This is a genomic window from Streptomyces sp. NPDC107559 (assembly GCF_055657365.1).
On sequence record NZ_JBVKBD010000002.1, the window covers coordinates 115,344 to 226,370 of the forward strand.

The 111,027-nt window shown below is 72.0% G+C and carries 106 protein-coding genes, 2 tRNA genes, 2 pseudogenes and 1 riboswitch (2 of these 111 running past the window's edge); of the genes and pseudogenes, 37 read left to right on the forward strand and 73 right to left on the reverse strand.

Features of this window, described 5'->3' with window-relative positions:
• From ACZ7OY_RS07145 to ACZ7OY_RS07170, 6 genes are all read right to left on the reverse strand, one after another.
• A protein-coding gene (locus tag ACZ7OY_RS07145; RefSeq protein ID WP_471910459.1) for a VOC family protein crosses the window boundary here: on the reverse strand, positions 1–60 show its 5' portion. Its footprint begins 891 nt before the window's first position; only the first 60 of its 951 coding nucleotides appear in the window; the start codon lies at positions 58–60; its stop codon lies beyond the left edge, outside the window.
• Positions 60–1,199 carry a 4-oxalomesaconate tautomerase gene (locus ACZ7OY_RS07150; protein WP_471910460.1) on the reverse strand — a complete coding sequence of 380 codons (1,140 nt, stop codon included), beginning with the start codon at positions 1,197–1,199 and terminating at the stop codon, positions 60–62. The genes ACZ7OY_RS07145 and ACZ7OY_RS07150 overlap by 1 nt, the downstream gene beginning before the upstream one ends.
• Positions 1,196–1,906, reverse strand: a complete 711-nt coding sequence (locus tag ACZ7OY_RS07155) for a 4-carboxy-4-hydroxy-2-oxoadipate aldolase/oxaloacetate decarboxylase (protein ID WP_471910461.1) — start codon at positions 1,904–1,906, stop codon at positions 1,196–1,198. The genes ACZ7OY_RS07150 and ACZ7OY_RS07155 overlap by 4 nt, the downstream gene beginning before the upstream one ends.
• Complete coding sequence (locus tag ACZ7OY_RS07160) at positions 1,903–2,655, reverse strand: PIG-L deacetylase family protein (RefSeq protein ID WP_471910462.1); 753 nt, start codon at positions 2,653–2,655, stop codon at positions 1,903–1,905. Before ACZ7OY_RS07160 ends, ACZ7OY_RS07155 begins: the two co-directional genes overlap by 4 nt.
• 185 nt (positions 2,656–2,840) lie before the next feature.
• The gene (locus ACZ7OY_RS07165) at positions 2,841–3,491 is read right to left on the reverse strand and encodes a GntR family transcriptional regulator (RefSeq protein WP_471910463.1); all 651 of its coding nucleotides are present in this window, start codon (positions 3,489–3,491) and stop codon (positions 2,841–2,843) included.
• A 211-nt stretch (positions 3,492–3,702) separates the two neighbouring features.
• Positions 3,703–4,212, reverse strand: coding sequence for a hypothetical protein (locus ACZ7OY_RS07170; RefSeq protein ID WP_471910464.1), 510 nt, complete (start codon positions 4,210–4,212; stop codon positions 3,703–3,705).
• Positions 4,213–4,377: 165 nt separating this feature from the next.
• Between ACZ7OY_RS07170 and ACZ7OY_RS07175 the strand changes: the two genes are divergently transcribed.
• From ACZ7OY_RS07175 to ACZ7OY_RS07185, 3 genes are all read left to right on the forward strand, one after another.
• On the forward strand, positions 4,378–4,722 hold the full coding sequence (locus tag ACZ7OY_RS07175; protein ID WP_351608244.1) for a cupin domain-containing protein: 345 nt from the start codon (positions 4,378–4,380) through the stop codon (positions 4,720–4,722).
• Between the two features lie 215 nt (positions 4,723–4,937).
• Positions 4,938–6,098: a Gfo/Idh/MocA family protein gene (locus tag ACZ7OY_RS07180; protein ID WP_471911180.1), complete on the forward strand. Its 1,161-nt coding sequence runs from the start codon at positions 4,938–4,940 to the stop codon at positions 6,096–6,098.
• A 103-nt stretch (positions 6,099–6,201) separates the two neighbouring features.
• Positions 6,202–7,206, forward strand: coding sequence for a Gfo/Idh/MocA family protein (locus ACZ7OY_RS07185; RefSeq protein WP_471910465.1), 1,005 nt, complete (start codon positions 6,202–6,204; stop codon positions 7,204–7,206).
• A 76-nt stretch (positions 7,207–7,282) separates the two neighbouring features.
• On the opposite strand, the gene ACZ7OY_RS07190 is transcribed toward ACZ7OY_RS07185, so the two are convergent.
• The 6 genes from ACZ7OY_RS07190 to ACZ7OY_RS07215 all read right to left on the reverse strand — a co-directional run bounded on the left by ACZ7OY_RS07190 (position 7,283) and on the right by ACZ7OY_RS07215 (position 13,040).
• On the reverse strand, positions 7,283–7,468 hold the full coding sequence (locus tag ACZ7OY_RS07190) for a hypothetical protein (RefSeq protein ID WP_471910466.1): 186 nt from the start codon (positions 7,466–7,468) through the stop codon (positions 7,283–7,285).
• 69 nt (positions 7,469–7,537) lie between these two features.
• Positions 7,538–8,791 carry a serine hydrolase domain-containing protein gene (locus ACZ7OY_RS07195; RefSeq protein ID WP_471910467.1) on the reverse strand — a complete coding sequence of 418 codons (1,254 nt, stop codon included), beginning with the start codon at positions 8,789–8,791 and terminating at the stop codon, positions 7,538–7,540.
• A gap of 200 nt (positions 8,792–8,991) precedes the next feature.
• Positions 8,992–9,858 carry an ATP-binding cassette domain-containing protein gene (locus tag ACZ7OY_RS07200; RefSeq protein ID WP_471910468.1) on the reverse strand — a complete coding sequence of 289 codons (867 nt, stop codon included), beginning with the start codon at positions 9,856–9,858 and terminating at the stop codon, positions 8,992–8,994.
• A 2-nt stretch (positions 9,859–9,860) separates the two neighbouring features.
• On the reverse strand, positions 9,861–10,934 hold the full coding sequence (locus ACZ7OY_RS07205; RefSeq protein WP_471910469.1) for an ABC transporter permease: 1,074 nt from the start codon (positions 10,932–10,934) through the stop codon (positions 9,861–9,863).
• A gap of 1 nt (position 10,935) precedes the next feature.
• Positions 10,936–11,955, reverse strand: coding sequence for a substrate-binding domain-containing protein (locus tag ACZ7OY_RS07210; protein ID WP_471911181.1), 1,020 nt, complete (start codon positions 11,953–11,955; stop codon positions 10,936–10,938).
• A gap of 98 nt (positions 11,956–12,053) precedes the next feature.
• Positions 12,054–13,040: an aldo/keto reductase gene (locus ACZ7OY_RS07215; protein ID WP_471910470.1), complete on the reverse strand. Its 987-nt coding sequence runs from the start codon at positions 13,038–13,040 to the stop codon at positions 12,054–12,056.
• Between the two features lie 590 nt (positions 13,041–13,630).
• Between ACZ7OY_RS07215 and ACZ7OY_RS07220 the strand changes: the two genes are divergently transcribed.
• Complete coding sequence (locus ACZ7OY_RS07220; protein ID WP_471910471.1) at positions 13,631–14,584, forward strand: replication-relaxation family protein; 954 nt, start codon at positions 13,631–13,633, stop codon at positions 14,582–14,584.
• 244 nt (positions 14,585–14,828) lie between these two features.
• Here the strand turns inward: ACZ7OY_RS07220 and ACZ7OY_RS07225 are convergent, their stop codons facing one another.
• Entirely contained in the window at positions 14,829–15,350 is a 522-nt protein-coding gene (locus tag ACZ7OY_RS07225; RefSeq protein ID WP_471910472.1) for an NUDIX domain-containing protein, read from the reverse strand.
• A 176-nt stretch (positions 15,351–15,526) separates the two neighbouring features.
• Between ACZ7OY_RS07225 and ACZ7OY_RS07230 the strand changes: the two genes are divergently transcribed.
• Entirely contained in the window at positions 15,527–15,736 is a 210-nt protein-coding gene (locus ACZ7OY_RS07230; RefSeq protein WP_471910473.1) for a hypothetical protein, read from the forward strand.
• Positions 15,737–16,162: 426 nt separating this feature from the next.
• Here ACZ7OY_RS07230 and ACZ7OY_RS07235 read toward each other — a convergent pair whose 3' ends face one another.
• Entirely contained in the window at positions 16,163–17,410 is a 1,248-nt protein-coding gene (locus ACZ7OY_RS07235) for a helix-turn-helix domain-containing protein (RefSeq protein ID WP_471910474.1), read from the reverse strand.
• A 153-nt stretch (positions 17,411–17,563) separates the two neighbouring features.
• Here ACZ7OY_RS07235 and ACZ7OY_RS07240 point away from each other — a divergent pair, with 153 nt between their 5' ends.
• From ACZ7OY_RS07240 to ACZ7OY_RS07260, 5 genes are all read left to right on the forward strand, one after another.
• Entirely contained in the window at positions 17,564–17,956 is a 393-nt protein-coding gene (locus tag ACZ7OY_RS07240; RefSeq protein ID WP_471910475.1) for a DUF6415 family natural product biosynthesis protein, read from the forward strand.
• 155 nt (positions 17,957–18,111) lie between these two features.
• Positions 18,112–18,249 carry a hypothetical protein gene (locus tag ACZ7OY_RS07245; RefSeq protein ID WP_471910476.1) on the forward strand — a complete coding sequence of 46 codons (138 nt, stop codon included), beginning with the start codon at positions 18,112–18,114 and terminating at the stop codon, positions 18,247–18,249.
• Complete coding sequence (locus tag ACZ7OY_RS07250) at positions 18,246–18,560, forward strand: hypothetical protein (protein ID WP_471910477.1); 315 nt, start codon at positions 18,246–18,248, stop codon at positions 18,558–18,560. Before ACZ7OY_RS07245 ends, ACZ7OY_RS07250 begins: the two co-directional genes overlap by 4 nt.
• A gap of 30 nt (positions 18,561–18,590) precedes the next feature.
• Positions 18,591–18,905, forward strand: a complete 315-nt coding sequence (locus tag ACZ7OY_RS07255) for a PDDEXK family nuclease (protein ID WP_471910478.1) — start codon at positions 18,591–18,593, stop codon at positions 18,903–18,905.
• A gap of 588 nt (positions 18,906–19,493) precedes the next feature.
• Complete coding sequence (locus tag ACZ7OY_RS07260; RefSeq protein WP_471910479.1) at positions 19,494–20,102, forward strand: hypothetical protein; 609 nt, start codon at positions 19,494–19,496, stop codon at positions 20,100–20,102.
• Positions 20,103–20,672: 570 nt separating this feature from the next.
• Here ACZ7OY_RS07260 and ACZ7OY_RS07265 read toward each other — a convergent pair.
• Positions 20,673–20,746: transfer RNA gene (locus ACZ7OY_RS07265), tRNA-Pro, on the reverse strand.
• Between the two features lie 100 nt (positions 20,747–20,846).
• Here ACZ7OY_RS07265 and ACZ7OY_RS07270 point away from each other — a divergent pair.
• From ACZ7OY_RS07270 to ACZ7OY_RS07280, 3 genes are all read left to right on the forward strand, one after another.
• Positions 20,847–21,365: a DUF309 domain-containing protein gene (locus tag ACZ7OY_RS07270; RefSeq protein ID WP_471910480.1), complete on the forward strand. Its 519-nt coding sequence runs from the start codon at positions 20,847–20,849 to the stop codon at positions 21,363–21,365.
• Positions 21,366–21,412: 47 nt separating this feature from the next.
• Positions 21,413–22,186 (forward strand): precorrin-6A synthase (deacetylating), encoded by a 774-nt coding sequence (gene cobF, locus ACZ7OY_RS07275; protein ID WP_471910481.1) that lies wholly within the window; start codon positions 21,413–21,415, stop codon positions 22,184–22,186.
• 117 nt (positions 22,187–22,303) lie between these two features.
• Positions 22,304–22,828 (forward strand): hypothetical protein, encoded by a 525-nt coding sequence (locus ACZ7OY_RS07280; protein ID WP_471910482.1) that lies wholly within the window; start codon positions 22,304–22,306, stop codon positions 22,826–22,828.
• Here ACZ7OY_RS07280 and ACZ7OY_RS07285 read toward each other — a convergent pair.
• Positions 22,755–23,516, reverse strand: a complete 762-nt coding sequence (locus ACZ7OY_RS07285; protein ID WP_471910483.1) for a cobalt-precorrin-6A reductase — start codon at positions 23,514–23,516, stop codon at positions 22,755–22,757. The two genes, ACZ7OY_RS07280 and ACZ7OY_RS07285, sit on opposite strands and share 74 nt — an antisense overlap.
• Before the next feature lie 119 nt (positions 23,517–23,635).
• Here ACZ7OY_RS07285 and ACZ7OY_RS07290 point away from each other — a divergent pair, with 119 nt between their 5' ends.
• Positions 23,636–24,424, forward strand: coding sequence for an HAD-IIA family hydrolase (locus ACZ7OY_RS07290; RefSeq protein WP_471910484.1), 789 nt, complete (start codon positions 23,636–23,638; stop codon positions 24,422–24,424).
• A 30-nt stretch (positions 24,425–24,454) separates the two neighbouring features.
• On the opposite strand, the gene ACZ7OY_RS07295 is transcribed toward ACZ7OY_RS07290, so the two are convergent.
• Both ACZ7OY_RS07295 and ACZ7OY_RS07300 read right to left on the reverse strand, forming a co-directional pair.
• Complete coding sequence (locus ACZ7OY_RS07295) at positions 24,455–25,264, reverse strand: sulfite exporter TauE/SafE family protein (RefSeq protein WP_471910485.1); 810 nt, start codon at positions 25,262–25,264, stop codon at positions 24,455–24,457.
• Between the two features lie 168 nt (positions 25,265–25,432).
• Positions 25,433–26,620: a thiolase family protein gene (locus tag ACZ7OY_RS07300; RefSeq protein ID WP_471910486.1), complete on the reverse strand. Its 1,188-nt coding sequence runs from the start codon at positions 26,618–26,620 to the stop codon at positions 25,433–25,435.
• Between the two features lie 198 nt (positions 26,621–26,818).
• Between ACZ7OY_RS07300 and ACZ7OY_RS07305 the strand changes: the two genes are divergently transcribed.
• Entirely contained in the window at positions 26,819–27,628 is an 810-nt protein-coding gene (locus ACZ7OY_RS07305) for an alpha/beta fold hydrolase (protein WP_471910487.1), read from the forward strand.
• A gap of 278 nt (positions 27,629–27,906) precedes the next feature.
• On the opposite strand, the gene ACZ7OY_RS07310 is transcribed toward ACZ7OY_RS07305, so the two are convergent.
• Together ACZ7OY_RS07310 and ACZ7OY_RS07315 are read right to left on the reverse strand one after the other, a co-directional pair.
• Positions 27,907–29,151, reverse strand: coding sequence for an amidohydrolase (locus ACZ7OY_RS07310; protein WP_471910488.1), 1,245 nt, complete (start codon positions 29,149–29,151; stop codon positions 27,907–27,909).
• Between the two features lie 65 nt (positions 29,152–29,216).
• Positions 29,217–30,101, reverse strand: a complete 885-nt coding sequence (locus tag ACZ7OY_RS07315) for a Cof-type HAD-IIB family hydrolase (protein WP_471911182.1) — start codon at positions 30,099–30,101, stop codon at positions 29,217–29,219.
• A gap of 401 nt (positions 30,102–30,502) precedes the next feature.
• On the opposite strand from ACZ7OY_RS07315, the gene ACZ7OY_RS07320 reads away from it, so the two are divergent.
• Genes ACZ7OY_RS07320 through ACZ7OY_RS07330 form a run of 3 tightly spaced genes read left to right on the forward strand, consistent with a single transcriptional unit; the run spans position 30,503 to position 33,614 of the window.
• Positions 30,503–31,906, forward strand: a complete 1,404-nt coding sequence (locus tag ACZ7OY_RS07320; protein WP_471910489.1) for a type I glutamate--ammonia ligase — start codon at positions 30,503–30,505, stop codon at positions 31,904–31,906.
• A gap of 1 nt (position 31,907) precedes the next feature.
• On the forward strand, positions 31,908–33,059 hold the full coding sequence (locus tag ACZ7OY_RS07325; protein ID WP_471910490.1) for an amidohydrolase family protein: 1,152 nt from the start codon (positions 31,908–31,910) through the stop codon (positions 33,057–33,059).
• 24 nt (positions 33,060–33,083) lie between these two features.
• Complete coding sequence (locus ACZ7OY_RS07330) at positions 33,084–33,614, forward strand: NUDIX hydrolase family protein (RefSeq protein WP_471911183.1); 531 nt, start codon at positions 33,084–33,086, stop codon at positions 33,612–33,614.
• 229 nt (positions 33,615–33,843) lie between these two features.
• Here the strand turns inward: ACZ7OY_RS07330 and ACZ7OY_RS07335 are convergent, their stop codons facing one another.
• Positions 33,844–35,670, reverse strand: coding sequence for an ABC transporter ATP-binding protein (locus ACZ7OY_RS07335; protein WP_471910491.1), 1,827 nt, complete (start codon positions 35,668–35,670; stop codon positions 33,844–33,846).
• A 266-nt stretch (positions 35,671–35,936) separates the two neighbouring features.
• Positions 35,937–36,071: pseudogene (locus ACZ7OY_RS07340) on the reverse strand (helix-turn-helix domain-containing protein); the annotation flags it as partial.
• A 146-nt stretch (positions 36,072–36,217) separates the two neighbouring features.
• On the opposite strand from ACZ7OY_RS07340, the gene ACZ7OY_RS07345 reads away from it, so the two are divergent.
• From ACZ7OY_RS07345 to ACZ7OY_RS07355, 3 genes are all read left to right on the forward strand, one after another.
• Positions 36,218–36,841 (forward strand): DUF6230 family protein, encoded by a 624-nt coding sequence (locus tag ACZ7OY_RS07345; protein ID WP_471910492.1) that lies wholly within the window; start codon positions 36,218–36,220, stop codon positions 36,839–36,841.
• 82 nt (positions 36,842–36,923) lie between these two features.
• Positions 36,924–37,409 (forward strand): DUF6114 domain-containing protein, encoded by a 486-nt coding sequence (locus ACZ7OY_RS07350; protein ID WP_471910493.1) that lies wholly within the window; start codon positions 36,924–36,926, stop codon positions 37,407–37,409.
• Between the two features lie 322 nt (positions 37,410–37,731).
• Complete coding sequence (locus tag ACZ7OY_RS07355) at positions 37,732–38,274, forward strand: hypothetical protein (protein ID WP_471910494.1); 543 nt, start codon at positions 37,732–37,734, stop codon at positions 38,272–38,274.
• A 430-nt stretch (positions 38,275–38,704) separates the two neighbouring features.
• On the opposite strand, the gene ACZ7OY_RS07360 is transcribed toward ACZ7OY_RS07355, so the two are convergent.
• A complete protein-coding gene (locus ACZ7OY_RS07360) occupies positions 38,705–40,054 on the reverse strand; it encodes a serine hydrolase domain-containing protein (protein ID WP_471910495.1) in 1,350 nt (449 codons plus the stop codon).
• A gap of 326 nt (positions 40,055–40,380) precedes the next feature.
• Here ACZ7OY_RS07360 and ACZ7OY_RS07365 point away from each other — a divergent pair, with 326 nt between their 5' ends.
• Complete coding sequence (locus ACZ7OY_RS07365) at positions 40,381–40,680, forward strand: hypothetical protein (protein WP_471910496.1); 300 nt, start codon at positions 40,381–40,383, stop codon at positions 40,678–40,680.
• Here the strand turns inward: ACZ7OY_RS07365 and ACZ7OY_RS07370 are convergent.
• On the reverse strand, positions 40,671–40,826 hold the full coding sequence (locus tag ACZ7OY_RS07370; protein ID WP_471910497.1) for a hypothetical protein: 156 nt from the start codon (positions 40,824–40,826) through the stop codon (positions 40,671–40,673). The genes ACZ7OY_RS07365 and ACZ7OY_RS07370 overlap by 10 nt on opposite strands.
• A gap of 532 nt (positions 40,827–41,358) precedes the next feature.
• Here ACZ7OY_RS07370 and ACZ7OY_RS07375 point away from each other — a divergent pair.
• A complete protein-coding gene (locus ACZ7OY_RS07375) occupies positions 41,359–41,937 on the forward strand; it encodes an integrase core domain-containing protein (RefSeq protein WP_471910498.1) in 579 nt (192 codons plus the stop codon).
• Here ACZ7OY_RS07375 and ACZ7OY_RS07380 read toward each other — a convergent pair.
• Positions 41,903–41,976 (reverse strand) — tRNA-Pro (locus ACZ7OY_RS07380). The two genes, ACZ7OY_RS07375 and ACZ7OY_RS07380, sit on opposite strands and share 35 nt — an antisense overlap.
• 139 nt (positions 41,977–42,115) lie before the next feature.
• Between ACZ7OY_RS07380 and ACZ7OY_RS07385 the strand changes: the two are divergent.
• Positions 42,116–42,740, forward strand: a pseudogene (locus tag ACZ7OY_RS07385) (transketolase).
• 52 nt (positions 42,741–42,792) lie between these two features.
• Positions 42,793–43,713 carry a transketolase family protein gene (locus ACZ7OY_RS07390; protein WP_471910499.1) on the forward strand — a complete coding sequence of 307 codons (921 nt, stop codon included), beginning with the start codon at positions 42,793–42,795 and terminating at the stop codon, positions 43,711–43,713.
• Between the two features lie 21 nt (positions 43,714–43,734).
• On the opposite strand, the gene ACZ7OY_RS07395 is transcribed toward ACZ7OY_RS07390, so the two are convergent.
• From ACZ7OY_RS07395 to ACZ7OY_RS07455, 13 genes are all read right to left on the reverse strand, one after another.
• Positions 43,735–45,129: an MFS transporter gene (locus tag ACZ7OY_RS07395; RefSeq protein WP_471910500.1), complete on the reverse strand. Its 1,395-nt coding sequence runs from the start codon at positions 45,127–45,129 to the stop codon at positions 43,735–43,737.
• A gap of 126 nt (positions 45,130–45,255) precedes the next feature.
• A complete protein-coding gene (locus ACZ7OY_RS07400) occupies positions 45,256–45,612 on the reverse strand; it encodes an MmcQ/YjbR family DNA-binding protein (RefSeq protein ID WP_471910501.1) in 357 nt (118 codons plus the stop codon).
• A 30-nt stretch (positions 45,613–45,642) separates the two neighbouring features.
• On the reverse strand, positions 45,643–46,182 hold the full coding sequence (locus tag ACZ7OY_RS07405) for a GNAT family N-acetyltransferase (RefSeq protein WP_471910502.1): 540 nt from the start codon (positions 46,180–46,182) through the stop codon (positions 45,643–45,645).
• Positions 46,179–46,784, reverse strand: coding sequence for a helix-turn-helix domain-containing protein (locus tag ACZ7OY_RS07410; protein ID WP_471910503.1), 606 nt, complete (start codon positions 46,782–46,784; stop codon positions 46,179–46,181). Before ACZ7OY_RS07410 ends, ACZ7OY_RS07405 begins: the two co-directional genes overlap by 4 nt.
• Before the next feature lie 175 nt (positions 46,785–46,959).
• The gene (locus tag ACZ7OY_RS07415; RefSeq protein ID WP_471910504.1) at positions 46,960–47,862 is read right to left on the reverse strand and encodes a LysR family transcriptional regulator; all 903 of its coding nucleotides are present in this window, start codon (positions 47,860–47,862) and stop codon (positions 46,960–46,962) included.
• 70 nt (positions 47,863–47,932) lie between these two features.
• Positions 47,933–49,132 (reverse strand): glycine C-acetyltransferase, encoded by a 1,200-nt coding sequence (locus tag ACZ7OY_RS07420; protein ID WP_152895553.1) that lies wholly within the window; start codon positions 49,130–49,132, stop codon positions 47,933–47,935.
• 34 nt (positions 49,133–49,166) lie between these two features.
• Positions 49,167–50,195, reverse strand: coding sequence for an L-threonine 3-dehydrogenase (gene tdh, locus ACZ7OY_RS07425; protein ID WP_384720885.1), 1,029 nt, complete (start codon positions 50,193–50,195; stop codon positions 49,167–49,169).
• A 286-nt stretch (positions 50,196–50,481) separates the two neighbouring features.
• A complete protein-coding gene (locus ACZ7OY_RS07430; RefSeq protein WP_471910505.1) occupies positions 50,482–51,051 on the reverse strand; it encodes a GAF domain-containing protein in 570 nt (189 codons plus the stop codon).
• A gap of 139 nt (positions 51,052–51,190) precedes the next feature.
• Positions 51,191–51,811 (reverse strand): GTP-binding protein, encoded by a 621-nt coding sequence (locus ACZ7OY_RS07435; RefSeq protein ID WP_351604921.1) that lies wholly within the window; start codon positions 51,809–51,811, stop codon positions 51,191–51,193.
• Positions 51,789–52,160 carry a DUF742 domain-containing protein gene (locus ACZ7OY_RS07440; protein ID WP_351604946.1) on the reverse strand — a complete coding sequence of 124 codons (372 nt, stop codon included), beginning with the start codon at positions 52,158–52,160 and terminating at the stop codon, positions 51,789–51,791. Before ACZ7OY_RS07440 ends, ACZ7OY_RS07435 begins: the two co-directional genes overlap by 23 nt.
• A gap of 2 nt (positions 52,161–52,162) precedes the next feature.
• A complete protein-coding gene (locus ACZ7OY_RS07445; RefSeq protein WP_384720877.1) occupies positions 52,163–52,597 on the reverse strand; it encodes a roadblock/LC7 domain-containing protein in 435 nt (144 codons plus the stop codon).
• Between the two features lie 56 nt (positions 52,598–52,653).
• On the reverse strand, positions 52,654–55,272 hold the full coding sequence (locus tag ACZ7OY_RS07450; protein ID WP_471910506.1) for a sensor histidine kinase: 2,619 nt from the start codon (positions 55,270–55,272) through the stop codon (positions 52,654–52,656).
• Positions 55,273–55,714: 442 nt separating this feature from the next.
• Entirely contained in the window at positions 55,715–56,896 is a 1,182-nt protein-coding gene (locus tag ACZ7OY_RS07455) for an MBL fold metallo-hydrolase (protein ID WP_471910507.1), read from the reverse strand.
• A 196-nt stretch (positions 56,897–57,092) separates the two neighbouring features.
• Here ACZ7OY_RS07455 and ACZ7OY_RS07460 point away from each other — a divergent pair, with 196 nt between their 5' ends.
• The gene (locus ACZ7OY_RS07460; RefSeq protein WP_471910508.1) at positions 57,093–57,704 is read left to right on the forward strand and encodes a TetR/AcrR family transcriptional regulator; all 612 of its coding nucleotides are present in this window, start codon (positions 57,093–57,095) and stop codon (positions 57,702–57,704) included.
• 49 nt (positions 57,705–57,753) lie between these two features.
• On the opposite strand, the gene ACZ7OY_RS07465 is transcribed toward ACZ7OY_RS07460, so the two are convergent.
• Both ACZ7OY_RS07465 and ACZ7OY_RS07470 read right to left on the reverse strand, forming a co-directional pair.
• A complete protein-coding gene (locus ACZ7OY_RS07465; protein WP_471911184.1) occupies positions 57,754–58,539 on the reverse strand; it encodes an SGNH/GDSL hydrolase family protein in 786 nt (261 codons plus the stop codon).
• 333 nt (positions 58,540–58,872) lie between these two features.
• Entirely contained in the window at positions 58,873–59,838 is a 966-nt protein-coding gene (locus tag ACZ7OY_RS07470; RefSeq protein ID WP_471910509.1) for a M23 family metallopeptidase, read from the reverse strand.
• A gap of 2 nt (positions 59,839–59,840) precedes the next feature.
• Positions 59,841–60,002, reverse strand: a riboswitch (cyclic di-AMP (ydaO/yuaA leader).
• Positions 60,003–60,454: 452 nt separating this feature from the next.
• Here ACZ7OY_RS07470 and ACZ7OY_RS07475 point away from each other — a divergent pair.
• On the forward strand, positions 60,455–61,252 hold the full coding sequence (locus tag ACZ7OY_RS07475; RefSeq protein WP_471910510.1) for a tyrosine-protein phosphatase: 798 nt from the start codon (positions 60,455–60,457) through the stop codon (positions 61,250–61,252).
• Between the two features lie 86 nt (positions 61,253–61,338).
• On the opposite strand, the gene ACZ7OY_RS07480 is transcribed toward ACZ7OY_RS07475, so the two are convergent.
• The 21 genes from ACZ7OY_RS07480 to ACZ7OY_RS07580 all read right to left on the reverse strand — a co-directional run bounded on the left by ACZ7OY_RS07480 (position 61,339) and on the right by ACZ7OY_RS07580 (position 82,953).
• Entirely contained in the window at positions 61,339–61,464 is a 126-nt protein-coding gene (locus ACZ7OY_RS07480) for a DUF6126 family protein (RefSeq protein WP_385534477.1), read from the reverse strand.
• Positions 61,461–62,126, reverse strand: coding sequence for a helix-turn-helix domain-containing protein (locus tag ACZ7OY_RS07485; RefSeq protein WP_471910511.1), 666 nt, complete (start codon positions 62,124–62,126; stop codon positions 61,461–61,463). The genes ACZ7OY_RS07480 and ACZ7OY_RS07485 overlap by 4 nt, the downstream gene beginning before the upstream one ends.
• A gap of 179 nt (positions 62,127–62,305) precedes the next feature.
• Positions 62,306–62,704 carry a hypothetical protein gene (locus tag ACZ7OY_RS07490; RefSeq protein WP_471911185.1) on the reverse strand — a complete coding sequence of 133 codons (399 nt, stop codon included), beginning with the start codon at positions 62,702–62,704 and terminating at the stop codon, positions 62,306–62,308.
• Between the two features lie 31 nt (positions 62,705–62,735).
• Entirely contained in the window at positions 62,736–64,121 is a 1,386-nt protein-coding gene (locus ACZ7OY_RS07495) for an aspartate aminotransferase family protein (protein ID WP_471910512.1), read from the reverse strand.
• Positions 64,118–66,001, reverse strand: coding sequence for a 1-deoxy-D-xylulose-5-phosphate synthase (dxs, locus tag ACZ7OY_RS07500; RefSeq protein ID WP_471910513.1), 1,884 nt, complete (start codon positions 65,999–66,001; stop codon positions 64,118–64,120). The genes ACZ7OY_RS07495 and dxs overlap by 4 nt, the downstream gene beginning before the upstream one ends.
• A gap of 27 nt (positions 66,002–66,028) precedes the next feature.
• Positions 66,029–67,186 carry a flavodoxin-dependent (E)-4-hydroxy-3-methylbut-2-enyl-diphosphate synthase gene (gene ispG, locus ACZ7OY_RS07505; protein ID WP_471910514.1) on the reverse strand — a complete coding sequence of 386 codons (1,158 nt, stop codon included), beginning with the start codon at positions 67,184–67,186 and terminating at the stop codon, positions 66,029–66,031.
• Between the two features lie 4 nt (positions 67,187–67,190).
• Positions 67,191–68,213 carry an adenosyl-hopene transferase HpnH gene (gene hpnH, locus ACZ7OY_RS07510; RefSeq protein ID WP_351605533.1) on the reverse strand — a complete coding sequence of 341 codons (1,023 nt, stop codon included), beginning with the start codon at positions 68,211–68,213 and terminating at the stop codon, positions 67,191–67,193.
• Between the two features lie 6 nt (positions 68,214–68,219).
• Positions 68,220–68,861 (reverse strand): phosphorylase family protein, encoded by a 642-nt coding sequence (locus ACZ7OY_RS07515; RefSeq protein ID WP_471910515.1) that lies wholly within the window; start codon positions 68,859–68,861, stop codon positions 68,220–68,222.
• Entirely contained in the window at positions 68,861–70,852 is a 1,992-nt protein-coding gene (gene shc / locus ACZ7OY_RS07520; protein WP_471910516.1) for a squalene--hopene cyclase, read from the reverse strand. Before shc ends, ACZ7OY_RS07515 begins: the two co-directional genes overlap by 1 nt.
• Before the next feature lie 116 nt (positions 70,853–70,968).
• Entirely contained in the window at positions 70,969–72,099 is a 1,131-nt protein-coding gene (locus ACZ7OY_RS07525) for a polyprenyl synthetase family protein (protein ID WP_471910517.1), read from the reverse strand.
• The gene (hpnE, locus tag ACZ7OY_RS07530) at positions 72,099–73,523 is read right to left on the reverse strand and encodes a hydroxysqualene dehydroxylase HpnE (RefSeq protein ID WP_471910518.1); all 1,425 of its coding nucleotides are present in this window, start codon (positions 73,521–73,523) and stop codon (positions 72,099–72,101) included. The genes ACZ7OY_RS07525 and hpnE overlap by 1 nt, the downstream gene beginning before the upstream one ends.
• Positions 73,520–73,660: a DUF6380 family protein gene (locus ACZ7OY_RS07535; RefSeq protein ID WP_471910519.1), complete on the reverse strand. Its 141-nt coding sequence runs from the start codon at positions 73,658–73,660 to the stop codon at positions 73,520–73,522. Before ACZ7OY_RS07535 ends, hpnE begins: the two co-directional genes overlap by 4 nt.
• On the reverse strand, positions 73,660–74,610 hold the full coding sequence (gene hpnD, locus ACZ7OY_RS07540; RefSeq protein ID WP_471910520.1) for a presqualene diphosphate synthase HpnD: 951 nt from the start codon (positions 74,608–74,610) through the stop codon (positions 73,660–73,662). The genes ACZ7OY_RS07535 and hpnD overlap by 1 nt, the downstream gene beginning before the upstream one ends.
• Positions 74,607–75,539 (reverse strand): squalene synthase HpnC, encoded by a 933-nt coding sequence (gene hpnC, locus ACZ7OY_RS07545; protein ID WP_471910521.1) that lies wholly within the window; start codon positions 75,537–75,539, stop codon positions 74,607–74,609. The genes hpnD and hpnC overlap by 4 nt, the downstream gene beginning before the upstream one ends.
• Positions 75,540–75,869: 330 nt before the next feature.
• Positions 75,870–76,649: an ABC transporter ATP-binding protein gene (locus ACZ7OY_RS07550; RefSeq protein ID WP_471910522.1), complete on the reverse strand. Its 780-nt coding sequence runs from the start codon at positions 76,647–76,649 to the stop codon at positions 75,870–75,872.
• Positions 76,642–77,571: an ABC transporter permease gene (locus tag ACZ7OY_RS07555; protein WP_471910523.1), complete on the reverse strand. Its 930-nt coding sequence runs from the start codon at positions 77,569–77,571 to the stop codon at positions 76,642–76,644. Before ACZ7OY_RS07555 ends, ACZ7OY_RS07550 begins: the two co-directional genes overlap by 8 nt.
• 95 nt (positions 77,572–77,666) lie before the next feature.
• On the reverse strand, positions 77,667–78,557 hold the full coding sequence (locus ACZ7OY_RS07560) for a glycosyltransferase family 2 protein (RefSeq protein WP_384730416.1): 891 nt from the start codon (positions 78,555–78,557) through the stop codon (positions 77,667–77,669).
• Positions 78,554–79,333: a CDP-alcohol phosphatidyltransferase family protein gene (locus ACZ7OY_RS07565; protein ID WP_471910524.1), complete on the reverse strand. Its 780-nt coding sequence runs from the start codon at positions 79,331–79,333 to the stop codon at positions 78,554–78,556. The genes ACZ7OY_RS07560 and ACZ7OY_RS07565 overlap by 4 nt, the downstream gene beginning before the upstream one ends.
• On the reverse strand, positions 79,311–80,372 hold the full coding sequence (locus tag ACZ7OY_RS07570; protein ID WP_471910525.1) for an iron-containing alcohol dehydrogenase family protein: 1,062 nt from the start codon (positions 80,370–80,372) through the stop codon (positions 79,311–79,313). Before ACZ7OY_RS07570 ends, ACZ7OY_RS07565 begins: the two co-directional genes overlap by 23 nt.
• Positions 80,360–81,112 carry a phosphocholine cytidylyltransferase family protein gene (locus ACZ7OY_RS07575; protein WP_471910526.1) on the reverse strand — a complete coding sequence of 251 codons (753 nt, stop codon included), beginning with the start codon at positions 81,110–81,112 and terminating at the stop codon, positions 80,360–80,362. Before ACZ7OY_RS07575 ends, ACZ7OY_RS07570 begins: the two co-directional genes overlap by 13 nt.
• On the reverse strand, positions 81,109–82,953 hold the full coding sequence (locus tag ACZ7OY_RS07580) for a DUF5941 domain-containing protein (protein ID WP_471910527.1): 1,845 nt from the start codon (positions 82,951–82,953) through the stop codon (positions 81,109–81,111). Before ACZ7OY_RS07580 ends, ACZ7OY_RS07575 begins: the two co-directional genes overlap by 4 nt.
• A gap of 307 nt (positions 82,954–83,260) precedes the next feature.
• On the opposite strand from ACZ7OY_RS07580, the gene galE reads away from it, so the two are divergent.
• The 3 genes from galE (at position 83,261) to idi (ending at position 86,203) form a co-directional block, all read left to right on the forward strand.
• A complete protein-coding gene (gene galE, locus ACZ7OY_RS07585; protein ID WP_471910528.1) occupies positions 83,261–84,232 on the forward strand; it encodes a UDP-glucose 4-epimerase GalE in 972 nt (323 codons plus the stop codon).
• Positions 84,233–84,403: 171 nt separating this feature from the next.
• Entirely contained in the window at positions 84,404–85,354 is a 951-nt protein-coding gene (locus ACZ7OY_RS07590; RefSeq protein ID WP_471910529.1) for a cation diffusion facilitator family transporter, read from the forward strand.
• 255 nt (positions 85,355–85,609) lie between these two features.
• Positions 85,610–86,203 carry an isopentenyl-diphosphate Delta-isomerase gene (gene idi, locus ACZ7OY_RS07595; RefSeq protein WP_351605576.1) on the forward strand — a complete coding sequence of 198 codons (594 nt, stop codon included), beginning with the start codon at positions 85,610–85,612 and terminating at the stop codon, positions 86,201–86,203.
• Between the two features lie 41 nt (positions 86,204–86,244).
• On the opposite strand, the gene ACZ7OY_RS07600 is transcribed toward idi, so the two are convergent.
• Positions 86,245–86,766 carry an ATP-binding protein gene (locus ACZ7OY_RS07600; protein ID WP_471911186.1) on the reverse strand — a complete coding sequence of 174 codons (522 nt, stop codon included), beginning with the start codon at positions 86,764–86,766 and terminating at the stop codon, positions 86,245–86,247.
• 268 nt (positions 86,767–87,034) lie between these two features.
• Here ACZ7OY_RS07600 and ACZ7OY_RS07605 point away from each other — a divergent pair, with 268 nt between their 5' ends.
• Positions 87,035–87,784: an enoyl-CoA hydratase/isomerase family protein gene (locus tag ACZ7OY_RS07605; RefSeq protein WP_351605578.1), complete on the forward strand. Its 750-nt coding sequence runs from the start codon at positions 87,035–87,037 to the stop codon at positions 87,782–87,784.
• Here the strand turns inward: ACZ7OY_RS07605 and ACZ7OY_RS07610 are convergent.
• Entirely contained in the window at positions 87,771–88,406 is a 636-nt protein-coding gene (locus ACZ7OY_RS07610) for a DJ-1/PfpI family protein (protein ID WP_471910530.1), read from the reverse strand. The two genes, ACZ7OY_RS07605 and ACZ7OY_RS07610, sit on opposite strands and share 14 nt — an antisense overlap.
• Before the next feature lie 240 nt (positions 88,407–88,646).
• Positions 88,647–89,612 carry a GlxA family transcriptional regulator gene (locus ACZ7OY_RS07615; protein ID WP_471910531.1) on the reverse strand — a complete coding sequence of 322 codons (966 nt, stop codon included), beginning with the start codon at positions 89,610–89,612 and terminating at the stop codon, positions 88,647–88,649.
• Positions 89,613–89,793: 181 nt separating this feature from the next.
• Between ACZ7OY_RS07615 and ACZ7OY_RS07620 the strand changes: the two genes are divergently transcribed.
• Positions 89,794–92,259: a Tex family protein gene (locus ACZ7OY_RS07620; RefSeq protein WP_471910532.1), complete on the forward strand. Its 2,466-nt coding sequence runs from the start codon at positions 89,794–89,796 to the stop codon at positions 92,257–92,259.
• A gap of 129 nt (positions 92,260–92,388) precedes the next feature.
• Here the strand turns inward: ACZ7OY_RS07620 and ACZ7OY_RS07625 are convergent, their stop codons facing one another.
• Together ACZ7OY_RS07625 and ACZ7OY_RS07630 are read right to left on the reverse strand one after the other, a co-directional pair.
• Positions 92,389–94,029, reverse strand: coding sequence for an ABC-F family ATP-binding cassette domain-containing protein (locus ACZ7OY_RS07625; RefSeq protein ID WP_471910533.1), 1,641 nt, complete (start codon positions 94,027–94,029; stop codon positions 92,389–92,391).
• Between the two features lie 141 nt (positions 94,030–94,170).
• Complete coding sequence (locus ACZ7OY_RS07630; RefSeq protein WP_471910534.1) at positions 94,171–95,271, reverse strand: oxidoreductase; 1,101 nt, start codon at positions 95,269–95,271, stop codon at positions 94,171–94,173.
• A 201-nt stretch (positions 95,272–95,472) separates the two neighbouring features.
• Between ACZ7OY_RS07630 and ACZ7OY_RS07635 the strand changes: the two genes are divergently transcribed.
• Both ACZ7OY_RS07635 and fxsT read left to right on the forward strand, forming a co-directional pair.
• The gene (locus tag ACZ7OY_RS07635; RefSeq protein WP_471910535.1) at positions 95,473–95,931 is read left to right on the forward strand and encodes a hypothetical protein; all 459 of its coding nucleotides are present in this window, start codon (positions 95,473–95,475) and stop codon (positions 95,929–95,931) included.
• Positions 95,932–95,999: 68 nt separating this feature from the next.
• Positions 96,000–98,153, forward strand: coding sequence for an FxSxx-COOH system tetratricopeptide repeat protein (fxsT, locus tag ACZ7OY_RS07640; RefSeq protein WP_471910536.1), 2,154 nt, complete (start codon positions 96,000–96,002; stop codon positions 98,151–98,153).
• Here the strand turns inward: fxsT and ACZ7OY_RS07645 are convergent, their stop codons facing one another.
• Together ACZ7OY_RS07645 and ACZ7OY_RS07650 are read right to left on the reverse strand one after the other, a co-directional pair.
• Entirely contained in the window at positions 98,154–99,287 is a 1,134-nt protein-coding gene (locus ACZ7OY_RS07645; protein WP_471910537.1) for a pyridoxal phosphate-dependent aminotransferase, read from the reverse strand.
• A gap of 252 nt (positions 99,288–99,539) precedes the next feature.
• Positions 99,540–101,513, reverse strand: a complete 1,974-nt coding sequence (locus tag ACZ7OY_RS07650; protein WP_471910538.1) for a Xaa-Pro dipeptidyl-peptidase — start codon at positions 101,511–101,513, stop codon at positions 99,540–99,542.
• 183 nt (positions 101,514–101,696) lie between these two features.
• Between ACZ7OY_RS07650 and ACZ7OY_RS07655 the strand changes: the two genes are divergently transcribed.
• Entirely contained in the window at positions 101,697–103,193 is a 1,497-nt protein-coding gene (locus tag ACZ7OY_RS07655; protein WP_471910539.1) for a M1 family metallopeptidase, read from the forward strand.
• Between the two features lie 118 nt (positions 103,194–103,311).
• On the opposite strand, the gene ACZ7OY_RS07660 is transcribed toward ACZ7OY_RS07655, so the two are convergent.
• Both ACZ7OY_RS07660 and ACZ7OY_RS07665 read right to left on the reverse strand, forming a co-directional pair.
• Entirely contained in the window at positions 103,312–104,238 is a 927-nt protein-coding gene (locus ACZ7OY_RS07660; protein ID WP_471910540.1) for a PfkB family carbohydrate kinase, read from the reverse strand.
• Positions 104,235–104,723 (reverse strand): macro domain-containing protein, encoded by a 489-nt coding sequence (locus ACZ7OY_RS07665; protein WP_471910541.1) that lies wholly within the window; start codon positions 104,721–104,723, stop codon positions 104,235–104,237. The genes ACZ7OY_RS07660 and ACZ7OY_RS07665 overlap by 4 nt, the downstream gene beginning before the upstream one ends.
• Positions 104,724–104,810: 87 nt before the next feature.
• On the opposite strand from ACZ7OY_RS07665, the gene ACZ7OY_RS07670 reads away from it, so the two are divergent.
• Positions 104,811–105,554, forward strand: a complete 744-nt coding sequence (locus ACZ7OY_RS07670) for a MerR family transcriptional regulator (protein WP_471910542.1) — start codon at positions 104,811–104,813, stop codon at positions 105,552–105,554.
• 91 nt (positions 105,555–105,645) lie between these two features.
• Here ACZ7OY_RS07670 and ACZ7OY_RS07675 read toward each other — a convergent pair whose 3' ends face one another.
• The 3 genes from ACZ7OY_RS07675 to ACZ7OY_RS07685 form a co-directional block, all read right to left on the reverse strand.
• Positions 105,646–107,823 carry a 3-hydroxyacyl-CoA dehydrogenase NAD-binding domain-containing protein gene (locus ACZ7OY_RS07675; protein ID WP_471910543.1) on the reverse strand — a complete coding sequence of 726 codons (2,178 nt, stop codon included), beginning with the start codon at positions 107,821–107,823 and terminating at the stop codon, positions 105,646–105,648.
• A gap of 40 nt (positions 107,824–107,863) precedes the next feature.
• On the reverse strand, positions 107,864–109,078 hold the full coding sequence (locus tag ACZ7OY_RS07680) for an acetyl-CoA C-acetyltransferase (RefSeq protein WP_471910544.1): 1,215 nt from the start codon (positions 109,076–109,078) through the stop codon (positions 107,864–107,866).
• A gap of 107 nt (positions 109,079–109,185) precedes the next feature.
• Positions 109,186–110,325, reverse strand: coding sequence for a CaiB/BaiF CoA transferase family protein (locus ACZ7OY_RS07685; protein ID WP_471910545.1), 1,140 nt, complete (start codon positions 110,323–110,325; stop codon positions 109,186–109,188).
• Positions 110,326–110,618: 293 nt separating this feature from the next.
• Here ACZ7OY_RS07685 and ACZ7OY_RS07690 point away from each other — a divergent pair, with 293 nt between their 5' ends.
• On the forward strand, positions 110,619–111,027 hold the 5' end (the start) of the coding sequence (locus ACZ7OY_RS07690) for a saccharopine dehydrogenase family protein (protein ID WP_471910546.1). 770 nt of this gene lie beyond the right edge of the window; the window shows 409 of its 1,179 coding nt (coding positions 1–409); its start codon is at positions 110,619–110,621; its stop codon lies beyond the right edge, outside the window.

The window sequence follows — 111,027 nt, forward strand, 5'->3', positions numbered from 1 at the left end:
GTCCGGGGTGAACAGCTGGGCGTGGCCGATGTGGGCGATGTCGCCGAGCGGCGGAGTCATCACTGACCTCCTCGGGATGGTGCGGATGCGGGCGCGGCACACGGTGCCGGGGACCGGAACGGTCCCGTCTCGGCGGACCTGGGGAACACGGTGCCGTCGAAGATCTTGCGCGCCGTACGGACCACGGCCGTACGGCGGGCGATGGGCAGGCCGTCGGGTCCGGCCCCGAGGCTACTTTCGATGTCCAGGAACCCGGTGGGATGTTCGATGCGAACTCGGTCACCCTGGGCCGGGAGCCGGGCGAGCCCGGCGCCCACACCCCCTTCGATCCGAAGTCCCGCGGCGACGCTCGCCGCCCCCAGCACCCCGATCGACGGATGGCAGCGCACCGGAATGAAGGTCCGGGTGGTGATCGCGCCGCCGTCACGCGGTGCGGCGAGCAGCGTGAGCTTGGGCACGGTGGTGTCCGAGACGTCGCCGAGCCCCATCAGCCGGCCCGCCGCCAGGCGGATCTCCCGCAGCCGGTCGGCCAGCGCGAGGTCCTCCTCCAGGTCCTTGGGGCTCTCGTAGCCGGTGACCTTGAGGTCGGCGGCCGCCACGAGCACGGTCGGCATGCCGTTGTCCACGCAGGTCACCGGTGTGCCGTCGATCAGGTCCCGGACGTTCCCGGTGGGCAGCAGCGGGCCCTCCCCCGGCGGGAACTCGATCGTCACCGGCGCAGCCGTACCGGGCACCCCGGAAATCTCTGTGACCCCGGCGTACGAAAGGCGGCCGCCAGGCGTGGGGAAGGTCGCCGTGGCGAGATCGCCGCTGTTGACCATCCGGATGCGTACGGAGGTGCGCTCCGGCCCCGCCGGGACCAGCCCGCGTTCCACCGCGAACGGGCCGACCCCGGCCAGGATGTTCCCGCAGTTCTGACGATCACTCACTTCCGGCCGGTCCACGGCGACTTGGAGGAAGAGATAGTCGACGTCGGCCCGCGGGTCGGCGGACGGGGAGATCACGCCCACCTTGCTGGTGAGCGGGTGCGCCCCGCCCAGGCCGTCGATCTGCCGCTCGTCCGGACTGCCCATGACGCGCAGCAGCAGCGCGTCGCGGGCGGCCGGCTCGGCGGGCAGGTCGGCGGCCAGGAAGTAGGCGCCCTTGGAGGTGCCGCCCCGCATCAGCAGGCAGGGCACCTCCTCGTGGCCGCCGGTCACGATCCGGCTCCCTCGCCGGTGTACTCCTCGTAGCTGCGGTACTCGACGCCGAGTCGTACGAGGGTCTCGCGCAGGCCGTAGCGGTCCAGGCCGAGTTCGCCGTCGAGGAAGGCGGCCCGGGTCCCGGCCTCCTTGGCCTCGCGGGCCTCGGACGCCTCGACCGTGGCACGGGCGCGTTCGCGGGGGACGACCACCACGCCGTCGTCGTCGGCGAGGATCACGTCACCGGGGCGCACGACCTGGCCGTCGATGGCGATCGGCACGTTGACCGAGCCGCCGGTGGCCTTGACCGTGCCCTGCGAGGAGACCGCCCGCGCCCAGGCCGCGAAGCCCATGTCGCGCAGCTCCTGGGTGTCGCGGACACCGGCGTTGGTGATCACGCCCCGCACCCCGCGCCGCTGGAGCGCGGTGGCGAACAGCTCGCCGAACATGCCGTCGGTGGACGGCGAGGTGGTGGTCACCACCAGGATGTCGCCCTCGCCGCACTGCTCGACGGCCGCGTGGATCATGAGGTTGTCGCCGGGCCAGCTGAGCACGGTGACCGCGGTTCCGGCGACCCGTACGCCCTGCTGCACGGGACGGATCTCCGGGCCGAGCAGGCCGCTGCGGCCCATCGCCTCGCTGACGGTGGCCACGCCGAAGCCGGCCAGCGCGTCGACGTCCTTGGCGTCCGCCTTCGGCGGGCCGGTGACGATCACGCCGCTCATGCCAGCTCCTTCGCGATCTCCGGGTACGGACGCATGTAGGCCTCGGCCATGGTCTTGTGCGCCAGGCCCAGGTTGGGGCCCGCGTTGCGCTTGAGCTGGACACCGCGGCGGACGGCCAGGTCGGTGTAGTAGTCCCACAGGTGCTGCTGGGCGCCGAGGCACTCCATGGCCTTGCGCTTGGTGTCCCACACCTCGGTGATGTCGAGCAGCACCTCGGGCCTGAAGCCGCTCATCTCGGGCTGGTGCGGCTCGAAGAAGAAGACCGGCGGGGCTCCGATGATCTCGCCGGGACCGGGATAGCCGATGGCCTGGGCGAGCACACGGGCCTCCAGCGCCATACGGTTCGCGGCCGGGTGGTCGCCGTTGTAGGGATCCTCGACCGGGTGGGTCAGGACGACGTCCGGCTGGGTCTCGCGGTAGACCTCGACCAGCTGGTCGGTGAGCTGCGCGGTGGCCACCAGCGGGTAGTCGCCGGCGTCGAAGAAGCGGACCTCGGCACCGAGGGTGGCGGCGGCGCGCTCGGCCTCGTCGCGGCGTATCGCCTTGATCTCGTCGAGCTTCCTGCCCTCGCGCCACGCCTTCGCGGACTCCCCGCGCTCACCGAAGGTCAGGCACGCGATGGTGACCTTCTCCCCCCGGGAGGCGGCCAGGGCGATGGCTCCGCCGGCACGCCAGACGAAGTCCCCGGCGTGCGCGGTGATGACGAGGGTCGAGCGTGGTGGGCCGGCGGGCGCGTTGCCATGCGTCATTGCTGGGATCTCTCCTTCTTGCGGGCTCGGTCGGCCGCCGGGCGCTGTCGCCTGTGCCGACGGGGCGGGCGCGCTCGGCCCGTCGGGCCCGCGCGCGCACCCTTCCGACACAGGCACGCCCTCTCGGCTCCCCGGCCTTGATGGACAGGTACGCGCCCGCCCCGCGTGTGCCGGTCGGCTGCGCGTCAGTCGCGCAGCGCCTCGATCACGCTGACGAGGTGGGCGCGGACGGCCGCTTCGGCCGCCTGCGGGTCCCTGGCCCGGATCGCTTCGATCATGGCCAGGTGCTCGTTCAGGGATTGCTGCGGCCGTCCGGGACGCAGCGCCAACTGGAAGCGGTGCCGCACCAGTTGGGCGTTGAGTCGTTCCAGCAGTTCCTGGGCGGTCCGCTGGTCGGAGAACTCCCGGATCCGGACGTGCAGTTCGTGGTTGAGGTCGGAGTAGGTCACCGGCTCGCCGTCGGCCACGGCCTTGGTCATGGCCGTGCCGAGGTCGGTCAGTTCGCTCAGCTGATCGTCGCTGGCCGCGACGGCCGCCTTCGCCGCGCACAGTCCTTCGAGGACCATGCGGCACTCCGTGATGGCGACCGCTTCGTCCACGGTCACCACCCGCACCCGCGAACCGCGGTTGCGGATGCGCTCGACCAACCCCTGGGACTCCAGGTCGATCAGCGCGGCCCGGATGCTGGCCCGTGTCACACCGAACTGCTCGGCGAGCTCGTTCTCCACCAACCGCTGCGCCGGTGCCATGTCGCCGTGCAGGATCGCCTGCCGCAGCTGCGCCAACGCGTGCTGCTTGGCCTGCTCCCCGGTGCCCGGACGGGCTTCTGTCGGCATGTGCCCTCCCTGAGTGAGTGCCTGTCGAACCTAAATCTAGCCAAACAAGATTGTCAACAATTTTGTCTGCCGTATTGCGCGCACGATCGGCGGCGGCCGGCCCGGCGGCCGGCCGTGCGCGGGTCCGGTCCGTACTCGATGAGGGCGTTGCTCGATGAAGGCGTTGCTTGATCAGGGCGCTACTTGACGAAGGCGTTACTTGATGAGGGCGCTACTTGATGAGGGCGTTCGCGACCACGACGACCAGCCCGAGCAGCGCGTCCCCCAGCCCGACCAGCGCGCACTTGATCCAGGACCGCCGCAGGCGCCGCGAGGTGACCAGGCCCAGGGCGAACAGCAGCGCCATGTTCAGGGCGAACGCCGGGTACTCCACCCCGTTCGGCGGCAGCCGGCCCCAGCCCGCCGCGGCCAGCAGTGCCACCGTGGGCAGCACGGCCGCGACCAGCGGCCACTCGTCGGCGAGGCTGTGCAGCAGGTCCCGGCTGCGCTGCGGCCGACGCTCGGCGACGTAGTGCGCGTAGCCGTGCGCGAGGGCCGACGCGAGCGCCGTGACCAGCAGCCAGGCGGCGTCGTAACGGCGGCCCGCCTGGTCGGTGTGGCCGTACCGGGTGAGCGCCGCGACCATCGAGCTGGCCAGTACGGCGCCGTAGACACCGCCGAAGAAGACGGCCTCCAGGGTGTCGTGCCGGTGCGCGTCGGCGGTCGCCGTGGTGTCGGTCATACGTCGACGATCACGCGCGCCGGGCGTCGGCGCCAGCGCGACCCGGCCTGACTCACCACACCGCGCTGACCCGACCACGAGCGCGACGAAGTGTCCTGCCGTACGGTCCGATACTGCACACCCTGTCGGCGGCCGCCCGGCGGACCGGCTCGCTAGGGTCGGCCCATGATCCCCAGCTTCGTGGTCCACGTCCCCGACGCCGAGCTCGAACCCGAGCCGCTCGACCCCGCCCAGATCGTCTCCGGCAGTCCCGAGGTGACCGGGAAGGTGGTCTGGGAGTCCGACGACGGCCGGCAGCTCCGCGGAATCTGGCAGATCACCCCCGGCGTCGTCACCGACACAGAGGCCGACGAGCTGTTCGTCGTGGTCAGCGGCTCGGCGACGATCGAGGTCGAGGGCGGGCCCACGCTGCGGGTCGGACCGGGCGACCTGGCGGTGCTGCGCGAGGGCGACCGGACGACGTGGACGGTCCACGAGACCCTGCGCAAGGTGTACGCCATCAACCTCTGACGGCCCGCCGGGCACCGCGGCCGCGCGGCCGGGCGGGGCAGGGCACGGCCCGGCAGGGTCGGGCAGCGCGAGACCGGGCAAGGCTGCGCAGGGCGGGGATGCGCAACGCCGGGCCGGGCGGGGCCGGGTGCCGACCGGGGTCTTTGACACCGGGGTCCGGCGCGCCCAGGGTGGGCCGGGCGGATACTCGGACCGGTCCAGGAGAGGCTGTCATGGTGCTGCGTACCCTCGGTGTCGCCGTCGTCGGGTTCGGCTGGATGGGCCGGGTGCACTCTCGGGCGTACGCCCGGGTCCGGCACCACTATCCGCATCTGCCCCTGACTCCGCGGCTGGTGGCGGTCGCCGACGACGTGCCGGGCCGGGCGGAGGAGGCCGCCGGACAGTTCGGGTTCGCCACCGCCGTGCGCGACTGGCGCGAGGTGGCCGCCGACCCGCGCGTCGAGGCGGTCAGCGTCACCGCCCCGAACTTTCTGCACCGGGAGATCGGGGTCGCGATGGCCGAGGCGGGCAAGCACCTCTGGATCGAGAAGCCGGTGGGCCTGACGGCGGCGGACGCCCGCGCGGTGGCGGACGCGGTCGCCGGGGCCGGAGTGCAGGGCACGGTCGGCTTCAACTACCGCGGCGCACCCGCCGTCCAGGCCGCCCGCGAGCTGATCGCCGCCGACGGGATCGGCGCCGTCACCCATGCCCGCATCCGGCTGTTCAGCGACTACGCCGCCCATCCGGAGTCAGCGCTGACCTGGCGCTACGAGCGCCTGCGGGGCGGCAGCGGAGTGCTCGGCGACCTCGCCTCGCACGGCGCGGACCTGGCCCGGTACCTGCTCGGTGACATCGCCTCGCTGACCGCCGACACGGCCGTCTTCGTCCCGCGGCGGCCCCGCCCGCCCGGCGCCACGGCCGGGCACGAACGGGCCGCAGGCGGCGAGTACGGCCCGGTGGAGAACGAGGACTACGTCAGCTGCCTGCTCCGCTTCGCCTCCGGCGCCCGCGGCGTGCTGGAGGCCTGCCGGGTCTCGGTCGGCGAGCAGAACAACTACGGCTTCGAGGTGCACGGCACCCGCGGCGCCGTCTTCTGGGACTTCCGCCGGATGGACGAGCTGGGCGTCAGCCGCGGCACGGCCTACCAGGACCAGCCGGTGGCCACACGTCACGTCGGTCCGGGCGACGGCGAGTTCGGCGCCTTCCAGCCGGGTGCCGCGAACCCGATGGGCTACGACGACCTGAAGGTGATCGAGGCGTACCGCTTCCTGCGCTCCGTCGCCGAGGACACCCCGTACGGCGCCACCCTCGGCGACGCCGTGGCGAGCGCCGCCGCGCTGGATGCGATGACCCGATCCGCGAGGGACGGCACCTGGGTCGACGTGGCGACGTCATAGACGGTTCGCAGACGGGTCACAGACGGGTTGTTCGGGGCATTTGTACTGACAAGAATGGCGTCCAGGCACCGCCCGCCCCCGTACCCAAGGAGCGTCCGTCCCCATGCGCATCGGAATCCTCGGCCTCGGCCGCATCGGCTCTTTCCACGCCGAGACCCTCTCCGGACTCGACGCCGTCCGGTCGCTCGTCGTGGCCGACCCGTTCGCCCGGGCGGCCAAGGCGGCGGGCGAGCGGTTCGGCGCCGAGGTCGCGGACTCGCCCGAGGCGCTGCTGGCCGCCGGGGTGGACGGCGTCGTGGTGGCGGCGGCGACCGACGCCCACCCGGCGCTGATCCTGGCCGCCGTGGACGCGGGTGTCCCGGTCTTCTGCGAGAAGCCCGTCGCCCGCACCATGCGCGAGGGCGTCGAGGTGATCAAGGCGGTCCAGGGCCGTGGCGTCCCGGTCCAGATCGGCTTCAACCGCCGCTTCGACGCGGGCTTCACCGCGGCCCGCGCGGCCGTCGGATCCGGCGAGCTGGGCAGGCTGCACACGATCCGGTCGACCACCCTGGACCCGGCGCCACCGCCGGCCGCGTACATCGCCGCCTCGGGGGGCATCTTCCGCGACTGTTCCGTGCACGACTTCGACATCATCCGCTGGGTGACGGGCCGTGAGGTGACCGAGGTGTACGCGGTCGGCGGCAACCGCGGTGCCGACTTCATCCGGGAGGCCGGTGACGCCGACACCACCGGAGCGGTACTCACCCTGGACGACGGCACGATCGCCCTGGTCTCCAACAGCCGCCACAACGCCCGTGGTTACGATGTCCGGCTGGAGCTGCACGGCTTCTCGGACTCGATCGCCGTCGGCCTCGACGACAAGCTGCCGCTGCGCTCGGTGGAACCGGGCGTGCGTTTCCCGGCCGGCCCCCCGCACGACTTCTTCATGGACCGCTTCGGCGACGCCTACCGCGCCGAGCTCGCCGCGTTCACGGAGGTCGTCGCCGGCACCCGGCCGTCCCCGTGCACGATCACGGACGCCCTGGAGGCCGGGTGGGTGGCGGAGGCGTGCACGCTGTCGCTGCGCGAGCACCGGCCGGTACGGCTCGACGAGGTGCGGTCAGTCTGACGGGCGGGCCGGGCTTCACATCGCCGACACCGTTCGCCATCACCGTTCGCCGACACCGTTCGCCGTCACCGACTGCTCACAGGCAGTAGCGGACCAGCCATTCGTCCGGGTCGTAGGCGTTGCGTGCCGGGTCCGGCGCGACGGCCGGCCGTTCCTCGACCGTGTCCTGCGGGTGGATCCGCTCCGGCAGGGCGCCGAACCGCGCCTGCCGCCGGGCCTCCGCGGTGTCCGGCACCGTCTCGTCGTGCTCCGTGTGCGTCAACTCGGCCTCCCCGTGGCGATGTTCGCCCACGCGTCCGGCGCGGGGGCTCCCTCACCGCTTCGACGTGCTTTACCGGCCCGCAGGTTCCGCCGGAAGGTTGAAGACATGGTCAGGAGAGATGATCTTTGTGATCGCCTCGCCGAGGACGGTGCTCGGCTCGGCGCCCTTGTAGTCGATGTCGGTGTTGAGCACCACGACCAGCGTGGCCTGCGCCGAGGGCAGGTAGACGGTCAGCGACTCGTAGCCCGGCAGTGAGCCGTTGTGGCCGATCCAGCCCTTGACATCGAAGATGCCGAGGCCGTAGCCGACGCCCGGGATCGGGGTCGCCGGAGTGGTCAGCCGCTGCTTCTGGACGGCGGGGCTGATCATGGTGTTGCCGTCCGGCAGGAGGCCCGTGGCGACCGTCCGCGCCCAGATCCGCAGGTCGTCCAGGGTCGAGATCATCGCGCCCGCGGTCCAGGCCCAGGAGGTGTTCCAGCCCGCGGCGTCCTCGACCTGCCCGCTGGCGGTCTGGTTGGTGTAGCCCTGCGCGTGCGGCTCGGGGAACTCAGCCCCGGCCGGGAAGAGACTGTGGCCCATCCCGGCCGGCTCCAGGACGTGGTCGCGGACGTAGTCCTCGATGTTCTGCCCGGAGAGCTTCTCGACGACCAGGCCGAGCAGGATCAGATTGGTGTTGGAGTAGTCGAACTTCTGGCCCGGCGAGAACAGCACCGGGTGCTTGAACGAGTAGTCGAGGAGCTGCTGGGGGGTGAAGGACCGCTGCGGGTCGGACGTGAGGGCCTTGAAGAAGTCGTCGTCGTCCGTGTAGTTGAACAGGCCGCTGCGCATCCCTGCCAGCTGACGCAGGGTGATCCGGTCGCCGCCCGGCACCCCGTCGACGTACCGGTCGATCGTGTCGTCGAGGCCGGCCTTCTTCTGGTCGACCATCTGCAGCAGCGCCGTGACGGTGAACGTCTTGGTCTCGCTGCCGATCCGGGTGTAGAGGTCCGTCTTCATGGCCCGGTTGTCGGTCTTGTCGGCGACGCCGAAGGCCTTCACGTACTGTCCCTGGTCGGGTGTCCAGATGCCGACGCTCGCACCGGGGATGCCCGCCTCTTTGATCACATGCTGCACGGTCGCGTCCAGGAGGCGCTGCACGGGCGGGGTGAGATCGCGGACGCCGCCGGCGGAGGGGGACGGCAGCCGCGGGTAGGCGGCGGTGGCGGCGCCCGGACCGGTCGGCGGCGCGGCCAGGACCGGCCCTCCGGCGACCGGCACCATGAGCATCCCCACCGCGGTGGCGAGGACGGCTCCCCTGCGCAGTCGTATACCCGCGTGCGTCATGGGCCAGCTCCTCCGTGCGGAGACAGAAGGAAGCGGATCCGCCTGGTCGTCGCCTCGCACGGCGAAGGCCGGACGGCCCCGCATCCCCTCAGCATAAGAGCGGCCGTACGCCGCCGCCTCCCGACGACGGCGCGACGCCCGTGCCACGCCCGCCCGCCGCTCGGCGTGCGAGCGGGGGCGGAAGACGGCTCGGAGCCGGTCTACGCCTCCGGCAGTTCCTCGACGTCGACCCCGTGCACCTGGGACAGTTCATGCCTGAGCTCGGCGAGTTCGGCGCCGCCGGCCATGTGGTGGGTGAGTTCCTGCAAGGTCACCTCGGAGCGGTCGGCGCCGAGTTCGAGGGTGCCCAGGCGCAGCACGCTGAAGTGGTCGCCGACCAGGTAGGCGTGGTGCGGGTTGTGGGTGATGAAGACGACGCCGAGGCCACGCTCGCGGGCGGCGGCGATGTACTTGAGCACGACACCGGACTGCTTGACGCCGAGCGCGGCCGTCGGCTCGTCCAGGACCAGCACCCGGGCGCCGAAATGGACGGCGCGGGCGATGGCCACGCACTGGCGCTGGCCGCCGGAGAGCGTGCCGACGGGCTGCTCCAGGTCGTCCAGGACGATGCCCATGCTGCGCAGTTCCTCGTCCGCGGTCCGCTTCATCCCCGCGATGTCGAGGCGGCGCAGCGGCCAGGGGCCGCGTGTCGTCTCCGAGCCCAGGAAGAAGTTCCGCCAGACCGGCATGAGCGGGACCGTGGCCAGGTCCTGGTAGACGGTGGCGATGCCCAGGGCCAGGGCCTCGCGCGGGGAGCTGAAGCGCACCGGCGCGCCGTCGACGAGGAGTTCGCCCTCGGTGTGCCGGTGCAGCCCCGAAATGATCTTGATGAGGGTGGACTTGCCCGCGCCGTTGTCGCCCAGGACGCAGGTCACCCGGCCGGGGCGGACCACCAGGTCGACTCCGTGCAGGGCACGGATGCTGCCGTAGGACTTGCCCGCGCCCCGGAGTTCGACGACGGGCGCTGCCTGCTCCGGCGGGTTGTCCTCGCGGCCGGCACCGTGCGGACCGCTGTCGTGGGTAGTCATGTTCACCTCCGGGTAGCCGTACGCCGGACCCACAGATTGACGAGGGCCGCGACCAGGAGCATCACGCCGAGGAACGCCTTGAACCAGTCGGGATTCCAGTTGGCGTAGACGATGCCCTGGTTGACCATGCCGAAGATGAAGGCGCCGATGACCGGGCCGATCGCCGAGCCGTAGCCGCCGGTCAGCAGGCAGCCGCCGATGACCGCGGCGATGATGTAGAGGAACTCGTTGCCGACGCCCTCGCCGGACTGCACCGTGTCGAACGAGAACAGCAGGTGCATGCCGACGAACCAGGCGCCGGCCCCCACTCCCATGAAAAGGACGACCTTGGTGCGGTCGACGGGTACGCCGACCGCGCGGGCGCTGTCCTGGTCGCCGCCGACCGCGAAGATCCAGTTGCCGAACCGGGTGCGCAGCAGCAGCCAGGTGGCGGCCGCGGCGAACACCAGCCAGTAGACGATGGTGATCTTGAAGTCCACTCCCCCGACGGTGAACTCGGAGGCGAAGACCTTCCTGGCCTGGCCGAAACCGTCCATGTCGGCGATCGAGTCGCTGGCGACGTTCTCAGTAAAGATCTTGGTGACGGCGAGGTTGGAGCCCTGGAGGATCAGGAAGGAGCCCAGGGTCACCAGGAAGCTGGGCAGACCGGTCCTGATCAGCAGCCAGCCGTTGAAGGCGCCGACAGCCAGGGAGACGACCAGGGCCACGGCCACGCCGGTCCACACGTTCACCGTGAGCTGGAAGCTCAGGATGGCGGCGGTCAGCGCCGAGGTGGTGACGGCGACACCGGCGGACAGGTCGAACTCGCCGCCGATCATCAGCAGGGCCACCGGCAGCGTCATGATGCCCATGACGGACGCCTGGTAGAGAACCGTGGACAGGGCACCCGCGGTACGGAACGAAGGGGCGGCGGCGAAGAAGAAGACGTACACGCCGATCGCGGCGATCAGCGCGCCCACCTCCGGGCGGGCCAGCAGCCTGCGCACCGGGGAGCGCCGGGTGCCGCGCCCGTCCGTGCGGCCGGCCGGCGGGGCCGGCGGCGAGGCGCTCGCCGCCGGTGCCGTTGCTCGGGTCATCTCAGCGGGTGCCCTTCGCGGCGAACGCGGCAACCTTGTCGACGTTGGACTTGTCGACGAAGGCCGGCCCGGTCAGCACCGGCTGCTCCCCGCCGCCGCTGTAGTTGCCGTTGTTCTTGTAGAGCCACAGGGAGTCGACCGCCAAGTAGCCCTGGAGGTACGGCTGCTGGTCGACGGCGAACTGGATGTCACCCTTGGAGATGGCGCCGGTGAGCTGCTTGTTGAGGTCGAAGGTGGCGATCTTCGCCTTGCTGCCCGCGTCCGCGACCGACTGCACCGCGGTCAGCGCGTACGGCGCGCCGAGGGCGACGACGTAGTCGATGGCACCGTCCTGCTTCAGCTTGGCGGTGATGGTGGACTTCACGGACGGCATGTCGGTGCCGTTGACGTAGAGGATCTGCGTGGTGCCCTGGAAGGTCTTCTTCAGGCCGTCGCAGCGCTGGGTGAGACCGACGTTCCCCTGCTCGTGGATCACGCAGACGGTGTTCTTGGCGCCGACCTCGTTCAGCTTCTTGCCGAACGCCTCGCCCGCCACGCTCTCGTCCTGTCCGAAGAACGACATCAGACCGAGGTTCTTCCAGTCGCTCAGCCCGGAGTTGAGACCGACCACGGGTATCCCGGCCGCTTCCGCCTTGCCCGCCACGGCCTTCATCGCGTCCGGCTTGGCCAGGGTGATCGCGATGCCGTCGACCTTCTGGTCGATCGCGTTCTGGACCAGGTTGGCCTGAGTGCCCGCGTTCGGGTCGGCGGAGTAGACGAGCTTGATGTTGTCCTTGTCCGCGGCGGCCTGCGCACCCTTGCGGACGATGTCCCAGAAGGTGTCGCCGGGAGGCTGGTGAGTGACCAGCGCGACCGTCATCGCAGGTGTGCCGGCCTTGCCCGCTGCCGCGCCGTCCCCGCCCTCCTCGGCCTTCTTGCCGCCTGAACCGCTGGAGCAGCCCGCGAGGATCAGGGCCGCCGCCGCGGCCAGCGCCGCAACGGTGGCCGATCTGCGGGAGTGGACATGCGAAGAGCGATCCATCATGCCTGCACCTCACTGTGCGACGGGGGGAACGCCGGGTCGGCTTCCAGACCTACCCGCTGCGGTCCGGCGTATCCCTGCCGACGACCGTCACCGGGTCAGTGCGCCCCGTCCAACCGAACTCTCTGACTGGTCGTCAATTGCAGTTCCACGGCGGCGAGGTTCTCCTCCAACTGGACCACCGAGGACGCCCCGGCCAGCGGTACGACGGGCAGCGGCCCGCCCAACTGCCAGGCCAGGACGACCTGATTGACCGTCGCCCCCGCCTCCCGGGCCACCTCGCGCAGCACCGCCAGGCGGGCCGGGGTGCCGGGGTGGTCGTAGTCCGGCGGCAGCGGCTTGTCCGTACGGGTGTAGGCGCCGCCCACCAGCGGCGAGTAGGCGACCAGGGTCAGATCGGGCTCCGCCCGCAGATAGCTGAGCAGTTGGCCGTCCGCCCCGCCCAGACTGCCGTCCGGGAAGAGCCCGCTCGGCATGTCGGTGCGCGGGCGCAGATGGCTGTGCTGGTACTGGAGCACCTCGTAACCAGGCAGCCCCGCCGCCGCCGCGAGGGCACGGGCCCGCTCCACCCGCCAGACGGCGTGGTTGCTGACGCCGAGCAGGCCGACGGCGCCCTCGGCGACCAGGGCCGCGAAGCCCTCGACCGTCTCGGCGAGCGGGACGGCGGGGTCCTCTATGTGGGCGTAGAGCAGGTCGAGCCGCTCCATGCCGAGCCGCTCGCGGCTGCGCTCGGCGGCCTCGCGGATCGCCTTCGCCGACAGCCCCTCCGGGTTGTCGAGGTAGCCGGTGCCGGGGGCCAGCGGGGCGGCGCCCAGCTTGGTGGCGATGACGATCTCGTCGCCGACACCCCGGCTGCGCCGCCAGCGGCCCAGCAGCTCCTCGCTCTGTCCGCCCTGGCCGCCGTCCTCCCAGAAGGCGTAGTTGTCGGACGTGTCGATGAAGTTCCCGCCCGCCTCGACATAGCGGTCGAGGACGGCGAAGGAGGTCTTCTCGTCCGTGCGCGAGCCGAACAGCATCGCACCCAGCGCGAGCACACTCACCTCACGACGGGTCCGCGGATCGGTGCCGATTGTGCGGTACTTCATAACTGTTCCTCCCGTTCGCCCACGTTCGGGGCGTGCGAGCGGGAGTCTGCAACTTGAAGAGCACTTGAAGTCAAGTACCGCCGATACGAGGGCGTGAGCATCGCCACGGGTACGCCACCCTGGCGGGCACCGGCGTGTCCTCGCCGCATGCCGCGCACGCGAACCCGGAGCAGTCGCGCGCAGCAGCTCAGCGAGCCGAGAGCGCTGCGCGGAGGCCACCGGCCGACGCGTGAAGAGTCGAAGGCGCCCCCGATCCCTCGAGGCTCGCCGCCCACCCGTCCCGTCCCTTCTCCGTTCTTCCTGGTCCTGAGCTGGGTGTGTGGTGTGCAGAGGGGGATGTCCGGCACCCGACCATGGGCGGAATGGCCTGGTGACCTGCAGATACATCACCAGGTGCCGGAGAAGTACGGCCGATTGTCGGAGGGATTGCGGCAGGGGTTTTCAGTGAAGTCACGGGAGGGGTTGGGGGCGGGGTTATCGATTCGTGCCTGTGGTCGGGTGCTCATGGTCGACGGCGTGGTCGGGGTCGGCTGCTGCGGTGGCGGTACACGGCGCCGGAACGGCCGGCGCCGGTGCGGGAGGTGGCGAGGATGCCGTTGAACCTGGACGCGGCCATGGGTGACCGGCTGGCGCTGGCCGTGGTCGCGCAGTACCGGCTGGTGACGACGGAGCAGTTGCACCGGGTGATCGCGCCCCGGGTGCGGATCGAGCAGACCCGGCGGCGGCTCGTGAAACTGCGGGAGGAGGGGTTGGTGCAGTGGGTGACGCTGCCTCAGGCAGGGCGTCGCCGGGCGTGGTTCGCCACCCGCTACGGCGTGCAGGTCGCTTCCGAGTGGCCGGAGTTACGCGACTTCACTCCGCCCCGGCTGATCGCCGATCCGAGCGCCGCGCGGCTGCGGGTGGCGCACGCCCTGGCCGTGACCGAAGTCGGCGTCGCGTTCCAGCAGGACGCCCGCGCCCGAGGCGACATCTGCCGACCGCTGGACTGGATACCGGAGGTCCACCACTCTCTCAGGGGCGCGGAGGCGGTCATCCCCGACGCCCTGCTGTTCTACCAGGAGGCCGACGGGCCGATGCTGCGCGCCTTTGTGGAGGTCGACCGGGCGACCATGGGCCCGGAACGGCTCGCAGCGAAACTCGGCACCTACAGCCGCCTCCACTCCTACATCTCCGCTCCCCCGCCCGGCCGCTCCCGCCCGACCAGCAGCTTCGGGACAGAACCGGACTGGCGGCGCCGCTACCCGCTCTTCCCCCGGCTGCTGTTCGTCCTGGACGCCACCGGCCCCGCCGGCATCGACCACCGCATCCACGCCCTCCACGCGGCAGCCAAAGCACTTGAGGCGGGATTTCTCCTGCACGACGTCCCTGTGCTGGCCGCGCCGATGACCGACCTACTGCAGCACGGCCCCTCCGCACCCGTCTGGCGGCCCGTCCAGGACCCTGCGCAACGAGTCGTCTGGACGTCCAGGCGCCGCCAGCGCACGACCGATCGACACCCCGCGCACGACTCGTCCGAGCCCGGTCCCTGGCCTGCGCAGACCTGACCACAGGCCCGACCATGCGCCATGGTCGGCCTGACCATGGCGCAGTCCATGCCTGACCGTGGGCCAGAACACAGCAGGTCACAGCGCTGCGCATGCCGTCCACCCTCAACTGTGCGCATTCACCGCCCGACTGCGCACGGAACGGGGACCGGTGGCTCAATTCGCTGCGCATGGTCTGCGCATTGGCTCGGGCCGCGACTCAACGTTGTTGCGCAGGACGGTGCGCGGGGTATGCCCTGCCCCGTCACATGACGGGTGTGCCGTCTCGGAGGTACAGCGGGCGTCCCGCCTCCAGCGCCTTCAAGGCATGCTCGAACCGGCGCCGCATCCGGTCCTGAAGTCGACCGGCGGCGTCGGTGGCTGTGACGAACGCGGCCTCCGACAGCTCTTCGTCCCGCGGTCGTAGCTGGTGGGCCCGCTCCGGGTCGAGCGTGCCGCCGTCGAAGATGAACGCGATCTGATCGTCCCAGGGGCCGTGTGGGGCAACCCAGTCCACGACCAGCAGCCCGAGCAGGTCGACGTGCAGGCCGAGTTCCTCGATCAGCTCCCGGCGCACCGCGTCCTCCGGCGGTTCGTTGGCCTCCGCCATCCCGCCGGGCAGGTCCCAGCCGGGCTTGTAGGTGGGGTTCACCAGCAGCACGCGACCGTCCGGGTCCCTCAGCAGGACATCGGCCGCCACGCGCTTGCGGGCCTGGCGGGCGTTGCCCTCTGCGAGATAGGCGTTCCAGGCGTCGGTGTCGGTGGGGTCGGGTGCGGTGCCCCTCATGCGGTGGTGCCTCCCGGGTGCGGCGGGATCAGATCGGCCAGCAGGAGCATTCTGGCGCGGCGCGCATCATCGAACCGCGTCAGGTACTCCTTTACCGGCGCGTACCCCCGGTGTAACTCCAGCAGACGGCGCAGCCCGTCGAGCTGCTGCGGGAGGCGCTGGTCGACATCCAGCGCGTGTCGGCCGACGCCTCGGCCGCCGTCGTGCGGGTGATCGAGCAGCGGACCGGCGTCACCCTCGGGCCCCCGACCGGTCCGAGCATCATGGACGCGACGCCGGAGCAGATAGCCGACGCGGAGCGCCGCGCCCGGCACGCCCTCGCCGCCGTGGAGCTGATCCGCCGATGGACATGGGGCGACGCCCGCTCCCTCGAGCCGACACCTTGACGAGGCGGCCGACGCGGTAGCCGGGACGTCACCCCGGTCGATCATCTTGCGGACGGCCCAGCGGGAGACGCCAAGACGGCGCCCGGCCTCGGTGAGGCCGATCAGGTCGGTGGGAGTTGGAGCTACAGGGCGCCTCCAGGTCGGGACATGACCCAGCCCAGAAACGCGAAGACCACGGACCCGCGTTCTGGTCCGTGGTCTGTGGTCTTGTGCTGCTCCCAGTCTGCCACGGTTCCGGTGCTTCCGGGGATTCCGGTGCGTCCGGGTTCAGCCCAACTGACCTGGGGATTTAGTCGATTCGGTTAATCAGCCGGCAAGGGGCGCCAAGGCTCGTCAGGGTCTGACCAGAACGGCTCGTCAGGACCCTGACCAGACACCTGACGAGCCCCGAGCCTAGGGGTTCTCGCGCAGCCGTGGACTGACACGTCAGGCGGCCGGAGGATGCTCCGCGAGCACGGCCGCCACCTCGGGTACGTCCTCGAACTCGGCCAGGCGGCCGAGCACCACCCGGCCCCGCTCGGAGGTGCGGTCGGAGGCGACGTCGGCCGACAGCTCGAACATGCGGGTCGCGATGTCGGCGGCGGCCTCGGGCTCGTTGGCGTCGGCGTAGGCGACCGCGAGCCACGACAGGTACAGCGCCATCTCGCGGGCGTGGGTGGCGTCGTAGCGCTCCAGCACCCTGGACAGCAGCGGGACGGCGCGGAGCGGGCGGTGCAGCTCCGTGAACACCCGGGCGTCCATCACCTCCAGCTCATCGCGGCTGACCCAGTACGCCCACTGCGGTGCCTCGGGGCCGCCCGGCTCGGTCAGGGCCTCGTGTGCCTCGCCAAGGGCGCACATGGCGGACTGGGCGTGCGGTCGGCCGAGCCGGGCGTGAGCCCAGGCGACGCGGTCGTGGAACAGGGCGCGGGTCTCGGCAGGGGCGAAGGGCCCCGCCTCGGCCACGGCTGCCTCGGCCAGGTCGACCGCCTCCAACTCGTGGCCGGTGTTCGCCAGTTGATAGGCGAGCGACCCGGCGAGGTTGGCGGTGAGGGCGCCGTCCCCGGCCTGCCGGGCGGCAGAGATGCCGAGCTGGTACGCCTCGGCGGCCTGTGCGTGCTGCCCGGCGTCGGAGGCGATCCACCCGGCGATCTGTGCCAGCTCCCCGATCTGCACCAGCAGGGCGCGGCCGGTGGAGTCGTCGTACGACCACTCGCGGTGCAGCACGACGGCGCCCGACAGCTCGCGGAACGCCGGGGCGATCAGGTCACCCCCGGCCAGCACGTCATCCGCCAGCCGGAGCCCGTGCACCCGGCCGGCGAGCGCGGCCACGGTGGAGGGGCCGATACGGCGGCCCTGAGAGGTCGTCTCCCGCTCCAGCGGGTCCCCGGTGGGCAACAGCTCAGCCAGCGTGGCGAACGCTCCGGGGAGGCGCCCCTCCGGCTCTCCCCGGGCCCAGGAGGCGGCCCGCTCCAGGGTGCCGAGCTGGACCCCGAGGGCGGTAGCCAGCGCGGGCAGCCACGCGTCCGGCAGTCGGCGGCCCTGCTCCCAGCGGCCGACTTCGTTGCGGGTGATGGACGGCACGCCGGACAGGGTGCACAGCCGGTCCGCTAACTGTCGCTGCGTGAGCCGGGCTTCCCGGCGCAGGCGCGCGAGGTACTGCCCGAACTGCCTCTTGCGTTCCGTGGTCTGCATGGTCTGGCCCCCTCGCCGTTCAAGGTTAGGCCCCCTGCGGGCCCCCGACCCGGCGCCTCCGGAAGATCCACCCGGGCGGTTTGGTGGACAGCACGGACCCCGGCGGCCTGGCAGGGCCCCGGGGCGTGGCCGACGCTTCGAGGGAGCGACGACATGACGCAACGTACTGAACACACGCCGACCATGGCAGAGGGAGACCGGCTCCCGCCGCTGGATCTCCCGACAATGCGCGCCACGGTGCACCGGTCGCTGGCGGGGGACGCCGACGATCTCGCCCTGGACGAGGCGCTGGTGTTGGTCAGCACCCTGCGCGGACACCTGGAGCTGATCGTGCCCGTGGTGGAGCGGGCCGCAGCGCTGAAGCCGGACGACGACCTGCGGTGGCTAGCACCCGTGAACTGTGCAGTGATCGCCGCCGCCGACACCCGCCGGACGATGCGCGCGGAGCCGCACCCGGGGGCCGAGGCGGCGGTGAGGCACGCACGTCGGCTCGCCCGACGCCTGAACGCGATGTGCGATCACTTCGAGACGCTGGTGGTCGAGTAGCCCCGACAGCACAGAGCCCGGCCGGTGATGACGCCCGGCCGGGCTCTGTCGCGTGTGGTTCGGGCTCAACCTGATTGCCGGCCGGCCACGTTGAGGGAACACCTTCTCGCTTCGGGGCGCTCCCGTTGTCGGTGGTGGCTGCCACAATTCCGTGCATGAGTGATGAGCTGGCGTCGCCCGACATGTCTATAACCCTCGACGCTCCGCAGAACGCTCCCCTGGTGAGCGAGTGGCTGCTCGGCACGAGCGCTGTGCTCGCATATCACCTCGTGAAGACCGACGTCGCCCGATGATCGCCGACGTGTCGTCGGCAGAGATCCGTCTCTGGAACACCGAGTACAACCAAGAGGGTTACCGGATCGTGCTCGTGGTGGAGCCGGGCCTGTACCCGACGTACGATGACGACGCCCTGGAAAGTATCGCCGAGGTGATGCGCGACGTGCTATGGGGCTCGGACAAGGCCATCGAGCAGCTTGTCGCCCGGCCGTCGATCCCCCGCCTCGGCCCGGACTGGCGCAGGCAGGTGAAGACCGTTGACGGCCCCAAGCCCAGCAACCAGGGGCGCAAGGTGCAGCTCGAACCGGGTCGCCCGGTTGAGGACTAGCTCCGCTTCACGAACGAGTGGGAGCTGGACGTGTACCGAGTACTCAGGGAGCGGCAGGCGTCGCTGCCGGACGACGAGACGATCGGGATCATGCCGCTCGGTGGCATGCGGGTGAGGGGCTGGACCTTCGAGCCCGACCTGCTGATCACCTATCGCGGGTACGCCGGAGTGATCGAGATCGACGGGCCCCACCACAAGGGCCACGCCGGACGCGACCACAGCCGCACCCGCCTGTTCCTGAACGCAGGGGTGCGGTACGTCGACCGCCTGAACGTCGAGGAAGTGAAGACGCTGGCAGAGGTCGAGAAGTTCGTGGACAGCTTCCTGACCCGGCTCACGCGGTAGACAGCACGGAGCCTCCGCCGACCGGCGGGGGCTCCGTCGTGTTCGCGGCCAGGCTGCGGTAGCCCACTTCAGCCGCTCGGTCACCGGGGCCGCATTGCGCTTCACCGGCGAGCGCATGACCCGCACCTGGCCGAGGAGTTCGGGCGTGAGCAGCAGGGCTGCCACGGCGCGCCGCCTCTGGACGTCGGCCGTCTTCCACCAGGCGATCAGGTCGGCCTCGGGGTCGTCCGGGAGGATGTGCCGGACCATCCGGTCGGTGGCCGCTGCGCTCTTCGAGATGCGCGACGAATGGATCGCCTTGCCTCGCCGCCGCCTCTCCGAAGACGATATGGGTGATATCTACCGCAAACTCTCTTTTGGCTCCTCCGCGCTACCCAACGCGCCTCAATGCAACCGTCAGTTGATCCCCAACACCATGACGAGGGAAACTGCCCGACGATGCGTGTTCCCGACCGAGCGGCACTCGCTTCGGTGTCCTCCCGCGCAGGTCGTCGGAGGCCATTTACCCAAGGATTACTGGGCAGTTGACCTGAGGGTTTCGTGGTAGCGTCCTCGTTCGGAGGGACAGTGCAACCTGAAAGGGAAATCGTGAACACGGAGAAGATCGCCGCTCGCCGCCTCTCGCTGGAAGAGGTGACGAAGCTCGGCATGAAGGACAGGCTCTTCATTTCCGCCGACACGGCAGAACTCAAGCTTCCCGGCTGCTATGTCCCTGCTTTTCTGACCAAGTCCGGTGAGAATTTCGAGGGCGGCTCGATCACGGCGAGGACCATATTCCAGGAAGAGGTCTCCTGCCTTCCCGATGACGAGAATGAAGCCGGCGTCTACTTGGCCGACGAGAACGGCTCGGTGACCATCGAGGTCCTCCAGTCCGCCGGTGTCGTGCTGGACCTGGCACTTTTCGTACCTGGTGGGGACAAGGGGGCCCTCACGGCCCTTTACGCTGCGGCCCGGCAGGCGTTCGGCGCCGACATCGTGCAGATCTGGCGCCAGGGCCTCAAGGAGGTTCCCGACGTGAAGGTCGACATCTTCGAGGAGCAGATTCCCCGGGGGCGCAAGGGGGGCGACAGCCCCAAGCGTGACCGTCGCGCGATCGACACCTACCCCACCCGTGCGGACTTCATCGAGTTCTCCGCGGGGTGGAAGCCGGTCGTTGAAATTCACCGGCCGGTTGTCGACGACACCCCGACCATCTGAGGCGGCGTCACCTCTCGCTCTCGGTCTGAGAGAACGCCGAGAACGCATGCGCCGGACCCGGTCGACCCCTGAGCGGCCCAGGGAGCCGTCGGAAAACAACTCACGAACACCGAAGCGCCGTTCCATTCGATGACCTCGCGAGACAACTCGCTTGACGCCGATGCCGTGCGCCGTGCGCCGTGCGCCGTGCGCCGAGAAAGAGTCGCGGCCCAGCCGACCCGGTCGGAACGCGCTCTTCACATCACACGGCCACTCCGCGATCTCTGTGGGGATACCGGCATCGCCGCTCAGGAGTAGCGCAGCCTGCTCCTGAGCGATCTCGCGCGGCTGCGCGGCGCTCGAACCTGCCCCGCGCTGGACGACTCCACGTACCGCCCGCGGTGCGCGTCACGGTCCGCCTCAAGGTTGGTTCCGGTCCACTGGGCCCCCCGGTGCTGCGCGCACCGCGCTCGCTGCCTAGCCCGCTCGTCGTGACCCGCCGACTTCGGTCGAAAACGCCGGTCCCCGAGAATGGTCGAGGGCCGGTTTCGGATAGCTCCGAAACCGGCCCTGACCTGCGACTGTCTCCAGTCGGGACGACAGGATTTGAACCTGCGACCCCTTGACCCCCAGTCAAGTGCGCTACCAAGCTGCGCCACGTCCCGGTGCGGTTCCCGCGGCGAACCGCGTGATCACGCGGTCCGTACTTTACCCCACCGCGGGGGCTGCACCGAAGGGGACGCCCGGCGCGGGACAATCGGTGGCATGAGCAGCACATCGGACGCGGGCGGGGCACGGGACCGGGACAGCGAGGGGCGGGCCCGCAGCGCCCGGCCCCGGGACGGCCTGGGACGGCCGCTGCCCTACGGCGCGGCCGGGGTGGAGCGCCAGCCCGAGGGGGTCCTGCGCACCCCCGAGCAGACCGTCGCCGAGGCGCAGGCGCTGCTGGACGACGGAAAGCCGTTCCATGCCCACGAGGTCTTCGAGGACGCCTGGAAGTCCGGCCCCGACCGGGAACGGACCCTGTGGCGCGGGCTGGCCCAGCTCGCGGTGGGGCTCACGCACGCGGCCCGGGGCAACGCCACCGGCGGGGCACGGCTGCTGCGGCGCGGGGCGGCGGCCGTGGAGGAGTGGGCGGCGGACACCGGAACCCGGCCGTACGGGCTGGACCTCCCGGCACTGGCCGGCTGGGCGCGGGAGCTGGCGGGCGAGGTGGAGAGCGGCCGGGGCGAGGTGGACGCGCGGGAGCGGGCGCCCCGGCTGCGGGGGCGCACCGCCGGGTGACCCGACCCACACCGCCCGGTGTCGGTGCCGTACGGCAGACTCGGGGCGTGCGAAGGATTCATGTCATCGGTATCGGCGCAGGCGACCCCGACCAGCTGACCCTCCAGGCGGTCAGGGCGCTGCGGAGCACGGACGTCTTCTTCATCCTCGACAAGGGCGAGGTGAAAAGCGACCTGACACAGCTGCGCCGGGACATCCTCGACGCGCACCTGCCGGAGGGGACGTACCGCCTGGTGCAGGCGCGCGACCCGGAGCGGGACCGTAACGCGGGCGGTGGCGCGTACTCCCCGGCCGTCGGCGACTGGCGCAGCGCCCGCGCCGGGATCTACGAGCGGCTGATAGCCGAGGAGCTGGGCGAGAACGAGAGCGGTGCGTTCCTGGTCTGGGGGGATCCCGCGCTGTACGACAGCACGATCGGCATCCTGGAGGAGGTGCTTGGCCGGGGCGAGGTCGCCTTCGAGTACGAGGTCGTGCCGGGCATCAGCAGTGTCTCGGCGCTCGTCGCCCGGCACCGTACGGGGCTGAACCGGGTGGCGCGCCCGGTGCAGATCACCACGGGGCGGCGGCTGGCCGAGGGGTTCCCGCAGGACGTGGACGACGTGGTCGTGATGCTCGACGCGCACCAGACCTTCCGGCAGTACGCCGACCAGGACATGGACATCTACTGGGGCGCCTACATCGGCACCCCGGACGAGATCCTCGCCTCGGGCCCGATCGCCGAGGCCGCCCCGCGCATCGAACGGCTGCGGGCCGAGGCCCGCGAGCGCAAGGGCTGGATCATGGACACCTATCTGCTGCGCCGCAATCCCGGGGCGCGGTAGACACCCGCCAACCCGGCACTCGGCAGCCCCGGGCCGCGGGTGACCGGCACCCGGAAGCCCCGGGCCGCGGGCCGAAATGCGGGTGCTGTGCGGGGCTGCGGTCGCCATACTCGGGGCATGTCCCCGGCCCCCGCCCGCTTCCACGATCCCGGTGTCACCGACGACCGCTTCAGGTTGTCGGTGCTGGTGCGCTGCCCGCGCTGCGAGCGGGTCGCCCACTTCGAGTGGCGGACGGGCGCCGCCACGGACGGGCAGGGCCGGTGCCGTTCGCAGCAGCGAGTGGTGTGCCGGTCCTGCGGCCTGTCGCGGATCTCGGGCCCGGGAGACTGCTGGATGAGGCCGCCCCTGTGGCTGGAGACCACCACCCGGCACGGCACGATCTGGGCGTACAACCTCGAACACCTCGACCTGCTCCGGCGGTTCGTGGCCGCGTCGCTGAGGGAGCGGGCGCCCTGGTACGAGCACGGGCGGAAGATGACGTACGTGGCCCGGCTGCCCGCCTGGATCAAGAGCGCCAAGAACCGCGACGAGGTGCTGCGCGCCATCGACCGGCTGCGGGCCTCGGTGGTCAGCGCGGACCCGGGTCCGGTCGGTCGAGGCCCAGCCGGGCGAGGACCCCGGCGACATCGGGCACCGGCGTGACGCCCTCGGGCAGCGCGGGCCGTCGTACGACCACCACCGGCAGCCCCAGTTCACGGGCGGCCGTGAGCTTGGCCTCCGTGGCCGCTCCCCCGCTGTCCTTCGTCACCAGCACGTCGATCCGGTGCGCGCGCAGCAGCCGGGACTCGTCGGCCAGGGTGAACGGTCCACGCGCCGACAACACGACCGTGTCCGGTGGCATCGGCGGCTCGGGCGGCTCCACCGACCGTACGACGAAGTGGAGTTCCGTCAGCCGCGCGAAGGCCGCGAGGCCCAGCCGCCCGGTGGTCAGCAGGACCCGTCGGCCGATCCCGGGCAGCAGTTCGGCGGCCGCCTCCAGGGAGTCGACGGGGTGCCAGCGGTCCCCCGGACCGGGCCGCCAGCCCGGGCGGCGCAGCACGACCAGCGGCAGCCCGGCGGCCGCCGTGGCGCGGGCCGCGTGAGCGGTGATGCCGGCGGCGAAGGGATGGGTGGCGTCGGCCACGGCGTCCACCCGGTGCTCGCGCAGCCAGTCGGCGAGCCCCTCCGCCCCGCCGAACCCCCCGATCCGTACGTCTCCTTCAAGCGCCGCCGGACTGGACACGCGTCCGGCGAGGGAGGTGGTCACCCGTACCCCGGGGCGCGCCGCGAGGTCGGCGGCGAGGAGACGGGCCTCGGTGGTACCGCCGAGGACCAGGATGTGCGTGGACATGACGACGAGCCTACGGGGCCACCGGTCCGCCTTTCCGGCAGGCGGGTGCGCCGCCAAGTGATCCGCCGGGTGGGTGGTGTCCGCGGGCCGGGGGCGGCCGCGGTCGCTATCGTCCCCCCATGGAGTCAGTGCGTGCCGTCCTGGTCGACATCGACGGCGTGCTCACCGTGTCGTGGCAGCCGCTGCCGGGCGCGGTCGAGGCGCTGCGCAGGATCCGCGAGGCGGGCCTCGGGGTCGTGCTGGTGACCAACACGACCTCCCGGACCCGGGCGTCGATCGCGGCCGTCCTCGGGGACGCCGGGTTCCCGGTCACCGCCGAGGACGTGCTCACCGCGCCCGCCGCCACCTCCGCCCATCTCGCCGATCGGTTGCCGGGTGCCCGCTGCGCGCTGCTGAACTGCGGGGAGATCGGGGAGGACCTCACGGGCGTCACGGTGCTCGACGACGGTGACACCGGCACGGTGCCGGACGTGGTGATCGTCGGGGGTGCGGGTCCCGGGTTCGACTACGCCGCCCTGAACCGGGCGTTCGCCCATCTCCAGCAGGGGGCGCGACTGGTCGCCATGCACCGCAATCTGTACTGGCGGACGGACCAGGGGCTGCAACTGGACTCCGGGGCCTTCCTGCTGGGACTGGAGGCTGCGGCGCGGACGGAGGCCGAGGTCACCGGGAAGCCGTCGCGCGCGTTCTTCGAGGCCGCGCTGGCCCGGCTCGGCGCCGCTCCCGGCGAAGCGCTGATGGTGGGCGACGACATCGAGTCGGACGTACTGGCGGCCCAGCGCGCCGGTCTGACCGGGGTGCTGGTGCGGACCGGCAAGTACCTTCCGGAGACCCACCGGGACGCGAGCGGCACCCCGGACCATGTGATCGACTCGTTCGCGGACCTGCCCGGCCTGCTGGGGCTGTAGCCGCCGGACGGCAGGCCGGGGCAGCGCCGCCTACCGCAGCAGGAGCTGTACGCCGCCCACGACCGTCGCGGCGATCACCAGCCGTTCGAACAGCCGCTGGTTGATCCTTTTCGCGGCCCAGGTGCCGAACACCGCGCCGGGCACGACGAACACCGCGAGCGCCGCGTCCAGGAGCAGGGAGCGGCCGTCGATCAGGCCGAGGCCCACGCTGAAGGGCACCTTGCCGACGTTCACGATCAGGAAGAAGAAGGCCGAGGTGCCCAGGAAGCCCAGCTTCCGGAAGCCCGCGGACAGCAGGTACAGCGACATCACCGGGCCGCCCGCGTTGGCGGCCATGGTCGTGAAGCCGCCGAGCACTCCGTACGAATGGGCCTTGAGCCGGCCCGCCCGGCCGGTGACCGCGTCCGGTTCGTCCCGCCCGTCCGCTGCGTCCGCCGCCTCCGCCGCGTCCGCCGCGTCGGACCTGCGGCGCCGCCACACCGTCACCCCGGCCATCAGCAGCAGGATCGCGCCGATCGAGGTCCGTACCGCGCCGTCGTCGGCCCACTCCAGGAACAGGGTGCCGACGACCACGCCCGCCACCACCGCCGGGAACAGCTTCAGCAGCGTGGGCCAGTGGGCGTGCCGCCGGTAGGTGCGGACGGCGAGCAGGTCGCCGGCGATCAGGACCGGCAGCAGCACGCCGGTGGAGGCGCGGGCGGGCAGCACCGCCGCGAAGATCGCGAGGCTGACCGTGTTGGCCCCGCTGACGGCGGTCTTCGAGAAGCCGACCAGCAGCGCCGCGAAGGCGAGGGCGGCGAACTCCCAGCCGGATATGTGCCAGAGCGTCATCGTGTTCATGCGGAGGCCGATGCTATGCGCACGCAACCCGCGCCCGTAAGTACGGTCTCACGCGTAAGCACCGTCCCAAACGGCAGCGCCGTCTCACACGACAGCGCCATCTCACACGACAACGCCGTCTCACACGACGGCACCGCACCGCCTGACGGCGCCCGGCCGGACGTCGCGTCAGTGACGTTCGACCAGTACCGCGCTGCCCTGTCCGACCCCGACGCACATGGTGGCCAGGCCGCGCTGTGCCCCGGTGCGGCGCATCCGGTGAAGCAGGGTGGTGAGGATACGGGCGCCGGAGCAGCCGAGCGGGTGGCCGAGGGCGATGGCGCCGCCGGTGGGGTTGACGAGCTCGGGGTCGATGCCGAGTTCGTCGACGCAGGCGAGGGCCTGGGCGGCGAACGCCTCGTTGAACTCGGCCTCCTGGAGGTCGCCGATCGCCCAGCCGGCCCGGGCGAGCACCTTGCGGGTGGCGGGGACCGGCCCGATGCCCATCACATCGGGGTGGACTCCCGCCGAGCCGCCCGCCACATAGCGGCCGAGCGACTCCAGGCCGAGCTCCTCCAGTGCCTCCTCGCTGACCAGGAGCAGGCCCGCGGCGCCGTCGTTCATGGGTGAGGCGTTGCCCGCGGTGACCGTGCCGCCCTTGCGGAAGACGGGCTTGAGTCCGGCCAGCCGCTCGTAGGAGGTGTCCTCGCGGATGCATTCGTCGGCGTCGACGACCACGCCGTCCGCCCGCCGCACCGGCAGGAGTTCGTCGTCGAAGTGGCCGTTCTTGCGGGCCTCGGCGGCGAGCCGGTGGCTGCGCAGGGCGAACTCGTCCTGCCGCTCGCGCGGGACGCCGTACCGTTCGGCCACCTCCTCCGCCGTCTCGCCCATCGACAGCAGGCCGTGCAGGTCCTTCATCGCGGGGTTGACCAGACGCCAGCCGAGCCGGGTGTCGACGGTCTCGATGCGGTGGGGCAGGACCTCGTCGGGGCGCGGCAGCACGAAGGGGGCCCGGCTCATCGACTCGGAGCCGCCCGCGAGGACGATCTCGGCCTCGCCCGCGGCGATGGTGCGGGCCGCGGCGGTGACGGCCTCCAGGCCGGAGGCGCACAGCCGGTTCACGGTGGCGCCCGGCACGGACTCGGGCAGGCCGGCGAGCAGGGCGGCCATGCGGGCGACGTTGCGGTTGTCCTCGCCGGCCTGGTTGGCGGCACCCCAGTAGACGTCGTCGATGCGGGCCGGGTCGAGCGCGGGCACGTCGGCGACCAGCCCGCGGATCACGGTCGCGGCGAGGTCGTCGGGCCGTACGGCGGACAGGGAGCCGCGCAGCTTGCCGATGGGGGTGCGGCGGGCGGCCGCGAAGTGGACGGGGCGCACGACAGGACTCCTGACCGTCATCGCCGGGCCGACGGGCCGGACCGCCGGGTATTCCGACTGACGGGTATCCGACTGACGGGCACCGGAGCCGACACCGGGCATCGACTTAATTAGCACTGCTAGTTTTCGATGATAGACCGTCGCCCGGCCACCTGGGAAGATCCTCCCGAGATCTTCGCCGACCCGACCGGAGGAGTCATGTCCGACACCCGCGAGCACGTCCTCGACGGCACCCGGGGCAGGATCGTCGCCCGCGAGTGGCCGCACGAGCGGCCGCGGTACCTCGCGCTCCTGGTGCACGGCTACGGCGAGCACATCGGCCGGTACGAGGGCGTGGCCGCGGCCCTCGTGGCGCACGGCGCGGCCGTCTTCGGGCCCGATCACCAGGGGCACGGCAGGTCGGCGGGCGAACGCGTGCTGATCGAGGACTTCGAGGACGTCGTCGACGACGTGCGGGCCGTGGCCGAACTGGCCGTGGCCGCGTACCCGGGCCTGCCCCTGGTCGTGGTGGGGCACTCCATGGGCGGTCTGATCGCCGCCCGGTACGCGCAGCGCCACGGGGACACGGCCGCCGCGCTGGTGCTGTCCGGGCCGGTCATCGGGGCGTGGCGGACGCCGGGCCTGCTGCTCGCCCACGACGAGATTCCGGACGTCCCCGTCAGCCCGACCGCTCTCTCCCGCGACCCGGCCGTCGGCGTCGCGTACGCGGCGGATCCCCTGGTCTGGCACGGCCCGATGAAACGGCCGACGCTGGAGGCGTTCGTACGGACCCTGGAGACCGTCGCGAAGGGCGGCGACGTCGGCCGGCTGCCGCTGCTGTGGCTGCACGGCACCGACGACCGGCTCGTCCCGCTCGCCGGCAGCCGGACCGGGGTCGAGCGGCTCACCGGCGGGCACCGGGTCGAGCGGATATACCCGGGCGCCCGGCACGAGGTGTTCCACGAGACGAACCGGGCCGAAGTGCTCGCGGACCTCGTCCACTTCCTGGACGGCGCACTCACCGGCTGACGGCCCCCGGCTGCTCCCGGACGGCGCGCTCACCGGCCGACAACCCCCCGGTTGTTCCCTGACGGCGCGCTCACCGGCTGACGGACCCCGGCCGTTCCCAGGCGGCGCACTCACCGGCCGACGGCCCCCGGCCGACAGACCCCGCGTCCGCCACGGCACGGCTCGGTGCCCAAGGCGCTCGGCGAGGTCGACGTCGTCTCACGGTCGCCGTCAGGCACCGCCCGCGACCCCGGCGCAGCCGGCGTCACGCACCGCCCGCGACCACGGCGCGGTCGGCGTCAGGTGCCGAGCCGGCTCAGCGCGGCCGACACCAGGGTCCGTACGCCGGGCACCAGCACCGACGGGTCGGGGGCGAACAGCGGGCTGTGGTTGCCCGGCACCTCGGCGATCTTCTCGACGAGATCCTCCCCGGGCGCCGCCTCCCACACGTCGGCCGGGGTCGAGGTCACGAACCAGTAGTCGTACGGCACTCCGGGCGGCGCCAGCAGGGAGAAGTCCTCACTGCCCATCGCCGGGCCGAAGTCGAACACCGTGGCCTCGCCGAAGAGTTCACGGTGGACGGCCGCGATCTCCGCGTCCAGGGCGGCGTCGTTCACGGTGTTCGGGTAGCCGGCCCGGACCGTGATCCCGGGCGGCCGCGGGCAGCCCGCCGCCGCGCACTCGCCCTCGGCGATGCGCCGCACGGCGGCGAGGATCCGCTCGCGCACCACCGGGTCCTGGGTGCGCAGGTTCAGCGCGAGCCGGGCCTCGGCGGGGATGATGTTGCGCTTCGTGCCGGCGTGGAACATGCCGACCGTCAGGACCGCCGGGTCCTTCGCGGCGATCTCCCGGGAGACGACCGTCTGGAGCCGGGTGACGACGTACGCGGCGGTCACCACCGGGTCGACCGTGGACTCGGGGCGCGAGCCGTGCCCACCGACCCCGTGCACGACGATGTCGACGTCGTCGGAGGCGGACATGATCAGGCCCGGGGTGTGGGAGTAGAAACCGGCGAGACCGGGCGCGACGTGCTGGCCGAGCAGGACGTCGGGACGCGGGAAGCGTTCGTGCAGCCCGTCGGCGACCATCGCGCCCGCCCCGCCCCCGGACTCCTCGGCGGGCTGTCCCACCACGACCAGCGTGCCCGACCAGGTCTCCCGGGCGGCCGCGAGCGCCTCGGCGGCGCCCACCAGCCAGGTGATGTGCAGGTCGTGACCGCAGGCGTGCATCACACCGTCGACGGTGGAGGCGTGATCAAGACCGGTGGCCTCCTGCACGGGCAGCGCGTCCATGTCGCCGCGCAGCCACACCACCGGCCCGTCCCCGTTGGCGAGGACGCCGACGACACCGGTGCCGGCGACGCCATCCGTCACCGTGTACCCGGCCGCCCGCAGCCGCCGGGCGAGCCGGTCGGCGGTGCGGTGCTCCTTGAAGGACAGTTCGGGGTGACGGTGCAGGTCCCGGTAGAAGTCCTCCAGTTCACCGGACTTCAGCCCGGAGGTCAGGTCCAGGGCGAGGCGGGCGACGGCGGCCGGTTCGGTCATGCTGCTCTGCTCCCTCGGGTCGCGGGTCGAGGAGCTCACCTTGGCACAGGACCGGTGCCCGGCGGCTACGAAGCCGGCCCGCCCTGCACCGGGAGGTCCAGCATCCGTACGACGGTGCGCAGGACGCCGTTGTCGTTGTTGGAGGGGGCCAGGTGCCGGGCCCGGCGCACCACCTCGGGGTGGGCGTTGGACATGGCGAACGACCACTCGGCGGTGTCCAGCATCTCCAGGTCGTTGAGGTAGTCCCCGAACACCATGGTCTGCGCGGGCGTGATGCCCAGGTCGCGCTGGAGCCGGCGGACGGCGGCGCCCTTGTCGGCGGTGCGGTTCATCACGTCGACCCAGTGCTCGCCGGAGACCACGACCTGGTGGGAGCGGGCGAACGGCTCCAGCGCCGGTGCGACGGTGCGCTCGGCCGACCCGAAGGCGAACAGGGCCACCTTGATGATGTCGTCGTCGACGGCGGTGACGTCCTCGACGATGCGGTGCTCCAGGTAGTACCGGCGCACCTCGGCCAGGAACGCCTCGTCGGTCCGCTCGACGTAGGCGGCCCTCTTGCCGCACAGGATCGCGCCCATGTCGACGCCGTCGGCCACGAGCCGGCGCGCGGTGTGTGCGATCCCGTGGGCGACGGCGGGATCCAGCGGGTCGGAGCTGAGCTCGACGCCGTCGCGGACGACGTACGTGCCGTTCTCCGCGATGAACACCATGCCCTCGGCCACCTCGGCGAACTCCCGTGCCAGGGTGGCGTACTGGCGGCCGCTGGCCGGGCTGAACAGCACGCCCCGCTCGCGCAGCAGCGCCAGCACCTCCCACAGCCCGTCCGGCACGCGCTTGTCGTCGTCCAGGAGCGTGCCGTCCATGTCGGTGACGACGAGCCGGATGTCCGCACGGGCCTCGCCGGCCGGGTGCTCGGTGGGTATGTCGAGGGGCGTGCGGGAGTACGGCATGTCCTGGCTTTCCACTGTGGGAGGAATTGTCCACCATCCTACCGGGGGCACCCGCCGCGGCCGTCCCGCCCCCGGGTCAGGGCACCGCCCCGCGGATTCCCCGGACAGGCCGATTCCCGGGACAGGCCGATTCCCGGGACAGGCCGATCACCGGACGGCACAATGGCGGGAGTGTCCACCGCTACGCCCGTTCCCGGTGATCCTCGAGGGGGCCCGCGCGGACCGCGGCCTCCGGGGCGGGCCCGGCCCGCCGGACCGGCTCCGCCGCCCCCGCTCGCGGTGGCACCCCGGCCCCGACTCCCCGGACGCGGTACCGCAGTTCCGCGCGGTGGCCGTGAAACCCTGACGCGAGACGCTGACGTGAGACACCGAGCCGGCCGAGTCCGTCGAGGAGGACGTCCATGACCACCCTTGCCGATCCCGTCCCCGGCGGGCGTCCCGGTGACGTCGAGCGGGCCACCGCGCTCGCGGCCGAGCTGACCGGGCGGGGCGTGCACGGTGTCGTGCTGGCCTACGTCGACACCGCGGGCATCACCCGGGTGAAGACGGTCCCGACCGCCAAGCTGGCCTCCGCGACGGCCTGGGGCGTCGGGATGTCACCGGTGTTCGACACCTTCCTGGCCGACGACCGCATCGTCACCACCGACGTCCTCGGCTCCCCGGACGGCGATCTGCGCCTCTACCCCGACCTCGACCGGCTGGTCGTGCTGGCCGCGCAGCCCGGCTGGGCGTGGGCCCCGGTGGACCGGATCACCCAGGACGGCGAACGGCATCCGGGGTGCAGCCGTACGCTGCTGCGCCGGACCGTGGCCCGCGCCGAGCGGGAGAGCGGGCTGACCTTCCGGGCGGCCGTCGAGATCGAGTGGGCGGTCGGCCTCGGCGCGGAGCCTGACGGGGAGTTCCGGCCCGCGGTGTCGGGCCCGGCCTACGGCGCCGTCCGGCAGGTGGAGCTGAGCGACTTCACCGCCGAACTGCTGGCGGCGTTCGCGGCGCAGGGCGTGGAGGTCGACCAGCTCCATCCCGAGTACGCGGCCGGGCAGTTCGAGGTCTCCGTGGGCGCGCTCGACCCGGTGGCGGCCGCCGACCGCAGTGTGCTGGTGCGGCAGACGATCCGGGCGGTGGCCCAACGGCACGCGCTGCGGGTCTCCTTCGCCCCGGCGGTCCTCGCCGAGGGCGTCGGCAACGGCGGCCATGTCCATCTGTCCGCCTGGCGCGACGGGGTGAACCTGCACTCCGGCGGCGACCGCAGACACGGCATGACGGCCGACGCGGAGGCGTTCGCGGCCGGACTGCTCGCCCGGCTCCCGGCCCTCACCGCGGTGACCGCGCCGAGCCCGGTGAGCTATCTGCGCCTCAAACCGTCCCAGTGGGCAGGGGTGTTCACCGCCTGGGGCCTGGAGACACGGGAGGCGGCGCTGCGCGTCGTCAAGGGAACGGCGGGGCAGCGCGCCCGGAGCGCCAACCTGGAGATCAAGCCCGTGGACCTGGCCGCCAACCCCTATCTCGCCCTCGCCGCCCTGATCGCCGCCGGGCTCGACGGTACGGCGGGGGGCGCGGAGCTGCCCGAGGAGATCACCGGGGACCCGGCCGGGCTCGGCGCCGAGGAGGCGGGCGCCCAGGGCGTGCGCCGACTGCCGGTGTCGCTGGCGGAGGCGGTCGCCGAGTTCCGCAAGGACGAGGTGCTGCGCACAGCCCTGGGCCCGGTCCTGGCCGACGCGGTGATCGCCGTACGCGAGGGGGAGATCGCGGCCGCCGAGGGGCTGGACGACGCACGGCTGGCCGCAGCCTACCGCTGGAAGTACTGACGTGGACGGCCGCGACGGCCCGGTGCACGAGGCGCTCGCCGCGCTGCCCCTGACGGACCATCACTGTCACGGAGTGCTCACCGGCACTCCGGCCGCCGGGGACTTCGAGTTGCTGCTCACCGAGGGCGAGGCCTGGCCCGGCAGCGGGATCTCGCCCTTCGACGCGCCGGCCGGTGTCGCCGTACGACGCCACTGCGCACCCCTGTTGGACCTGCCCCGGCACGTCGGTGCCGAGGACTACCTGCGCCGGCGCGGCGAGCTCGGCGCGCCGGAGGTGAACCGCCGTTTCCTGGCCGCCGCGCACACGGACGTGTTCTGCGTGGACACCGGCTTCGCCCCGCACCCCCTCACCACCCCGGCAGAGCTCGCCGCGGCCGCCGGGGCGGGCGCGGTGGCGTACGAGGTGGTCCGGCTGGAGAGCGTCGCCGAGGCGGTGGTGGCCGGCGGCGTGGAGCCGGACGGGTACGCGCAGGCGTTCCGGTCGGCCGTGGAGGCGGCCGTACGAGGGCCGGGCGTGGTCGCGGTGAAGTCGGTGGCCGCCTACCGCACGGGCTTCGACCTGGACCCGGCGCGGCCCACGGCGGCGGAAGTCACCGCCGCGGCCCGCCGCTTCACGGCGGACGGCGGCCGGCTGGCCGATCCGGTCCTGGTGCGCCATCTGCTGTGGACCGCCGTCGACCTCGGTCTCCCGCTCCAGCTGCACACCGGTTTCGGCGACAACGACATCCGCCTGCACCGGGTGGATCCCAGCCTGCTCACCGACTGGCTCCATCAGGTGGCGGGCACGATCCCGGTGCTGCTGCTGCACTGCTGGCCCTACCAGCGTCAGGCAGGCTATCTGGCGGCTGTGTTCGAGCAGGTGTACCTGGACGTGGGACTCACCCTCCACCATGTCGGCCCGGTGCGGGCGCGCGCGGTGCTGGAGGAGGCGCTGGAGCTCACTCCTGCGCGCAAACTCCTGTACAGCTCGGACGCTTATGGTGTGGCCGAGTTCTACTGGCTGGGCGCGCTGGCGTTCCGCCGGGGGCTGGCCGAACTGCTCCAGGCCCGGGTGGACGCCGACGAACTGAGCCTGCCCGACGCGCTGCGGTTCGCGCGGTGGGCGGGAGCCGACAACGCCCGCCGGGTCTACCGGTTTTCCGACAGCCACTGAAAGTATGATCAAGCAATGTCTGACATGACCGAAACCACGCCCGGTTGGCTGAGTTCCGACGACCTCGAACAGGCGCGTGCCCGCATGCCGATCCTGTACGTCGAGGCCGTGCCCGTCCGCGTCGACGACAACGGAGAGGTCGTCAGCATCGGACTGCTGCTGGGCATCGGCCCGGACGGCACGGTCAGCCGGACCCTGGTGTCCGGCCGGGTGCTGCACCACGAGCGCCTGCGGGACGCCCTGCTGCGTCACCTGGAGAAGGACCTGGGCCCGGTGGCCCTGCCGCGGGTCCCGGTGTCGATGCAGCCGTTCACCGTCGCCGAGTACTTCCCGACGCACGGCGTCACGCCGTACCACGACCCGCGCCAGCACGCGGTGTCCCTCGCCTACATCGTCCCGGTGACCGGCGACTGCCGGCCTCGCCAGGACGCCCTGGACCTGGTCTGGTTCAGCCCCCAGGAGGCGGCGTCGCTCGCGGTGCAGAGCGAGATGCCGGGCGGCCACGGCTTCCTGCTGCGGCAGGCGCTCGCGCACGTGGGTCTGTCGGCGTCCTGACCGCGGCGCCGCCCGTCCCGGCCCGCCGGGACGGGCGAGGACCCTGCCCCGGACGGCCGGGGTGGGTACGGGCGGTGTCCGGGCGGCCGGGTCGGTGCGGGCGGTGTCCCGGGCGGCCGGGGTCGGTGCGAGCGGTGTCCGGGCGGCCGGGTCGGTGCGAGCGGTGTCCGGGCGGCCGGGTCGGTGCGAGCGGTGTCCGGGCGGCCGGGTCGGTGCGGGCGGTGTCCGGTCAGTGCAGGTCGGCGGGTGCGGGGCCGGTGGCTGCGGAGCCGGCGTCGAGGAAGCCGCCGGACTGGTGCTGCCAGAGTTTCGCGTAGGCGCCCTGGGACGCGAGCAGCTCCTGGTGGGTGCCCTGCTCGACGATGCGTCCGCGGTCGAGGACGACGAGCCGGTCCATGGAGGCGACCGTGCTCAGCCGGTGCGCCACCACCAGCGCCGTACGCCCCTCCATGAGCTGCCACAGCGCCTCCTGGACGAGGATCTCGCTCTCGGAGTCCAGGGCGCTGGTCGCCTCGTCGAGGAGCAGGATCGGGGCGTCGCGCAGGATGGCGCGCGCGAGGGCGACGCGCTGGCGCTGTCCCCCGGACAGCTTGACCCCGCGCTCGCCCACCATGGTGTCGAAGCCGTCCACCAGGGCGTCGGCGAACTCCGTGACGTGCGCCGCCTCGGCCGCGCGGCGGATCTCGGCGTCGGTGGCGTCCGGCCTGGCGAAGGCGATGTTGTCGCGCAGCGAGCGGTGGAACATCGCGGGGTCCTGCGGTACGTAGGCGATCAGGCCGCGCAGGTCGGCCTGGCGCAGCCTGCTGATGTCCTGGCCCCCGATCAGGATCCGGCCCGCGTCGATGTCCGTCATCCGCAGCAGCAACCGGGTCAGGGTGGTCTTGCCCCCGCCGGACCGGCCGACGAGACCGACCCTCGTCCCGTTGGGCACGCACAGGTCGAGGCCCTCGAAGAGCGGCGCCGCGCCGCGGTGCCCGAAGGTGACCTGTTCGAAGTGCACGTCGGCGGGCCGGGCCGCCAGGGGTTCCGGTGTCTGCGGGTCGAGCACGGTCGGCGGGGTGAGCAGCAGTTCGGTGAACTGTGCGGCCTCGGTCAGCGAGCTCTCCAGACGGCGGTAGATCTGATTGAAGTCGAACATGATGCGGGTGGCGTTGGAGTAGTAGGTGAAGGTGACGACGACCGTCTCCACGTCGTGCCCGCCGCCGAGCGCGACCGCGAGCAGCAGGCCCAGCGCGTTGGTGAGCACGGACATCGGCGCGACCAGCGTGTCGATGCGCAGGTTGCCGTAGTCCCAGGAACGCAGGGTGAGCCGCCTCGACTCCGCCACGCGGGAGCGGTGCTCGGCGGCCTCGCGCTCCTCGGCGGCGAACGCCCGGACCGTGTCCATGTTCATCAGGCTGTCGGCGACATGGCCCGAGACCCGGGCGATCGCCTCCTCGCGCCGGTCGACGAGCCGCTGGCGGCGGCGGATCAGCGGGACCACGCACAGCGCCGTCGTCGCGATCATCGCCAGGAGCCCGACGACGAGCAGCGGTTCGTAGCGCCACAGCACCACCGACCCGAAGAGCAGGGGCACGAAGCTCCCCATGACCTGGAAGGTCATGGTGTCGACGAACTCCTCGAAGCGGGAGGCGAAGCTCAGCACCCGCTTGGTCAGCGACCCGGCGAAGTTGTCGTGGAAGAACGCGGCGTCCTTGGCGAACAGTTCACCCATGCCGACGATGTACAGGTGCTCGATGCCGAGCGCGTCGAGGCGGTTGAGACAGTGCAGGCCGATGCGCCACAGCGTCTCCGCGAACAGCAGGACACCGGCGAAGGCGAGCACGTACGGCAGTGCCGCGCCGATGCCGACGTCCCCGTCACCGGCGATCCGGCCGACGAGCCTGGCGACGACCAGCGGCGCGATGTAGTTGAGGCCGATGTTGCCCAGCGCCGGAAGCAGCATCCCGGGCACCGCCAGGCGCCGGAGCCGGGCCGTCTCCCTTGCGTAGTGGCGCAGGGCGAGGAGCACCGGGCCCCTGCCCGGCCTGGCCTTGCGCGATTCGGGCGATCCCATGCCATCCTCGTGAGGTCCGGTCGGGCTGGTCAGGAATCGCAGTGTCCCGCGACGGACACGCACGGTCCAAGCGGTTTTTTCCGGACAAGGACGACTGACGGACGACTGGCGGCCTGCGCACATCTTGTGCCGTTTCGCCTGGTCCAGCAGCTCGGCCCTCCGTTCGCCCCGGCGCTCCGCCCACCCCGGATCGTCGACGGCGAGCTCCTCTACCGCTCGCAGCCGGCCCGCCGCTGAGACGATCCTGAGCATCGACACCAGACACCTCCATCGAGGAGGACGTAAGCCTTCGCCGAAGCAGCTCGGACGGCCTCGTCGAGGGTCGGTGCGAGTGCGGCCAACACGTCGACGGCCTCGCTGATGTAGCGGTGGACCGTGCTCGTCCCGACCTCGAAGGGAGCACCAGAAGTCGAGTCACCCGTACGGCAGGCCCGGCGTGCAGCGGCCCGGCCGGGTCTGAAGCCTAGGATCCGTCACTGGACTCAGCAGGACGCCACCCACCCTTGACGCGTGTGGTCGGCCCCTTCCCACGACCGAGGGAGTCGCGATGTCGCACGGCTTCGGCAGAACCCGGTGGCGGCGCTTCGCGGTGGTCCTGCTGCCCAGCGTCGGGGTCTGCACGGCCCTCGGCATCGCCATGGCCCAAGGGGCACTCGCCGCCTCGTTCCTCATCTCCGGCCAGCGTTTCCACGTCACGGCCGACAAGCTGACCGTCCGCGGCCTGAGCATCTACCCCATGGTCGACGTGTCGAAGAAGCACGAACTCGTCCCCGTCCTGGTCACCGGAGCCCGGCACGCGGAGATCAGCGGCCTGTGCCAGGCGGCCGAACTCGACCTCCCAGTGGTGGGCACCCACACCCTGACCCTGACCGGCAGCGACGAGCGCCCGACGGAAGCCACGAACATCTTCCTCGACACAACGTTCGAGGCAGCCGGCCAGGCGAACTTCAGGAACATCGACATCGGCATCGCACAGGGTGAGATCACCAAGGGCCCGGTCGATCCGGGCGACCGGAACTCACGCTTCTTCGACCCCAGCGGCTTCGGGCAGCAAGCCTCGTCGGCCACCCTGACCAACGTCAGCGTGACCTTGGTGGCGATCTCCGCCGCCACCTTCGACGTGCCCGGCCTGCGCGTACGGATCGATCGCGGCCACCGCGACTGCCCCTGACCCCGGGCCCGCCCCGGCACGCCTTCGGCCCCCGGCACCTCGCACAGTCGCCGTCCGCGACCTCACCCCTGATCAGGACTCGATGTTGATCCCCAGTTTCCTCGCCGGACGCCCCGGCCTCCGCGCCACCGCGGCCCGCTCCCGGCTCAGGTTCCGCGCCTGGCGTGGCGAACGCCCCTTCTGGGCCGGGCTGTTCACCATCAACGCGGGCCTGCCCATCCTCTACTGGCCCTACGCGCACCTCGACCTGGGCGGCATCCCACTCGCCCTGTCGACCACGTCCGGCGCCGGATCCTTGATCATCGGAACCCTGCTCATGGCCCTCGGCATCAGCCTCTGGCTCCGCCCTCACCAACGGGTGTTCGCCGGTCTCTCCACCCTCCTGCTCGCTCTCGTCTCCTTCCCCGTCGCGAACCTCGGCGGCCTGTTCCTCGGACTGTTCTCCGGCCTCATCGGCGGGTCCCTGGCCCTCGCGTGGCTCCCGCCGGATGCCACCGAGCCGGCCACTGCAACTGTCAGCCACCCGCCCGTGAGCGCCACGGCAGGAGACAACACCTTTGACACCTGACGGCCACCGCGTACCGCCCACCACCGCCCTCGACACTCACCGTCCGGCCGACCCTGCTCCGGCCGCTCCCCTGCGGCTCGGCCGTGTCCCGCAGCCCCTCGCCTGCGTACTGGCGGCAGCTGCGGTGCCCCTGGCTCTGCACCTTCCCACGTCCCGTCCCGCCGGCTCCCCCTCTCCTGTCAGCAGCGCGAACACGTCCACGGCACCGACATCGCCCGCCGTCCCCCCGCCGACGGCACCGAGCGGAACGGCAACCCCTGCGAACACCCTCCTGGGCGCCGTCACCGTTCCGTCGTCGCTCCCCACTCCCAGGGCGGCGCCGGTGAACGTGATTCCACCGTCCGTCGGCACCGGGCGAGCCGTCAGGGCCGTGGCACCGGGCGCCGCACTGCCGGTCCGGCTCGCGGACGCCTCCTGGAAGCTACGCGCCACCCGGCTCGTGCTCCGAACCCTCACGTTCCGCGGTGTCGTCACCGTACGCGGCATGTCGGGATCCGTCCGGATGCTGCGCTTCACGGCACGGTCGGTGGACGCCGTCGGCCTCGACGTGACCGTACGCCAGGGCGGCACGACACTGCGACTGCGCGCCAGGGAAGCCGCCACATCCACCCTCAAAGGCCGCAGCAACGGTGTGGTGACCCTCTACCTCCGTGAACTGACCGGCACCGTCGCGGCGCGCGCCGGTACGCCACTACCGCCCCACGGCGCCGTCACCGTCACACCCGACGCCATCCCGAACTGGCTCACGAATCAACCTGCCCCCGTCCGGACGCTCACCCTGACCGGTGCGACCGCCTCACGCCTCACAGCGTGCGACGCCGACCTCACCGTGCCAGGACCCCAATTCCGTGTTGGCGTGCGGTAACCCACGAACCCGGCAACCTCCACCTGCGCCACACCACCCGCGGGAGGACATCTGACGCACGGATCCTGTCCGTGTCACCCGGCCACGCGGCCTACGACAAACGCTGCAACCGGGGCCTGCGCGCGTCTTTCGCCTTCAGTCCGTACCGGATAACCCGCACTGAACGTCAACTCGAAGTCGCCGGCTGAAGGACCGCTCCTGGTCTTCGGCGCCCGGCAGCACGTCCGTCGCCTCAAGAAAAATCAGGGGCCCTTTCAGATCTCCTCTTTCGGAGAACCGGGGCAGGCCCCTACGACGAGGGCTCCACCGACACCTACCACGACTTCCCCGCCGTCCTCGCCGAGCCCGCCGTGGTCAGCGACGGCGCGCGCGTCAGCTACTGGGCCAGCACCGAGGGCCTGGCCCTGCGCCCGACGACGGACTGACGAGGTCATCGGGCGCCCGCGCCGATGACCTCCTTGACCAGGGCCACCTCGCTGGGCTCGTCGTCGGCGTCGGGAGTGAATCCCATGCGTACGACGACGAGGTCCTGCGACGGGACGACGATGACCTTCTGGCCGTCGTGTCCCGAGGCGTAGTAGGTGTCTTTGGGCAGCTCGGGCCAGCGCATGCTGCCGTCGGGCAGTACGTTGACGCGCCACGTCATGCCGTAACCGGGGTCGTCTGTCTTGTCGACGGGCTCGACCTCGAGCGAGCGCTTCATCCAGTCCTCGGGCAACAGCTGCTTGCCGTGCCACTTGCCGTTCTGCAACGCGAACTGGCCGATCGTGGCCCAGTCACGAGGTGTGGCCCACAAGTACGAGGAGCACACCGGCGTGCCCGCGGCGTCCGGTTCGAGCACGGCCGAGGAGAGACCGAGGGCGCGGAACAGCGTCTGCCGCGGGAGGTCGGCACCGAGCCCGGTGCGTTGCGCGAGGACCGAGCAGAGCAGGGTTGTCGAGCCGCTCGAATACTCCTGCACGGTGCCTGGCTTGTGCTCGGCCGGACGGCCGGCCACGTAGGCGCCCATGTCGGACTCGCCGTAGAGCATCTGCGTGATGGGCGTGCCGAGGTCATAGGTCTCGTCCCATTCCAGACCGCTCGTCATCCGCAGTAGCTGCTCGACGGTGATGTCCGCACGGCCGTCCTTCTTCCACTCGGGACGCAGCCCGTGGTCGTCGAGCGTGACCTTGCCCTGCTGCACGAGCATGCCGGTGATCAAGGCTGTAGCACTCTTCGACATCGACCAGCCGAGCTGCGGGGTCGTGGCGTCGAACCCCTTGGCGTAGCGCTCGGCGACGAGCTTGCCGTCCTTCACCACGACGACCGCCCGGGTGCCGAGCGCGGCGGCGTCCGAGGCCGACAGCCCCTTGCCGAAGGCGCGCGCGAGCGCGGCGTCCAGCTTCGCCGACGACTTGGGCGCCGGGGCGTGCGTGAAGGGATTGCCGTCGGCCGGGACAGTCGAGGCCGGGCCGAGCTGGGGGCGCTCGTCAGCAAGCGTGCAGCCGAACCCCTTGGTGTACCAGGCCTTCTGCTTTGCGAGCACGCCCAGCAGCGAGCCGGTGGTCTCGGCGGACCCGTCGGAGCCGTACCGCAGATAGGACTTGATCGGGTTCGCGGGCAGGTCGCTCGCTGCGTCGAGGCGGCCACCGATCTCGGTGACCGCGCAGTCGTTGTGCGCCGCGTAACCGGTGCCGGTGAGGATCATGGGCCGCTGCCACCGGTAGACACCGGTACCGACGGCGGTCGCCACGACCACAAAAACGGCGGCGACGACAAGTATTCGACGGAGTATGCGCACAGCCGGAAGCTAACAGCCCCGGCTACCAAGCGGTAGCCTCCGGAGCCCCACAAAACACGAGGTCAGCCCCTCTCTGTCCATCCCCCGAGAGCGTAGAGACTTCGTTACGCACATTGCCTCGTGATGCTCGTCGTCGAGCGGGCCTCCCGCATGTCCTGTCCGAAGGTGACGGGCGGGTGCCCGCCGGCGGCGCCGTGACGGCGCCTCGTGTTGCAGAAGTCCGCGATCCAGGTGCCGATCTTCATTCGTGCCTGTGGGGCTCGTTCATTCATCACTGCTCGTCAAGACCCTCCGGCTCCAGCGCGCCGTTCTGGGATCATCCGGAGATGATCGCCTCGCTCTACGAGCACGAGGACGTCATCGCCCACTACACCAAGGCAGCCACCGCGGCCGGCTGGCAGTTCGAGCACGACCCGTTCCCCGACGCAGCGCCCGCCGCCGTCGAAGGGGCGTGCTGGACCAGGACCGAAAAGGGGCGGCACCTGCTCCTCGACGTGGACTTCCGCACCGAGGCCTACTCACCCGCACCTGACGTGGGCACGGGGATCGCCTACGAGGTGTCGATCGGCACCACGTCGGACGGCAGCAACCACGACGGCGAGGCCACCTGCTGGCATCAGGGGTAGACGGGGCCCTTCTTCTTGCCCGCGAAGATGTCCTCCACCAGCGCCTTGAGGTTCTTGATCGACCGCTCCTCGGTGTCTGAGGAGACCGAGCTGTCGTCCTTGCCGCTGGCGTTGACGACCCGGCGGAACCGGGTGCCGCCGGGCATCTCGTCAAAGGTGTCCAGGAGGGGCCCTGTTGCGATCGCGGGTGCACGCAGTACTTTTCGGTCTGACCTTTGTCAGGTTCAGCGAGAACGCCACGACGCGCCACGGAGTGCCGTACTCCCCCGTGTCCTGGACCGGTACGACGGCTTCTCCTTCAACCACGCTGGTCCGGAATCTGATCACCGTGCCCGCTGCCGTGCTCCGCAGCCGCCTGGCCAGGGACGCGGAGATGTTGGCGTTGCGTCACGAGAACGCCGTGCTGCGCCGCCAGATCGCCCGGGTCCGCTACGAGCCCGCCGACCGAGTCCGGCTCGCCGCACTCTCGCGGCTGATCCCTCGCAGCCGCTGGCGCCAAGTCTTCGCAGTCACCCCCACCACACTGCTGCGCTGGCACCATGAACTCATCGCTTGGAAATGGACGTTCGCACCGAGAAGCCGCCTGGGCAGACCCTCCACCACACCCACCGTCAAGCAGCTCAACCTACGCATGGCCCGAGAGCAGGCCAGGAACCTTGCCATGACGCAGGAGCGCCGATGGACTCGCTGCGCTTCCTCCTCCGGGACCGGGACAGCAAGTACACCCGCACCTTCGACGCCGTCTTCGAGGCCAACGACGTGGAGATCCTGCTCAGCCCGCCGCAGGCGCCCAAAGCGAACGCGATCTGCGAGCGAGTCGTGGGCACCTTGCGCCGCGAGCTCCTCGACCGCATGCTGATCTACAACGAGGCCCACGCCCGAGCGATCCTGGCCGAATACATCAGGCACTACAACGGGCACCGCCGCCACCAGTCCCGGCAGCAACTGCCCCCGGACAGCGCCGAACCGGCCACCGTCACCGACCTCCAGGCCCACCGGATCCGGCAACAACGCCTCCTCGGCGGCCTGATCAACCAGTACGAGAGAACCGCCTGCCCAAACGGCCTCGCCGCAGCTCGCAGCACCGAATCGTATTTTCGAGCGGCACAGGACAGTGGGAGCGTGCTCCCGCTTCCCCGCCCCCACCCGGGAGCGGGCCGGAAACAGAAAAGAGGCCGTTCGAAAACGGCCTCTCACCTGCGACGTTCGATCGATCGAACAGTCGGGACGACAGGATTTGAACCTGCGACCCCTTGACCCCCAGTCAAGTGCGCTACCAAGCTGCGCCACGTCCCGGTGCCCTCTGACCTGGGATTTCCCCTGGCCGAACACGCAGGAAAACAATACCGCACTCCGGTAGGTGGTCGCGCACCCCTTTATCCGGGGTCCATCTCCGCTTGACCTCAAGTTTGGTCGAGGTTGAAGGATCGTCCGTATGACGACCACCACGGAAGAACGCCGGACGTACGGCTATGCGGACCTGCCCCGGCTGATGGGGCTGATGACGGGTGACGAGAAGCACGGACCGGCCGCGACCTCCACCCTGGACGTGCTGTGGGTGCTCTACGACCGCGTGCTGCGGGTCGGCCCCCGCAGCGCGCAGGACCCCGAGCGGGACCGCCGGGTTCGGCTCGTACGACTCGCCGCTCGGCCACCATCCCGACCGGGTGCTGGTCCCCGGGGCCGAGATCGGCAGCGGGTCGCTGGGGCACGGTCTGCCGATCGGCGTCGGGACGGCGCTGGGGCTGCGCGCGCAGGGGCTCGACGGGCCCCGGGTGTGGGTGCTGGTCGGGGACGCCGAGCTGGACGAGGGCAGCAACCACGAGGCGATCGCGTTCGCCGGGCCCGCCGGGCTCGACCGGCTGCACACGGTCGTCGTCGACAACGCCTCCGCCAGCCACGCCCGGCCGGGCGGCATCGCCGCGCGGTTCGAGGCGGCCGGCTGGTCCACGGAAACCGTCGACGGCCGGGACCACGCGGCGCTGTACGAGGCGTTCACCGCCGCCCATCCGGGACGCCCGCGGGTCGTGGTGGCCCGGGTCGAACCGAAGTACCGCTGAACCGCAGCCCCCTCAGCTCGCCCAGGAACCCAAGAAAGGAACCGAGGCATCCATGGACACCATGCGCGACCGCTTCGCCCCCGTCGTCTCCCGGCTGCTCGACGAGGATCCGCGGGTCGCGGTCGTCCTCGCCGAGATCGGCACGGACGGCTTCGCGGCGGCGGCCCGTCGGCACCCGGACCGGGTGATCAACGTCGGCATCCGGGAACAGTTGCTGATCGGCGCGGGGGCCGGTCTGGCGCTGACCGGCCTGAGACCGGTGCTGCACACGTTCGCGAGCTTTCTCGTCGAGCGGCCCTTCGAGCAGGTCAAGCTGGACCTCGGGCACCAGGCCGTCGGCGCGGTGCTGGTGAGCGCCGCCGCGTCCTTCGACTGGCCCGCGGGCGGGTACACCCACATGGCTCCGGGCGACGTGGCGCTGCTGGACACCCTGGACGGCTGGACCGTGCACGTGCCGGGACACCCCGACGAGGCCGAGACCCTGCTGCGGCACGCGGTGGCCGCGGGCGACGACAAGGTGTACGTACGGCTGTCCGCGCAGGCCAACGCCCGGGCCCTGCCGGTCGACGGGCAGCGGGCGCACACCGTGCGCGAGGGCCGCCGGGGCGTGGTCGTCGCCGTCGGACCCATGCTCGACGCCGTGCTGACCGCCACCGAGGGACTCGACGTCACCGTGCTGTACGCCGCGACCGTACGGCCCTTCGACGCGGCCGCGCTGCGCCGGGCCACCGAGGGGGCGGCGGCGGACGTGGTCCTGGTCGAGCCGTATCTGGCGGGTACGTCGACGGCGGCCGCGAACGATGCCCTCGCCGATGTGCCCCACCGGGTCCTGGGCCTGGGCGTGGGCCGACGTGAGCTGCGGCGCTACGGGACCATGGAGGAGCACGTGAGCGCGCACGGACTGGACCCGCACTCGCTCCGGGAGCGGATCACCGGCTTCCTGACCGGCGGGCGGGCGGCGGTACGCGGCTGAACCGCGGTGCCCGGGCGCCCGTCAGCCGCACTCGGGGCGTACGGGGGCGCGGTCGGCCGGTACGGGCGCCGGGACGGCCGCGGGCGGCAGCCTCGTCGTGGGGGTGTCGGCACGGATCAGACCGCGGATCGCGGGGACCGCGAGCAGGGCTGCGGGCACGACCAGGCTGACCGCCGCGGAGACCAGCAGCACCCGGCCCGCGCCGAGAAGCGACGCCGCGGGCCCGGCCAGCGCCTGCCCGACGGGCATCATGGCGAGCGAGCCGGCGACGTCGTACGCGTGGATGCGGTTGAGGACGTCGGAGGGGACCTGGGTCTGCACGCTGGTCGCCCACATCACGCCCCAGAAGGACATGCCCGCCCCGGCGACGGCGGCGCAGGCCGCCATGGCCGGTATCCCGAGCCCGGCGCCGACCGCCCACGGGAACGCGGCGAAGCCGAACAGGGCGACGGCACCGGCCCGCAGCATGCGGCGGGGGCGCAGGCGCAGGGCGAGCAGCCCGCCGACGACCGTACCGGCGCCGAGGGCGGAGTTGACCAGTCCGTAGGCGCGGGGGCCGTGCTGCTGCACCACCTCCGTCGCCACCAGCGGCACGGTCGGGCCCCATACCGCGACCATGTACAGGCACCAGACGGCGATCACGCCCCAGAGCCAGGTGCGGGCCCGGAACTCCCGCCAGCCCTCGACCAGATCGGTCCTGAAGGTTCCGGTGGCCGTGTGGGATCGCGCGGCGGCGGCCGGGGGGAGCGGGGGAAGGCGGAGCAGCAGCAGGCACAGGGCGCTGACCGCGTAGGTGGCGGCGTGCACGGCGAACACCGCGCCCGGCGAGGCGAAGCCGACGAGCAGTCCGGCCAGGGCGGGGCCGGCGAGCTGGGCGGCGGACTCGGCGACGCGTATGGCGCCGTTCGCGCCCTGGACGTCGGCGGCCAGCCGGGGCACGGTGCTGGCGACACCGGGCTGGAACACGGCGGCGGCCACGCCGTTGACGAAGCCGATCAGGCAGATCTCCCAGAGCACCACATGGCCGGCGAAGAACAGGCCGGCGGCCAGTGCCTGGGTGCCCAGGCGCACCAGATCGGCGCCGATCATGAGGCTGCGGGTGTCGAAGCGGTCGGCGAACACCCCGCCGAACACGACCAGTCCGGCGAAGGCGGCGGCCGTCGCGGCCATGGCGAGGCCGACCGCGCCGGCGCCGTACCCGTGCTGGAGCAGGCCCGCGGCGAGGGCGACCGGCAGCATGGTGTCGCCGAGCCGGGCGACGGCACGGCCGACGAAGAACAGGGCGAAGTCCCGCGACCGGAACAGCCCCTTCCGGCCCCCCGGCGGTGTCTTGCCGTACCCCCGCACGGCCGTCTCGCTCGTCTCTGTCGTCTCTGTCGTCCCTGTCGTCTCTTCCGACGGCGGTGTCCCGGTCATCCGCTGCTGCACCCTCCCCGACGACCTACGGGTGCCGCGGGACTTGGCCCATCCGGGCCGGTACCGCCCCGCCCCCGCTTCCGCCGACGGATCATGCCACGCGGCACCGGCGACGCCCACGGGTTTTCAGTCGGTGGGACGCCCGAGGTCCGGGTGCTCCTCCAGCAGCCGGGAAGACGCGGCCTGGCGCCAGGAGTCGGCGAGGATGTCCCGCAGCTCCTCCTCGTCCTCCAGCGCGGCCAGCCGGGTCCGCACCCAGGCGAACTGCGCCTCGTGGCCGGCGATCCAGAACTTCCCGGGCTCGGCCAGGACCAGTTCCTCGCGCTCCTCCTTCGGGCAGCGCACGGCCATGGAGGTCTCGTCCTCGGGCAGCGTGGCGAACATCTTCCCCGCGACCCGGAAGGTGGGCATGTTCCAGGCGGTCTTCTCCGTGGTGTCCGGCAGGGAGAGGGCGATACGGCGTACGTCTTCGGCATCCGGCATGAAGGGCACCGTAGCCGCTGCCACCGACAGTCAGCCCGCGTGGAGCGTTGCGCCCACGTGCTTGTAGTAGAGGGTGGTCGGCCGCAGCACCCCGTCCGGACTCGCCGCGTAGTCGGGGATCGTCCCGGCCCTGGTCCAGCCCGCGGAGAGGTAGAGGCGTTCGGCGGGGCTGCCGGTCTCCGTGTCGAGGTGCAGGAGGGTGATGCCGGCTTCGGCGGCCGCCTGCTCGGCGGTGGCGAGCAGGGCGCGCCCGAGACCCCGGCCGCGAGCGTCCCGGTGCACCATCAGTTTCACGAGTTCGGCGCGGTGCCGGCTGTTGGGCTTGTCGGCGAAGGCCAGGGTGACGGTGCCGAGCACGCGCCCCGCGTCCCGTGCCACCCACACCGCGAGCTGTCCAGAGGCGACCGCCTCGGCCCGCCCGCGCCACCAGGCGATCGCGTCCGTGCGGTCGAGCGGTGCCAGGAAGCCGATGGAGGCGCCGCCGTGCACGGTGTCGGCAAGCAGGCCGGCCAGCTCGCCGACGGCGGCGAGCAGCCGGGGTGCGTCGAGCCGGGTCGTGGTCGCGGTCACGGCAGCACCACCGCCAGCACGTACCGCACGTCCGCGTCCGCGGGGCACCGGAACCGCGTCGGCCCCCACACCCGCAGCCGCAGACAGTCACCGGCGTCGAGCCGGTGGACGACGTCCTCGGCGGTCACCTCCAGGGTCCCTTCGAGCACCCAGATGTGCTGTTCCAGGCCGGGCACGGGCGGCCGGTCGTAGGCGATGTCGGCGCCCGCCGTGAGCCGTCCCTCGACCAGTTCACCGCGCAGTCCGGCCTGCGGCGGCGACACGGACCGCCGTACGAACCCGGAGGCCCGGTCCTCCCACACCGGTTGCTCGGCCGCCCGCACGAGCCCGGCGGGCTCCGCCTCCACCTCGCTGAGCAGCTGGGACATCGTCCGCCCGTAGGCGGCGCACAGTCGGTTGAGCTGCGCGGCGGTGGGGCTGATCTCGGCCCGCTCGGCGCGGGACAGGGTGGAGCGGCTGACCCCGCTGCGCTCCGCCGCCTCCCCCAGCGACCAGCCGCGTCCGGCACGCAGCTCGGCCAGCCGGGCCCCGAGCCGGATGTCCAGTCGGGCATCGGCGCCCTGCCCGGCGCCCGCTCCGGTCGTATCCACTTCCTGCTTCATACCGAAGAGGATATCCCAGATCAGGGAAACAATCCCAAATACGGGACGGGGGGATGCAAGTCCGATCCGGAATTCAGGACGCATCAGGACAAAAACAGAAGCACCGGAACAGGGAAGGAAAGGACAAGATCAGGTCCTGAAGTCGACCCGAGCCACCACAGGGCCGCGCCCGGCTTCAGTGCCGGGAAGCCTCGGCCAGCGCCTCCAGCACCGGCCGGATGAGCGGATGTCCCTCGGCTCCTCTGCGCACGGCCGCGAAGACCCGGCGGGTGGGGGCCACCCCGTCGACCGGGCGGACGACCACACCGCTCAGGTCCATGCCGCGCAGCGCCGACCGGGGCACCAGGGCCACACCGGCGTCGGCCGAGGCCAGCGCCACCACCGCGCGGAAGTCGTCCGAGGAGTGCTCGAGGCGGGGCTGGAAACCGGCGTTCTCGCAGGCCATGACGACGACGTCATGGCAGGGGTTGCCGGGGTAGGGGCCGATCCAGGGGTCCTTGGCCAGCTCGGCGAGCGGGACCTCGACGCTGTCGGCGAGCCGGTGGGCGACCGGGACGACCGCGTCGAAGGGCTCGGCGTACAGCGGGACATGGGTCAGCCGCGGGTCGTCGGCCGACGGGGCCCCGCGGTACTCGACGGCCACGGCCACGTCGACCTGCCGGTCCAGCACCATCGGGAGGCTGGCGTCGCCCTCCGCGTCCTGGACGCGGATGCGGATGCCGGGCGCCGAGACGGCGAGCCGGGCCACCGCGGGCGCGACGACCTGGGCGATGCCGGTGGCGAAGGCCGCGACGGTGACCGTGCCGGCCTCGCCCGAACCGTAGGCGGCGAGTTCCGCCTCCGCCCGCTCCAGCTGGGCGAGCACCGCGTTGGTGTGGCCGAGCAGGATCTCGCCGGCCGGGGTCAGCCGTACCCCCTTCGCGCTCCGCTCGACCAGGCGGTGGCCGGTCTCCTGCTCCAGCGCGGTGAGCTGCTGGGAGACCGCGGAGGGGGTGAGGTACAGCGCGGCGGCCGCCGCCGTGACCGTACGGTGGTCGGCCACCGCACGGAGGATGTGGAGCCGCCGCGCTTCGATCATGGGACCGATTCTCTCAAACGGAACGAGGTGTCCTGTTCCGCCCGATCGGCCTCGGTCCCGGTGCCCCGGCTCAGGCCTCCAGCTCGGCGCGCGCCGCGACGAAGGCGTCGACCGCGCGGTTGACGTCGTCCGTGGAGTGCGCGGCGGACAGCTGGACGCGGATACGGGCCTGGCCCTGCGGGACGACCGGGTACGAGAAGCCGATCACGTACACGCCGCGCTCAAGGAGCAGTTCGGCCAGCCGTGCGGCCCGCGCGGCGTCGCCGATCATCACCGGCGCGATGGCGTGATCGCCGGGCAGGACGTCGAAGCCCTCCTCGGTCATCCGGGAGCGGAACAGCGCGGTGTTCTCCCGCAGCCGCACCCGCAGGTCGTCCGCGGACTCCAGCAGGTCGAGGACCTTCAGGGAGGCGGCCGCGATCACCGGGGCCAGGGTGTTGGAGAAGAGGTACGGACGGGACCGCTGGCGCAGCAGCGCGACGATCTCCGCGCGGGCGGCGACATAGCCGCCGGAGGCGCCGCCGAGGGCCTTGCCGAGCGTGCCGGTGATGATGTCCACGCGGTCCATCACGCCGTGCAGTTCGGGCGTGCCGCGGCCGCCGGGGCCGACGAAGCCGACCGCGTGGGAGTCGTCGACCATGACCATGGCGTCGTAGCGCTCGGCGAGGTCGCAGATCTCGTCCAGCGGCGCCACATAGCCGTCCATGGAGAAGACGCCGTCGGTGACGATGAGCTTGCGGCGCGCACCGCCCTCGCCGGCCTCCTTCAGCTGCCGCTCCAGGTCCGCCATGTCGCGGTTGGCGTAACGGAACCGGCGGGCCTTGGACAGCCGGATGCCGTCGATGATCGAGGCGTGGTTGAGGGCGTCGGAGATCACCGCGTCCTCGGCGCCGAGCAGCGTCTCGAAGACACCGCCGTTGGCGTCGAAGCAGGAGGAGTACAGGATCGTGTCCTCCTGGCCGAGGAACGCCGACAGCCGCGCCTCCAACTCCTTGTGCACCTCCTGCGTACCGCAGATGAAGCGCACCGAGGCCATGCCGTAGCCCCAGCGGTCGAGGGCCTCGTGGGCGGCGGCGACGACCTCGGGGTGGTCGGCGAGGCCGAGGTAGTTGTTCGCGCAGAAGTTGAGGACCTCGCCGGGGCGGCCGCCCGCGGTGACGGCGACGGTCGCGGACTGCGGGGTGCCGATCACGCGCTCGGGCTTGTGCAGACCGGCGGCGCGGATCTCGTCGAGGGTGGCGCGCAGGTCGTCGCGCACGGAGTCGAACATCGAAAGCTCCTAGGAAGTGGCGGGTGACTTGCGGCTACGCGGTCCAGTCGAGGATGACCTTGCCGCCGCGGCCGCTCGCCGCGTCGGCGAACGCCGCCTCGAAGTCGCGGTACCCGTACCGGCCGGTGATCACGGGGGACAGGTCGAGGCCGCCCTCCAGCAGGACCGACATCGCGTACCAGGTCTCGAACATCTCGCGGCCGTAGATGCCCTTGATGGTGATCATCGAGGTGACGATCCGGGCCCAGTCGACCGGGAACTCCTGGGCCGGCAGGCCGAGCATGGCGATCCGGCCGCCGTGCGTCATGTTGGCGATCATGTCGCGCAGGGCCTCGCCGCGCCCGGACATCTCCAGGCCGATGTCGAAGCCCTCGCGCAGGCCGAGGATGCGCTGGCCGTCGGCGATGGTGGCGTCGGAGACGTTCAGCGCGAGACTCGCGCCGATCTTGCGGGCCAGTTCCAGGCGCTCCTCGCTGACGTCCGTGACGACGACGTTGCGGGCGCCGGCGTGCCGGGCCACGGCCGCGGCCATCAGACCGATCGGGCCGGCGCCGGTGATCAGCACGTCCTCACCGACCAGCGGGAACGACAGCGCGGTGTGCACGGCGTTGCCGAACGGGTCGAAGATCGCGGCGACGTCGAGGTCGACCGGGACGCGGTGCACCCAGACGTTGGAGGCGGGCAGGGCCACGTACTCGGCGAAGGCGCCGTCACGGCCGACGCCGAGCCCGATCGTGGCCCGGCACAGGTGGCGGCGCCCGGCCAGGCAGTTGCGGCACTTGCCGCAGACCAGGTGGCCCTCGCCGCTGACCCGGTCGCCCTCCTTGATGTCCGCGACGTCACGGCCGGTGGCGACGACCTCGCCGACGAACTCGTGCCCGACCACGAGCGGGGTGCGGATGGCCTGCTGCGCCCAGCCGTCCCAGGCCCGGATGTGCAGGTCGGTGCCGCAGATACCGGTCCGCAGGACCTTGATCAGAACGTCACCGGGACCGATCTCGGGCTCCGGGACGTCCATGAGCCACAGTCCGGGCTCCGCGTTCTGCTTGACCAGCGCCTTCAACGGTACGGCTCCTGTGGGTGAGATCCCTGCCGCGGGCATGCCGAAGACGCCCGCAGCCGGGGAGAGCAGTGGAATCGCCTAGCAATCTGCCGTATCGCGGTGCCGTGGTCCATCGAGGTTTTCTTAAGCGGCGCCACAGCTCTGCTTCACACCGGTGTGCCGCGCCCGCCAGGCCCGGCCCGCCCGGCCCGGTCCGTCCCCCGGTCGGCGCAGTCCCCCGTGTCCCCCGGTCGGCCCAGCCCGTCCGTCGCCCGGTCGGCCCAGCCCGTCCGTCCCCCCGGTCGGCTCAGAGCGGGAGGCCGTCCGCCTCGCACCGTTCGATGCGCGCCGTGAGCTCGGCGGCCGTCGACTTGATGGTCTCCAGGCCGGTCCTCCCCCAGGGCCGGGGCGTGGCGTCGGCCACGCACACCGTGCCCAGCACCATCCCGCCGGCGGCGACGAGCGGGGCGCCGAGATAGGAGTGGATGCCGTAGTCGTAGACGATCGGGTTGCCCGCGAACCGCGGATAGTCGCGGACGTCCTCCAGGACCAGCGCCTTGCGCCGGACGACGACATGGGGGCAGTACCCGTGGTCGCGGGGCAGCCAGCGGCCCACCTCGGGCCGGCCGGGGGGCGCGGGCGGAGGGGCTCCCGGAAGGTGCAGCCCGGCGAAGTACTGCCGCTCCTCGTCGATGAAGTTGACCATGGCGTACGGGGCCCCGGTGAGGTGGGCGAGCCGGTCCGCGAAGGCGTCGAGCTCGGGCTCGGGCCGCTCCCCCAGGCCCAGCCTGCGCAGTCGCAGCGCGCGGGCGGGCGCCTCCTTGTCCTCGGGGGTGAGCAGCAGCCGGCCCGCCGGACGCGGTGCGCCGTAGCTCATGGCCGGTCTCCGGCCGGGTGCGCGAGGGCCGAGTGCGCCAGGGCCGGGCGGGTGCGGGCCGGCTCCGGGTGGGTGCGGGTCATGTGCGGGCTCCGTGGACGGGTGCGGGAATCGCGGGCTCCGTGGGCGGGTGCGGGGATCACAGATGGACGCCACGGCTGGGCTCGGGGGCCGCCGGGGCATGGGCGATGAGGTGGCGTACGAGGGTCAGCAGGGTCTGGACGCCCGAGGCGGAGATACGGGCGTCGCAGCGCACCACGGGGATCCCGGGACCGAGGTCGAGGGCCGCCCGGACCTCCTCGGAGGCGTAGCGGTGGGCGCCGTCGAACTCGTTGACCGCCACGATGAAGCCGAGACCGCGTTCCTCGAAGAAGTCGACGGCGGCGAAGCACTCCTCCAGGCGGCGGGTGTCGGCCAGGATGACCGCGCCGAGCGCGCCCTCGGAGAGCTCGTCCCACATGAACCAGAACCGCTCCTGTCCGGGCGTGCCGAACAGGTAGAGGACGTGCTGCGGGTCGAGCGTGATGCGGCCGAAGTCCATCGCCACGGTCGTCTCGACCTTGTTCTCGATGCCGTCGAGATTGTCGGTCGTGGCGCTGACGGTGGTGAGCAGCTCCTCCGTGCTGAGCGGGGCGATCTCGCTCACCGTGCCGACAAAGGTCGTCTTGCCGACCCCGAAACCGCCCGCCACCAGGATCTTCAGCGCGGTGGGGAAGGGCATGGGGCCGTTCTCGTACTCAGAGCTGTCGTCGTAGTCCATCGAGCACTGCCTCCAGAAGGGCCCGGTCGGTGGGGTTGTGGTGGAATTCGGGAGGTTTGGTGGTCAGTACCCCGCAATCGACCAGGTCGGACAGCAGCACCTTGGTGACGGCCGCCGGCAGCTTCAGATGGGCGGACACCTCGGCGACCGAGACGGGCGCGCGGGAGAGGGCGAGGGCCTGTGCGTGCTCCGGACCGAGGTACCCGAGCGGGGTGACCCCGGTGGCCCGCACCTGCGAGATGAGGTCGAGCGCGATGGTGGGCCTGGTGCGGCCGTTGCTGACGGTGAAGGGCCGCACCAGCCGTCCGGCCGCGTCGTCGAGCCAGGGCCCGTCGCCGGCCGCCGCCACGCTCAACGCCTCATCACCGGGGGGTCGGCGGCATGCTGCCGGGGCGCCGTCACCAGGTACGGGCGGACGCTCTTGACCAGCATGGCCATCTCGTAGCCGAGCACCGCGGCGTCGGCCTCGCGGCCGGCGAGCACCGCGAGGCAGGTGCCGGAGCCGGCGGTGGTCACGAACAGCAGGTTCGCGTCGAGTTCGACGACCACTTGCCGTACGTCGCCGCCGTCGCCGAAGCGCACACCGGCGCTGCGCCCGAGGGAGTACAGGCCGGAGGCCAGGGCGGCCATGTGGTCGGCGCTGTCGTGGTCCAGGCCGTGGACGGACTTCACGAGTCCGTCGCAGGAGAGCAGGACCGCACTGGTGGTGTGCGGGACGCGCTGCACGAGGCCGCTCATCAGCCAGTCGAGATCGGACGAATGACTGGTCGGCACATCGCTCGCCATGGTGGATCGACTCCTTGGGGTACGAAGGTCGGCGGGAGCTGTGGGGGGTGCGGTGGTCATCCGGCAGGCGCGCTCCCGTCGTGCCGGGCGGGGTGCTGGTCGGGTCCGGGCGCGGACCGGCTGTCGCGCGCGCCGGATGCCTCGGGGGCGGCGGGCACCGCGGGCTGCGCCCGGGCTATACGTGCCTTGTCCAGGAAGGACGTCGGTACGGCGACGCCGGGCGGCGACGGTTCGGCGGCAGCGGGCGGCGGTACGGCGACGGGCGTCGGTGTCGGCGTCGACGTCGGCGCGAGGTGTACGTCGTTCGGTACGAGCTGTACGTCGGAGAGGGACGCGCCGGGGGGTGCGGCCGCCTCCAGGCTCTGCTGGGCCTCGGCCAGGCCGACGCCACGCTGGAAGGCGGCCATCAGGCCCGGGTCGTGCGCGGCGACGTGTTCGGAGTCCTGGCGGGGCGTGGGCCCGCCGCGCAGCTGGGGGGCGATGTGCTCCTGGGCGCGCCGCCGGGGCAGCCGGGGCTTGCCCATGGTGCCGCGCACCGCGCCGCTGCGCGGGGTGGGCAGCCCTTGCGTGCTCTCGGCGACGGTCCGGCGTTCCTCGGGCCTGATCCCGGGAACGGCCGAAGCGGGGTTGGACCGTTCCCCCCTGGGGCCGCGCACCGGCAGAGCAGCGGGCGCGCCCCCGAGCGGCCGGGAGGCGTCGGGGGTGCTGCGCGGGGCCGGCAGTTCGCCGTGACCGCCGGACGTTCCGCCGTCGTCTCCGCCCGGCGGCCGGTCCGGTTCGCCGGTGCGCGCCGATGCGCCCGGACCCGCGGTGCCCTGCGGCAGAGCACGGATCCCGGCCTCCGGCCGCGGACCGGCTCCGGCCGCCTCCGGTCGCGTACCGCTCGTGGCAGCTGCCGGGCCCGTGCCGCTCCCCGGCCGGGGAGCGGCGGCGCCGTTCGCCTTCGCACGCGGATCGGTGCCGTTCGCCACGGGGGACGCCCCGCCGCGACCCGACCCGGAGGCCGGCCCGCCGCCGTTGCGGGTGAGCGCCGGGCCGTTCCCCGTCGGGGCCGGGCCGCTCCCCGTGCGGGCCGGTCCGTCGCCGTTCCCGGTGCGGGCCGGTCCGTCGCCGTTCGTCCCGTCGGCCGGGTACCCGAACCCGGTACCGCCCGGGATCGGGATCGGGCCGCGGCGGCCCGGCACGGGGACCGGCCCGCTGACACCTGGCGCGGTCGAGGCGGAACCCGTGGAGCCCGTACCGCTCCCGCTCCGCGCGCTCCGGTCGAGGGCGGCGGGAACGACGGTGCCACGGTCGTCGTCACGCTGCTGCCGACGCCGTCGGCCGGTCGGGACGGCAGGTACGGCGGGCGCGAGCTGCCGTCCGGACTCCGGGGCGGATCCGGTCCCGGACTGCTGCGGTGCGGCGGGACCGGTCGCCGGGTCCGCCGGCCGTGGCACGGCGACGGCCCCGAGGACGCCACCCGGCGCCGTGCCGAGCAGCCCCTGCGGCACGACCAGGACGGCCTGCACCCCGCCGTAGATGTTGGTCTGGAGGCGGACCCTGATGCCGTGTCGGCGCGCGAGCTGGGAGACGACGAAGAGCCCGATCCGGCCGTCGGCGAGCAACCGGGCGACATTGACCTGGTCGGGGTCGGCGAGCAGGTCGTTCATCCTGCTCTGCTCCTCGGCGGGCATACCGAGCCCGCGGTCCTCCACCTCGACGGCGAGCCCGGAGGTGACGAGATTGGCCCGCATCAGCACCTGGGTGTGCGGGGCGGAGAACACCGTGGCGTTCTCGACGAGTTCGGCCAGCAGATGGATGACGTCGGCGACGGCGTGACCGCGCAGCTCGCCGTCGACCGGCGGGACGAGCTTGACCCGTGAGTACTGCTCGACCTCGGCGATCGCGGAGCGCAGCACCTCGGTCATGGACACCGGGTTGCTCCACTGCCGGCGCGAGACCGCCCCGCCGAGCACGGCGAGGTTCTCGGCGTGACGGCGGATGCGGGTGGCGAGGTGGTCCACGTGGAAGAGGCCCTTGAGCAGGTCGGGGTCCTCGATCTGGTTCTCCAGCTCGTCGAGGATGGAGATCTCCCGGTGCACCAGCGACTGGAGCCGCCGGGCCAGGTTCAGGAAGACCTCCAGCTTCTGTTCGCTGCCCGTCTGACTGGAGAGCTGGGCGGCCTGCACGACGGCGGTGACGGCGCCGTCGTGCGCGCGGGCCAGGTCCGCGGCGAGCAGTTCGAACTCGTCGGCGTCCTTGGCCGGGCCGCCGCGCGGCTTGCGCCGGGGCGCGTTCTCGCCGCGTCGTAACGCCTCCACCACGGCGCGCAGATCGGCCTCGCCGCGGGCGCTGCTGCGGCGCAGCGCGGCGATCCGGTCGGTCACGGACCGGGCGGCACGGTCGGCGGCGACGGCGGCGATCAGGATCCCGGCGACGGTGACCGCGAGGGCGCCGGTCAGTACCGCCCACAGGGTGATGCCCTGTCCGGCTCCGGCGGAGCGGGCGGTGACCAGGATCGCCGCGCACGCGCTGAGGGCGACCGCGATGGGCGGCAGCACGGCGAGCCGCAGGAGTTGCGGCCGTATGTGGGCCTCGGGAAGCGGGACGGCGGGGCGGGCGACCGGCCGCCCGTGCCGCCCGCCGCCGTCACGGCGGTCTGCGCGTGCGGCCGGTGCGCGGAGGTGAGACATCGGTGTCCTCGTGCTGGTCCGTCGAGCCTGAGCCTGGTTGCTCACGCGTGGTGCGCAGCTCGGGCATGCGCCATCGCGATGCCGGTCGGGAGAGCCGAAGAATTCGGCCCTGCGTCGCCCGGCGGACACTCACAGTAGTCGCGGTTGCGACAGGTGCGGTGGGCAGTTGGCAAAGTCCCACGGGGAGCATCCCGCTCTGGTATGAGGCCTCGCACGAAAGACCGATAAACCCACCAGACCCCCCTCCCCCAGGGGGAACGCGAAGAGAACCTGGCAGTAAGAAGTTGGTCTCAACCGATCAGAAACAGTCGCTGTCGGTGATGCCGAAAGGCTCGGTGATGCCGAAGGGGCGGGAACTGTTGCCGCCCGACCGCGCACGGGTGCCGACGGAGCACGAGAGGAAACGGGGCCGCGCGTGGTCCGGCCCCGGACGGATCGACCGCTACTCCCCCGCGAAGGCCGGTTCCGGTCCGGCCGACGCCACCGGCGGCCACGTGGGCCAGCCCCCGGTCGGCGGCTTGGCGACGGCACGCCACCACGGCGCCGAGGGCGCCGCCACGGTCGGCTCGAACGGCTCGCCGGCCACCGGGGCCGCCAGGTTCGCTCCGGCCTTGTGCAGGGCCCGCATCGTGCCCTCGCCCGGCTCGGCCCACGGGTGCGGCGCCAGATTGAAGGTCGCCCAGTGGATGGGCAGCATCACGCCGGCCGCCGGGTCACCGGACTGGAGGTCGAGGTGGGCCTGGACCCCTTCCTCCGGAGTCATATGAATGTCGGGCCAGAAGTCCGAGTACGCACCGATCTGGATCATTGTGGCGTGGAACGGGCCGTGTTCCGCGCCGATGCCCCGGAATCCGTCGAAGTAGCCCGTGTCACCGCTGTGGTAGATCCGGTGTTCCTCGCCGGCCACGACCCAGGAAGCCCACAGCGTGTGCTGGGTGTTGCGCAGCCCGCGGCCGCAGAAGTGGCGCGCGGGGGTGGCGGTCAGGGTGAGGCCGCCGATCCGGGTCGACTCGTGCCAGTCCAGCTCGCGCAGCCGGTCGGCCGCCACACCCCAGTGTTCGAGGTGCTCGCCGACCCCGAGCGGCACGGCGAACAGGGTGTCCGTGCCCGCCAGCGCCTTGATCGTGGGCATGTCGAGGTGGTCGTAGTGGTCGTGGGAGATGACGACGACGTCGACCGGGCCGAGCGCGGCCAGCGGCAGGGGCACCGGGTGCAGCCGCTTGGGACCGGCGAAGGCGAACGGCGAGCAGCGCTCCCCCCAGACGGGGTCGAACAGCACCCGTCGGCCGTCGATCTCGGCGAGCACGCTGGAGTGTCCCATCCAGGTGAGCCGCAGTCCGGAGGCGGGCGGCCGGGCGAGGTCGGCGAGGGTGGTGGCGTGCACCGGGATCGTGCCGCTCGGGGCACGGTGCGACTTGGCCTCCCGGTCGAAGTACACCTTCGCGAGGGAGGCGGCGGAGCCCGAGGGACGGATCCGGGACGGGCCGCCGGGGTTCTGGAACACCCCGTCCTTGAAGTGGGGCGATCTGCGGATGCGCGCCATGCGCCCGCCGCTCGGGTCCGCGCCGAAGGCCGCGGGCTGCAACGAGCGGAGCCCGAGGCTCGAGGAACGGGAACCGGGCACGGCACCTCCAGGGGGAGTCAGGACGTTTCATTATGGTCGGCTCCTGCCACAACGCCGGTGCCCGGCCGTACGTTCCCGCCCGCCCCGCGGGCAGCCGTGGCGCCTGTCACCGGCGACGGCCGTCCCGAACCCGGGCCCGTTCGGTACGGATCACTTCGCCGTTCCGGCAGCGGGGGTGCGGCACTAGGGTGACCGGGTGGCGAGAGTGCGGTTGAACGTGGCGGAGCGGCGCGAGGAGTTGCTGCGGGCCGCCGTGCAGCAGATCGAGGCGCGGGGCGTGGCGGCGGTCAGGATCGCCGACGTGGCCTCGGCGCTCGGGGTGAGCAACGCGCTGGTGCTCTACCACTTCTCGACCAAGGAGAAGCTGGTCGCCGCCGCCTTCACCTACGCGGCCGAGGAGGACCTGGCCCGGTTGCGCAAGCTGCTCGGCCGCCGGACGACCGCGCTGCGGCGGCTGCGCTCGGCCGTGCGCTGGTACGCCCCCACGGGGCAGGCCAAGGGCTGGCGGCTGTGGATCGAGGGGTGGGCGGCGGCGCTGCGCGAGCCCGCGCTGCAGGACGTCACGCGCGACCTCGACCGGCGCTGGAAGGCGGCGCTCGCCGAGGTCGTCGCGGACGGTGTGGCCGCCGGGGAGTTCGAGTGCCCGGACCCCGCGGCCACCGCGCTGCGTCTGACGGCGCTGCTCGACGGGCTCGCCGTGCAGCTGACGTCGTACTCCGGTGCCGTCTCGCGGGCCCGCGCGCAGGAGTGGGTGGACGAGGCGCTGGCCCGGGAACTGGGTCTCGCACGGGAGGCGTTGACGGCGTAGGCGCGGAGCCGGCCGGAGGACCGGCCCCGCGCCCGGGTCCGTCGGCCGCTCAGGCCACGGACGCGATCCGTTCCTTGATGTCCTCCGGGGACAGCGCGCCCTTGGCGGTCACGTGGTCGCCCGAGGACTCCCCGCGCAGCCGTCGGCCGATCCACGGAACCAGGTACTCACGCGCCCAGTGGACGTCGTCGCGCCGTACTTCGAGGGTGCCGCGCGGGGGCAGCGCGGGCCAGGGCTGCTCCGGGTCGGCCGGCACGTCCACGCCGAGGGTCTGGCCCGCGCGCAGTGCCACGCGCGTGTGCCCCTCGGGCCCGAGGTGGAGCCGGTCGTCGTCCCAGGCCCGGCGGTCCTGGACGGACTTGAGGGACCACAGGTCCAGCACCGGGCAGCCGTACCGGTCGGCGACGGCCCGGACGTGCCCGTTGTAGGTCGCGATCTTCCCGCGCAGGTGCTTGAGCAGGGGAACACCGCGGGTGTCGAAGCCGGTCGTCACCATGACCGTGCCGGATACGGCGGTCAGCGCGGCGATCGCGCGCTCGAACCGCTCCGCCACCTCGTCGGGGTCGGTCCCGGGCCGCAGGATGTCGTTGCCGCCGGCACAGAAGGAGACCAGGTCCGGCGCGAGTCGGACGGCCTGCGGAAGCTGGTCCTCCACGATCTGGTCGAGGAGCTTTCCGCGTACCGCGAGATTGGTGTACTGGAAGTCGCCCTCGGGCTGCCGGTCCGCCAGGAGTACCGCGAACCGGTCGGCCCAGCCGACGAACGCCCCGTCGGGGCCGGGGTCGCCGACGCCCTCGGTGAAGCTGTCCCCCACCGCTACGTACGACCCGATCACTGCTCTGCTGTCACTCTTCGAATCGTCTGCCACATCGGCTCATGATTCACCTTCGAATGTGACCTACGCGACCGTAGCCATGGGTTGACGGACGGTGAGATAAGCCACTCCTAAAGAGTTGCCCAATCGGGGAATAAGCGTGCGATCCGGGACGTCGACGCGGTGCCCGCACCCGGGCACGCCGAAGGCCGGACCCCGGGGGTGGGGGTCCGGCCTTCGACGGCGGAGACGCGTGCGGGAGACGGCCTGTCGGTCGGACAGCCCGTCAGCCGCACGGCCCGTCGGTCAGACGGCCCGGCTGTCAGGCGGCCCGGCTGTCGGACGGCCCGCGGGTCAGACGGCGACGCCGTGCGCGCGGAGGTAGGCGATCGGGTCGATGTCGGAGCCGTAGTCCGGCGTGGTGCGGATCTCGAAGTGCAGGTGCGGACCCGTCACGTTGCCGGTCGCGCCCGAGAGGCCGACCTGCTGACCCGCGGTCACGGCCTGGCCGGCCGAGACGGAGAGCTGGGACAGGTGGGCGTACTGCGCGTAGTGGCCGTCGGCGAGCCGGATGACGACCTGGTTGCCGTACGCGCCGCCCCAGCCGGCCGAGACGACGGTGCCCGCGCCGACGGCCTTGAGCGAGGTGCCGGTCGGGACGACGAAGTCGACGCCGGTGTGGTGGCCGCTGGCCCACATGCTGCCCGCCACGTGGTAGGCGGTGCCGATCGGGGCCCCGGCGACCGGGAGCGTGAAGCCGCTGCCGGTGGTCTGCGGCGCGGCGGCCTGCGGGGCTGCGGGCTTCGACGCCGAGGACTGCGCGGACGAGGACTCCGTGGACGCGGACTTCGCGGAGGAGGACTCCGCCGACGGGGACTTGGGCGCGGCGGCCTGCGGGGCGGCGGACCGGGCGTCCCCGCCCGTCACGGCCTGCGCGCCGATGCTGAGCTTCAGACCGGGGTGGATCAGCGACGGATCGGCCCCGACGGCCGCCCGGTTGTCCTGGTAGAGCCGGTGCCAGCCGCCGTCGACGTGCTGCGCGTCGGCGATCTTCGCGAGGTAGTCGCCGGCGACCACCGTGTAGGTACGGACATCCGCGCTCTGCCCGGCAGCCTGCTCGGCGGTCTTCTGGCCGCTCGTCGCGACGGACTGCGTGACCGTGCCGGGAACCGACTGGACGGCGGACTGCGGCGTCGCCGCGTGCGCACCGGTGGCTCCCAGCAGCGGGAGGGCGAGCGCGGCGCCGCCGGTTCCGGCGACGGCGAACGAGCGGGTGAGACGCAGGGTCTTGGGACGGCGGTGCTTACCCTTCGCGGGCATGGCGATTTCCTCTCCGGCGCCTACGAGGTGAGCTGTCGGGTGCGGACTGGAGATGCCCGGCCGCGCTCGCGGCGCGGCTGAACCCCTAGCCTGTTCCGGTGACGGGACCAGGCGGTCGAGCCTGTGGGTCCCCCGCTCCTGCCGTGCACGGGTGAGTGTGCGGGCACCGGGCGGCGGCAGGATTAGGCGTCCGTCCGGATCGGTGTGGAACCTAAGCGAGCCCGCCGCAAGGGGACAAGCGCCCCCTTCCGGATCTGCCCGATTTGCTTGATCCGTTACGAGAGATCCCGATTACCCTCTGTGAATTCACCGCCCTCTCGCTTCACATCTCCCCAAAAAAGCGCACTGATTGCGTGAACATGACGTACCACTCACGGTCACCGATATGACCCTGCTCACGCGCTTGCCACTCAGCCGCCTTTACTCCGGGGCGACTTAGCACGAAAGGTTCAATTCGGGCATACATCTCAGAGATTCCAAATAGCGGCGATCTGCGCATTGAGGCTTTGGCCTGTGGACAACGCGGCCCCCCTCGAACCGATGTCGTATCGTCGACAGCGCATCCCGTCGGCCACCCGCCGAGCCACGCCGACGGGTCCAGCGGGAGGAGCCCCCCTTGACGCAGCAGGTCCCGTCGACCGAGCCCGAACTGGCCGGAGTGCGCAACTTCCGTGACGTCGGCGGGCTGCCCACCGCCGACGGACGGCGGGTGCGCCACGGCGTGCTGTTCCGCAGCGGTCACCTGGCGCACGCCACCGACGAGGACGCGGCGTTCCTGTCCTCCCTGAAGCTGCACACGATCTTCGACTTCCGCAACGCGGCGGACCAGAAGCTGGAGGGCCCGGACGTCGAGCTGCCCGGCGTGCGCAATGTGAACCTGCCGCTGTCGGACCCGGCGGACGGCTCCGAGTTCTGGAAGATGGTCCGCGACGGCGAGATCGAGCAGCTGCGCGCGATCCTCGGCGAGGGCAAGGCCGCCCACCGGATGATCATGTCGTACCGCACCATCGTCAAGGAGCGGACGGCCGAGCACTCCCGGGTGCTGCACTCGCTCGCCGAGGACGGTGTCCCCGTCCTGATGCACTGCGCGGCGGGCAAGGACCGCGCCGGTCTGTCCATCGCGGTGACGCTGCTGGCCCTGGGGGTGGAGCGCGAGGCGATCCTCGCCGACTACCTGGAGTCCAACGCCACGCACCGCCGTTACAAGGTGCGCCGCAGCGACTCGTCCTCGGCGGGCTACTCCCCCGAGGTCATGGAGCTGCTCAGCCCCCTGTTCGACGCGCGTGCGGAGTACCTGGCCGCGGCGCTGGAGACCATCGAGGAGAACTGGGGCGGCGTCGACGCCTACCTGGAGCTGGGGCTCAAGCTGACCCCCGGGACCCGGGAACGGCTGCGCGAGCGGCTCCTGGACTGACCGGAGGCCGGAGCCCGGCGGCGGTCCGCCGCCGGGCTCCGGCCTCCGGGGCCGCCCGCTGCCGGGCGGCCACTGCTACCGGGTGGCTACTGCTGTTGCGCGCCGACCTCGAAGAGCAGCCAGATGAAACCCGCGAGGACGTGTCCCACGGCGATGTAGATGATCAGCCTGATCCAGAGGGCACGGGGGAACTTCTCCTCGATGTCGCTCATGGCCTCTCTCCGATGACGTTGCCGAGGCACAGGGCGGCCGTCGGGCTTTGCAGCAGGGTGTGTACGAACAGCAGCTCGACCCCGGCGGGGTCCTGAGCGGCGATACGGTGCGGGGTCAGCGAGTCGAAGTGCGCGCTGTCGCCCGGACCGAGCAGATGGGTGGCGTCGGCCAGCCGCAGCCGCAGGCGCCCGGTGAGGACGTACAGCCACTCCTCGCCGGGGTGCACGCGGACGATGTCGCCCTGCGAGCCGTACGGGACACGCACCCGCAGGGGCTGCATCCCGCGGCCGGGCGAGCCGGCCTGCCAGTACGTCCAGCCGCCCGCGGCGGTCGGCTCCATGTCACCGGCGCGCAGCACGGCGTCCCGGTCGGGGACCGTCTCGCCGAGCAGATCCGAGACTGTCGTACCGTAGACGCGGGCGAGTGTGAGCAGCATCGGCAGCGAGGGCTGGCGCTGCCCGGTCTCCAGTCGGGAGAGATGGGCGGGCGACAGCCCGGCGGCGCGGGCGGCGGCCTCCAGGGTCAGTGCGGCCCGGCGGCGCAGGGCGCGCAGCCGCGGCGCGACGGCCGGAAGACCTTCGGCGGTCTCCGCCGCCGGTTCCGCGACCGGCTCTGCTGCCGGGCCGAGCGGCGGCTCGGGGGCGGCTTCGGGGAAGCTCATGGGATCCATTGAGCCAGCCGATTGCCTCCCAGGCAAATAACTTGCCTCTCAGGCAAACCGCAAGCTGCAGGCCCTGGAGCACGGCCCGGCGACCGCCTACGTGCCGGTGCCGCTATCCGTGCCGGTGCCTGTATCCGTGCCCGTGCCGGCGCCCATGCCCGTGATCCCCATGCCCGTGATCAGTCCTGGTCCGCCCGGCCGCGCCTGTCCTCGACATGGACGACGTGGAGTTCGGTGCCGTCGCGGTGGCGCTTGGACCGCCCGAACACCCCTATCGCGATGTCCGACCGTTCGTGCGGCTCGTCGGGGCCGACGTAGGTGAGGACGTCGTTGTGCTGCCCGGTGACGACCCATCCTTCGGCGTCCTTGAGGTCGATCACCCCGAAGTCCCCCGCCGGGGATCCGACGTGCACCGGTCCGAACTCCCGCAGGATCCCGGTGGCCTGGTCCGCGAGGTCTCCCTCCGGGGCGGTGAGCACGACACAGGTGCCGTGCTCGAACAGCACCCACGACTTGCCGGGGTCGGTGAGGAGCCGCTGCCAGATGTCCTTGAGCATCTCGGTGTTCACGGCCGTCATCATGCCGCAGCGCACCGACACCCCGCCCGGCCTACCGGTTGGCCACCGCCTGCTTGATCAGCGTCCGGCCGAAGTCCCAGACCAGCCCGCCCCCGTTGTGCGCGTCGTCCATCACCTCGGTGAAGGCGTCGACGAACCGGTCCGCCTCCCGCTCGCCGATGACGAGCGGCGGGATGAGCTTGATCACCTCGAGGTGGTCGCCGGAGACCTGGGTGAGGATCCGGTGCCGCTGGAGCAGCGGGACCACCACCATCTGCGCGAACAGCCCCTTGCGCGCGGCCTGGAGCATGCTCCAGCGGCCGCGCAGCTTCAGCGACTTCGGCCGGCCGAACTCGATGCCGATCATCAGGCCCCGGCCGCGGACGTCGGCGAGCAGCTCGTACTTGTCGGTGAGCGCGGCCAGCCGGGACCGCAGCAGCTCACCGGTGGCGCGGGCGTTGGCGACGATCTGGTCGTTCTCCATGACCGAGAGCACGGCCAGGCCGGCGGCCATGGCCTGGGCGTTCGACCCGAAGCTCGCCGAATGGACGAGCACCCGGTCCATCGACGAGTAGACCTTCTTGAAGATCCAGTCCCGGCCGAGCGTGGCGCCGACCGGCACATAGCCGCCGGACAGCGCCTTGGCCACGCACACCAGGTCCGGTTCGACGCCGTCCTCGTGCTGGTAGGCGTAGAAGTCGCCGGTCCGGCCCAGCCCGGTCTGCACCTCGTCGGCGATGAGCAGCGCCTTGTGCCGGTGCAGCAGTTCCTGGGCGGCGCGCAGATAGCCGGGCGGGGCCTCGTGCACGCCCTTGCCCTGGATCGGCTCGACGACCAGGCCCGCCACGTCGCCCTTCTTCAGCTCCCGGGCCAGCGCGTCGAGGTCGCCGAGCGGGACGGCGGTGTCGGGCAGGAGCGGCGCGAAGCCGTCCCGGAAGCCGGACTCGCCGTTGACGGAGAGGGAGCCGGTGGTCAGGCCGTGGAAGGCGTGGTCGCAGTACAGGATCCGCGGCCTGCCGGTGGCGTAGCGGGCGAACTTCAGCGCGGTCTCGACCGCCTCCGTGCCGCTGTTGCCGAAGAACACCCGGTCCAGGTGCGGGCTGTGCGCGAGGAGCCGCTCGGCCAGCAGCCCGGGCAGCGGCTGGCAGTCGAAGCGGGTGAGGTCGGCGAGCGAGGCGTCGAGGACGTCGTGCAGCGCCTTGCGGACCACGGGGTGGTGGCGGCCCAGGCCCATCACCCCGAACCCGGCGAGCATGTCCAGGTAGTCGTTGCCGTCCTCGTCCCAGAAGTAGGCGCCCTCGGCGCGGGTGTAGACCTTGTCGAAGCCGATGGTGTGCAGCATGCGCGGGAGCTGGTGGTTGAGGTGCTTGGCGTGCAGCTCGTAGCGCTCGGCCCCGCGCTCGGCCAGCAGCGCGGCGAGGTCGAACTCCTCGGTCATCCCTGTTTCTCCTTGACTGCCAGGCTTGCGCTGATCCGTCCGGCGATCTCGACCGGGGTGAGGCCGATGTCGGCGAGCACCTCGCCGCGCTTGGCGTGTGCGAGGAACTGCTCCGGGATGCCGAACCGCCGTACGGGTACGTCGACCTCGGCGTCGCCGAGGGCGAGCGCGACCGCCGCGCCGACCCCGGCCGCGCGGCTGTTGTCCTCGACGACGGCCACCAGCCGGTGTTCCGCGGCCAGGCCCGGCAGCGCCGGGTCGACGGGTTTGACCCAGCGGGGGTCGACCACGGTGCAGGCGGTGCCGCGCGCCTCGAGGAGTTCGGCGGCCTGGAGGCAGACCGGCGCCATCACGCCGACGGCCACCAGCAGCACCTCGGGCGTGCCCGAGCTGCGGTGCAGGACGTCGAGGCCGCCCACCTGGCCGACGGCCGGGATCTGCGGTCCCACCGACTCCTTGGGGAAGCGCACCAGGGTCGGCGCGTCGTCCACGGCCACGGCCTCGCGCAGTTGGGCGCGGAGCTGGTCGGCGTCGCGCGGCGCGGCGATCCTGAGCCCGGGGACGACCTGGAGGATCGACATGTCCCACATGCCGTTGTGGGAGGCGCCGTCGACACCGGTGACGCCGGCCCGGTCGAGCACGAAGGTGACACCGCACCTGTGCAGCGCCACGTCCATCAGTAACTGGTCGAAGGCGCGGTTGAGGAAGGTGGCGTAGACGGCGACGACGGGGTGCAGTCCGCCGGTGGCGAGGCCGGCCGCCGAGACGGCCGCGTGCTGCTCGGCGATGCCGACGTCCCAGACCCGGTCGGGGAAGCGGGCCGCGAACTTGCCGAGGCCCACCGGGTGCAGCATCGCGGCGGTGATCGCCACGACGTCGTCGCGTTCCTCCCCGATCGCGACCATCTCGTCGCCGAACACCGAGGTCCAGGACGGCCCGCCGGCCGGGGCGAGCGGCGCGCAGGTGAGCGGGTCCATCACGCCGACGGTGTGGAAGTGGTCCTCCTCGTGGGCGAGGGCGGGTTCGTAGCCGCGGCCCTTCTCGGTGAGGCAGTGGACGAGGACCGGCCCGTGGAAACGCTTGGCGCGGCGCAGCGCGGACTCGACGGCCTTGAGGTCGTGGCCGTCGATCGGCCCGACGTACTTCAGCCCCAGGTCCTCGAACATGCCCTGCGGTGCGAAGGCGTCCTTGAAGCCCTTCTTCGCCCCGTGCAGCGACTCGTAGAGCGTGGGCCCGACCACCGGGGTCCGCAGCAGTACGTCCTTGCCCCAGGCCAGGACCTGCTCGTAGCCGTCGGTCGTGCGCAGGGTCGCCAGGTGGTTGGCGAGGCCGCCTATGGTGGGCGCGTAGGAGCGCTCGTTGTCGTTGACGACGATGATCAGCGGCCGGTCCCTGGCGGCCGCGATGTTGTTCAGCGCCTCCCAGGCCATCCCGCCGGTGAGCGCGCCGTCGCCGATGACCGCGACGACATGGCCGTTCTCCCCCTGCACCTGGCGTGCCTTGGCGAGGCCGTCCGCCCAGCCGAGCGCGGTGGAGGCGTGGCTGTTCTCGACGATGTCGTGCTCGGACTCCTCGCGCGAGGGGTAGCCGGACAGGCCGCCCTTGCCGCGCAGCTTGGAGAAGTCCTGACGTCCCGTCAGCAGCTTGTGCACATAGCTCTGATGGCCGGTGTCCCAGACGATGCGGTCGACCGGCGACTCGAAGACCCGGTGGAGCGCGATGGAGAGTTCCACCACCCCCAGGTTGGGCCCGAGGTGTCCGCCGGTCCTGGCCACCGCGTGCACCAGGAAGTCCCTGATCTCCTCGGACAGTTCACCGAGTTCCGCCTCGGACAGCGCCTTAAGGTCGCGTGGTCCCCGGATGGTCTCCAGAATGGTCACGCTCGGGCCCCCTTCGGTTCGTGCCGTTCAGTTCACGGTGACGGCCGGCTCCCCTGCCGCGACGCCGTCCTGTTCCATCTGCTCGGCGATCTTCATCGCCTCCTCGATCAGGGTCTCCACGATCTTGGACTCGGGGACGGTCTTGATGACCTCGCCCTTGACGAAGATCTGGCCCTTGCCGTTGCCGGACGCCACACCCAGGTCGGCCTCACGCGCCTCACCCGGACCGTTCACCACACAACCCATGACCGCGACCCGCAGCGGGACCTCCATGCCCTCCAGCCCCGCCGTGACCTCCTCGGCCAGCTTGTACACATCCACCTGCGCACGCCCGCACGACGGACACGACACGATCTCCAGACCACGCTGCCTGAGGTTCAGCGACTCCAGGATCTGGATCCCGACCTTGACCTCCTCCACCGGCGGAGCCGACAACGACACCCGGATCGTGTCCCCGATCCCCTGCGACAACAGCGCACCGAACGCCACCGCCGACTTGATCGTGCCCTGGAACGCCGGACCCGCCTCCGTCACACCCAGGTGCAGCGGATAGTCGCACTGCGCCGCCAGCTGCCGGTACGCCTCGACCATGATCACCGGGTCGTTGTGCTTGACCGAGATCTTGATGTCCCGGAAGTCGTGCTCCTCGAACAACGACGCCTCCCACAGCGCCGACTCCGCCAGCGCCTCCGGCGTCGCCTTCCCGTACTTCTGCAGCAGACGACGATCCAGCGAACCCGCGTTCACCCCGATCCGGATCGGCGTCCCGTGGTCCCTCGCCGCCCGCGCGATCTCCTTGACCTTGTCGTCGAACTGCTTGATGTTGCCCGGGTTCACCCGCACCGCCGCACAGCCCGCCTCGATCGCCGCGAACACATACTTCGGCTGGAAGTGGATGTCCGCGATCACCGGGATCTGCGACTTGCGCGCGATCGTCGCCAGCGCGTCCGCATCGTCCTGCGTCGGACACGCCACCCGCACGATCTGACACCCCGACGCCGTCAGCTCCGCGATCTGCTGCAACGTCGCCCCGATGTCCGACGTCCGCGTCGTCGTCATCGACTGCACCGACACCGGCGCGCCGCCCCCGACGGCCACCGGCCCGACGTCGATCCGCCGCGACGCGCGCCGCTGGGCGATCGGCCGGGCCGGCACCTCGGGAACCCCCAAGGAGATGGCCGTCATGACGTCACTCGCGGTTCCCGGAGACCGTCTCGCGCATGGCGCGCAACGACTCCTTCAGCGATCCCATGGTGGCGAGGACGGCGGTGGGCTCGTAGCCGCAGTGCGCCATGCAGTTGGCGCAGCGCGGGTCCTTGCCCCGGCCGTACTTGTCCCAGTCGGTGTCCTCGATCAGCTCGCGGTACGTCGGCACGTACCCGTCGCTCATCAGGTAGCAGGGGCGCTGCCAGCCGAACAGCGAGTAGTTCGGGATCGCCCAGGCGGTGCACGGGAAGTCGACCTTGCCCTCCAGGAAGTCCAGGAAGAGCGGGGAGTGGTTGAGCCGCCACTTGCGCCGGTTGCCGCCCGCGAAGGCCTTCTTGAACAGCTCGCGGGTCTGCTCCACACCCAGGAAGTGCTCCTGGTCGGGTGCCTTCTCGTAGGCGTAGGCGGGCGAGATCATCATCTCGTCGACCTTGAGGTCGTCGTTGAGGAAGTTGAGCACCTCGATGATGGTCTGCGGGGTGTCGGTGTTGAAGAAGGTCGAGTTGGTGGTCACCCGGAAGCCGCGCCGCTTGGCCTCCTTGATGGCCGCCACGGCCTCGTCGAACACACCTTCCTTGGCGACCGATTCGTCGTGCCGTTCGCGCAGCCCGTCGATGTGCACGGCGAAGGCGAAGTAGGGGGAGGGGGTGAACTTCTCCATCTTCTTGCGCAGCAGCATCGCGTTGGTGCAGAGGAAGACGTACTTCCTCCGGGCCACCAACTGGCGCACGATCTCGTCGATCTGAGGATGCATCAGCGGCTCACCGCCGGCGATGGACACCATGGGGGCGCCCGATTCGAGCACCGCCCCGACCGCCTGCGCGACCGGCATCCGCTGCTTGAGGACACCAGCCGGATGCTGGATCTTGCCGCAGCCCTCGCACTTCAGGTTGCATGCGAAGAGCGGTTCCAGCTCCACGATCAGCGGGAACTTCTCCCGCTTGCGGAGCTTCTGTTCGGCCAGGTATGTAGCGACCTTGATGGACTGACGCAGCGGCATGGCCATCTGGGCTCACCTCCGGGGGAGCAGCAAAGAACGGTGCCATTCGAAGAAAGCGGGAAGTACAGACCGAAGGACACGGAAAGCTGATATTCCACCGCGAACCGTGCCGATCCGGACGAGTTCATGTTCGGGAGCATCCACGACCACCCGTACGGCCGCAACCGGACGCTCGCCCGCCCGTACGGCGCTCAGGAGCGTGGCGGCCGACTCCATGTCGACCGCGATCGCGCCGGTGGCGAGCAGGGCGGACCGCTCCGGTCCACGGACGACGTGATCGGAGCCGATGAGCGGCCCGGTGTGGACCGTGCGTCCGGGCAGGGCGCGCACCAGCTCCTTGACGAGCAGGTCGGTCCCCACGCACGGAACGTTTCCGCGCGGGTCCCGGGTCTCCTCGGCGACCACCAGGTCACCGGGGTGCATCCCCGGGGCGAGCCCCGCGCAGAAGCCGGTGGCCAGCACGGCGGCCTCGGTCAGCGGCGGATCGGCCAGCACCCGCGTCACCGAGCGTTCGGCCGCCCTGGGCCCCATGCCCGTACGCAGCACGGTGACCGGGCCGTCCGCCCCGCTGCGATCGCTCGTCCGCAGCGCGAGGTGCTCGATGCCGAGCGCGCACGCGATCAGCATCGGGGCCGGGACGGGCTTGGCGCTCATCAGCCCCCCTCGGCCTCGGAGAAGGGATCGCCGTGCAGGTACCGACCGAGCGCGGTGAGCGGGAACACCTGCCGGTAGAGGTGGTAGTTGATGGAGAAGTCCCAGGGGAAGCCGGTGCCGGTGAAGTACGGCTCGTCCCAGGAACCGTCCGCCCGCTGGGTGGTCACCAGCCACTCGACGGCGCGTTCCACGGCCCTGGAGTCGCGCTCGCCGGCCGCGAGCAGCGCCATCAGCGCCCACGCGGTCTGCGAGGCGGTGGAGGCGCCCTTGCCGCTCCACTCCCTGCTGTCCTGGTAGGAGCGCAGGTCCTCGCCCCAGCCGCCGTCGCCGTTCTGGACCGACTCCAGCCACAGGACGGCCCGGCGGATCGCCGGGTGCGAGGCGGGCAGGCCGGCCGCGGTCAGCGCGGGCACCACCGAGCCGGTGCCGTAGACGTAGTTGACGCCCCAGCGTCCGAACCACGAGCCGTTGGGCTCCTGTGCGGCCAGCAGCCACTGGATGCCGCGCCGGGTGCGCGGGTCGTGGGCGAGGCCCTCGACCGCGAGCATCTCGACGACGTGCGCGGTGACGTCCGCCGACGGCGGGTCGACGACCTCGCCGAAGTCGCAGAACGGCAGCCGGTTGGGGAACGGGCTGGTGTTGTCGACGTCGAAGGCGCCCCAGGCGCCGTTCCTGGACTGCATCCCGAGGTTCCAGCGCACCCCGCGCCCGATCGCCTTCTCGACCCGCTCGGGGTCGTGGTGGCGGATGCGGCGCAGCGCGAGGACGACCTCGGCGGTGTCGTCCATGTCGGGGTAGTTGTCGTTGTGGAACTCGAACGCCCAGCCGCCGGGCGGGAGTCCGGGCCGCTTGACCGACCAGTCGCCGGGCCGTACGACCTGCTCGCCGAGCATCCAGTCGGCGGCCTTGACGAGTTGCGGATGGTCGGCGGGCAGCCCGGCGTCGGCGAGGGCGATGGCCGCCAGGCAGGTGTCCCACACCGGGGACTGGCAGGCCTCGATCATCCGGGCGCCGTCCTCGCGCCAGACGGCGAACCGGTCCAGCGACTGCAGGCCCGCGCGCATCACGGGGTGTTCGAGGTCGTAGCCGAGCAGGTACAGCGCGATGACCGAGTACACGGCCGGCGGCTGGATACCGCCCCAGCAGCCGTCGTTCTCCTGCCGTTCCACGATCCAGCGGGCCGCCGAGTTCAGGGCGGCCCGGCGCAGCCTGCGCGGCGCGACCCTGCGCAGCGCGTGCAGGGCCTTGTCGAGCCGCTGGAAGGCGCCGTCCCAGCTCGCCACCGGGGCCAGCGGCCCGCGCGGGTTGGGCCGGGCGGGGTCGGTGTGCAGTTCGTCGAGCGGGAAGGGGGCCGGACGCACCGGGCGTTTCGCGGAGACGATCGTCAGCGGGACGATGGTCTGCCGGGCCCAGCAGCCGAAGTCGTAGATGTTGAGCGGGACCCACTTGGGGAAGTAGATGATCTCCGGCGGGAGTTCGGGCAGGTCCTCCCACTTCCACCAGCCGAACAGGGCGAGCCAGATCCGGGTGAAGACGCGGGCGGCGGCGATGCCGCCCTGGTCGCGGATCCAGGCCGACGCCCTCGCCATGTGCGGTTCGTCCGGGGCGTCCCCGGCCAGCCGCAGGGCGACGTACGCCTCGATGGTGGTGGAGAGTTCGCCCGGACCGCCGTAGAAGCCGGCCCAGGTGCCGTCCTCGCGCTGCTCGCCCCGGATGAAGAGCCCGGCCGCTTTGGTCGTCAACTCGTCTTCGATGCCCAGGAACTGACGCAGCAGCAGATCCTCGGCGTCCATCGTGACGTTGGTCTCGAGGTCGCCCTTCCACCAGCCCTCGGCGTCCTGCCTGGCGAGCAGGAAGTCGGTGGCGCGCCGCGCGGCGCCTTCGGCGGCTTCTTGTACCCCGGCCGCCGCGGGGGTGGTGACGTCGGTTTCGCTGGCCGCGGCAGCACGGGGCGGCAGGGCCCCGGGACTTCCGTCGGTCGTCGCTGTCATGGCTTCCCCTTCGTGCAGTCGTACGAGTCGTGCTGCTGTGGGTCCGCCGTCGGCCGGTGTGCCTCAACCCGCGACACCGGCCGGCGACTACGCGAGGGCTATTCGACCGATAGTGATCATCTCTTTCGTACGACGACGAAGTCGGCGAGCGCCGTGAACCGGGCCCGTACCTGTTCGGGCATGTCGACGGCGTTCAGCGCCTCGATGGCGATGGCGTGCTGCCGGCGTGCCTCCTGGGCGGTCCACTCGCGGCCGCCCGCCTCCTCGATGAGAGCGGCGCGGGCAGCGAACTCCTCCTCGGAGAAGGTCGCGAAGTCGCTGCTCTTGGCGTCGGCGGCGAGGATCTCGCCCAGCCGCGTCGAGGCGGACCCGCCCGCCGCGAGGGCGGCCACGACCGGCAGGGACTTCTTGCGCTGGCGCAGGTCGCTCCAGGTCTGCTTGCCGGTGGACTCCGGGTCGCCCCAGATGCCGAGGAGGTCGTCGACGGCCTGGAAGGCCAGGCCGAGGTGGTAGCCGTAGCGCTCCAGGGTGTCGGCGGTGCGGTCGTCCGCGCCACCGAGCACCGCGCCGATGGAGCTGGCGCAGGCCAGCAGGGCGCCGGTCTTGTTGCCCTCCATCTCCAGGCACTCCTCGACACTGACGCGGTCGCGGTGCTCGTAGGAGATGTCCTGGGCCTGGCCGTCGATCAGGGCGCGGCTGGCGGTGGTCAGCCGGCGGGTGGCCCGGCCGGCCTCCACGGTGCCGAGCTCCAGCAGGACCTCGTTGGCGAGGGCGAACAGGGCGTCGCCGACGAGGATGGCCTGGGCGGGGCCGTGCACCTTCCAGACGGTGTCGCGGTGGCGGCGCTGCTCGTCGCCGTCCATGAGGTCGTCGTGCAGGAGCGAGAAGTTGTGGACGAGTTCCACGGCCACCGCGCCGGGCACGCCGACCTCGGGGGCGGCTCCGGTGACCTCGGCGGAGAGCACGGCGAGCGCCGGGCGTACGGCCTTTCCGCCGTCGCCCGCCGTGGGGTTGCCCTCGGCGTCGATCCAGCCGAAGTGGTAGGCCGAGACGGTGTCCATGGGCGGCGCCAGGCGGTCGACGGCTGCGCGCAGCACCGGTGTGGCCAGGGTTCGGCCGCGCTCCAGGAGCGCGGTCACGTCCACCGCGTCGGCAGCCGTCGAGGCCGGGGGCACAGTGGGCACAGTTTCTCCTCTTGTTGCGGTGCCAGGGGTGCGGGGGCCTGCCGGGCCGTGCTGATCGAGCATCAGGCCGCCTCCTCGAAGGCGAAGAGGTGGTGGGGGCGGGGCCGGCCCAGGGCGCTGAGTGCGGCGTCCGCCGCGCTCACACCGCTTCGGACCGCACTCTCCATGGTCGCGGGCCACCCGGTGGCGGTCCACGCGCCGGCCAGATAGAGGCCGGGGGCTCTGGTGCGGGCGCCGGGGCGCAGCCGCCCGACGCCGGGGGTGGGGGCGAACGTGGCCGTGCGCTCCCGGGTGACGAAGAAGTCCCGTACGCCTGCCGCCCGGGTGCCGGGCAGCAGCCGCTCCAGCTCGGGCAGATAGCGCTCGCGCAGGGCGGCGACGGGCGCGTCGATATCGTCCTGCGCGGCGGACTGGGACAGCGCGAGGTACTGGCCCTCGCGCAGCCCGGAGGCCGCCGTACGGTCGAAGACCCACTGCACCGGGGTGCCGAGGGCCGCGAGGAAGGGGGTGTCGAGCACCTTGCGGTCGTACACGACATGGATGTTGAGGATGGGCGCGGTGCCGATCTCCAGCAGCCGGCCGGGTTCGTCGAGGGCGCCGTCCGGCAGCAGGTCGTGGGCCTCGCGCTGGGCGGTGGCGAGCACGACCGCGTCGGCCTCCAGCGTCTCGCCGGGAACCTGAACGCTCCACCGCCCGTTTTCGTATTGGGAGACGGAGGTGACGCGTGTACGGACCTCGGTACGGACGCCCGCGGAGTCGAGCGCCTTGCGGGCGAGGCGGTCATGCAGTTCGCCCAGCGGGACATGCGCCCAGCCGATGTCGGCGGCGCCCGGGTCGGACAGCAGACCGGTCTTGAACACCATCGCGGCGAGCCCGAGGGACGCGTCCTGGGCCACCGCGTTGAGGGTGGCGACCCCCACCAGGTCCCACAGTGCCTCGACGGCGCGCGCCGACTGACCGTGCGCGGCCAGCCAGGTCCCGAAGTCCTGGGTGTCCAGGGCGGGATCGGCGAGGTCGAGTCCCTTGAGCGCGAGTGCGGCACGGCCGACCCGGGCCCGCTCGGCGAGCGAGAGATGCGGATACGTCGCCAGGCTGCGTCCGAGATGCAGCGGCACCGGCAGCGCGTCGCGCCGGAGTCTGCCCAGACGGCGCCCCGCGGGCCGGTCCAGGTCGACAACGGGCACGTCGAGACGATCCTGCAAGGGCGCCAGCGCGGTCCCCTCGATGCGCTCCAGGAACCACCGGTAGGCGGTGCAGCAGCGCAGGAAGACATGCTGTCCGTTGTCGACGGTCAGGTCGCCGCGCCGGAACGAGAAGGCGAGGCCGCCGAGTCTGGGCCGGCCCTCCAGCAGGGTGACGCGCACCCCCGCGTCGGCGAGCGCGAGGGCGGCGGTGACCCCGGCCAGTCCGCCGCCGACCACGACGGCGTCCCGCCCGGTCGCCGGCCCGCTGCCCGCGGGCAGCCCGGACCGCTGTGCGTCGCTCATCGTGCACCCTCCCCTGCGGCCGCGTCGTGCCGCTGGAACCGTGCACGACAGGCCGTTGCAGTCAGGGACGCGACGCCCGGCCGGAGGGTTGCGTGCCGCGTCTCCGCGGCGGAATCACCTTCGCCCACCGTGTCCATCAGGCGCGCCTCCTGAGGGTCCGCCGGGAGACGTGCCGGGTGTCGAGTCCGGACAGTCCGCGCACGGCGACGTAGGCCTTCTCCCGTCCGGGCAGCGAGACCCGGCCGCGCAGCACGGCCCCCGGGTCGCGCTCGATGCGGTCGAGCAGGCGACGGTAGATGCCCGCCATGGCGGCGACGCAGGCGCCGCTGCGCCGGTCGAGCATGGGCAGCAGCCCGTAGCCCTCGGCGAACAGGGCGCGCGCCCGGCGCACCTCGAAGTGCACGAGGCCCGCGAAGTCGGAGCCCTCGGGCGGTGTCGGACCGTCGAACCCGGCCGAGCAGCCGAACTTCGCGAGGTCGTCGGCGGGCAGATAGGTGCGGCCGCCCTCGGCGTCCTCGCGGACGTCCCGGAGGATGTTGGTGAGCTGCAGCGCGAGCCCGAGCGTGTCGGCGTACTCCGGTGCGCGGTCGGCGCCGCGCGCGCCGGGCTCGGTGCCGAACACGCCGAGGGAGAGCCGTCCGATCGCGCCGGCCACGCACCGGCAGTAGACCTTGAGGTCGTCCCAGGTCTCGTAGGTCTCGCCGCGTACGTCCATCTGCACGCCGTCGATCAGTTCGTCCAGGCCGCCCAGCGGGATCGGGAAGGCCGCGGCGGCGTGGGTGAGGGCGACGGCCACCGGGTCGGTGTCGTCCTCCTCGACCGCACCCTCGCGGATCCGGGTCAGCAGCGCCCGGGTGTCCTCCAGACGGGCCACCTTGACGTCGCCGGCCAGCGAGCCGTCGCCGATGTCGTCGACACGGCGCGAGAACGCGTACAGCGCCGACATGGCACGGCGCTTGGGCGTCGGCAGCAGCCTGATGCCGTAGGCGAAGTTGCGCGCCTGCTGTCCGGTCACTGCCTCGCAGTAGCTGTAGGCGGCGAGTACCGGTGCGGACACGTGCTGTTCCGACTCCACGGCCCGGATCACCTCTCTCCTCGCAGAGTCACGCCCGCCTCGCGCAGCAGCTGGAGCTTGCCGGGCTTGGGCGGGCCGGGAAGTACGTCGTATTCGGCGGCGGCGATCGCTCGGACCGCCGCCCTTCCCCCCGCCACGAATCCCGCGAGCAGCAGCCTCAACCTTCCGTGGACGCTACCCACCAGAGGGGCGCCTTCATTCAGGAGATCGCGGGCGCGTTGTGCTTCGTATGCGACCAGCGCGCGCACCGATGCGCCCGCGGTGGCCGTGGCGAGATCCGCCTCCCGGACGTGAAAGCGCTTCATGTCCTGTGCGGGCAGGTAGATGCGGTCGCGGCCGAGGTCCTCGGTCACGTCCTGGAGGTGCTCGACGATCTGCAGCGCCGTGCAGATCGCGTCGGAGCGGCGGATCCGCTCGGGGGTCGAGGTGCCGGTGACGGCGAGGACGAGGCGTCCTACGGGGTTGGCGGACAGCTCGCAGTAGGCGAGCAGGTCGTCGTAGGTCTCGTAGCGGCGGACGAGCTGGTCCTGGCGGTTGGCGGCGATCAGGCCGAGGAACGGCTCGGGGGTCAGCGCGTGGCGGCGGACGGTCGGCTGGAGGCGGCGCAGCAGGGGGTGGCGCGGGGTGGCGTCGAAGACCCGGTGGAGGTCGGCCTCGAAGGCGTCCAGCAGGACGAGCCGGTCCTCGGCAGCCGCGGCGGACACGCCGAGCAGCCGGGCGTCCGCGCCGCCGGGCGCGAGGTCGCCGTCGCCGATGTCGTCGACGAGCCGGGCGAAGCCGTAGACGGCCATGAGGTCGGTGCGCCAGGCCCTGGGCAGGAAGAACGGGGCCACGGGGAAGTTCTCGCCCGCGGCCTTGTCGAGCGTGCCGCGCTCCGGGTCCCCGGTGCGGGCCGTATCGGTTCCCGTCACCGCCGACTGCCCCGGGCGAAGACGGCACATGCTGCGCTGAGCTGGGGAGTTTCCGTAGCCATTGCCGTCACATCTCCCGTTCTACACCGACGACCCCATGCATACTATTTCGGACACGCCGCCCGGCCGTCCGCGCGGCCGCCCGTACAGAGGCTGTCGCGCATTATCGCCCCACTTGCCGTGTTTCGGGACCTGTACAGCTTACGTTGTACAACGCAGTGAGGTTCTCGGGGGTGTCCTGCACATCACAACAACACACCGATTGGCGTCAAGATTCCTGTGCCGAGCCGGAGTTGACGTTTCCTTTGCAGACGCGGGGTCCCGCCGGACCAGTTCCGGCGGGACCCCGGGCGACACGGGCTACTTGCCCGTGAACTTCTCGTACTCCTTGAGGACCTCGTCGGTCGGTCCGTCCATCCGCAGCTCGCCGCCCTCCAGCCACAGCACGCGGGTGCAGGTGTCGCGGATGGACTTGTTGCTGTGGCTGACCAGGAACACCGTGCCGGCCTCCTTGCGCAGCTCGCGGATGCGTTCCTCGGAGCGGATCTGGAACTTGCGGTCGCCGGTGGCCAGCGCCTCGTCGATCATCAGGACGTCGTGGTCCTTGGCCGCGGCGATGGCGAAGCGCAGCCGGGCACCCATGCCGGAGGAGTAGGTGCGCATCGGCAGGCTGATGAAGTCGCCCTTCTCGTTGATGCCGGAGAAGTCGACGATCCCCTGATAACGCTCCTTGATCTCCTCGCGGGACATGCCCATGGCGAGACCGCCCAGGATGACGTTCCGCTCACCCGTGAGGTCGCCCATCAGGGCCGCGTTGACGCCGAGCAGGGAGGGCTGGCCGTCGGTGTAGACCCGGCCGCTCTCGGGCGGCAGCAGACCGGCGATGGCCCGCAGCAGCGTCGACTTGCCGGAGCCGTTCGAGCCGATCAGACCGATGGCCTCGCCCCGGTAGGCGACGAAGGAGACGCCCCGTACGGCGTGCACCTTGCGCACCCCCCGCTCCTCGCCGCGTTTGACGATGCGGCTGAGCGCGGCGGTGGCGCTGCCCTTGCCGGACTTGGCGCCGCTGACCCGGTACACGATGTGCACGTCGTCCGCGATCACGGTGGGCCGGTCGTCCCGGCGCTCCGGCTCAGCCACGGCCGTACCTCTCTTCCGCCTGCCAGAAGTAGACGAACCCGCCGACGGCGAACAGGGCCGCCCAGCCGCCCGCGGCCACCCAGGCGTGGTCGGGCAGGTTCTCCACGCCGTACTCCTCGATCAGCGCGAAGCGCATCAGGTCCATGAAGACCGCCGCCGGGTTCCACTGCAGCACGGTCGCGAGCCACTGCGGCTTGTCGGCCAGCACGACCGGGATGGAGAACATCACGCCGGACGCGTACATCCAGGTCCGCATCACGAACGGCATGAGCTGCGCCAGGTCGGGGGTCCTGGCGCCGGCCCGCGCCATGATCAGGGCGAGGCCGGTGTTGAACAGGAACTGGAGCGCGAGCACCGGCACGATCAGCAGCCAGGACGGGCCCGGACGGCTGCCGAAGGCGATGGCCACGGCGAACACCACGATCATCGAGTACAGCAGCTGCTGGAGCTGCTGCAGGGCGAAGGAGACCGGCAGCGCGGCCCGCGGGAAGTGCAGCGCGCGCACCAGTCCGAGGTTGCCGGAGATCGCCCGCACGCCCGCCATCACGGAGTTCTGCGTGAAGGTGAACACGAACACGCCCGTGACCAGGAACGGGATGTACACGTCCGTCGGCATGCCCCGGCCTGCCTGGAGGATCACGCCGAAGACGAAGAAGTACACGGCCGCGTTCAGCAGCGGTGTGGCCACCTGCCAGATCTGGCCGAGCCTGGCCTGACTGTACTGGGCGGTCAGCTTCGCCTGCGAGAAGGCGAGGACGAAGTGCCGACGCCCCCACAGCAGGCCCAGGTACCGGCCGATCGTCGGCCGCGCGCCGCTCACGGACAGCCCGTACTTCGCGGCGAGCCGCGCCGCCGTGAGGCTCTCGTCGGGCGGCGGGGCCGCGCCCACCGCGACTCCGCCGTCGTGCGTTGTCTCACTCACCAGGAAAACTCTCGTCCTCGACGGTGCCCGGCCCGTGTGTGCCCGGCACGCACCCGGACCGTCGCACGGTCCGCCCGCTGTCAGGGACGAGCTTGTCAGATGACCGGGGGCCGGCCCAACCGGGTCAGCCGCCACACCGTACGCCACCTCATGGGGCGACGGGGTCCACAGGCTGTCGTCCAGCCTTCCCTGAATCCGCCGAACCAGGCCTTCAGGGCCGGCCGCGAGGGCCGGCGCAGCAGCGTCAGCAGCAGCCAGACGCCGAGGTAGACCGGGACCAGGGGCGCGGGGAGGTTGCGGCGGGCCAGCCAGACCCGGTTGCGCGCGACCATCCGGTGGTAGACGGCGTGCCGCGAGGGCGCGGTCGTCGGATGGAAGAGCACCATGTCGGACCGGTAGTCGATCATCCAGCCCGCGTCGAGGGCCCGCCACGCGAGGTCGGTCTCCTCGTGCGCGTAGAAGAACTCGTCGGGCAGCCCGCCGACCTCGGCGAAGACCTTCGTACGGACCGCGTTGGCGCCGCCGAGGAAGGTGGTGACCCGGGAGGAGCGCATCGGGTCGGCGGCGCGCAGCCGCGGCACGTGCCGGCGCTGGGTGACACCGGTGTCGGGGTCGGCGATGCGGAAGCTGATGATGCCGAGCTCGGGGTCGGCCGTGAAGGCCTGCCGGCACAGCTCGGCGGTGTCGTGCTGGGCGAGCAGACCGTCGTCGTCGAGGAACAGCAGTATGTCGACGTCGCGGCCGCCGGGGCCGAAGGCCTCGATGCCTATGTTCCGGCCGCCGGGGATGCCGAGGTTCTCGGGGAGCTCCACGGTGCGCACGGCCGACGAGAACTCGCTCACGTCCGGCACCGGCGAGCCGTTGCCGACCACGACCACCTCGACGACGTCGCCGTTCTGCTTGGCGACCGAGTCGATCAGGGCCTTGAGCTCGTCGGGGCGGTTGCCCATGGTGATGACGACCGCGCCGACCTTCAGCCCGCTCATCGCAGCCTGCTCGAGGCGAGGACGGACACCAGGTGCAGCACGGTCTGGAGCAGGGCGATGCCCGCCAGCACCGCGACACCCAGCCGGGAGAAGAACAGGTCGCCGCGCACCTGGTCCAGCACCGCCAGGACCAGGATCAGCAGGGAAGCCTCGATGCCGAGGATCAGCCGGTGGAACTTCAGCGCGGCCGCGGCCCGGCGGGCCAGTGCCATGCCCGACGAGCGCGGCTCGGCGGCCGCCTCCTTGACGGGCGGCAGTCCGCCCTGGTGGCGGGCGACGCCGACGAGGTCGGTCTCGGCCTTGATCAGGATCGCGCCGAGGGCGGCCAGGGTGCCGAGGAAGGCCCAGAGCCAGTCGATCCGCCCGGAGCCCCAGAGATCGGCGGCGCGCAGGCCGAAGCCGACCAGCACCGCGGCGTCGGTCAGATAGGCGCCCACCCGGTCGAGGTAGACCCCGGCGAGCGAGTACTGCTTCTTCCAGCGCGCGATCTCGCCGTCGACGCAGTCCAGCAGCAGGTACATCTGCACGCAGACCACGCCGAGCACGGCGCCCCAGATCCCCGGCACCAGCAGCGCCGGGGCGGCGAGCACGCCGAAGACAGTCATCAGGTACGTGAGCTGGTTGGGCGTGACCCTGGTGTTCACCAGGTAGCGGTCGACCCGCAGGGACACCTCGCGCATGTAGAGGCGCCCCATCCAGTGCTCACCGCTGCGCCGGTCCTTCACCCCTGCGGGATGGACGACCGGACGGAGTTCAGCTACCGATGGCCTTGACATAGTCGGTGTACATGTCCTTGATCTGGTCGGTCTTGAGGTCGAGGTGTTCGAGGATCGTGTAGCGGCCGGGCCTGGTCTCGGGAGCGAACTCGACGACCCGGACGAACTCGTCCGCGCTGAAGCCGATCTCCTCCGGCAGCACCGGCAGCCCGTGGCGGCGCAGCACCTCGGCCATGTAGGCCGACTCCTCGTGCGCTCCGCGCAGGTACATCGCGAAGGCCGCGCCCAGTCCGCACTGCTCGCCGTGGGCGGCCGCGCGCTTGGGGAACAGCAGGTCGAACGCGTGGTTGATCTCGTGGCACGCGCCGGAGGACGGGCGGGAGTCGCCCGACACCGACATCGCGATACCGCTGAGGACCAGCGACTCGGCGAGCACCTGGAGGAAGCCGTTGTCGCCGACGCCGCCGGGGTGGCGCAGCACCGCCTCGCCGGCCTGGCGGGCCATGGCGGCGGCCAGGCCGTCGATCTTCTCGCCCTTGACGCGGTGGGCGAGCTCCCAGTCGGCGATCGCCGAGATGTTGGAGACGGCGTCGCCGATCCCGGCCCGGACGAAGCGGACCGGGGCCTCGCGGATGACGTCGAGGTCGATGACGACCGCGATCGGGTTCGGCACTCCGTAGGAGCCGCGGCCCGCGTCGTTGTCGAGGGTGGCGACCGGCGAGCACAGACCGTCGTGCGCGAGGTTCGTCGGGACGGCGACCAGCGGAAGGCCGACCCGTGCCGCGGCGAACTTGGCGCAGTCGATGATCTTGCCGCCGCCGAGGCCCACGACCGCGTCGTAGCGGCTGGCCTTGATCTCGCCGGCCAGCCGGATCGCGTCGTCGAGCGTGCCCCCGCCGACCTCGTACCAGGTGGCACCCGGCAGCGAGGGGGCGACGCGCTCGCGCAGCCTGGCCCCCGAGCCGCCGCTGACGGCGACGGCGAGCCGGCCGGAGTGCGAGACGCGCTCGTCCGCGAGCACGGAGCCCAGGTCGTCGAGGGCACCCGGGCGGATGTCCACGACGACCGGCGAGGGGATGAGACGTGTCAGTACCGGCACGCGATCTCCCGTCCCCTGGCGAGATCGTCGTGGTTGTCGATCTCGACCCAGCTGACGTCGCCGATCGGTGCCACGTCGATGCGGAAGCCGCGGTCGACGAGCTCCTGGTAGCCGTGCTCGTAGAACTGCTGCGGGTCGGTCTCCCACACCGTCTTCAGGGCGTCCGCGAGCTCGGGGGCGGCGTCGCCCTCGATGAGGGTGACGCCGATGTACTCGCCGCTCGCCTCGGCGGGGTCCATCAGCTTGGTGATCTTCGTCATGCCGCGCTCGGCGTCGACGACGACCTTCATCTCCTCGTCGGCGAGCGACTTCACGGTGTCCACGGCGAGGATGATCTTCTTGCCGTCGCCGCGCGCGGCGAGCAGCGTCTTCTCCACGGAGACCGGGTGGACGGTGTCGCCGTTGGCGAGGATCACGCCGTCCTTGAGGGCGTCACGGCCGCACCACAGGGAGTAGGCGTTGTTCCACTCCTCGGCCTTGTCGTTGTCGATGAGGGTGAGCTTCAGGCCGTACTTCTGCTCCAGGGCCGCCTTGCGCTCGTACACGGCCTCCTTGCGGTAGCCGACGATGATCGCGACCTCGGTCAGACCGATCTCGGCGAAGTTGCCGAGGGTCAGGTCCAGGACCGTGGGTTCGCCCTCTATGCCCGCGGGCCCCACCGGCACCAGAGCCTTGGGAAGGCTGTCGGTGTAGGGGCGCAGACGCCGTCCGGCGCCGGCCGCCAGCACGAGGCCGATCATGCGGGTTCTCCTTCATCGTGTACGGCGGGTGCGCCGACCTTGTGGGCGGACACCCAGAAGCGGATGCTCTCGAAGAGCACCACCAGGGCGACGGCCACGGCGAGCACCGTGAGCGCGACCCCGAACTGCGAGGCGGTGAGTGCCAGGGCCAGGACGGTCACCAGCAGCGTCCGGCCCTCGTGGCCCCCGATCGCGCGCACCAGCCAGGCCGGCGGCGCGCCGGCGTCACCGCGGATGCGGTACACCGTGTCGTAGTGATGGTAGGCGACGGCGGCCACCAGCCCGAAAGCCGCCGGAAGCACTCCGTTCACATCGGCTTTGGCCGCCAGTACCAGGACGGTGCCGTACTCGGCGGCCCGGAACAGCGGGGGGATCAGCCAGTCGAGGGCGCCCTTGAGGGGCTGGGACAGGGCGAGGCCCGAGGTGACGGCGTAGACGACCGCGCCGCCGACAGCCGCCCAGGCGTCGCCGGAGAGCACCGCGGAGGCGAGGACGACGAAGCCGATCACCGCGTTGAGCAGCGGGGAGCTCGGGTAGAAGCGAGTGTTCGGGCTGCGCCACTTCCCCGCGAGGGAGGCCAGCGGGCCGTTGTCGGCGAGGTCCGCGAGCGCCTGCGCCGCCCGGTCGGTCCGCCTTGCCTTGCGGGTCACCGAGCGCAGCACCCGGCCGGCCGTGGTGTACGTCGCCGCGAAGGCGCAGCCGATCAGCAGCGCGTAGAAGGTGATGCGGGGGGTCGTCAGCGCGGTGAGGACGGCGATCATGGCCCATCGTTCGCCGATGGGCAGCACTATCATCCGGCGCAGCCAGACCGTCCAGCCGACGCTGTCGAGCCGGTCGGAGAGGGCCGCGGTGGGGCTGGTGTTGGCGTCGGCGTCGTGGTTGGCCTCGTTGAAGGAGAAGTCCACGACGTGCCGGCAGGTCTGCAGGACCATGGCGCCCAGCGCGAGGGCCCAGACGTCGTCGCCGCCGCGGGCCGCGCCCAGGGCGAGGCCGGCGTAGTACGCGTACTCCTTGGCGCGGTCGAAGGTGGCGTCCAGCCAGGCGCCGAGCGTCGAGTACTGGAGCGAGTAGCGGGCGAGCTGGCCGTCGGTGCAGTCCAGCACGAACGACGCGATCAGCAGGACGCCGGCCGCGACGAACCCGGCCCGGGTGCCGGTGGCCGCGCTGCCCGCCGCGATCAGCGCGGTGAGCAGGGAGGCGGTGGTGACCTGGTTCGGGGTGAGGCCGCGGCGGGCGCACCAGCGGGCGAGGTAGCGCGAGTACGGGCTGATGCAGAAGGTGGTGAAGAAGCCGTCGCGGGCCTTCACGGCCGACTTCAGGCGTACGGCCTCGTCGTCCACGGCGGCGACGGCCTGCCGTGCCTCGTTGCGGGTCTGCGGGTCGTCGGGGACCGTGGCGACCAGGCTGCCGAGCTCGGGGCGCCGGACGTCGGCGCCCTGCGTCTCCAGGGCGGTCACCACACGGTCGACGAAGTGGTCGGCGGGGGCGTCGGCCGGGCTGCCGCCGAGGGCGTCGACGGCCGGCGCCGTCCCCCCGCTCATGGCGTACTCCCGGTCGACGGCGCCGGTCAGCACCGAGCGGGCCGCGGGCTGCGCGGTCACGGCGCCGGGCACCGCGGCGAGCGGGAAGCGGGGGTCGGTGAGCCCGAGCCGCAGCGCGTGCGGGTGGCCGACGAAACGCGCGTCGACGACGGCGACCCGCTGCTCACCCGGAACCCGGGCGAGCAGGGGGCCGACATCGGCGGCGTCGTCGGCGATCCGGACGTCGAAGCCCAGTGACCGCAGATCGGTCTCGATCGACGATCCGGGGACCGGTTGGCCGGTGAGGATGGCGGTCGACAACCGAACTCATCTCCCTGGAACCGACGCGACGGCGCCGGTCATGTGCACGATGGGGGCGCCGCTCGGCTGCTCCGGGCGGGCGGCATGTCGGCGAAGGCTATCCGATGTCGCCGGAGGCGTGTTCATCGCCCGTTCATGATCCGATCAGCGTAGTCTGTTCCGGCCTTTGCCTGCCTCTGCCGAGATCATCATGAGTGATGGGCGGCCCGGCCGACAAACCGCGGTCCGGCCGACAAACCCGGCGTCCGCGCGGCGCACCCGGCGGACACCCCCGGGGAGCGTGCCGTGCGGCATAGGGTGGGCGACCATGACATGGCTGATCACCGGCGGAGCCGGATACATCGGGGCGCATGTGGCACGTGCCATGACCGAGGCCGGGGAACGGGTCGTGGCACTGGACGACCTGTCGGCGGGGGTGCCCACCCGGCTGCCGGCGGGCATCCCGCTGGTCCAGGGCTCGGCCGGGGACGAGGACCTGCTCAAGCGGGTCCTCGCCGAGCACGCGGTGACGGGTGTGGTGCATCTCGCGGCCCGCAAGCAGGTGGCGGAGTCCGTGGCGCAGCCCACGCGCTACTACCAGGAGAACCTGGGCGCTCTCGCCACGCTCCTGGAGGCGGTCGCCGGGGCCGGGGTCGAGCGGTTCCTGTTCTCGTCGTCCGCGGCCGTCTACGGAAACCCGGACGTGGACCTCATCACCGAGGACACCCCGTGCGCCCCGGTGAACCCCTACGGGGAGACCAAGCTCGCCGGGGAGTGGCTGGTGCGGGCGGCGGGCCGGGCGCACGGCATCGCGACGACCTGTCTGCGCTACTTCAACGTGGCGGGCGCCGCGGCCCCGGAACTGGCGGACACCGGGGTCTTCAACATCGTCCCCATGGTCTTCGACCGGCTCACCCGGGACGAGGCCCCGCGGATCTTCGGCGACGACTATCCGACGCCGGACGGCACCTGTGTGCGTGACTACATCCACGTCGCCGATCTCGCCGAGGCGCACCTCGCGGCGGCCCGCCGGCTGTCGGCGCCGGGAGCCTCGGGCGATCTGACGGTGAACATCGGCCGCGGCGAGGGCGTCTCCGTACGCGAGCTGGTCACGCTCATCGGCGAGGTCACGGGCGACGGCCGGCCGGCGCTCGTCGAGCCCCGGCGCCCCGGGGACGCCCCCCGCGCGGTCGCCTCCGCCGCCCGGGCCGCGGCCGAACTCGGCTGGACGGCCCGGCGCGGGACGCGCGAGATGGTCGAGTCGGCCTGGCAGGGATGGCAGCTGCACCGCGGACGCTGAGTGCCATGGCCGGGGACGCCGTGCGCCCGGCGACGGCACCCGACCTGCTCTGACCTGCGCTTCGTTTGCGCAGGTCAGAGCATATGACAACGGTGTTCAGTGCCGCGTTGCCCGATACCCCCCACCCGTAGTTGACTGTGTGTCCCGGGCGGATCACAGGAGGCGTTTCCCATGGGGGCAGGGCACGACCACGGTCATGCACACGGCCACGGCCACGGCGCGCCGGCGACCGGGACCGCGGCCGCCGCGTACCGGGGCCGGCTGCGCGTGGCGCTGTCGATCACCATCGCCGTCACGGTGGTGGAGATCCTCGGCGGGGTGCTCGCCGACTCCCTCGCGCTGGTCGCGGACGCGGCGCACATGGCGACGGACGCCCTGGGGCTGGGCATGGCCCTGGTGGCCATCCATGTCGCGAACCGGCCGGCCAGCCCCCACCGCACCTTCGGGTACGCCCGCGCCGAGATCCTCGCCGCGCTCGCCAACTGCCTGCTGCTGCTGTGCGTCGGCGGATACGTCCTCTACGAGGCGGTCCAGCGGTTCTTCACGCCGGCCGACACCGAGGGCGGCCTCATGATCGTGTTCGGTCTGATCGGTCTGGTCGCGAACACCGTCTCGCTGCTGCTGCTGATGCGCGGCCAGCAGCACAGCCTGAACGTACGGGGGGCGTTCCTGGAGGTGGCGGCCGACGCGCTGGGGTCCGTGGCGGTGCTGATCTCGGCGACGGTGATCCTCACCACCGGCTGGCAGGCGGCCGACCCGATCGCCTCGATCGCCATCGGTCTGATGATCGTGCCGCGCACGGTGAAGCTGCTGCGCGAGACCCTGGACGTGCTGCTGGAGGCCGCCCCGAAGAACGTCGACATGGCGGAGGTACGGGCCCACGTACTCGCGCTGGACGGCGTCGAGAACGTCCACGACCTGCACGCCTGGACGATCACCTCGGGGATGCCGGTGCTGTCGGCGCACGTCGTGGTGCGCTCCGACGTACTGAACGCGATCGGCCACGAGAAGATGCTGCACGAACTCCAGGGCTGCCTGGGCGACCACTTCGACGTCTCGCACTGCACCTTCCAGCTGGAGCCGGTCGGCCACGCCGAGCACGAGGAACGGCTGTGCCACTGAGGCTGCCCCGGCGGTCCGGTGGGCGCGTACGTCGTTCCGTCCACAACCCGACGTCCGCGCGCCCCCCTTACGGGCGGTTCCCCGTTCACCCCGACGGGCACGATCACCTACCGGGCGCCACCTGACGGCATCCGGCCGGCGCCACCGCATGTCCCGCGTCGCCTCGCACGGGACATGCGGTGGCGCCGTGAAGTGCCGGGAGTGCCGGATTCGTACGGCAGACTTGGGGCGCGAGGACCGATGCTAAGGATGGGTATGCCGATCACACCTGCCACCGCGAAGCACAGTGCGTCGAACGGCGCCGCGGACGCGATTCTGCTGGAACTGGTCGACGAGAACGGTGTGACGATCGGGACCGCGGAGAAGCTCGCCGCCCATCAGCCGCCGGGACAGTTGCATCGCGCGTTCTCCGTGTTCCTCTTCGACGAGCAGGGCCGGCTGCTGCTCCAGCAGCGGGCGCTGGGCAAGTACCACTCCCCCGGCGTGTGGTCGAACACCTGCTGCGGCCACCCCTACCCCGGCGAGGCGCCGTTCGCGGCGGCGGCCCGGCGGACGTACGAGGAGCTCGGGGTCTCCCCGACGCTGCTCGCGGAGGCCGGCACGGTCCGCTACAACCACCCGGACCCGGACTCGGGCCTGGTCGAGCAGGAGTACAACCATCTGTTCGTCGGCCTGGTGCAGTCCACGCTGCGGCCGGACCCGGAGGAGGTCGGCGGGACCGCCTTCGTGAGCCCCGCCGAGCTGGCGGAGCGGCATGCGAAGGACACGTTCTCCGCGTGGTTCATGACCGTGCTGGACGCCGCACGGCCCGCGGTGCGGGAACTGACGGGAACCTCCGCGGGCTGGTAGGACTCCCGGCCGGCTCGCCGACCGGCGTGCACGGCCCGTGGTCAGTGCACCCGGACGGGCTTGAGCGGCAGGGCGGCCCAGATCACCTTGCCGCCGCTCGACGTGTGCTCGACGTCGCACACCCCGCCCGCCTCCAGGGTGATCTCGCGGACCAGCAGCAGCCCCCGGCCGCCCACCTGGGCGTGGTCGGCCTCCAGGGCGGTCGGGCGGTAGGGGTGGTTGTCCTCCACCGACACCCGCACCCATTCGGCTCCGACGGCCACCTCCACGGCGAGCGTCGGCGACAGGAGCGCCGCGTGCTTGACGGCGTTCGTCACCAGCTCCGAGACGATCAGCAGCAGACCCTGGACGAGGTCGTCGGAGGCCGGTACGCCCTGACGGTGGAGCAGGTCCCGCACGGCGTGCCGCGCCTGCGGGACGGAGACGTCGAGGGCGGGGGCGGTGAACCGCCACACGCCCTCGTACGGCAGCGGATCCGGCGCTCTCGCTCCGAGGGGCTCGCCCGCCACGCCCTCCGGTGTGTCTTCAGGGCGTGGGCCCACCCCGCGCCCGTGGTTCTCCATCGTCCGGTCGCCACCCTTGCGCTCGATTGTCACCACACGTCGAGTGTTGGTAACGCACAGCTCCGCACCGAAGGACTGGACAGAAGTCAGCGCTTATTGAGCATTTCCGACCTCCATTGAACGATTTGATCGCCCAGAAGTCCGGATCCTGCCCCGATCGCGCCAACTTCGCGAACTATTCGGGTTGTACGGGTTTGCCGGGAAGGGGCCTGCGCCCGGCCGGTGGCCGACGGCCGCACCCGTCCGGCCTGCGGCTACGATCCGCCGCATGGAGCCCCAGCTGCTGCACCGTGTCACCGAGTCGGTGGCCACCGTCGTCATCCACCACCCGGCCAAGCGCAACGCCATGACCGCCGCGATGTGGCGGGCGCTGCCGCCCCTGCTGGACACCCTGGCCGCCGATCCGGACGTACGGGCCCTGGTGCTGACCGGCGAGGGCGACACCTTCTGCTCCGGAGCCGACATCTCCACCCTCAGGAGCTCACCCGGGGAGGCACAGGGGCTGGCCGTGCTCGCCGAGGAGGCACTGGCCGCCTTCCCCAAGCCGACGCTCGCGGCGGTACGGGGGCACTGCGTGGGCGGGGGCTCGCAGCTCGCGGCGGCCTGCGATCTGCGGTTCGCCGAGGAGGACGCGCTGTTCGGGGTGACCCCGGCGAAGCTGGGGATCGTCTATCCCGCCTCCTCGACCCGGCGGCTGGCGTCGCTGATCGGTCCGGCCGCCACCAAGTACCTGCTGTTCTCGGGCGAGCTGATCGACACGGCACGGGCGCTGCGGACGGGCCTGGTGGACGAGGTGCTGCCCGCGGGCGGACTCGGCAAGCGGGTCGCCGAGTTCACCCGCGTCCTGGTCTCGCGCTCCCAGCTGACCCAGGCCGCGGCGAAGGAGTTCGCCGACGGACGCACCGACCGGGACGCCCACTGGGCCGAGCTGGCACGGGCCGCCGACGACACCGCCGAGGGCGTCGCCGCGTTCCTGGAGCGCAGGCAGCCGCGCTTCACCTGGACTACGTCAGGATGAACCGGCTGTTCCTGCGGAACTCCTCGACGAGGTGCGCGGGCGCCTTCTGGGGGGACCCCGCGTCGTAGGGCGGCTGCGGGTCGTACTCGGTCAGCAGTTGTACGGCCTGCGCGTGCTCGTCGCCGGCGATCCGGCCGAGCAGGGTGAGGCCCATGTCGATGCCGGAGGAGACACCGGCGGCGGTGACGTACTTGCCGTCGGACACGACCCGCTCGCCCGTGGGCTCGGCACCGAAGCGCTCCAGGTACTCCAGGGCCAGCCAGTGGGAGGTCGCGCGGCGGCCCCGGAGCAGTCCGGCGGCGGCCAGCAGCAGCGAGCCGGTGCACACCGAGGTCGTCCATGTGCTGGTCGAGTCCGCCGTGCGCAGCCAGCCGAGGAGGACCTCGTTGTCCATCTGCGGGGTCTGTCCGGGGCCGCCGGGGACGACCACGATGTCGGGGTGCGGCACGTCCGCGAGGGTGCGGTCGGCGATCAGGGCGAGGTTCCCGGTGTCGGAGCGGACCGGGCCGGTGCGTTCGGCCACGAAGACGGTGTCGGCGTCCGGCAGCCGGCCGAGGGTCTCGTACGGGCCCACGGCGTCGAGGGCGGTGAAACGGTCGAAGAGCAGGATGGCGATCTGCATCGGGATGCCTTTCGGACAGGAGGCGTGCGTGGGTCGGGCAGTGGGCGAATCGGGCCGGGCAGGTGCCGCCCGGCAGGTGGCGCGGGCAGGCCGGGTGCCACCCGGCAGTCGGAGTGGGTCAGCCCGGTACCGCCGGCAGGTGGCGCGGGCAGGCCGGGTACCGACCGGCAGGTCGTGCGGGTCGGTCAGGGGTAGCGCCTCGCGGGCGGCGGGGTGTGGTCAGCGGATGGCGGGGCGTGGTCAGCGGATGGCGGGCGCCGGGCGGAACCGGCGCCGGTACTCGGCCGGTGAGGTCCCGAGCGTCCTGACGAACGCGCGTCGCATGGCCTCGGCGGTGCCGTAACCGCTGGCGCGGGATATCTCCTCGATCCCGTCCCCGGTGTCCTCCAGCAGGCGCCGGGCGTGTTCGAGGCGCACCCGGTCGACGTACCGGCCGGGGGGCGTGCCGGTCGCGGCCCGGAAGGCGCGGGCGAAGTGGCGCGGCGAGAGGGCCGCACGGGCGGCCAGCGCCTCCACGCTCAGGTCCCCGGCCGGGTGCTCGGTGATGTACTGCTGGACGTCGCGCAACGACTCCCGGTGTGCCGTCTGGGCGGCGAGCTGGGCGCTGAACTGGGCCTGGTTGCCCGGCCGGCGCAGGAAGACCACGAGATGGCGGGCGACCCGCAGCGCGACGTCCCGGCCCAGGTCCTCCTCCACCAGGGCGAGCGCCAGGTCGATGCCGGAGGTGACACCGGCCGAGGTGGCGACCCGCCGGTCCCGTACGTAGATGGGGTCCGGGTCCACCTCGACGGCCGGGTGGTCGCGGGCGAGCTTGTCGCAGTAGGCCCAGTGGGTCGTGGCGCGGTGTCCGTCCAGCAGACCGGCCGCCGCGAGCAGGATCGCCCCGGTGCAGACGGAGACGAGGCGCTCGGCCCGCGGGGCGTGCGCGCGCAGCCAGTCGACCAGGCGGGCGTCGTGCTCGCGGGTGCCCGCGCCGCCGGGCACGAGGAGGATGTGCGGGTCGTCGGCCGGATCCGTCAGGGCCGCGTCGGGTACCAGGGTCAGGCCGCTGGAGGTGCGTACCGGACCGCCGTCCAGGGAGACGGTCCGGATGCGGTAGCTGCCCGGGGTGTGGCTCTCCGCACCCGCGAACACCTCGACCGGGCCGGTCACGTCAAGGCTCTGCACGCCGTCGAAGAGGACGACGAGAACGGTTCGCTGCGCCATGCGTCCGAGTCTCGGCGGGTCCGGCGACGGCCGCAACGACGGGCTTCCCACCTTTCCTGCCATCGGCCGTCGGCGGCCGATCCGACGCGACACCGCGGCGTCGTCCCGCCTTGCTCCCCCGTTGTCGGCGCCACCTGCCACAATTGCCGCGCAACCTCAGTGGAGAAGGCGGTACGGGATCGTGACGACACCCGGGTCCATCGAAGTAGGGTCCATCGAAGGCAGGATCGCCGAGGAGCTCGGCGTACGGGAGCGGCAGGTCAAGGCTGCCGTCGAGCTGCTCGACGGCGGTGCGACGGTGCCCTTCGTCGCCCGCTACCGCAAGGAAGCGACCGAGATGCTCGACGACGCGCAGCTGCGCACGATCGAGGAGCGGCTGCGCTATCTGCGGGAGCTGGAGGAGCGGCGGACGGCCATCCTGGAGTCGGTGCGCGAGCAGGGCAAGCTCACCGACGAGCTCCAGGCGCAGATCCTGGCGGCCGAGACCAAGGCGCGCCTGGAGGACATCTACCTGCCGTACAAGCCCAAGCGGCGCACCAAGGCGCAGATCGCGCGCGAGGCGGGTCTGGAGCCGCTGGCCGAGGGGCTGCTCGGCGACCCGACCGTGGCCCCCCTCGCGGCGGCCACCGCGTTCGTCGACGCCGACAAGGGTGTCGCCGATCCGCAGGCCGCGCTGGACGGCGCCCGCGCGATCCTCACCGAGCGGTTCTCCGAGGACGCCGACCTCGTCGGCGAGCTGCGCGAGCGCATGTGGGTGCGCGGGCGGCTGGCCGCCAAGGTGCGGGACGGCAAGGAGGAGGCGGGCGCCAAGTTCGCCGACTACTTCGACTTCGCCGAGCCGTTCACCGAGCTGCCCTCGCACCGGATCCTGGCGATGCTGCGCGGCGAGAAGGAGGAGGTCCTCGACCTCGTCCTGGAGCCGGAGGAGCCGACGGACGGCCCGAGCTCGTACGAGGGGATCGTCGCCCACCGCTTCGGCATCGCCGACCGCGGGCGGCCCGGTGACAAGTGGCTGACGGACACGGTCCGCTGGGCCTGGCGCACCCGGCTGCTGGTGCACCTCGGCATCGACCTCAGGCTGCGGCTGCGTACGGCCGCCGAGGACGAGGCGGTGAACGTCTTCGCGGCGAACCTGCGGGATCTGCTGCTGGCCGCCCCGGCGGGCACGCGCGCGACGCTGGGCCTCGACCCCGGTTTCCGTACGGGCGTGAAGGTGGCCGTGGTCGACGCGACCGGCAAGGTGGTGGCGACCGACGTCATCTACCCGCACGTCCCGGCCAACAAGTGGGACGAGGCCCTCGCGAAGCTGGCCCGGCTGGCCGGGGAGCACGCGGTCGAGCTGATCGCCATCGGCAACGGCACGGCGTCCCGCGAGACCGACAAGCTCGCCGGTGACCTCATCACCAGGCACCCGGAGCTGAAGCTCACCAAGGTGATGGTGTCGGAGGCCGGCGCGTCCGTGTACTCGGCCTCGGCGTTCGCCTCGCAGGAGCTGCCCGACATGGACGTGTCGCTGCGCGGCGCGGTCTCCATCGCCCGCCGGCTCCAGGACCCGCTGGCCGAGCTGGTGAAGATCGACCCGAAGTCCATCGGTGTCGGCCAGTACCAGCACGACCTGTCCGAGGTGAAGCTGTCGCGCTCGCTGGACGCGGTGGTCGAGGACTGTGTGAACGGCGTCGGCGTGGACGTGAACACGGCGTCCGCCCCGCTGCTGTCCCGGGTGTCCGGCATCTCCTCGGGGCTGGCCGAGAACATCGTGGCCCACCGGGACGCCAACGGGCCGTTCAGCTCCCGTTCCCAGCTCAAGGGCGTGGCCCGGCTCGGCCCCAAGGCGTACGAGCAGTGCGCGGGCTTCCTGCGCATCCGCGGCGGCGACGACCCGCTGGACACGTCCAGCGTGCACCCGGAGGCGTACCCGGTGGTCCGGCGCATGGTGAAGACCTCGGGGCAGGAGGTGGCCTCGCTGGTCGGCAACACCTCGGTGCTGCGTTCGCTCAGGCCGGACGACTTCGTGGACGAGAAGTTCGGTCTGCCGACGGTGACCGACATCCTGAAGGAGCTGGAGAAGCCGGGGCGCGACCCGCGGCCCGCGTTCAAGACGGCGACCTTCAAGGAGGGCGTCGAGAAGATCTCCGACCTGTCCTCCGGGATGATCCTGGAAGGGGTCGTCACCAACGTCGCGGCCTTCGGGGCGTTCATCGACGTCGGCGTCCACCAGGACGGCCTGGCGCATGTCTCGGCGTTGTCGAGGACGTTCGTGAAGGACCCGCGGGACGTGGTCAAGCCCGGTGACATCGTCAAGGTGAAGGTCCTCGACGTGGACATCCCCCGCAAGCGGATCTCGCTGACGCTGCGGCTGGACGACGAGGCGGCGGCACAGGACGGCGAGCAGCGACAGGGCGGCGGCGGGCGTCAGCAGCGCGGCGGCCGTCCGCCCCAGCAGCGCCAGGGCCAGGGCCAGGGCCAGCAGCGTCAAGGCCAGGGACAGGGCCAGGGCCAGGGACGGCAGGGTCAGGGGCGGCAGGGTCAGGGCCAGGGGCGTGCCGGTGGCGGCGGTGGCCGGCCGGCGCCCGCCCCCGCCAACAGCGCGATGGCCGACGCGCTGCGCCGGGCCGGACTGCTCGACCCGAAGAAGGGCAAGGGCTGACACACCGAAGGGCCCGGCCCCGGTTCCGTCCGGGGCCGGGCCCTTCGCTGCTCGGTCGGCGTTCCGTCACCTTGCCGTCGGCGACTGCTCCGTCGGCGTTCCGTCACCTTGCCGTCGGCGACTGCTCCGTCAGCGTTCGGTCACCTTGCCGTCGGCGACCTCCAGGCGGCGGGTGACCTGCACCGCGTCGAGCATCCGCCGGTCGTGGGTGACCAGCAGGAGCGTGCCCTCGTAGGCGTCGAGGGCGGACTCCAGCTGCTCGATCGCCGGCAGGTCGAGGTGGTTCGTCGGCTCGTCGAGCACCAGGAGGTTGACCCCCCGGCCCTGGAGCAGGGCCAGCGCGGCGCGGGTGCGCTCGCCGGGTGACAGGCTCGACGCCTGACGCAGCACATGGTCCGACTTCAGACCGAACTTGGCCAGCAGCGTACGGACTTCGACCGGTTCGGTATCGGGTACGGCCGCGCAGAACGCGTCCAGCAGGCTCTCCGGGCCGAGGAAGAGCCCGCGGGCCTGGTCGACCTCGCCGACCAGGACACCGGAGCCCAGGGCGGCGTGTCCGGCGTCCAGCGGGATCCGGCCGAGGAGCGCGCCGAGCAGGGTCGACTTGCCCGCGCCGTTCGCGCCGGTGACCGCGACCCGGTCCGCCCAGTCGATCTGGAGCGACACCGGGCCGAAGGTGAAGTCCCCGCGCCGCACCTCGGCGTCCCGCAGCGTCGCCACCACCGCGCCCGAGCGCGGCGCCGTGGCGATCTCCATCCGCAGCTCCCACTCCTTGCGCGGTTCCTCGACGGTATCCAGCCGCTCGATCATGCGCTGGGTCTGCCGGGCCTTCGCGGCCTGCTTCTCGCTGGCCTCGCTGCGGAACTTGCGGCCGATCTTGTCGTTGTCGTTGTTCGCCTTGCGCCGGGCGTTCTTGACGCCCTTGTCCATCCAGGAGCGCTGCATCTGCGCGCGGTCCTGGAGGGCGGCCCGCTTGTCGGCGTACTCCTCGTAGTCCTCGCGGGCGTGCCTGCGGGCCACGTCCCGCTCCTCCAGATAGGCCGCGTAGCCGCCGCCGTAGAGGTTCACCTGCTGCTGGGCGAGGTCGAGTTCGAGGACCTTGGTCACGGTGCGGGTGAGGAACTCGCGGTCGTGGCTGACGACGACGGTGCCTGCGCGCAGGCCGCTCACGAAGCGCTCCAGGCGCTCCAGGCCGTCGAGGTCGAGGTCGTTGGTGGGCTCGTCGAGCAGGAAGACGTCGTACCGGGACAGCAGCAGCGAGGCGAGGCCCGCGCGGGCGGCCTGGCCGCCGGACAGGGACGTCATCGGCTGGTCCAGGCCGATGCCGAGGCCGAGCGAGTCGGCGACCTCCTCGGCCCGCTCGTCGAGGTCGGCGCCGCCGAGGTCGAGCCAGCGCTCCAGGCTCGTCGCGTAGGCGTCGTCGGCCCCCGGGGCGCCGTCGACCAGGCCCTGGGTGGCCTCGTCCATCGCCAGCTGGGCGGCCGCGACCCCGGTACGGCGGGCGAGGAACTCGCGCACGCTCTCGCCGGGCCGCCGCTCGGGCTCCTGCGGCAGGTGTCCGACGGTCGCGGTCGGCGGGGAGAGCCTGAGCTCGCCCTGCTCCGGGGTGCTCAGACCGGCGAGCAGACGCAGCAGGGTGGACTTGCCCGCGCCGTTGGCACCGACGAGACCGATCACGTCACCGGGTGCGACGACGAGGTCGAGCCCGGTGAAGAGCGAGCGGTCGCCGTGTCCGGCGGCGAGGTTCTTGGCGACGAGGGTGCCAGTCATCAGGTCGTCGATCCTAGTGGGCCGCCGGCGGGGCGTGCTTCGCGCGGCGGGCGGGCGGTGGCGGGAATCACGACGGCCGCAGCGGGCCGCGGGTCCGGCGGTCGGGGTGGTCACGGTCGCCCGTCGGCGAGGCGGTGCCGGTCAGCCGGGCAGCGCCGCCACCAGGACGCTCCCCGAGGTCCTGGCCACCACGAAGCAGGCGCCCCGGACCGCCTTGGGGTCCAGGGCGATGCGGTGCCGGCCGGGTTCCAGGATGCCGTCGAAGAGCTCGTGGGTACGGGTGCGGGAGAGCCGGTCGAGACGGTAGGCGGTGAGGCGGACCCGGCAGGACGAGGTCACCTCGACGTCGGCCTCGCCGTCGGCGGCGGCCAGCGCGGTCAGCCGGCGCTGGTCGGCGGGGCTGCGGTCGAGGGCGTGCTCGATCCGGGCGACCAGGAGCGGGACGATGGGGGCCTGGCCGTCGACGTACGCGACGTCGAGCCCGGCGCGGTCGAAGGCGTCGCGTACGGCCGCGCGTTGCTCGGCGCCGACCGTGGCGCCGAAGACGACGACGCCGTACGCGCGCAGTTCGTCGGCGGGCACGCCCTGCGCGTCGCGGGTGATGTCGGCGCCGATGCCGATGATGCGCAGGGCCGCGGCGAGTCTGGCCAGGAAGGCGACCCGGGCGCCGATCAGCAGCACGCGGCGGGCGGTACGGGCGAAGGCGTCATGCCGGTCCCGGCCGCGTTCGCCGTCGCCGCCGTCGGCTCCGATGCCGCCGTCGGCGTCCGCGTCGGCGTCCGCGTCGGCGAGCAGCGCGTGCAGGGCCGCGCGGTACTCGTGGCCCCGGAAGCGGAAGGGGCCGATGCCGTGGTAGCCGTCGAGCTCCAGGTCGACGTCCGGCCGCGTCTGCCAGGCGAAGTCCCGCCAGACGTAGTCGTCGCCGTGCGCGTCGATGACGGCCGTGACCGCACCGCAGGCGAGGTCCGCGCACTCGGGGCAGCCGTAGATGACGTGCCGTCCGCCGGGCAGCGGTGCGCCCGTCTCCAGCAGCAGGCCGCGGACCTGCTCGGTGAAGATCGCGGGCGGTACGTCGGAGGCGAGCGGGGAGACGGCGTCGAGGTCGCAGAGCCGGTGCAGCAGCGGGCGTCCGTCGACGACGAAGTCGAGGAAGTCCCGGTGGACCTGGTATCCGCCGTCGGTGAGCATCGCACCGGCGCGCGTCGCCGGGGCCAGGCCGAAGGTCGCGTACGCGGCAGACATGCTGTGAGTATCCCCAGCGCGGGGACGTTCCGTGCATGGCATGACATATTCCGCCAAGTTCCCCGCGCGGCCAGGTACCGGATCCGGACCATTCACCTGATCTTCGCCGTACGCTCCGGCCTGCCCGCGGCGGAGCACAATTCGGTAGCAACTGGCCTGTCGTGGTGTTTACTTGACTCAGGCGACAGCTTGGGAGGGACAGTGCCCATACCCGGACTGGAACTGGTGGCCGCGGCGGCGGTCGGCTACCTGGTGAGGAAGGCGCGGCGGGTCGGTTCCCGCGCCGACGCCGAAGTCGACCGAGTCCTCGACGACGGCATGGACGCCCTGCACGAACTGGTCAGTGGGGTCGTCGGCGACGACCCGGCCGTCACCCGGCTGCTGGAGCAGGCCGGCGACGGCGAGGTGACCGAGCGCACGACACGGCGGGCCACGGACGCCATCGCCGACCTGGCGGAGGAAGACTCCGGCTTCGCCGCCGAGTTGGCCGCAGCCGTCGACCGCCTGCAACGCCACGAGGCCGGACTGGCGCAGCAGGGCGGCGTCAACGCGGCACGTGACCTGCGGGTCGAGACCGGTGGCGTCGTGGTCGGCGGGAACGTCTCGGGAGGAGTGACGACCGGACACCACCCTTCGACGCCGGGACCGCACGAGGGCTGAGCGGTTCCGGAGAAGCCTCCGCCCAGCCCACGATCGCGGCCCGCACGGCGGCGGTCGCCGGCGGAGTCGTGGCCACGCGCATCGACCATCTGCATCTGACGACCGGGCCGCCGAACGGGCCGGTCACCCGTCCGAGGCCGATCCAGGCGCTTCCCTCGCGCAACGCGGCGTTCACCGGGCGGACCGCCCTTCTGGAGCGTGTCGACGCGAGCATGCGGCACACGGGGCAGGACGGCGTCGAGGACCACGGAGTGGTGTCGCTCATCGGGATGGGCGGCATCGGCAAGACCCAACTGGCCCTCGAATACACCCATCGCCACGCCGACGAGTACGGGCTGGTGTGGTGGGTGGGCGCCGACCAGCTCGCCGCGGTGATGGCGAGCCTCACCGCCCTGGCCTCCCATCTGGGACTGACCGCCGCCCAGCCGTCCCTGTTGATCCGGGCTCTGTGGGTGGAGCTGGCGGCCAGGCGGGACTGGCTGCTGGTGTACGACAACCTCGACGATCTCGGCGCCATGAACGACCTGCTCCCGCCCGACGGAGGAAAGCTGCTCATCACCGGCCGCGATCCCCGGATCGGACGGATCGGCACCCGCATCGACGTCACCGAGTTCGAGCGGGACGAGTCGATCACGCTGCTGTCGCGCCGCTGCCCCTCCCTGTCGCCCGACGACGCCGACCGGGTCGCCGCCGCGGTGGGCGATCTGCCGCTCTCGGTGGAGCAGGTCGGCTGCTTCCTGGACGAGACCGGCCTGGCGACCTCCGACTACCTCAGGCTCCTCGGGTCCCAGCCCGCCGCCAGCGGCCTGGACGACCGCACCGTCTCGGCGCACCCCGGCCTGGTGTCGGTGGTCGTCACCAGCCGGGACCGGCTGGTGACGACCGCGGGTCCGGCGGCCGCCGCCCTGCTCGACCGGCTCGCGTTCCTCGCCCCGGAGCCGATCCCGCTGGGCTCCGACCCCGCCGTCGGGCCGCCCCGGTTCGGCGTCCGGCTCGGCGACACCGCGACGGCCGCGCTGGCCGTCCGCAAGATCGTCACCCTCGGGCTGGCACGGCACGCCGACAACGCCCTCCAGATGCACCGCCTCGTGCACGCCCTGCTCCGGGAGAAGCTTCCGTCCGACGAACGCGGGGTGGTTCACCACGCCGCCGAGGAACTGCTCGCCACGATCGCCCTGGGCGACCCGGACACACCCGAGTCCTGGCCCGAGTACGGGCTGGTCGTCCCGCACGTCCGGGAACTGCTGTCGTCCGCCGCGGCCCTGCCCGGAACCCAGCTGGACGCGGAGGCGTTCCGCACCCTGGTCCTGAAGGTGCAGCGGTACCTGTACTTCTCGGGCCAGTCCCGGTCCGCGGTCGACATCTGCCGGATGACCCGGGAGTCCTGGACGGACCGGCTCGGCCCCGACCATCCCGACACGCTCCACTCCGGCTACAACCTCGCGTCCAACCTCTTCGAGCTCGGTGAGTACGCGCGGGCCCGGGAGGTCGACGAGGACGTCTGGGACCGGCGCCGCCGGACCCTCGGCAGGGACCACCAGGACACCATCCGGTCGGCGCACCAGCTCGCGGCCGACCTCTGCGACCTGGGGGACTTCGCCGGGGCGCGGGCGCTGGACGAGGAGGGGTGGAAGCATCGCCGCCGGCTGCTGGGCGAGCACCACCCGGACACCCTTCAGTCGGCCCACTACCTGGGGTCCGACCTGTATGAGCTCGGCGAGCTCGAACGGGCCCGCGACATCAACGAGGAGGTCTGGAAGCGGCGTCGGCAGGTCCTCGGCAGGGATCACCCCGACACCCTGCACTCCGCGCACCACCTCGCCTCCGACCTGTGCGACCTGGGCCGGCTGGAGCGGGCCCTGGAGATGCAGCGGTGGGTGCTGGGCCAGCGGCGCCAACTCCTGGGCGAGGACCACCCGGACACCCTGCGCTCGACGCACTACCTGGCCATCACGCTCCACCGGATGGCCGACTATCCGCAGGCGCGGGCGCTGAACGAGGACGTCTGGAACCGGCGCCGGCAGCTGAACGGCGACAACCATCCCGACACGCTGCGCTCGGCCTACAGCTTCGCGGACGATCTGTGCGCCCTCCAGGACTACACCCGCGCCCGCGAACTGCACCACGACACCTGGGAACGGCGCTGCCGCGTCCTGGGCGAGGACCACCCGGACACCCTGCGCTCGGCCCGCGCCCTCGCCGAGGTGCCCCTGCCTCCGTGATCAGCTGTTGCCGAGTTCGGCCCCGAGACCGGCGATCACCGCCGCGGCCCGGTCGATGACCTCCGGGTCGCGCAGCAGCGCCATCCGCAGATGCCTGCGGCCCAGGTGCGGTGAGTTCCAGTAGAACCGCTCGCCGGACAGGACGTGGACGTCCCGCTCGGCGAGCAGCCTGCGCACGCGTTCTCCGTCCAGTCCGTCGGCGGTCACCTCCAGCCAGGCCAGGCCCAGCTTCCGGGTGTCGTCCATCCGCAGGAACGAACCGGGGACGGCGTTCTGGAAGAGCGTCCGGTTCCTCGCGACCAGTTCACGCAGATAGCGGCCGCCGTCCTCCTCCGCGAGACGCACGAACTCCGTGATCAGCCGGACGGTGAAGGGCGAGAGGTGGAGCAGGAAGTCCGAGTGCATCGCCGCGATCTCGCCGGTCAGCCTCGGCGAGACGCTGAGGAAGGGCGCCTTCAGCTCGGCCGCGGGCCAGACCTTTCCCGTGTCCTCGATGACCACGCAGTCGATTCCGGAGTCGGCGAGGATCCGGTAGTGGTCGTAGACCTGCTCGTCGGACAGGTAGACCCGGAAGCAGCCGTCGAGAACGAGCAGTTTCCCCTCGGCCCGGCAGTACTCGACGATCCGGGTGAACGCCTGCTCGTCGGCCACGGTGCCGGTGGGGTTGTTCGGGCTCACCAGGAAGACCGCGTCCGCGGTGAGCGTCTCCAGCAGCCCCTCCAGCGCGGCCGCTCCCTCCGTCAGCACGGTCTCCGGGAACGGCTGGAGCGGGATGCGGTGACGCCGCAGGATGTCGGCGATGTTGTCGAAGCAGGGTTCGATCAGGGCCACGGAAAGTCCCCTGAGGCGCAGCAGATTGGCCACGATCTCGACGGCCATCGAGGCCGAGTAGGACATCAGTCCCGTGAAGTGCTCAGGGACGTACGACTGTGCGCCGAGCGCGAGATAGCGGCGGATGTACTCGGCCTCGGCCAGCCGGCCGCCCCGGCGGTCGGATTCGGAGAAGAATCGCGCCGAATCGGCGATGATCGCGAATTCGGCGTCGGTCCAGGAGCGGAACGCGTGACCGTCCGACAGATTGTTGTCGAACGGCAGGGCGTCCACCTCCTCCTGCGTGAGATTTCGCTCGCTCACCCTCACCCCCGTGTCCGGACCGGCCGTCCCTCACCGTGTGCCGCTTCCGATCGTCCCTCTCGGCTCTCGTCGTCCGCAAGGTGCCGATCTCCCCTTTGATCCCGTGCCGGTGATATTTACGGCTTCCGGCACTCCGCCCGGCGCACGTGTCCTGTCGTCCGTACCGGTTTCCGTCCCCAGGGGTGCGCCGAGGAGGCGGCCGCGCCCGCGGCCGCCTCCCGCCGAGCCGCTGCGGAAGCCGGCTGTGCGCCGCTACGGGATGCGGTGGACGGCCGACGGCTCCCGTACGCCGGCCGGGGGCGTGGCAGAGGTCGTGACCTGCGCCGCTCGCGCGGAGACGGGCGCGGAGTAAGCCGATCCGGCCGTGGCGCGGGCGAAGGCGGCCGCGCCGCCGACGAACGGCACCCGGGCCGTGGTGCGGGACAGGTCCAGGGCGAGGGTCGGGGTGGTGGAGGGCGGGTCGATGAGGTCCCGGTCCGTGCCCGCCACGATCAGCGCCAGCCGGTGGCCCGCGGGCACCACGTGGTCGGTGGCGGCCAGGTCGAGGGTGATGGTGTACGTCCGGCCCGGGACGAGCGGGACCCCGTGCCGGGCGGAGGCGTAGTGACCGAGGTCGGCCCAGCCGCGGCTGAGGACCGTGAAGCCGACGTCGGCGGTCTTCGCCCGGGTCTCCTTGAAGCAGGCGCTGTCGCCCGCGCTGCTCACGCCCCAGCAGGTGCGGTCGGTGAGGGTGGTGATGCCCTCGCCGTTCGCCGCGTAGTCGCGGACGGTGTCCGGGCCGAGGTCGACCAGGACGGCCGTGAGGTGGGCCGAGGCGGTCGTCGGGGTCGCGGCGACGGTGACCTTCGAGGAGCCGGACAGCCGCAGGTCCGTGGTGAGCGGTCCGGTGACGAAGCCGGCCTTCTCGGGTGTGGCGGTGTCGGTCCGCGCCGCCCAGTCGGTCTCGTCGAGCCGCGGGTCGTCGGTGAAGGTCTCGGTGCCGGTGCCACGGGTCAGGCCCAGAGTGCCGACACCCGCCGTGGCGCCGGCCGCCGGATGCAGGGTGGTCGCCCGGGTTCCGCGCGGCGGCCAGACCGTGGAGGTGGCCCACTGGTCGGGGTGGCGTTCGATGTCGGCCATGGGTTCGCGGTCGATGCCGTTGTCGTAGCCGAGGAGTTCGTGGTCGAACCAGCGGTGCAGGGTGTCGACCCAGGCGGCACGGCGGAAGTCGAACGGGTCGACGTGGCCGGTCTGGGAGAGCCAGATCTTGCGTTCGACGCCGTTGCGGGCGAGGGCGTCCCACCACTGGCCGAAGTTCTTGGTGCGGACGTTGAGGTCCTGCATGCCGTGGACCAGGAAGACGCTCGCCCGTACCCGGCCGGCGTCCTTGACGTAGTCGCGCTCGGTCCACAGGCCGGTCCAGTCGCCGGTGCGCGGGGCCTGGTCGACGAGTTTCTGCTGGACGGCGGCGCACCTGGTGCGGGCGTCGGGGCTGTCGACGTAGTCCGAGAGCCAGTCGGGGCCCGAGTCGTAGAGCGGGGCGCCCTGGGCGAAGTAGTAGTCGTACCAGGAGGAGATGGCGCTGATCGGGACGATCGTCCTCAGCCCTTCGACGCCGGTGGCGGCGACACCGTTGGCGATGGTGCCGTCCCAGCTCTTGCCGATCATGCCCGTTCTGCCGTTGGTCCAGCCCGCCTTCACCGTGGTCGTCCCGGTGCGGGTGGTGTACGCCCTGGCCCGTCCGTTGAGCCAGTCGATCACCGCCTTCGCGGACTGGATGTCGGAGCGGCCGCCGACGTCGACGCAGCCGTCGGAGCGATTGGTCCCGGCCAGGTCGACGCCGACGAAGGCATAGCCGCGGGGAACGAAAAAGTTGTCGTAGAACAGCGGCATCTGGACGACGTGGCCGGCGGCGTCGTAGGTCTTCAACTGGCTCTCGTTGCCGCGGCCGCAGCAGGAGTAGTACGGGCTGGCGTCCATGATGACGGGCACTTTGCGGCCCTCGCGGGCGGGTTCGGCGGGCCGGACGATGTCGGCGGCGACCCGGTCAGTCTTTCCGTCGCCGTCCGAGTCGAGGCCGGTGTCCACCCAGACGGCCTCGCGGATGGCGTCGGCGTACGAGTAGACGGGCCGGCTCTCCCGCACGGCGGCCCGGGCGGCCGCGGGGGTGAGGAAGGCAGCCATCAGGGCTGCGACGGCCAGGGTCGCGAGCGTTCTCCAGGTCATGAAGCGCGTGCGTTTCGGCATGCGCGGACGGTACCCCGGTCAACTCCCGTACAGAAGACCACATCTGAGAGGGCGTCGGGATGCGCGCGGATACGTGTCGGCCGAATGGCGATCGTGTGACACGAGGGACTGTGGACAGGTCTGCGGCCACCGGGACTGAATAGGCTCCGAACAGACCTCATGTCCCGACGACTTGGAGTTCTCGTGCACCGCAGAATCTTCGTGCCGGGCGTGCTCGCGGCGGCCTCCCTCCTGCTGGCGATCCCGGCCTCGGCCGCAGGCTACGCACCCGGCGCCCCGGGCATCGGCGATCCCTATTACCCGTACTACGGCAACGGCGGTTACGACGTCTCCCACTACGACCTCCGGCTGACCTACCGGCCGGCGACGGACGAGCTGGAGGGCACGGCGACCGTCCAGGCGCGGACCACGCAGGATCTGTCCAGCTTCGACCTGGACTTCCTGCTGGACGTGAGCGAGGTGCGGGTCGACGGAGCCAGGGCGGCCTTCGCCGCCTCCGGTCAGCACGAGCTGGTGATCACCCCGAAGACCCCGCTCCCGAAGGGCACGCCGGTCACCCTGGTGATCCGCTACAGCGGGGTGCCGTCGACGAAGAGCGCCTACGGGTTCAGCACCTGGCACCGCACACCCGACGGCGCGGTCGCGGCCGACGAGCCCGAGTCCGCCTGGTGGTGGTTCCCGAGCAACGACCATCCGCTGGACAAGGCGACCTACGACGTGTCGGTGGCCGTGCCGGACGGCACGCAGGCCATCTCCAACGGCACCCTCCAGTCCGCGGTGTCCAAGCTGGGCTGGACCCGGTACAGCTGGCGGTCCGCCAAGCCGCAGGCGACCTATCTGACCACCCTGGCGATCGGGAAGTTCGACGTCACGACGGGCACCTCCGAGGGCGGTGTCCCGGTCGTCAACGCCTACAGCGCGGACCTCGGCGACAACGACGGGGCGGCACGGGCGAGCGTGGAGCGCACCGGCGAGATCGTCGACTGGCTGAGCGGCTATTTCGGGCCGTATCCGTTCAGCTCGGCGGGCGGCTACGTACCGAACACGACCACCGGGTTCGCCCTGGAGACCCAGACCCGCGTCTACTACAGCCCCCGGCAGTTCGCGAGCGGCTCCAACACCTCGGTGGTCGTGCACGAGCTGGCCCACCAGTGGTACGGCGACTCCGTGTCCCTCAAGGGCTGGAAGGACATCTGGATCAACGAGGGGTTCGCGCGCTACGCGCAGTGGCTGTGGTCCGAGCACGAGGGCGAGGGCACGACCCGGGAACTCGCCGACTACGTGTACGCCTCGCACCCGGCCGACGACGCGTTCTGGTCCGTGAAGCCCGGTGACCCGGGCCCGGACGACCAGTTCGACATCGCCGTCTACGACCGCGGGGCCCTGGCGATCCAGGCGCTGCGCGACGCGATCGGCGACGACGCGTTCTTCAGGGTCCTGAAGGGCTGGCCGCAGGAGCACGCCTACGGCAACGCGTCGGTCGACGACCTCCGGGCGTACGCCGAGCGGGTGTCCGGGAAGTCGCTCACGGCCCTGTTCGACACCTGGCTGTTCCAGCCGTCGAAGCCGACGGCGGCGACGGCCGCCCCGACAGCCTCCCTCGCGCGGACCGCCCGGCCGCCCGCGCAGCCCGCGTCGTGGAAGGGCATCGAGGCCACGAACGGCGTCCATGGACGCTGATCGCCTGCGGAGGCGCCGGACGGCCCGGAGCGAGAGCCCGGAGCGAGAGCCCCGGGCGGTGCGGCCCCTCCGCCCCGGGCCGTCCGGCCCGTCCCGCCCCGAGCCGGTGTCCGAGGGTCTACTGCCGTGCGGTGGTGTCCGCCTCCGACGCGGCGACCCGGGCGAGGAGCTCGTCCCGGCCGATCGCGTCGGCCACGGTGGCCGGCACGGTGCAGGCGTGGGCGCCGGCCACCGCGCCGTACCGGGCGCAGTGCTGCGGTGCCTCGCGGTTCAGCCAGCCGAAGAGGAACGCGGCGGCGAAGGCGTCGCCCGCGCCGTTGGAGTCCAGCACCGGCGACGGGGGCGCGAGCGCCGGTACGCGGGTCAGCTCGTCGTCGGCGAGCAGATAGGCGCCCTCGGCTCCGGCCATGGCCACGACCACCTCGGCCCGGCCCCGGTCGACGATGCGGCGCATGGTCCGCTCGGGGTCGGACAGCGCGGTGGTGGACAGGAAGACGACGTCCGCGGCATACGCGAACGACTCGTGGTAGGGGTTCACCCCGTCCCAGTTGTGCAGGTCGGTGGAGATGCTCACACCCGCCTCGCGCAGCACGGGCAGCGCGTGGTCGCACGGCTGGGTGATGGACACGTGCGCGTGCCGGCTGGCCTCGGCCAGGGCCCGGACCGTGGCCTCGGGGAGGCGGTCGTCGGGGTGGCCGCGGCTGCTGTCGTACAGGGAGAGCCGGCGGCCGTCCGGGCTCACCAGGTTCACGGCACGCTTGGTGCCCGCGGGCTGCGGGATCGCGGTGAGGGGGATGCCCTTCTCCCGGTGCAGGGCGCGCACCAGTTCGCCCTCGGGGTCGTCGCCGAGCAGGTCCAGATGGTGGGTGCGCAGGCCGAGGGCGCTCAGGCCGAGGGCGACGAAGTCTCCGGTCTGTCCGGCGCGCGCCCGGATCCCGCTGTCGATCATGTAGCTGTCGGCGTACGGGAGCGGCAGCTCCGGCACGTACACGATCGTGTCCACGCCCGCTCCGCCCAGTACCAGGACGTCGATGTCACGGCTCAACTCGGCATCTCCCCATGGTCGTACACCGTCACTCGGATGCCCCGGCGCACCAGCCGCTCCTCGACGAGCGGCTCGACGCGGGACCACTTGCCACCGGCCAGTCCGCAGCCTATCCGGGGCATGTGGACCGAGGCGTCCAGTTCGATCACCCGGTCGGCCAGTCGGCCAAGGGCCGTGTCGATGGCCTCGTACCGCACGGGGACACCCTTGCTGCCGGTTCTGATGCCGTGCTGGCCGATCATGTTGGCCACCCACACATACGGTTGGACCCGGACGAGTTGCAGCGCGCCCAGGCCGAAGTCGTTCGACGCGCGGGCGCGGTGCCAGGCGCGGTACGCCGCCTCCGGCTCGGGCCAGCGGCGCGACACGGCCAGGACGAAACCCTTGCCCCAGCCGCCCATGTCATTGCAGACATGAGCGATCACCTTGACGCCCCGCCCCACCGGGACGGTCGCGTCTCCCCGGACATACGTGATCTCCCCCATGCCGCCACCGTAGGCGATGCCACTGACAGCGCCGCGCCGTCGCAGCAGGACTGTCACAGCGGGAGTGGGACAGCGATACTGCTACGCATGACGACCGACGCCGGGGAGCAGGAGCCGACCCTCACCATCGACGAGTTGGCCGCCCGCACGGGCGTCACCGTGCGCACGGTGCGTTTCTACGGCACCAAGGGTCTGCTGCCGCCGCCGGAGATCGGTCCGCGCCGGGTGGGGCACTACGGCCGGGAGCACCTCGCGCGGCTGGCACTGATCGAGGAGTTGCAGCACCAGGGCATGACGCTGGCGGCGATCGAGCGCTATCTGAGCCGGCTGCCCTCGGACCTGAGCGCGCAGGACCTCGCGCTGCACCGCGCGGTGGTCGCCTCCTGGGCGCCGGACGCGGTGGAGTCGGTGTCCCGTGCGGAACTGGGGCGCCGGGCGGGGCGGCCGCTGGCCGAGGAGGAGGTGGACCGGCTGGTGGCGATGGACGTCGTCGAGCGGACGCAGGACGGTTACCGCGTCGACCTCGGGCTGTTGCGGCTCGGCGTGGAGCTGTTGGACGTACCGCTGGCCGAGGAGTCGGTCCTCGCGGCCAGGAAGGTGCTCCTGGAGCATTCGCGGGCGGCGGCGCACGAGCTGTCCCGGCTGTTCCGCGGCGAGGTCGGACAGCGCGACGCCCGCGCGGTCAAGGAGCTGTCCGCGCACATGCAGCCGCTGATCGTGCAGGCGCTGCTGACCACGTTCCAGCGGTCGCTCAGGGACGAGCTGCGCGAGTGGCTCCCGGACACGTCCGCGACCGCCGTCCTCCCGGACACCTCCGCGACCGGCACCTGAGGGCGTGCGGCCGCGGTGCCGCCGTGGTTCTCGCCACGACGGCACCGCGGCCCGTCCCGCAGCGGGGAGCCGGTCCTCGCCGGACGGCGCGTCAGCGCGCGTCGGTGAAGGTCCCGCCCTGCTCCGCCTTCTCCACCAGCAGCGCGGGCGGGGTGAACCGGTCGCCGTAGCGCTCGGCGAGCTGGCGCGCGCGGGCCACGAAGCCGGGCAGGCCGCCCTCGTAGCCGTTGATGTACTGGAGGACTCCGCCGGTCCAGCCGGGGAAGCCGATGCCGAACAGGGAGCCGATGTTGGCGTCGGCCACGGAGGTCAGCACGCCCTCTTCGAGCAGCTTGACGGTGTCGAGCGCCTCCGAGAAGAGCATGCGTTCCTGCATGTCCTCGAACGGGATCCGGTGGCCGGACTTGGTGAAGTGCTCCCGCAGCCCCGGCCACAGCCCGGCGCGCACACCGTCCTGCCCGTACTCGTAGAAGCCGGCGCCGCCGCTGCGGCCGGTGCGGCCGAACTCGTCGACCATGCGGTCGATGACCGCCTCGGCGGGGTGCGCGGGCCAGGTGCCGCCCGCCTCCTCGACGGCCCGCCGGGACTCGTTGCGGATCTTGCGGGGCAGGGTGAGCGTCAGCTCGTCCATCAGGGACAGCACCTTGGCCGGGTAGCCCGCCTGGGCGGCCGCCTGCTCGATGGACGCGGGCTCGATGCCCTCGCCGACCATCGCCACGCCCTCGTTGATGAAGTGCCCGATCACCCGCGAGGTGAAGAAGCCGCGCGAGTCGTTGACGACGATCGGCGTCTTCTTGATCTGGCGGACCAGGTCGAAGGCGCGGGCGAGGGCCTCGTCGCCGCTGCGCTCGCCCTTGATGATCTCGACGAGCGGCATCTTGTCGACCGGCGAGAAGAAGTGCAGCCCGATGAAGTCGCTCTGGCGTTCAACGCCTTCGGCGAGCGCGGTGATGGGGAGGGTGGAGGTGTTGGAGCACAGCAGCGCGTCGGGTTCGACGATGTGCTCGATCTCCTGGAACACCTTGTGCTTGAGCGAGGTGTCCTCGAAGACCGCCTCGATCACCGCGTCGCAGCCCGCGAGGTCCTGCGGGTCGGCGGTCGGGGTGATGCGGGCGAGGAGGGCGTCGGCCTTCTCCTGGGTCGTACGGCCCCGGGAGACCGCCTTGGCGCACAGCTTCTCGGAGTAGCCCTTGCCCTTGACGGCCGCCTCCAGCGAGACGTCCTTGAGGACGACGTCGATGCCCGCGAGGGCGCACGAGTAGGCGATGCCCGCGCCCATCATCCCCGCGCCGAGCACGGCCACCTTGCGGACCTGGCGCGGCTCGACGCCCGTGGGCCGGTTGGCACCGGAGTTGACGGCCTGGAGGTCGAAGAAGAACGCCTGGATCATGTTCTTCGAGGTCTGGCCGGCCGCCAGCTCCACGAAGTAGCGCGCCTCGATGAGCTGCGCGGTCTCGAAGTCGACCTGGGCGCCCTCCACGGCGGCCGCGAGGATGTTGCGCGGGGCCGGGTAGGGGGCGCCGTTGGTCTGCTTGCGCAGGTTGGCCGGGAACGCGGGCAGGTTGGCCGCGAACTTCGGGTTGGCCGGGGTGCCGCCCGGGATGCGGTAGCCGGGGCGGTCCCAGGGCTGCTGCGACTCGGGGTTGGCGTCGATGAAGGCGCGGGCCTTGGCGATCAGGTCCTCGGGGCTGTCGGCCACCTCGTGCACGAGGCCGTTGTCCAGGGCGCGCCGCGGGCTGTACTGGGTGCCCTGGAGCAGCACCTTCAGCAGGGCGTCGGCGATGCCGAGCAGCCGGACCGTGCGGACGACGCCGCCGCCTCCGGGGAGCAGGCCGAGGGTGACCTCGGGGCAGCCGATCTTGGAGCCGGGGGCGTCGAGCGCGACGCGGTGGTGGCAGGCGAGGGCGAGCTCGTAGCCGCCGCCCAGGGCCGCGCCGTTGATCGCGGCGACGACCGGCTTGCCGAGGGTCTCGATGCGGCGCAGGTTGCGCTTGATCTCCAGGCCGCCGTCGAGGAGGTCCTGGGCGGTCTCGGGGGTGACGCGGATGAGGTCGCGCAGGTCGCCGCCGGCGAAGAAGGTCTTCTTGGCGGAGGTGAAGACGACGCCGCGGACCGAGTCCTTCTCGGCCTCCAGCCGGTCGGCGATCGCGGCGAGCGAGTCGCGGAACGCCTGGTTCATGGTGTTGGCGGACTGGTTGGGGTCGTCGAGGACGAGGGTGACGACGCCGGTGTCGTCCTGTTCCCAGCGGATGGTGGTGCTCTCGGTCATGACTGGTGTCTCCGTAGAAGTCTGAGGGTCCGCCGGGTGGTTACAGGCGCTCGACGACGGTGGCGATGCCCATGCCGCCGCCGACGCAGAGCGTGGCGAGGCCGTAGCGCTTGTCCTGACGCTCGAGTTCGTCGACCAGGGTGCCCAGGATCATCGCGCCGGTGGCGCCGAGCGGGTGGCCGAGCGCGATCGCGCCGCCGTTGACGTTGACCTTGTCCAGGGACAGGCCCATGTCCCGCACGAAGCGCAGGACGACGGCCGCGAAGGCCTCGTTGATCTCGACCAGGTCGATGTCGTCGATGGTCAGACCGGCCTTGGCGAGCGCCTTGCGGGAGGCGGGCGCGGGGCCGGTGAGCATGATGGTCGGCTCGGAGCCGGAGACGGCCGCGGAGACGATCCGCGCGCGCGGGGTGAGCCCGTACCGCTCGCCGACCTCCTTGGAGCCGATCGCGACGAGCGAGGCGCCGTCGACGATGCCGGAGGAGTTGCCGGCGTGGTGGACGTGGTCGATCTTCTCGACCCAGTGGTACTTCTGGAGGGCCACGGCGTCGAAACCGCCGAGGTCGCCGATGTCGGCGAACGACGGCTTCAGCTTGGCCAGCGAGTCGGCGGTGGTGCCGGGGCGCGGGAACTCGTCGCGGTCGAGGACGACCAGTCCGCTCCGGTCCCTGACCGGCACGACGGAGCGCTCGAAGCGGCCGTCCTTCATGGCCTCGGCCGCCCGCTCCTGGGAGAGCGCCGCGTACTCGTCGACGTCGCGGCGCGAGAAGCCCTCGATGGTGGCGATCAGGTCGGCGCCGATGCCCTGCGGCACGAAGTTGGTGGCGAGGTTGGTCATCGGGTCGTTGAACCAGGCGCCGCCGTCGGAGGCCATCGGTACCCGGGACATCGACTCGACGCCACCGGCGAGGACGAGGTCCTCCCAGCCGGAACGGACCTTCATCGCCGCCATGTTGACCGCTTCGAGGCCCGAGGCGCAGAAGCGGTTCTCCTGGACGCCGGCCACCGTGTCGGGCAGACCCGCCGCGACGGCGGCGATCCGCGCGATGTCCGAGCCCTGGTCGCCGACCGGCCCCACGACACCGAGCACGATGTCGTCGATCGCGGCCGGGTCGAGGTCCGGGAAGCGGTCACGGATCTCGTGGATGAGGCCCACGACCAGGTCGATGGGCTTCGTACCGTGCAGGGCCCCATTGGCCTTGCCGCGCCCGCGCGGGGTGCGGATCGCGTCGTACACGTACGCTTCGGTGCTCACTGACAAGCCTTTCAACGAGGGTTTCTGCCGAGCGGTATCGGGGGCGTGGGGGCCGTGGGCCCGTCCGGGGCCGTGCCGCGGGTCCCGCGGCGCGGGCCGTACGTCCGTCAGGCGTCCTCCGCCAGGAGTGCGGGTATCTGCCAGTCGCGGGCCACCGCCGCGGTGTCGGCGCCCGGTTGCGCGGGGCCGCTGCGGACGGTGGTGGGTGTCGCGGAGAAGCGGGGCGCGGGGGCGGGCTGGGTGATGCCGCCGTGGTCGGTGAAGGTGCCGCGGGCGGCCAGGTGCGGGTGGTGCGGGGCCTCGCGCAGCGACAGTACGGGGGCCACGCACGCGTCGGAGCCCTCGAAGACGGCCGTCCACTCGTCCCGGGTACGGGTGCGGAAGCGGGCCGCGACGGCCTCGCGCAGCTCGCCCCAGCGGGTCCAGTCCTTGCGGGCCGGAGCGAAGTCCTTCAGCCCGATGAGGTCCAGGAACTCCTCGTAGAACTGCTGTTCAAGGGCGCCGACCGCTATGTACCCGCCGTCGGCGGTCTCGTACGTGCCGTAGTACGGGCAGCCGCCGTCGAGGAGGTTGGCGCCCCGCCGGTCCTGCCAGCCGCCCGCGGCGACCATGCCGTGGATCATCGCGGTGAGATGGGCGGCGCCGTCGACGATGGCGGCGTCGACGACCTGCCCGCCGCCGCCCGCACGCGCGTGGTGCAGTGCGGCGAGGACGCCGACGACGAGGTAGAGGGAGCCGCCCGCGTAGTCGCCGACCAGGTTGGCGGGCACGGCCGGCGGCCGGTCCGGCTCGCCGATCATGCCGAGGGTGCCGGTGAGCGCGATGTAGGCGATGTCGTGCCCGGCGCGGTGGGCGAGCGGGCCCTGCTGGCCCCAGCCGGTCATCCGGCCGTAGACCAGCCGCGGGTTGACCGCGTGGCAGGCCTCGGGGCCGACGCCGAGGCGTTCGGCGACGCCCGGCCGGTATCCCTCGATGAGGATGTCCGCGCGGGAGGCGAGGTCGAGGACGCGGGCGGGTCCCCCGTCCGCCTTCAGGTCGACGACCACCGAGCGCTTGTTGCGGTTGGTGACGTCGTACTCCGGGGCGACGCCGAGTCCGGGGCCGCCGGGGCGGTCCACCCGCACGACGTCGGCGCCGAGGTCGGCGAGGAGCATGGCGGCGAACGGGCCGGGCCCGATCCCCGCCAGCTCGACCACGCGTACGCCCGAGAGCGGGCCGCCGCCGTCCGGTGTCGTTGCCGCTGTCATCCAGCCCCCTGAAGCCGTGACCGTGACACTAGTGATGTAACACCGACGATGCTAAGAACACGTTCTACGCAACACAAGACCTGGGCAAGCAAGCGCTTAGCCAAGTATGCCCGGCGCGCCGCGGGACCGCCCGCCCGACGGCACCAAGTGGAGCAAAGTGTGTCTTCTGTCGTTTCTTCCGGGCATTCCCGGGCCTGGTCATCCGGTACCTCCGGGCTCGTCGCAGGGCTCCGCGCTCCTCACGCTAGCCTCAGCCACCGACAGCGGCGCGGCTGCACGAAGCGAGGGGTGTCATGACCAGGCTGAACAGGACGGACCGTCCGTACGACGTCGTGCTCTTCGGAGCCACCGGCTTCGTCGGCACACTCACCGCGGAGTACCTCGCCGCCCACGCGCCCGAGGGGCTGCGCTGGGCGATCGCGGGCCGCAGCGAGCGCGGGCTGCGGGAGCTGCGCGACCGGCTGCCCGGCGCCACGCAGGTCGGCGTACTGCGGGCGGACGTGTCCGACCCGGCCTCGCTGCGCGCCCTCGCCGAGCACGCGCGCGTGGTGGCCACGACCGTCGGCCCCTACCTCAGCTACGGCGAGGAGCTCGTCGCCGCCTGCGCGGACGCGGGCACGGACTACCTGGACCTGACGGGCGAGCCGGAGTTCGTGGACCTCGTGTACGTACGGCACGACGCACGCGCGCGGGAGACCGGCG

Bases quoted from the DNA above. Each gene is read 5' to 3' on its own strand.
- ACZ7OY_RS07155 (WP_471910461.1), bottom strand. From the start codon at position 1,906: ATGAGCGGCGTGATCGTCACCGGCCCGCCGAAGGCGGACGCCAAGGAC.
- ACZ7OY_RS07450 (WP_471910506.1), bottom strand. From the start codon at position 55,272: ATGTCTCACCTCCGCGCACCGGCCGCACGCGCAGACCGCCGTGACGGC.
- ACZ7OY_RS07200 (WP_471910468.1), bottom strand. From the start codon at position 9,858: ATGACTACCCACGACAGCGGTCCGCACGGTGCCGGCCGCGAGGACAAC.
- ACZ7OY_RS07370 (WP_471910497.1), bottom strand. From the start codon at position 40,826: ATGCCCGGCGGCACCCGGTTCCGCCGGGTCGTCAACGCCAGCGGCAAG.
- ACZ7OY_RS07290 (WP_471910484.1), top strand. From the start codon at position 23,636: ATGGAGTCAGTGCGTGCCGTCCTGGTCGACATCGACGGCGTGCTCACC.
- ACZ7OY_RS07485 (WP_471910511.1), bottom strand. From the start codon at position 62,126: ATGAGCTTCCCCGAAGCCGCCCCCGAGCCGCCGCTCGGCCCGGCAGCA.
- ACZ7OY_RS07605 (WP_351605578.1), top strand. From the start codon at position 87,035: ATGGAGCCCCAGCTGCTGCACCGTGTCACCGAGTCGGTGGCCACCGTC.
- ACZ7OY_RS07685 (WP_471910545.1), bottom strand. From the start codon at position 110,325: ATGACAGCGGCAACGACACCGGACGGCGGCGGCCCGCTCTCGGGCGTA.
- ACZ7OY_RS07415 (WP_471910504.1), bottom strand. From the start codon at position 47,862: ATGATCGAAGCGCGGCGGCTCCACATCCTCCGTGCGGTGGCCGACCAC.
- ACZ7OY_RS07675 (WP_471910543.1), bottom strand. From the start codon at position 107,823: ATGACCGAGAGCACCACCATCCGCTGGGAACAGGACGACACCGGCGTC.
- ispG (WP_471910514.1), bottom strand. From the start codon at position 67,186: ATGACGGCCATCTCCTTGGGGGTTCCCGAGGTGCCGGCCCGGCCGATC.
- ACZ7OY_RS07590 (WP_471910529.1), top strand. From the start codon at position 84,404: ATGGGGGCAGGGCACGACCACGGTCATGCACACGGCCACGGCCACGGC.
- ACZ7OY_RS07305 (WP_471910487.1), top strand. From the start codon at position 26,819: ATGTCCGACACCCGCGAGCACGTCCTCGACGGCACCCGGGGCAGGATC.
- ACZ7OY_RS07175 (WP_351608244.1), top strand. From the start codon at position 4,378: ATGATCCCCAGCTTCGTGGTCCACGTCCCCGACGCCGAGCTCGAACCC.
- galE (WP_471910528.1), top strand. From the start codon at position 83,261: ATGACATGGCTGATCACCGGCGGAGCCGGATACATCGGGGCGCATGTG.
- ACZ7OY_RS07515 (WP_471910515.1), bottom strand. From the start codon at position 68,861: ATGAGCGCCAAGCCCGTCCCGGCCCCGATGCTGATCGCGTGCGCGCTC.
- ACZ7OY_RS07220 (WP_471910471.1), top strand. From the start codon at position 13,631: ATGCCGTTGAACCTGGACGCGGCCATGGGTGACCGGCTGGCGCTGGCC.
- ACZ7OY_RS07280 (WP_471910482.1), top strand. From the start codon at position 22,304: ATGTCCCCGGCCCCCGCCCGCTTCCACGATCCCGGTGTCACCGACGAC.
- hpnH (WP_351605533.1), bottom strand. From the start codon at position 68,213: ATGGCCATGCCGCTGCGTCAGTCCATCAAGGTCGCTACATACCTGGCC.
- ACZ7OY_RS07240 (WP_471910475.1), top strand. From the start codon at position 17,564: ATGACGCAACGTACTGAACACACGCCGACCATGGCAGAGGGAGACCGG.
- ACZ7OY_RS07490 (WP_471911185.1), bottom strand. From the start codon at position 62,704: ATGACGGCCGTGAACACCGAGATGCTCAAGGACATCTGGCAGCGGCTC.
- ACZ7OY_RS07665 (WP_471910541.1), bottom strand. From the start codon at position 104,723: ATGGGGGAGATCACGTATGTCCGGGGAGACGCGACCGTCCCGGTGGGG.
- ACZ7OY_RS07560 (WP_384730416.1), bottom strand. From the start codon at position 78,557: ATGAGCGGGCTGAAGGTCGGCGCGGTCGTCATCACCATGGGCAACCGC.
- ACZ7OY_RS07470 (WP_471910509.1), bottom strand. From the start codon at position 59,838: ATGCCCGCGAAGGGTAAGCACCGCCGTCCCAAGACCCTGCGTCTCACC.
- ACZ7OY_RS07445 (WP_384720877.1), bottom strand. From the start codon at position 52,597: ATGGCGAGCGATGTGCCGACCAGTCATTCGTCCGATCTCGACTGGCTG.
- shc (WP_471910516.1), bottom strand. From the start codon at position 70,852: ATGACAGCGACGACCGACGGAAGTCCCGGGGCCCTGCCGCCCCGTGCT.
- ACZ7OY_RS07495 (WP_471910512.1), bottom strand. From the start codon at position 64,121: ATGACCGAGGAGTTCGACCTCGCCGCGCTGCTGGCCGAGCGCGGGGCC.
- ACZ7OY_RS07375 (WP_471910498.1), top strand. From the start codon at position 41,359: ATGGACTCGCTGCGCTTCCTCCTCCGGGACCGGGACAGCAAGTACACC.
- ACZ7OY_RS07195 (WP_471910467.1), bottom strand. From the start codon at position 8,791: ATGACGCACGCGGGTATACGACTGCGCAGGGGAGCCGTCCTCGCCACC.
- ACZ7OY_RS07625 (WP_471910533.1), bottom strand. From the start codon at position 94,029: ATGACTGGCACCCTCGTCGCCAAGAACCTCGCCGCCGGACACGGCGAC.
- ACZ7OY_RS07395 (WP_471910500.1), bottom strand. From the start codon at position 45,129: ATGACCGGGACACCGCCGTCGGAAGAGACGACAGGGACGACAGAGACG.
- ACZ7OY_RS07390 (WP_471910499.1), top strand. From the start codon at position 42,793: ATGGACACCATGCGCGACCGCTTCGCCCCCGTCGTCTCCCGGCTGCTC.
- ACZ7OY_RS07400 (WP_471910501.1), bottom strand. From the start codon at position 45,612: ATGCCGGATGCCGAAGACGTACGCCGTATCGCCCTCTCCCTGCCGGAC.
- ACZ7OY_RS07160 (WP_471910462.1), bottom strand. From the start codon at position 2,655: ATGACGCATGGCAACGCGCCCGCCGGCCCACCACGCTCGACCCTCGTC.
- ACZ7OY_RS07245 (WP_471910476.1), top strand. From the start codon at position 18,112: ATGAGTGATGAGCTGGCGTCGCCCGACATGTCTATAACCCTCGACGCT.
- ACZ7OY_RS07320 (WP_471910489.1), top strand. From the start codon at position 30,503: ATGACCACCCTTGCCGATCCCGTCCCCGGCGGGCGTCCCGGTGACGTC.
- ACZ7OY_RS07345 (WP_471910492.1), top strand. From the start codon at position 36,218: ATGTCGCACGGCTTCGGCAGAACCCGGTGGCGGCGCTTCGCGGTGGTC.
- ACZ7OY_RS07215 (WP_471910470.1), bottom strand. From the start codon at position 13,040: ATGAAGTACCGCACAATCGGCACCGATCCGCGGACCCGTCGTGAGGTG.
- ACZ7OY_RS07210 (WP_471911181.1), bottom strand. From the start codon at position 11,955: ATGGATCGCTCTTCGCATGTCCACTCCCGCAGATCGGCCACCGTTGCG.
- ACZ7OY_RS07430 (WP_471910505.1), bottom strand. From the start codon at position 51,051: ATGAGCTACGGCGCACCGCGTCCGGCGGGCCGGCTGCTGCTCACCCCC.
- ACZ7OY_RS07630 (WP_471910534.1), bottom strand. From the start codon at position 95,271: ATGTCTGCCGCGTACGCGACCTTCGGCCTGGCCCCGGCGACGCGCGCC.
- ACZ7OY_RS07610 (WP_471910530.1), bottom strand. From the start codon at position 88,406: ATGCAGATCGCCATCCTGCTCTTCGACCGTTTCACCGCCCTCGACGCC.
- ACZ7OY_RS07350 (WP_471910493.1), top strand. From the start codon at position 36,924: ATGTTGATCCCCAGTTTCCTCGCCGGACGCCCCGGCCTCCGCGCCACC.
- ACZ7OY_RS07565 (WP_471910524.1), bottom strand. From the start codon at position 79,333: ATGTCAAGGCCATCGGTAGCTGAACTCCGTCCGGTCGTCCATCCCGCA.
- ACZ7OY_RS07205 (WP_471910469.1), bottom strand. From the start codon at position 10,934: ATGACCCGAGCAACGGCACCGGCGGCGAGCGCCTCGCCGCCGGCCCCG.
- ACZ7OY_RS07225 (WP_471910472.1), bottom strand. From the start codon at position 15,350: ATGAGGGGCACCGCACCCGACCCCACCGACACCGACGCCTGGAACGCC.
- ACZ7OY_RS07575 (WP_471910526.1), bottom strand. From the start codon at position 81,112: ATGATCGGCCTCGTGCTGGCGGCCGGCGCCGGACGGCGTCTGCGCCCC.
- ACZ7OY_RS07480 (WP_385534477.1), bottom strand. From the start codon at position 61,464: ATGAGCGACATCGAGGAGAAGTTCCCCCGTGCCCTCTGGATCAGGCTG.
- ACZ7OY_RS07600 (WP_471911186.1), bottom strand. From the start codon at position 86,766: ATGGAGAACCACGGGCGCGGGGTGGGCCCACGCCCTGAAGACACACCG.
- ACZ7OY_RS07420 (WP_152895553.1), bottom strand. From the start codon at position 49,132: ATGTTCGACTCCGTGCGCGACGACCTGCGCGCCACCCTCGACGAGATC.
- ACZ7OY_RS07165 (WP_471910463.1), bottom strand. From the start codon at position 3,491: ATGCCGACAGAAGCCCGTCCGGGCACCGGGGAGCAGGCCAAGCAGCAC.
- ACZ7OY_RS07185 (WP_471910465.1), top strand. From the start codon at position 6,202: ATGCGCATCGGAATCCTCGGCCTCGGCCGCATCGGCTCTTTCCACGCC.
- ACZ7OY_RS07330 (WP_471911183.1), top strand. From the start codon at position 33,084: ATGACCGAAACCACGCCCGGTTGGCTGAGTTCCGACGACCTCGAACAG.
- ACZ7OY_RS07335 (WP_471910491.1), bottom strand. From the start codon at position 35,670: ATGGGATCGCCCGAATCGCGCAAGGCCAGGCCGGGCAGGGGCCCGGTG.
- ACZ7OY_RS07650 (WP_471910538.1), bottom strand. From the start codon at position 101,513: ATGCCGAAACGCACGCGCTTCATGACCTGGAGAACGCTCGCGACCCTG.
- hpnE (WP_471910518.1), bottom strand. From the start codon at position 73,523: ATGAGCGACGCACAGCGGTCCGGGCTGCCCGCGGGCAGCGGGCCGGCG.
- ACZ7OY_RS07315 (WP_471911182.1), bottom strand. From the start codon at position 30,101: ATGCCGTACTCCCGCACGCCCCTCGACATACCCACCGAGCACCCGGCC.
- idi (WP_351605576.1), top strand. From the start codon at position 85,610: ATGCCGATCACACCTGCCACCGCGAAGCACAGTGCGTCGAACGGCGCC.
- ACZ7OY_RS07365 (WP_471910496.1), top strand. From the start codon at position 40,381: ATGATCGCCTCGCTCTACGAGCACGAGGACGTCATCGCCCACTACACC.
- ACZ7OY_RS07170 (WP_471910464.1), bottom strand. From the start codon at position 4,212: ATGACCGACACCACGGCGACCGCCGACGCGCACCGGCACGACACCCTG.
- ACZ7OY_RS07435 (WP_351604921.1), bottom strand. From the start codon at position 51,811: ATGGACTACGACGACAGCTCTGAGTACGAGAACGGCCCCATGCCCTTC.
- ACZ7OY_RS07250 (WP_471910477.1), top strand. From the start codon at position 18,246: ATGATCGCCGACGTGTCGTCGGCAGAGATCCGTCTCTGGAACACCGAG.
- ACZ7OY_RS07235 (WP_471910474.1), bottom strand. From the start codon at position 17,410: ATGCAGACCACGGAACGCAAGAGGCAGTTCGGGCAGTACCTCGCGCGC.
- ACZ7OY_RS07525 (WP_471910517.1), bottom strand. From the start codon at position 72,099: ATGCTCGATCAGCACGGCCCGGCAGGCCCCCGCACCCCTGGCACCGCA.
- ACZ7OY_RS07270 (WP_471910480.1), top strand. From the start codon at position 20,847: ATGAGCAGCACATCGGACGCGGGCGGGGCACGGGACCGGGACAGCGAG.
- ACZ7OY_RS07310 (WP_471910488.1), bottom strand. From the start codon at position 29,151: ATGACCGAACCGGCCGCCGTCGCCCGCCTCGCCCTGGACCTGACCTCC.
- hpnC (WP_471910521.1), bottom strand. From the start codon at position 75,539: ATGTGCCGTCTTCGCCCGGGGCAGTCGGCGGTGACGGGAACCGATACG.
- ACZ7OY_RS07295 (WP_471910485.1), bottom strand. From the start codon at position 25,264: ATGAACACGATGACGCTCTGGCACATATCCGGCTGGGAGTTCGCCGCC.
- ACZ7OY_RS07410 (WP_471910503.1), bottom strand. From the start codon at position 46,784: ATGAAGCAGGAAGTGGATACGACCGGAGCGGGCGCCGGGCAGGGCGCC.
- ACZ7OY_RS07535 (WP_471910519.1), bottom strand. From the start codon at position 73,660: ATGGACACGGTGGGCGAAGGTGATTCCGCCGCGGAGACGCGGCACGCA.
- ACZ7OY_RS07615 (WP_471910531.1), bottom strand. From the start codon at position 89,612: ATGGCGCAGCGAACCGTTCTCGTCGTCCTCTTCGACGGCGTGCAGAGC.
- ACZ7OY_RS07285 (WP_471910483.1), bottom strand. From the start codon at position 23,516: ATGTCCACGCACATCCTGGTCCTCGGCGGTACCACCGAGGCCCGTCTC.
- ACZ7OY_RS07670 (WP_471910542.1), top strand. From the start codon at position 104,811: ATGACGACCGACGCCGGGGAGCAGGAGCCGACCCTCACCATCGACGAG.